Source organism: Mycobacteroides immunogenum (genome assembly GCF_001605725.1).
Classification (GTDB): Bacteria; Actinomycetota; Actinomycetes; order Mycobacteriales; family Mycobacteriaceae; genus Mycobacterium; species Mycobacterium immunogenum.
In genome coordinates this window covers 1,029,823-1,144,822 of sequence record NZ_CP011530.1, presented here as the reverse complement: position 1 = coordinate 1,144,822, position 115,000 = coordinate 1,029,823, and the positions used below count along the sequence as shown (strand labels likewise).

The 115,000-nt window shown below is 64.4% G+C and carries 113 protein-coding genes and 1 tRNA gene (2 of these 114 running past the window's edge); 56 read left to right on the top strand and 58 right to left on the bottom strand.

The features are described from left to right. The 4 genes from ABG82_RS05695 to ABG82_RS05680 all read left to right on the top strand — a co-directional run. A protein-coding gene (locus ABG82_RS05695; RefSeq protein WP_043078758.1) for an acetyl/propionyl/methylcrotonyl-CoA carboxylase subunit alpha crosses the window boundary here: on the top strand, positions 1-229 show its 3' end. The gene continues 1,793 nt to the left of window position 1, outside the view; the window shows 229 of its 2,022 coding nt (coding positions 1,794-2,022); its start codon lies off the left edge, out of view; it ends in the stop codon at positions 227-229. After that, positions 226-1,395 carry an acyl-CoA dehydrogenase family protein gene (locus ABG82_RS05690; RefSeq protein ID WP_005066378.1) on the top strand — a complete coding sequence of 390 codons (1,170 nt, stop codon included), beginning with the start codon at positions 226-228 and terminating at the stop codon, positions 1,393-1,395. Before ABG82_RS05695 ends, ABG82_RS05690 begins: the two co-directional genes overlap by 4 nt. Positions 1,396-1,419: 24 nt before the next feature. Then, entirely contained in the window at positions 1,420-2,205 is a 786-nt protein-coding gene (locus ABG82_RS05685; RefSeq protein WP_043078759.1) for an enoyl-CoA hydratase family protein, read from the top strand. A gap of 86 nt (positions 2,206-2,291) precedes the next feature. Further along, a complete protein-coding gene (locus ABG82_RS05680; protein ID WP_043078760.1) occupies positions 2,292-2,894 on the top strand; it encodes a DUF1707 SHOCT-like domain-containing protein in 603 nt (200 codons plus the stop codon). Here the strand turns inward: ABG82_RS05680 and ABG82_RS05675 are convergent. The 7 genes from ABG82_RS05675 to sfnG all read right to left on the bottom strand — a co-directional run bounded on the left by ABG82_RS05675 (position 2,848) and on the right by sfnG (position 12,198). Further along, entirely contained in the window at positions 2,848-4,083 is a 1,236-nt protein-coding gene (locus tag ABG82_RS05675; protein WP_043078761.1) for a cupin domain-containing protein, read from the bottom strand. The genes ABG82_RS05680 and ABG82_RS05675 overlap by 47 nt on opposite strands. A 381-nt stretch (positions 4,084-4,464) precedes the next feature. After that, positions 4,465-6,318, bottom strand: coding sequence for an ABC transporter ATP-binding protein/permease (locus ABG82_RS05670; protein ID WP_043078762.1), 1,854 nt, complete (start codon positions 6,316-6,318; stop codon positions 4,465-4,467). A gap of 22 nt (positions 6,319-6,340) precedes the next feature. Beyond that, complete coding sequence (purH, locus tag ABG82_RS05665; protein ID WP_078343514.1) at positions 6,341-7,921, bottom strand: bifunctional phosphoribosylaminoimidazolecarboxamide formyltransferase/IMP cyclohydrolase; 1,581 nt, start codon at positions 7,919-7,921, stop codon at positions 6,341-6,343. Next, complete coding sequence (purN, locus tag ABG82_RS05660) at positions 7,891-8,586, bottom strand: phosphoribosylglycinamide formyltransferase (RefSeq protein WP_043078764.1); 696 nt, start codon at positions 8,584-8,586, stop codon at positions 7,891-7,893. The genes purH and purN overlap by 31 nt, the downstream gene beginning before the upstream one ends. Beyond that, positions 8,583-9,914: a cell division protein PerM gene (locus ABG82_RS05655; RefSeq protein ID WP_043078765.1), complete on the bottom strand. Its 1,332-nt coding sequence runs from the start codon at positions 9,912-9,914 to the stop codon at positions 8,583-8,585. Before ABG82_RS05655 ends, purN begins: the two co-directional genes overlap by 4 nt. 27 nt (positions 9,915-9,941) lie before the next feature. Then, complete coding sequence (locus ABG82_RS05650; protein ID WP_043078766.1) at positions 9,942-10,961, bottom strand: DUF5336 domain-containing protein; 1,020 nt, start codon at positions 10,959-10,961, stop codon at positions 9,942-9,944. 115 nt (positions 10,962-11,076) lie between these two features. Then, complete coding sequence (sfnG, locus tag ABG82_RS05645) at positions 11,077-12,198, bottom strand: dimethylsulfone monooxygenase SfnG (protein ID WP_043078767.1); 1,122 nt, start codon at positions 12,196-12,198, stop codon at positions 11,077-11,079. Positions 12,199-12,317: 119 nt separating this feature from the next. Between sfnG and ABG82_RS05640 the strand changes: the two genes are divergently transcribed. Beyond that, positions 12,318-13,166 carry an LLM class F420-dependent oxidoreductase gene (locus ABG82_RS05640; protein WP_043078768.1) on the top strand — a complete coding sequence of 283 codons (849 nt, stop codon included), beginning with the start codon at positions 12,318-12,320 and terminating at the stop codon, positions 13,164-13,166. Positions 13,167-13,176: 10 nt separating this feature from the next. Here the strand turns inward: ABG82_RS05640 and ABG82_RS05635 are convergent, their stop codons facing one another. Continuing rightward, positions 13,177-14,337, bottom strand: coding sequence for an FAD-dependent monooxygenase (locus ABG82_RS05635; protein ID WP_052511056.1), 1,161 nt, complete (start codon positions 14,335-14,337; stop codon positions 13,177-13,179). A gap of 79 nt (positions 14,338-14,416) precedes the next feature. Here ABG82_RS05635 and ABG82_RS05630 point away from each other — a divergent pair, with 79 nt between their 5' ends. Beyond that, positions 14,417-14,989, top strand: a complete 573-nt coding sequence (locus tag ABG82_RS05630) for a TetR/AcrR family transcriptional regulator (RefSeq protein WP_043078769.1) — start codon at positions 14,417-14,419, stop codon at positions 14,987-14,989. A 70-nt stretch (positions 14,990-15,059) separates the two neighbouring features. On the opposite strand, the gene sucD is transcribed toward ABG82_RS05630, so the two are convergent. Together sucD and sucC are read right to left on the bottom strand one after the other, a co-directional pair. Continuing rightward, positions 15,060-15,962, bottom strand: a complete 903-nt coding sequence (gene sucD / locus ABG82_RS05625; protein ID WP_043078770.1) for a succinate--CoA ligase subunit alpha — start codon at positions 15,960-15,962, stop codon at positions 15,060-15,062. A 14-nt stretch (positions 15,963-15,976) separates the two neighbouring features. Beyond that, positions 15,977-17,140, bottom strand: a complete 1,164-nt coding sequence (gene sucC / locus ABG82_RS05620; RefSeq protein WP_005066355.1) for an ADP-forming succinate--CoA ligase subunit beta — start codon at positions 17,138-17,140, stop codon at positions 15,977-15,979. Positions 17,141-17,563: 423 nt separating this feature from the next. Here sucC and ABG82_RS05615 point away from each other — a divergent pair, with 423 nt between their 5' ends. Further along, the gene (locus tag ABG82_RS05615; protein ID WP_043078771.1) at positions 17,564-18,610 is read left to right on the top strand and encodes a M23 family metallopeptidase; all 1,047 of its coding nucleotides are present in this window, start codon (positions 17,564-17,566) and stop codon (positions 18,608-18,610) included. Between the two features lie 131 nt (positions 18,611-18,741). Here ABG82_RS05615 and pcrA read toward each other — a convergent pair whose 3' ends face one another. Next, positions 18,742-21,099, bottom strand: a complete 2,358-nt coding sequence (gene pcrA / locus ABG82_RS05610) for a DNA helicase PcrA (RefSeq protein WP_162269232.1) — start codon at positions 21,097-21,099, stop codon at positions 18,742-18,744. A 286-nt stretch (positions 21,100-21,385) separates the two neighbouring features. On the opposite strand from pcrA, the gene ABG82_RS05605 reads away from it, so the two are divergent. Genes ABG82_RS05605 through pgi form a run of 3 tightly spaced genes read left to right on the top strand, consistent with a single transcriptional unit; the run spans position 21,386 to position 24,251 of the window. Then, positions 21,386-21,721 carry a chorismate mutase gene (locus ABG82_RS05605; protein WP_264032067.1) on the top strand — a complete coding sequence of 112 codons (336 nt, stop codon included), beginning with the start codon at positions 21,386-21,388 and terminating at the stop codon, positions 21,719-21,721. A 46-nt stretch (positions 21,722-21,767) separates the two neighbouring features. Next, positions 21,768-22,571, top strand: a complete 804-nt coding sequence (locus ABG82_RS05600) for a hypothetical protein (RefSeq protein WP_043078773.1) — start codon at positions 21,768-21,770, stop codon at positions 22,569-22,571. A gap of 42 nt (positions 22,572-22,613) precedes the next feature. After that, positions 22,614-24,251, top strand: a complete 1,638-nt coding sequence (gene pgi / locus ABG82_RS05595) for a glucose-6-phosphate isomerase (RefSeq protein ID WP_043078774.1) — start codon at positions 22,614-22,616, stop codon at positions 24,249-24,251. A 2-nt stretch (positions 24,252-24,253) separates the two neighbouring features. Here the strand turns inward: pgi and ABG82_RS05590 are convergent, their stop codons facing one another. The 3 genes from ABG82_RS05590 to ABG82_RS05580 form a co-directional block, all read right to left on the bottom strand. Beyond that, a complete protein-coding gene (locus tag ABG82_RS05590) occupies positions 24,254-24,670 on the bottom strand; it encodes a MarR family winged helix-turn-helix transcriptional regulator (protein WP_043078775.1) in 417 nt (138 codons plus the stop codon). A gap of 2 nt (positions 24,671-24,672) precedes the next feature. Continuing rightward, positions 24,673-25,662: a zinc-binding dehydrogenase gene (locus tag ABG82_RS05585; RefSeq protein WP_043078776.1), complete on the bottom strand. Its 990-nt coding sequence runs from the start codon at positions 25,660-25,662 to the stop codon at positions 24,673-24,675. Positions 25,663-25,763: 101 nt separating this feature from the next. Next, positions 25,764-26,285: a helix-turn-helix domain-containing protein gene (locus ABG82_RS05580; RefSeq protein ID WP_043078777.1), complete on the bottom strand. Its 522-nt coding sequence runs from the start codon at positions 26,283-26,285 to the stop codon at positions 25,764-25,766. A 116-nt stretch (positions 26,286-26,401) separates the two neighbouring features. Here ABG82_RS05580 and ABG82_RS05575 point away from each other — a divergent pair, with 116 nt between their 5' ends. From ABG82_RS05575 to ABG82_RS05565, 3 genes are read left to right on the top strand one after another with little or no spacing between them, the layout of a single operon-like run. After that, on the top strand, positions 26,402-27,211 hold the full coding sequence (locus ABG82_RS05575) for an aldolase (protein ID WP_043078778.1): 810 nt from the start codon (positions 26,402-26,404) through the stop codon (positions 27,209-27,211). Further along, positions 27,208-28,095 (top strand): dihydrodipicolinate synthase family protein, encoded by an 888-nt coding sequence (locus ABG82_RS05570; RefSeq protein ID WP_043078779.1) that lies wholly within the window; start codon positions 27,208-27,210, stop codon positions 28,093-28,095. The genes ABG82_RS05575 and ABG82_RS05570 overlap by 4 nt, the downstream gene beginning before the upstream one ends. Before the next feature lie 22 nt (positions 28,096-28,117). Next, on the top strand, positions 28,118-29,254 hold the full coding sequence (locus tag ABG82_RS05565) for a GTP-binding protein (RefSeq protein WP_043078780.1): 1,137 nt from the start codon (positions 28,118-28,120) through the stop codon (positions 29,252-29,254). Here the strand turns inward: ABG82_RS05565 and ABG82_RS05560 are convergent. Continuing rightward, entirely contained in the window at positions 29,251-29,811 is a 561-nt protein-coding gene (locus tag ABG82_RS05560) for a CGNR zinc finger domain-containing protein (RefSeq protein WP_043078781.1), read from the bottom strand. The two genes, ABG82_RS05565 and ABG82_RS05560, sit on opposite strands and share 4 nt — an antisense overlap. A gap of 81 nt (positions 29,812-29,892) precedes the next feature. Here ABG82_RS05560 and ABG82_RS05555 point away from each other — a divergent pair, with 81 nt between their 5' ends. From ABG82_RS05555 to ctaD, 3 genes are all read left to right on the top strand, one after another. Further along, the gene (locus tag ABG82_RS05555) at positions 29,893-30,387 is read left to right on the top strand and encodes a VOC family protein (protein ID WP_043078828.1); all 495 of its coding nucleotides are present in this window, start codon (positions 29,893-29,895) and stop codon (positions 30,385-30,387) included. Continuing rightward, positions 30,384-31,256, top strand: coding sequence for an NAD(P)-dependent oxidoreductase (locus tag ABG82_RS05550; protein WP_043078782.1), 873 nt, complete (start codon positions 30,384-30,386; stop codon positions 31,254-31,256). The genes ABG82_RS05555 and ABG82_RS05550 overlap by 4 nt, the downstream gene beginning before the upstream one ends. 71 nt (positions 31,257-31,327) lie before the next feature. Beyond that, entirely contained in the window at positions 31,328-33,004 is a 1,677-nt protein-coding gene (gene ctaD / locus ABG82_RS05545; protein ID WP_043078783.1) for an aa3-type cytochrome oxidase subunit I, read from the top strand. Here the strand turns inward: ctaD and ABG82_RS05540 are convergent. Beyond that, a complete protein-coding gene (locus ABG82_RS05540; RefSeq protein ID WP_043078784.1) occupies positions 33,001-33,435 on the bottom strand; it encodes a pyridoxamine 5'-phosphate oxidase family protein in 435 nt (144 codons plus the stop codon). The two genes, ctaD and ABG82_RS05540, sit on opposite strands and share 4 nt — an antisense overlap. Positions 33,436-33,579: 144 nt before the next feature. Here ABG82_RS05540 and ABG82_RS05535 point away from each other — a divergent pair, with 144 nt between their 5' ends. Beyond that, positions 33,580-34,632, top strand: a complete 1,053-nt coding sequence (locus tag ABG82_RS05535; RefSeq protein WP_043078785.1) for an NAD(P)H-dependent amine dehydrogenase family protein — start codon at positions 33,580-33,582, stop codon at positions 34,630-34,632. Positions 34,633-34,669: 37 nt separating this feature from the next. Here ABG82_RS05535 and ppk2 read toward each other — a convergent pair whose 3' ends face one another. From ppk2 to ABG82_RS05510, 5 genes are read right to left on the bottom strand one after another with little or no spacing between them, the layout of a single operon-like run. After that, positions 34,670-35,578 carry a polyphosphate kinase 2 gene (gene ppk2 / locus ABG82_RS05530; RefSeq protein ID WP_043078786.1) on the bottom strand — a complete coding sequence of 303 codons (909 nt, stop codon included), beginning with the start codon at positions 35,576-35,578 and terminating at the stop codon, positions 34,670-34,672. A gap of 53 nt (positions 35,579-35,631) precedes the next feature. Next, positions 35,632-36,381, bottom strand: coding sequence for an SDR family oxidoreductase (locus tag ABG82_RS05525; protein ID WP_043078829.1), 750 nt, complete (start codon positions 36,379-36,381; stop codon positions 35,632-35,634). Positions 36,382-36,391: 10 nt separating this feature from the next. After that, positions 36,392-37,255: an Fpg/Nei family DNA glycosylase gene (locus ABG82_RS05520; RefSeq protein ID WP_043078787.1), complete on the bottom strand. Its 864-nt coding sequence runs from the start codon at positions 37,253-37,255 to the stop codon at positions 36,392-36,394. A 15-nt stretch (positions 37,256-37,270) separates the two neighbouring features. Continuing rightward, a complete protein-coding gene (cobF, locus tag ABG82_RS05515) occupies positions 37,271-38,020 on the bottom strand; it encodes a precorrin-6A synthase (deacetylating) (RefSeq protein WP_043078788.1) in 750 nt (249 codons plus the stop codon). Between the two features lie 6 nt (positions 38,021-38,026). Further along, on the bottom strand, positions 38,027-38,677 hold the full coding sequence (locus tag ABG82_RS05510; protein ID WP_043078789.1) for a TetR/AcrR family transcriptional regulator: 651 nt from the start codon (positions 38,675-38,677) through the stop codon (positions 38,027-38,029). Between the two features lie 110 nt (positions 38,678-38,787). Here ABG82_RS05510 and ABG82_RS05505 point away from each other — a divergent pair, with 110 nt between their 5' ends. Further along, the gene (locus ABG82_RS05505; RefSeq protein WP_043078790.1) at positions 38,788-39,702 is read left to right on the top strand and encodes an AurF N-oxygenase family protein; all 915 of its coding nucleotides are present in this window, start codon (positions 38,788-38,790) and stop codon (positions 39,700-39,702) included. Between the two features lie 20 nt (positions 39,703-39,722). Next, a complete protein-coding gene (locus ABG82_RS05500; RefSeq protein ID WP_109475911.1) occupies positions 39,723-40,028 on the top strand; it encodes a DUF4873 domain-containing protein in 306 nt (101 codons plus the stop codon). Here the strand turns inward: ABG82_RS05500 and ABG82_RS05495 are convergent. Further along, positions 39,996-42,335: an ATP-dependent DNA ligase gene (locus ABG82_RS05495; RefSeq protein ID WP_043078792.1), complete on the bottom strand. Its 2,340-nt coding sequence runs from the start codon at positions 42,333-42,335 to the stop codon at positions 39,996-39,998. The genes ABG82_RS05500 and ABG82_RS05495 overlap by 33 nt on opposite strands. On the opposite strand from ABG82_RS05495, the gene ku reads away from it, so the two are divergent. From ku to ABG82_RS27515, 3 genes are all read left to right on the top strand, one after another. Then, positions 42,325-43,134, top strand: a complete 810-nt coding sequence (ku, locus tag ABG82_RS05490; RefSeq protein WP_043078830.1) for a non-homologous end joining protein Ku — start codon at positions 42,325-42,327, stop codon at positions 43,132-43,134. The genes ABG82_RS05495 and ku overlap by 11 nt on opposite strands. 96 nt (positions 43,135-43,230) lie before the next feature. Next, positions 43,231-44,460, top strand: a complete 1,230-nt coding sequence (locus tag ABG82_RS05485) for an Nramp family divalent metal transporter (RefSeq protein ID WP_043078831.1) — start codon at positions 43,231-43,233, stop codon at positions 44,458-44,460. An 89-nt stretch (positions 44,461-44,549) separates the two neighbouring features. Continuing rightward, positions 44,550-44,732, top strand: coding sequence for a hypothetical protein (locus ABG82_RS27515; RefSeq protein WP_078343517.1), 183 nt, complete (start codon positions 44,550-44,552; stop codon positions 44,730-44,732). A gap of 133 nt (positions 44,733-44,865) precedes the next feature. On the opposite strand, the gene ABG82_RS05480 is transcribed toward ABG82_RS27515, so the two are convergent. Further along, positions 44,866-45,276: a DUF5313 domain-containing protein gene (locus ABG82_RS05480; protein ID WP_043078793.1), complete on the bottom strand. Its 411-nt coding sequence runs from the start codon at positions 45,274-45,276 to the stop codon at positions 44,866-44,868. A gap of 54 nt (positions 45,277-45,330) precedes the next feature. On the opposite strand from ABG82_RS05480, the gene ABG82_RS05475 reads away from it, so the two are divergent. From ABG82_RS05475 to cynS, 3 genes are all read left to right on the top strand, one after another. Beyond that, positions 45,331-45,825, top strand: coding sequence for a MarR family winged helix-turn-helix transcriptional regulator (locus tag ABG82_RS05475; protein ID WP_043078794.1), 495 nt, complete (start codon positions 45,331-45,333; stop codon positions 45,823-45,825). 100 nt (positions 45,826-45,925) lie between these two features. Continuing rightward, positions 45,926-46,054: a hypothetical protein gene (locus ABG82_RS29130; protein ID WP_052511057.1), complete on the top strand. Its 129-nt coding sequence runs from the start codon at positions 45,926-45,928 to the stop codon at positions 46,052-46,054. A 36-nt stretch (positions 46,055-46,090) separates the two neighbouring features. Beyond that, positions 46,091-46,531 carry a cyanase gene (gene cynS / locus ABG82_RS05465; RefSeq protein WP_043078795.1) on the top strand — a complete coding sequence of 147 codons (441 nt, stop codon included), beginning with the start codon at positions 46,091-46,093 and terminating at the stop codon, positions 46,529-46,531. A gap of 4 nt (positions 46,532-46,535) precedes the next feature. Here cynS and ABG82_RS05460 read toward each other — a convergent pair whose 3' ends face one another. Further along, positions 46,536-47,531: an immunity 63 family protein gene (locus tag ABG82_RS05460; protein WP_043078796.1), complete on the bottom strand. Its 996-nt coding sequence runs from the start codon at positions 47,529-47,531 to the stop codon at positions 46,536-46,538. Between the two features lie 119 nt (positions 47,532-47,650). On the opposite strand from ABG82_RS05460, the gene ABG82_RS05455 reads away from it, so the two are divergent. After that, the gene (locus ABG82_RS05455) at positions 47,651-48,589 is read left to right on the top strand and encodes an MPT63 family protein (protein WP_043078797.1); all 939 of its coding nucleotides are present in this window, start codon (positions 47,651-47,653) and stop codon (positions 48,587-48,589) included. A 52-nt stretch (positions 48,590-48,641) separates the two neighbouring features. Here the strand turns inward: ABG82_RS05455 and ABG82_RS05450 are convergent, their stop codons facing one another. Both ABG82_RS05450 and ABG82_RS05445 read right to left on the bottom strand, forming a co-directional pair. Beyond that, entirely contained in the window at positions 48,642-49,586 is a 945-nt protein-coding gene (locus tag ABG82_RS05450; protein ID WP_043078798.1) for a hypothetical protein, read from the bottom strand. A 111-nt stretch (positions 49,587-49,697) separates the two neighbouring features. Continuing rightward, entirely contained in the window at positions 49,698-50,300 is a 603-nt protein-coding gene (locus ABG82_RS05445) for a TetR/AcrR family transcriptional regulator (protein WP_043078799.1), read from the bottom strand. An 87-nt stretch (positions 50,301-50,387) separates the two neighbouring features. Here ABG82_RS05445 and ABG82_RS05440 point away from each other — a divergent pair, with 87 nt between their 5' ends. Then, the gene (locus ABG82_RS05440) at positions 50,388-51,488 is read left to right on the top strand and encodes an oxygenase MpaB family protein (RefSeq protein WP_052511058.1); all 1,101 of its coding nucleotides are present in this window, start codon (positions 50,388-50,390) and stop codon (positions 51,486-51,488) included. A gap of 25 nt (positions 51,489-51,513) precedes the next feature. Here the strand turns inward: ABG82_RS05440 and ABG82_RS05435 are convergent, their stop codons facing one another. From ABG82_RS05435 to ABG82_RS05420, 4 genes are all read right to left on the bottom strand, one after another. Then, positions 51,514-52,155, bottom strand: coding sequence for an SRPBCC family protein (locus ABG82_RS05435; RefSeq protein ID WP_234708049.1), 642 nt, complete (start codon positions 52,153-52,155; stop codon positions 51,514-51,516). Then, entirely contained in the window at positions 52,145-52,342 is a 198-nt protein-coding gene (locus ABG82_RS05430; protein ID WP_043078800.1) for a hypothetical protein, read from the bottom strand. Before ABG82_RS05430 ends, ABG82_RS05435 begins: the two co-directional genes overlap by 11 nt. Positions 52,343-52,384: 42 nt before the next feature. Then, positions 52,385-53,632, bottom strand: a complete 1,248-nt coding sequence (locus ABG82_RS05425) for a saccharopine dehydrogenase family protein (RefSeq protein ID WP_043078801.1) — start codon at positions 53,630-53,632, stop codon at positions 52,385-52,387. A gap of 67 nt (positions 53,633-53,699) precedes the next feature. After that, positions 53,700-53,897 carry a hypothetical protein gene (locus tag ABG82_RS05420; protein WP_043078802.1) on the bottom strand — a complete coding sequence of 66 codons (198 nt, stop codon included), beginning with the start codon at positions 53,895-53,897 and terminating at the stop codon, positions 53,700-53,702. A gap of 18 nt (positions 53,898-53,915) precedes the next feature. Here ABG82_RS05420 and ABG82_RS05415 point away from each other — a divergent pair, with 18 nt between their 5' ends. The 3 genes from ABG82_RS05415 to ABG82_RS05405 all read left to right on the top strand — a co-directional run bounded on the left by ABG82_RS05415 (position 53,916) and on the right by ABG82_RS05405 (position 57,115). Then, the gene (locus ABG82_RS05415) at positions 53,916-54,980 is read left to right on the top strand and encodes an acyltransferase family protein (RefSeq protein ID WP_043078803.1); all 1,065 of its coding nucleotides are present in this window, start codon (positions 53,916-53,918) and stop codon (positions 54,978-54,980) included. An 85-nt stretch (positions 54,981-55,065) separates the two neighbouring features. Then, positions 55,066-55,138, top strand: a tRNA-Arg gene (locus tag ABG82_RS05410). Between the two features lie 894 nt (positions 55,139-56,032). Then, positions 56,033-57,115, top strand: coding sequence for a GGDEF domain-containing protein (locus tag ABG82_RS05405; protein ID WP_052511059.1), 1,083 nt, complete (start codon positions 56,033-56,035; stop codon positions 57,113-57,115). A gap of 15 nt (positions 57,116-57,130) precedes the next feature. Here ABG82_RS05405 and ABG82_RS05400 read toward each other — a convergent pair whose 3' ends face one another. Further along, on the bottom strand, positions 57,131-58,597 hold the full coding sequence (locus ABG82_RS05400) for a sugar transferase (protein ID WP_043078804.1): 1,467 nt from the start codon (positions 58,595-58,597) through the stop codon (positions 57,131-57,133). Between the two features lie 794 nt (positions 58,598-59,391). On the opposite strand from ABG82_RS05400, the gene ABG82_RS05395 reads away from it, so the two are divergent. Genes ABG82_RS05395 through ABG82_RS05370 form a run of 6 tightly spaced genes read left to right on the top strand, consistent with a single transcriptional unit; the run spans position 59,392 to position 65,689 of the window. Then, entirely contained in the window at positions 59,392-60,462 is a 1,071-nt protein-coding gene (locus tag ABG82_RS05395) for a glycosyltransferase family 4 protein (protein ID WP_043078835.1), read from the top strand. Further along, complete coding sequence (locus tag ABG82_RS05390; protein WP_043078805.1) at positions 60,459-61,643, top strand: glycosyltransferase family 4 protein; 1,185 nt, start codon at positions 60,459-60,461, stop codon at positions 61,641-61,643. The genes ABG82_RS05395 and ABG82_RS05390 overlap by 4 nt, the downstream gene beginning before the upstream one ends. After that, positions 61,636-62,934, top strand: coding sequence for a lipopolysaccharide biosynthesis protein (locus ABG82_RS05385; RefSeq protein WP_043078806.1), 1,299 nt, complete (start codon positions 61,636-61,638; stop codon positions 62,932-62,934). The genes ABG82_RS05390 and ABG82_RS05385 overlap by 8 nt, the downstream gene beginning before the upstream one ends. Further along, complete coding sequence (locus ABG82_RS05380; RefSeq protein ID WP_043078807.1) at positions 62,931-63,935, top strand: CgeB family protein; 1,005 nt, start codon at positions 62,931-62,933, stop codon at positions 63,933-63,935. Before ABG82_RS05385 ends, ABG82_RS05380 begins: the two co-directional genes overlap by 4 nt. Next, positions 63,922-64,533: a YdcF family protein gene (locus ABG82_RS05375; protein ID WP_043078808.1), complete on the top strand. Its 612-nt coding sequence runs from the start codon at positions 63,922-63,924 to the stop codon at positions 64,531-64,533. The genes ABG82_RS05380 and ABG82_RS05375 overlap by 14 nt, the downstream gene beginning before the upstream one ends. Positions 64,534-64,543: 10 nt before the next feature. After that, positions 64,544-65,689 (top strand): glycosyltransferase, encoded by a 1,146-nt coding sequence (locus ABG82_RS05370; protein WP_043078809.1) that lies wholly within the window; start codon positions 64,544-64,546, stop codon positions 65,687-65,689. Here ABG82_RS05370 and ABG82_RS05365 read toward each other — a convergent pair. Further along, positions 65,686-68,037: a hypothetical protein gene (locus tag ABG82_RS05365; RefSeq protein WP_234708051.1), complete on the bottom strand. Its 2,352-nt coding sequence runs from the start codon at positions 68,035-68,037 to the stop codon at positions 65,686-65,688. The genes ABG82_RS05370 and ABG82_RS05365 overlap by 4 nt on opposite strands. Positions 68,038-68,483: 446 nt before the next feature. Between ABG82_RS05365 and ABG82_RS28875 the strand changes: the two genes are divergently transcribed. The 6 genes from ABG82_RS28875 (at position 68,484) to ABG82_RS05335 (ending at position 75,395) form a co-directional block, all read left to right on the top strand. Then, the gene (locus ABG82_RS28875; RefSeq protein WP_052511060.1) at positions 68,484-69,680 is read left to right on the top strand and encodes an MlaE family ABC transporter permease; all 1,197 of its coding nucleotides are present in this window, start codon (positions 68,484-68,486) and stop codon (positions 69,678-69,680) included. Further along, positions 69,680-71,011, top strand: a complete 1,332-nt coding sequence (locus ABG82_RS05355) for an MlaD family protein (protein ID WP_043078811.1) — start codon at positions 69,680-69,682, stop codon at positions 71,009-71,011. Before ABG82_RS28875 ends, ABG82_RS05355 begins: the two co-directional genes overlap by 1 nt. Beyond that, entirely contained in the window at positions 71,008-72,258 is a 1,251-nt protein-coding gene (locus ABG82_RS05350; protein ID WP_043078812.1) for an MlaD family protein, read from the top strand. Before ABG82_RS05355 ends, ABG82_RS05350 begins: the two co-directional genes overlap by 4 nt. 37 nt (positions 72,259-72,295) lie before the next feature. Next, a complete protein-coding gene (locus ABG82_RS05345; RefSeq protein WP_043078813.1) occupies positions 72,296-72,985 on the top strand; it encodes a tetratricopeptide repeat protein in 690 nt (229 codons plus the stop codon). 87 nt (positions 72,986-73,072) lie between these two features. Further along, entirely contained in the window at positions 73,073-73,822 is a 750-nt protein-coding gene (locus tag ABG82_RS05340; protein WP_043078814.1) for a DUF3298 domain-containing protein, read from the top strand. A 124-nt stretch (positions 73,823-73,946) separates the two neighbouring features. Next, on the top strand, positions 73,947-75,395 hold the full coding sequence (locus tag ABG82_RS05335; RefSeq protein WP_043078815.1) for an amidase: 1,449 nt from the start codon (positions 73,947-73,949) through the stop codon (positions 75,393-75,395). A gap of 1 nt (position 75,396) precedes the next feature. Here ABG82_RS05335 and ABG82_RS05330 read toward each other — a convergent pair whose 3' ends face one another. The 5 genes from ABG82_RS05330 to ABG82_RS05310 all read right to left on the bottom strand — a co-directional run bounded on the left by ABG82_RS05330 (position 75,397) and on the right by ABG82_RS05310 (position 79,915). Beyond that, the gene (locus ABG82_RS05330; RefSeq protein ID WP_043078816.1) at positions 75,397-76,677 is read right to left on the bottom strand and encodes an acetyl-CoA C-acyltransferase; all 1,281 of its coding nucleotides are present in this window, start codon (positions 76,675-76,677) and stop codon (positions 75,397-75,399) included. 10 nt (positions 76,678-76,687) lie between these two features. Beyond that, positions 76,688-77,086 (bottom strand): DUF4345 family protein, encoded by a 399-nt coding sequence (locus tag ABG82_RS05325; protein ID WP_043078817.1) that lies wholly within the window; start codon positions 77,084-77,086, stop codon positions 76,688-76,690. Between the two features lie 77 nt (positions 77,087-77,163). Beyond that, positions 77,164-77,550 carry a hypothetical protein gene (locus ABG82_RS05320; protein ID WP_043078818.1) on the bottom strand — a complete coding sequence of 129 codons (387 nt, stop codon included), beginning with the start codon at positions 77,548-77,550 and terminating at the stop codon, positions 77,164-77,166. Between the two features lie 133 nt (positions 77,551-77,683). After that, on the bottom strand, positions 77,684-78,868 hold the full coding sequence (locus ABG82_RS05315; protein WP_043078819.1) for an NAD-dependent formate dehydrogenase: 1,185 nt from the start codon (positions 78,866-78,868) through the stop codon (positions 77,684-77,686). A gap of 156 nt (positions 78,869-79,024) precedes the next feature. Next, complete coding sequence (locus ABG82_RS05310; protein WP_043078820.1) at positions 79,025-79,915, bottom strand: LysR family transcriptional regulator; 891 nt, start codon at positions 79,913-79,915, stop codon at positions 79,025-79,027. A 124-nt stretch (positions 79,916-80,039) separates the two neighbouring features. Between ABG82_RS05310 and ABG82_RS05305 the strand changes: the two genes are divergently transcribed. Further along, a complete protein-coding gene (locus ABG82_RS05305) occupies positions 80,040-81,077 on the top strand; it encodes an FUSC family protein (protein WP_043078821.1) in 1,038 nt (345 codons plus the stop codon). Here ABG82_RS05305 and arsC read toward each other — a convergent pair. Genes arsC through ABG82_RS28140 form a run of 3 tightly spaced genes read right to left on the bottom strand, consistent with a single transcriptional unit; the run spans position 81,049 to position 83,380 of the window. Then, complete coding sequence (gene arsC, locus ABG82_RS05300; protein WP_043078822.1) at positions 81,049-81,390, bottom strand: arsenate reductase (glutaredoxin); 342 nt, start codon at positions 81,388-81,390, stop codon at positions 81,049-81,051. The genes ABG82_RS05305 and arsC overlap by 29 nt on opposite strands. 25 nt (positions 81,391-81,415) lie before the next feature. Then, a complete protein-coding gene (locus ABG82_RS05295; protein ID WP_043078823.1) occupies positions 81,416-82,744 on the bottom strand; it encodes a serine hydrolase domain-containing protein in 1,329 nt (442 codons plus the stop codon). A 27-nt stretch (positions 82,745-82,771) separates the two neighbouring features. Further along, positions 82,772-83,380 (bottom strand): DUF222 domain-containing protein, encoded by a 609-nt coding sequence (locus ABG82_RS28140; RefSeq protein ID WP_157889240.1) that lies wholly within the window; start codon positions 83,378-83,380, stop codon positions 82,772-82,774. A 114-nt stretch (positions 83,381-83,494) separates the two neighbouring features. Between ABG82_RS28140 and ABG82_RS05285 the strand changes: the two genes are divergently transcribed. Beyond that, positions 83,495-84,985 (top strand): DUF222 domain-containing protein, encoded by a 1,491-nt coding sequence (locus ABG82_RS05285; RefSeq protein ID WP_157889239.1) that lies wholly within the window; start codon positions 83,495-83,497, stop codon positions 84,983-84,985. On the opposite strand, the gene ABG82_RS05280 is transcribed toward ABG82_RS05285, so the two are convergent. Then, positions 84,914-85,528, bottom strand: coding sequence for a TetR/AcrR family transcriptional regulator (locus ABG82_RS05280; RefSeq protein ID WP_043078838.1), 615 nt, complete (start codon positions 85,526-85,528; stop codon positions 84,914-84,916). The two genes, ABG82_RS05285 and ABG82_RS05280, sit on opposite strands and share 72 nt — an antisense overlap. Before the next feature lie 65 nt (positions 85,529-85,593). Between ABG82_RS05280 and ABG82_RS05275 the strand changes: the two genes are divergently transcribed. Both ABG82_RS05275 and ABG82_RS05270 read left to right on the top strand, forming a co-directional pair. Then, complete coding sequence (locus ABG82_RS05275) at positions 85,594-86,037, top strand: MmpS family transport accessory protein (RefSeq protein ID WP_043078839.1); 444 nt, start codon at positions 85,594-85,596, stop codon at positions 86,035-86,037. Further along, a complete protein-coding gene (locus ABG82_RS05270; RefSeq protein ID WP_043078840.1) occupies positions 86,034-88,904 on the top strand; it encodes an MMPL/RND family transporter in 2,871 nt (956 codons plus the stop codon). The genes ABG82_RS05275 and ABG82_RS05270 overlap by 4 nt, the downstream gene beginning before the upstream one ends. A 3-nt stretch (positions 88,905-88,907) precedes the next feature. Here the strand turns inward: ABG82_RS05270 and ABG82_RS05265 are convergent, their stop codons facing one another. Both ABG82_RS05265 and ABG82_RS05260 read right to left on the bottom strand, forming a co-directional pair. Continuing rightward, positions 88,908-89,696 carry an ArsR/SmtB family transcription factor gene (locus ABG82_RS05265; RefSeq protein WP_043078841.1) on the bottom strand — a complete coding sequence of 263 codons (789 nt, stop codon included), beginning with the start codon at positions 89,694-89,696 and terminating at the stop codon, positions 88,908-88,910. Between the two features lie 19 nt (positions 89,697-89,715). Then, positions 89,716-91,197, bottom strand: coding sequence for a flavin-containing monooxygenase (locus ABG82_RS05260; protein ID WP_043078842.1), 1,482 nt, complete (start codon positions 91,195-91,197; stop codon positions 89,716-89,718). A 74-nt stretch (positions 91,198-91,271) separates the two neighbouring features. Between ABG82_RS05260 and ABG82_RS05255 the strand changes: the two genes are divergently transcribed. The 4 genes from ABG82_RS05255 to ABG82_RS05240 are packed head-to-tail and all read left to right on the top strand — an operon-like array spanning position 91,272 to position 94,104. After that, positions 91,272-91,910, top strand: a complete 639-nt coding sequence (locus ABG82_RS05255) for a TetR/AcrR family transcriptional regulator (RefSeq protein ID WP_078343547.1) — start codon at positions 91,272-91,274, stop codon at positions 91,908-91,910. Then, positions 91,897-92,994 (top strand): alcohol dehydrogenase catalytic domain-containing protein, encoded by a 1,098-nt coding sequence (locus ABG82_RS05250; protein WP_043078913.1) that lies wholly within the window; start codon positions 91,897-91,899, stop codon positions 92,992-92,994. The genes ABG82_RS05255 and ABG82_RS05250 overlap by 14 nt, the downstream gene beginning before the upstream one ends. Further along, on the top strand, positions 92,991-93,434 hold the full coding sequence (locus tag ABG82_RS05245) for an acyl-CoA thioesterase (RefSeq protein ID WP_043078844.1): 444 nt from the start codon (positions 92,991-92,993) through the stop codon (positions 93,432-93,434). The genes ABG82_RS05250 and ABG82_RS05245 overlap by 4 nt, the downstream gene beginning before the upstream one ends. A gap of 4 nt (positions 93,435-93,438) precedes the next feature. Then, positions 93,439-94,104, top strand: coding sequence for an enoyl-CoA hydratase/isomerase family protein (locus tag ABG82_RS05240; protein ID WP_043078845.1), 666 nt, complete (start codon positions 93,439-93,441; stop codon positions 94,102-94,104). On the opposite strand, the gene ABG82_RS05235 is transcribed toward ABG82_RS05240, so the two are convergent. The 3 genes from ABG82_RS05235 to ABG82_RS05225 form a co-directional block, all read right to left on the bottom strand. Then, a complete protein-coding gene (locus ABG82_RS05235; RefSeq protein WP_043078846.1) occupies positions 94,084-94,533 on the bottom strand; it encodes a hypothetical protein in 450 nt (149 codons plus the stop codon). The two genes, ABG82_RS05240 and ABG82_RS05235, sit on opposite strands and share 21 nt — an antisense overlap. After that, entirely contained in the window at positions 94,530-94,958 is a 429-nt protein-coding gene (locus ABG82_RS05230; protein ID WP_043078847.1) for a MarR family winged helix-turn-helix transcriptional regulator, read from the bottom strand. The genes ABG82_RS05235 and ABG82_RS05230 overlap by 4 nt, the downstream gene beginning before the upstream one ends. Before the next feature lie 95 nt (positions 94,959-95,053). Next, positions 95,054-97,213: a hypothetical protein gene (locus ABG82_RS05225; RefSeq protein WP_043078848.1), complete on the bottom strand. Its 2,160-nt coding sequence runs from the start codon at positions 97,211-97,213 to the stop codon at positions 95,054-95,056. A gap of 305 nt (positions 97,214-97,518) precedes the next feature. On the opposite strand from ABG82_RS05225, the gene dinB reads away from it, so the two are divergent. Next, positions 97,519-98,724 carry a DNA polymerase IV gene (gene dinB, locus ABG82_RS05220; protein WP_043078849.1) on the top strand — a complete coding sequence of 402 codons (1,206 nt, stop codon included), beginning with the start codon at positions 97,519-97,521 and terminating at the stop codon, positions 98,722-98,724. A 25-nt stretch (positions 98,725-98,749) separates the two neighbouring features. Here the strand turns inward: dinB and ABG82_RS05215 are convergent, their stop codons facing one another. After that, positions 98,750-99,532: a VOC family protein gene (locus tag ABG82_RS05215; RefSeq protein ID WP_043078850.1), complete on the bottom strand. Its 783-nt coding sequence runs from the start codon at positions 99,530-99,532 to the stop codon at positions 98,750-98,752. Positions 99,533-99,655: 123 nt separating this feature from the next. Here ABG82_RS05215 and yaaA point away from each other — a divergent pair, with 123 nt between their 5' ends. Further along, on the top strand, positions 99,656-100,402 hold the full coding sequence (yaaA, locus tag ABG82_RS05210) for a peroxide stress protein YaaA (protein WP_043078851.1): 747 nt from the start codon (positions 99,656-99,658) through the stop codon (positions 100,400-100,402). A gap of 5 nt (positions 100,403-100,407) precedes the next feature. Here the strand turns inward: yaaA and ABG82_RS05205 are convergent, their stop codons facing one another. From ABG82_RS05205 to ABG82_RS05190, 4 genes are all read right to left on the bottom strand, one after another. Beyond that, on the bottom strand, positions 100,408-102,234 hold the full coding sequence (locus ABG82_RS05205; protein ID WP_043078914.1) for a hypothetical protein: 1,827 nt from the start codon (positions 102,232-102,234) through the stop codon (positions 100,408-100,410). A gap of 93 nt (positions 102,235-102,327) precedes the next feature. Further along, complete coding sequence (locus tag ABG82_RS05200) at positions 102,328-102,762, bottom strand: DUF779 domain-containing protein (protein ID WP_043078852.1); 435 nt, start codon at positions 102,760-102,762, stop codon at positions 102,328-102,330. Further along, positions 102,743-104,263: an aldehyde dehydrogenase gene (adh, locus tag ABG82_RS05195; RefSeq protein ID WP_043078853.1), complete on the bottom strand. Its 1,521-nt coding sequence runs from the start codon at positions 104,261-104,263 to the stop codon at positions 102,743-102,745. The genes ABG82_RS05200 and adh overlap by 20 nt, the downstream gene beginning before the upstream one ends. Positions 104,264-104,337: 74 nt before the next feature. Continuing rightward, on the bottom strand, positions 104,338-104,736 hold the full coding sequence (locus ABG82_RS05190; protein WP_043078854.1) for a PaaI family thioesterase: 399 nt from the start codon (positions 104,734-104,736) through the stop codon (positions 104,338-104,340). 144 nt (positions 104,737-104,880) lie between these two features. Between ABG82_RS05190 and ABG82_RS05185 the strand changes: the two genes are divergently transcribed. After that, positions 104,881-106,890, top strand: a complete 2,010-nt coding sequence (locus tag ABG82_RS05185; protein WP_043078855.1) for an MDR family MFS transporter — start codon at positions 104,881-104,883, stop codon at positions 106,888-106,890. Here the strand turns inward: ABG82_RS05185 and ABG82_RS05180 are convergent. Further along, positions 106,844-107,404, bottom strand: coding sequence for a TetR/AcrR family transcriptional regulator (locus ABG82_RS05180; RefSeq protein ID WP_043078856.1), 561 nt, complete (start codon positions 107,402-107,404; stop codon positions 106,844-106,846). The two genes, ABG82_RS05185 and ABG82_RS05180, sit on opposite strands and share 47 nt — an antisense overlap. 91 nt (positions 107,405-107,495) lie before the next feature. On the opposite strand from ABG82_RS05180, the gene ABG82_RS05175 reads away from it, so the two are divergent. After that, complete coding sequence (locus ABG82_RS05175) at positions 107,496-108,416, top strand: LLM class flavin-dependent oxidoreductase (RefSeq protein WP_043078857.1); 921 nt, start codon at positions 107,496-107,498, stop codon at positions 108,414-108,416. A 9-nt stretch (positions 108,417-108,425) separates the two neighbouring features. On the opposite strand, the gene ABG82_RS05170 is transcribed toward ABG82_RS05175, so the two are convergent. From ABG82_RS05170 to ABG82_RS05155, 4 genes are all read right to left on the bottom strand, one after another. Next, the gene (locus ABG82_RS05170) at positions 108,426-108,713 is read right to left on the bottom strand and encodes a hypothetical protein (RefSeq protein ID WP_043078858.1); all 288 of its coding nucleotides are present in this window, start codon (positions 108,711-108,713) and stop codon (positions 108,426-108,428) included. Between the two features lie 112 nt (positions 108,714-108,825). Next, on the bottom strand, positions 108,826-109,269 hold the full coding sequence (locus ABG82_RS05165; protein WP_043078859.1) for a type II toxin-antitoxin system Rv0910 family toxin: 444 nt from the start codon (positions 109,267-109,269) through the stop codon (positions 108,826-108,828). A 36-nt stretch (positions 109,270-109,305) separates the two neighbouring features. Continuing rightward, positions 109,306-110,442: a lipase family protein gene (locus ABG82_RS05160; protein ID WP_043078860.1), complete on the bottom strand. Its 1,137-nt coding sequence runs from the start codon at positions 110,440-110,442 to the stop codon at positions 109,306-109,308. Between the two features lie 25 nt (positions 110,443-110,467). Then, a complete protein-coding gene (locus ABG82_RS05155) occupies positions 110,468-110,692 on the bottom strand; it encodes an antitoxin (protein WP_043078861.1) in 225 nt (74 codons plus the stop codon). Between the two features lie 54 nt (positions 110,693-110,746). Between ABG82_RS05155 and ABG82_RS05150 the strand changes: the two genes are divergently transcribed. Then, the gene (locus ABG82_RS05150; RefSeq protein WP_043078862.1) at positions 110,747-111,580 is read left to right on the top strand and encodes a class I SAM-dependent methyltransferase; all 834 of its coding nucleotides are present in this window, start codon (positions 110,747-110,749) and stop codon (positions 111,578-111,580) included. 3 nt (positions 111,581-111,583) lie between these two features. On the opposite strand, the gene ABG82_RS05145 is transcribed toward ABG82_RS05150, so the two are convergent. Next, a complete protein-coding gene (locus tag ABG82_RS05145) occupies positions 111,584-113,986 on the bottom strand; it encodes a cation-translocating P-type ATPase (protein WP_043078863.1) in 2,403 nt (800 codons plus the stop codon). A gap of 117 nt (positions 113,987-114,103) precedes the next feature. Here ABG82_RS05145 and ABG82_RS05140 point away from each other — a divergent pair, with 117 nt between their 5' ends. After that, positions 114,104-114,790 (top strand): class I SAM-dependent methyltransferase, encoded by a 687-nt coding sequence (locus ABG82_RS05140; protein WP_043078864.1) that lies wholly within the window; start codon positions 114,104-114,106, stop codon positions 114,788-114,790. On the opposite strand, the gene ABG82_RS05135 is transcribed toward ABG82_RS05140, so the two are convergent. Beyond that, on the bottom strand, positions 114,787-115,000 hold the 3' portion of the coding sequence (locus ABG82_RS05135; protein WP_043078865.1) for an MBL fold metallo-hydrolase. The gene runs 887 nt beyond the window's last position; only the last 214 of its 1,101 coding nucleotides appear in the window; its start codon lies beyond the right edge, outside the window; its stop codon occupies positions 114,787-114,789. The two genes, ABG82_RS05140 and ABG82_RS05135, sit on opposite strands and share 4 nt — an antisense overlap.

Sequence of the window (115,000 nt, the reverse complement as noted above, 5' to 3'; positions counted from 1 at the left end):
CGCACCCATGCCGGGTGTGGTGCTGCGCCTCGGCGCGGCCGTGGGTGACACCGTCACCGCGGGTACCCCCATTGTGTGGCTGGAAGCCATGAAGATGGAACACACCATCGTCGCCCCCGCCGACGGCGTCGTCGAAATCCTGAATGTCGAGCCAGGACAACAAGTCGAGCTCGGCACCGTACTTGCCCAGCTGGCCGCCGAAGCCACCACAGAAGGAGATCCGTCATGACCCAGCCCAACCCGTACGTCGAGTCCGATGAGCGCAAGGCCCTGCGTCAGGCGGTGGCTTCTTTGGCCGCCAGCTACGGCCACGAGTACTACCTGGAGAAGTCCAAGACTCACGAGCCGCTGGCCGAACTGTGGGACGAGGCAGGCAAACTCGGCTTCCTCGGCGTCAACATTCCTGAGGAGTACGGCGGTGGCGGTGCCGGTATGTACGAGCTCGGGCTGGTCTTCGAAGAGCTCTCGGCCGCCGGTTGCCCACTGCTGTTGATGGTTGTCTCCCCGGCCATCAATGCCACCATCATCGCCCGCTATGGCACCGACGCCCAGAAGAAGTCCTGGCTGCCCGCCATGGCCGAGGGCAGCTTCAAGATGGCCTTCGCCATCACCGAGCCCGACGCCGGTTCCAACTCGCACAACATCATCACCACCGCCAAGCGCGACGGCGGCGACTGGATCCTCAACGGGCGCAAGGTGTTCATCTCCGGCGTCAATGAGGCCAACGCCGTGCTGGTGGTGGCCCGCACCGAAGAGGCCAAGACCGGCAAGCTCAAGCCCGCGCTGTTCGTGGTGCCGACAGACACCAAGGGATTCGAGTACACCCCCATCGACATGCAGTTGACGCTGCCCGAGCAGCAGTTCCAGGTGTTCCTGGATGACGTGCGCGTGCCCGGTGACGCGCTTGTCGGCTCCGAGGACGCCGCGCTGATGCAGCTGTTCGCCGGTCTGAACCCGGAACGAATCATGGGTGCTGCCAGTGGAGTTGGGCTGACCCGGCTCGCACTGAACAAGGCCACCGACTACGTCAAGACCCGTCAGGTGTGGAAGACGCCCATCGGTGCGCACCAGGCCATCGCCCACCCGCTGGCCGAGATCAAGGTCGAGTTGGAGCTGGCCAAGCTCATGATGCAGAAGGCCGCCACGCTGTACGACTGCGGTGACGACTGGGGTGCCGCGGAAGCCGCCAACATGGCCAAGTACGCGGCCGCCGACGTGGCCTGCCGCGCGGCGGACCGTGCCGTGCAATCCCTGGGCGGCAACGGGTTGACCACCGAGTACGGGGTGGCCCCGCTGTTGAACCTGTCCCGTTTCGGGCGCATCGCCCCGGTGAGCCGGGAGATGATCCTCAACTTCGTGGCGCAGACATCCCTGGGCCTGCCCCGTTCGTACTGATCCCTCCCGAGGAGACACACACCCATGAGCGAAACTCTGGTCCAGTACGAGGTGGAGGGCCGCGCCGCGCGCCTGACGCTCGACTCGCCGCACAACCGGAATGCCTTGTCCAGCGGGCTGGTACGGCAATTGCGGGAGGGACTGCAGCGGGCCGCCACCGACCAGACGGTGCGCGCCGTGGTGCTCACCCACACCGGCAACACCTTCTGTGCCGGAGCCGATCTGTCGGAGAGCACAGGGGCCTCCTCGGATCCCCAGGACATCGCCAAGGACCGGGCCGGTCAACTCACCGCACTGCTGCGCGACATCTTGGAGCTGCCGCTGCCCGTCATCATCGCCGTCAACGGCCATGTGCGGGCCGGCGGTTTCGGTCTCGTCGGTGCGGCGGATATCGCGGTGGCGGGTCCGGACAGCACGTTCGCACTCACCGAGGCACGCATCGGGGTGGCGCCATCGATCATCTCGCTGACCCTGCTGCCCCGGCTCACCAGCCGGGCCGCGGGACGCTACTTCGTCACCGGTGAGAAGTTCGATGCGCGGGTGGCCGCGGCGATCGGTTTGGTCACCAAGTCCGTCGACAGCCCCGAAGCTGTCGAGGCCGCGGTCACCTCGTTGGTGGATGACATCTCCCTCGGTTCGCCGCAGGGGCTGGCCGAATCGAAGCGGCTCACCACCGCGCCGATCCTCGCCGATTTCGATGCTCGTGCAGTCGAGTTGACGGAAACTTCGGCGCGACTGTTCGTGTCGCCAGAGGCCCAGGAGGGCATGATGGCCTTCTTGCAGAAGCGGCCTCCCGCCTGGCAAGTGTGAACCAAGCGGCACTACGAATGTAGTGCGCTGAGCAACACTATTGAACCGCGTGCCTTTATGCGCCGTTCGTCGTAGGCTCGGCGGTGATGAGCAACCTCCCTGAGCGGGTGACCGCATCGATGCGGGCCGCAGACGCCGACCGCATGCGCGTCGCGCAGCTTTTGTCCGATGCTGCCGCGCAGGGCCGGCTGGAACTCTCTGAGTTCGAGGAGCGCCTCACCAAGGTGTACTCGGCAAACACTTATGGTGAGCTTGATCAGCTCAGCGCGGATCTTCCCGCGGTCGCCACTTCCCCGGTTCGGGGTCAAGGAAGCAAGCCAGCGCCATCGACTGTGCTCATGGCCATCATGAGCGGATTCGAGCGGCGCGGCCGCTGGAATGTTCCTGGCAAGCTCACCTCATTCGCGCTGTGGGGTGGGGGCGTGCTGGACCTGCGCTACGCCGACTTCACCTCGAACGAGGTTGAGATCCGGTCCTTCTCCATCATGGGCGGACAGACCATCCTGTTGCCGCCCGAGGTCAACGTGGACGTCAAGGGTGTCGCGGTGATGGGTGGCTTCGATCACTCGGCCAGCGGCAACGGTGTGCAGGGCGCCCCGCATGTGACCGTCAAGGGGTTCTCGCTGTGGGGTGGAGTGAACGTCAAGCGGAAGCGGCGCAAGCGGCGCGAGTCGCTGGAAGAGCGCTAGCAAGATCGAGAGCACCGAACCGCCACAGTGCATTCAGCACCTGACGGCGGCGGTCAGCATCCAGATCCGACGCAAGGGCGGCGTCAAGATCATCCAGGGTGAACTCGCCGTCGAGCGCTAGAAATTCATCAAGGTTGACGGTGCCGCCGAAGGCGATATCCCGGCCGCGTGCCACCAGATGGGTTCGGTCTGTGCCTGCGACACACCGCACCACCCCGGGGTAGGCCCAGCCGAGTGCGGCATCGGCAGGGGGTGCGCTCGTGCGCAATGCCGCCACCTTGGGCGCCCGCAGATATCCCGCGGTGCGCTGCTTCGCCGCCGCGAGTTCGATGGTCGTCGGCAACGCCGAAAGCGTCTCGGGATCAGCGAGAGCGGCCAGCACCAGCCGCTGTACGTCGCCGAAGCTACGCGCCTCGTCCGCCGCGTCGAGCTGGGCGCCGAAGTGCTCGACCATCAAGTCCGAGAAGGTCTTTCGGATATCGGGCGGGAACAGGGTGACCCCCAGGAACACGGACGGACCCGTATTCCGGAAAAGGTGGTAGCGCCCCCGGGGAATGCATACGAAGTCGCCCGGGCGCAGCGTGTAGCGGCTGGCTCCGGGCAGCAGCCGATCAAAGTCGAACGAGACCTTGCCCAACGACGGGTTCTCGAACAGCTGGTGTTGGTCGATGCCGTCCGCTGGCCACACCCAGAGTTCCTTGAGGCCGGGCCCCAGGTGGAAGATCAGCGACGGCTCATCGTCCTTATGGATACCGAAGGGTGTCCACTCCACGTCGGCGATGAAGGTGTAGATATCGGCACCCAATATCAGATCTTGGTCTGGGACAAGGCTGCGCACCACGGACTGCGCGAACGCGGCCAGACCCAGATCCCACGACGACACGTCATTGATGGCGACGCATGCCGGCCGGCCATCGGCGGCTCCGGCGAGCCAGTCGGTCAATGATTGAGCCTCTTGCGGCGCGCTGCGCGAGAGCCGCTCGGTGAGTTTGAAGTCGAATTCACTGTCCCGGAATCCACGCAATCTCAACCCTTTTGCACCGCTGGTGGTCGCCGCACGCACTGCCGCCGTGATGCGCTCGGTAATGGCGCCAGGGGCGGGAACCAGAGCGGGCAGGAAGACGGTCTCCTGGTAGCGAGGGGCGTGGTCAGCGACGAATTGACGCCAACGAGGGTCTTGGACGAACACTGTTTTCGCCTCCGTGCTTGCATCCGGGGGCGGGTGGTCGATGAGACAACCACCCGCCCTCGGTGTCCACTCTTAGTGGCTGGCAACCATTTCCGTCGCGGTGACGATTTCCTCGTCCTCGACAACGATCTCTACGGCGATATCGCGCATGGCGGTTCCTTTCGTGTGACGGTTTACTGCCAACTGAACAGAACACCGTGGTGACATCCGTCGCGTGGAGCCACCACGGTTGACGCACACCCAGCCAGCGGGCGCCGTCACTAGATCAGTCGCACGGACGTAGCCAAAAGTTCCCGCAACGTATTTGCCGCACTACTCGCCGAGTCTGCGTCTCGCGACGTTTTTGGCCCTGAAACCGTCGTAGGGCGCAGACTCGCCGCATCAAGCAGGAATCGCGCTGAGCTGCCAGCCCCCGGTTCCGGTCAACTCCAGCCGCGACTGATGGTGGCGATCGATGGTCGAGCGGTGACCCACGCTGACCACGACACAGTCGGGCAGCCGCTCCCGCACCAGCGCATACATCGCGTCCTCGAGCCCCTCGTCCAGCGCCGAAGTCGACTCATCGAGGAACACCACCGTGGGGCGCACCAACAGCACCCGGGCGAAGGAGACCCGCTGCTGCTCCCCCAGCGAGAGCACGGCGGCCCAGTCCGCTTCGTCGTCCAGGCGGTCGCTGAGATGGCCCAGGGAGACATCGCGCAGCGTCTGCGTAAGATCCTCGTCCGAAACATCCTGCACCGGAAGCGGGTACACGACGGTCTCGCGGAGATTGCCCAACGGCAGATAGGGCAGCTGCGGCAGAAACAGTGTCGCCCAGCCGTCGGGACGTGCCACCAGACCCGAGGTCTGCGGCCACAGCTGGGCGAGGCTGCGTAGCAGGGTGGTCTTGCCGCATCCCGACGGGCCCTTCACCACGACGCTGCCGCCGGGCGTGAGTGCGAGATTCAGGTCGGTGATCATGCTGTTTCCCTGCAGGTCTCGTACCTGCACATCGGTGAGGGTCAGGGTGTCGACGGCATCGGCGACGGCGATGCGGGGCAACTCACGGGCCCGATGGTCGCTGTCCAGCATCTGATCGATACGCAGCAGCGCAGCCCGGTAGACGGTGAACTCGTCATAGCTGTCCCGGAAGAACGACATTGCACCGCAGACGTTTCCGAAGGCCGCGACGGTCTGCAACAGATCGCCGACCTTGATCTGCCCGGCGAAGAATCGCGGCGCCTGCACGATGTACGGGATCATGCCGGTCGTCACGTCTCCGACACCACGGTTCCAGCCGTTGAGCCGCAGTTGGGCGAACACGATGCGCCACATATTGGCGATGATCTCGTCGAAACGCGAATGCAGCAGCCGCCGTTCGCGTTCCCCACCGCGATAGAACGCCACCCGCTCGGCGCTGTCTCGCAGGCGCACCAGCGCGTACCGGAAGCTAGCGCCGAATCGTTCGTTCAAGAAGTTCAGGCGCACCAGCGGCCGGCCGATCCAGAACGCCAGCACAGTCACCGTGATGGAGAAGACGAACGCGATGAACACCATGGCCCGCGGAATCTCAAATCCCCACAGCAGCAGCGGGCCCGAGAGCTGCCACAACACCCCGGTGAACATGACGATCAGCAGGGTCTTGTTCACCGCGCCGAGCACCAGATCCACCGACCTGGTGGTGTGGGTCTCGATATCGTTCTGAATCCGCTGATCCGGGTTCTCGACCGGCGGATTCAGAAAGCGGTTGCGATAGAAGGCATCCTTGCTCATCCAGTCATCGACAAGCCGGGTATTGAGCCACACCCGCCACCGGATGGCGAAGACCCTGCGCAGGAACAGGTCCACCACCGTGTAGGTCACGGTGAGCACCACCAGGACCCCGCTGATCGCGAACGAGGTGAAGAACGCCTGCCGCGCGTCGGCCAGTAGCGCGGAGTCATGCGTGACGAGCGCCTCCGAGCCGACCTGCAGCGCGTTCATCAGGTCCTTGTACTGATACGTGAAGATGACCGCGACGCGTGCCATGTACACGGTGTGCCACATGACGAAGGCCAACAGCGCCCAGGTGCGCCAGGTGTCACGCCCCCAGAAGAAGGGTGCGTTCACCCGCCAGAACTGCTGTCCCCACTGGGTAAAACGCACGATGGCCACGGCCACCGCAAGGAAAACCACCATGGTGACGGCCCAGGCCTGCAGGGTCCACACCAGCGAGCGCAATGGCTCGCCCGGCCAATCCAAACTGGGCTGAACCATCGGCTCCCCCTCTTATTGCGCCCTAGTGAGCGAAGTGGCGTGCTCCAGTGGTGTACAACGTGATTCCCGCTGCCTTGGCGGCATCGGTCACCAGCTCATCGCGCATGGAACCGCCCGGGTGCACGATCGCGCGCACCCCGGCCTGCGTCAGCACCTCCAGCCCGTCGGGGAACGGGAAGAAGGCATCCGAGGCGGCCACCGCGCCGGTGACCCGGTCTCCGCCGCGCGAGACCGCCAGCCGTGCGGCGTCGACCCGGTTGACCTGGCCCATACCCACGCCGATGGTGGCTCCGCCCGCGGCGATGACGATCGCGTTGGACTTGACAGCCCGCCCCGCCTTCCAGGCAAAAGCCAAGTCCGCCAGAGTTTCCGAGTCGGCAGCGGCACCGGCCACCAGGGTCCAGTTGGCCGGATCATCGCCCTGCGCGTCGAGCGCGTCGCGCTCCTGCACCAGCAGTCCGCCACTGATATGACGCCACTCGGTGCTGCCGGCTTCGGGTGGTGTGGCACGCAGGAGGCGTACGTTCTTCTTACGGCTCAGCACCTCGACCGCCCCGTCGGCGTATCCCGGCGCCACGATCACCTCGGTGAAGATGTCGGCTACCCGCTCGGCCATCTCCACGCTTACCTCGCGGTTCACCGCGATCACACCGCCGAACGCACTCAACGGATCGCATTCGTGGGCCTTGAGGTGCGCATCGGCAATCGAGATGTCCGACACCGCGATACCGCAGGGGTTGGCATGTTTGATGATCGCCGCGCACGCCTTGTCTTGATCCCAGGCGGCGCGCCAGGCGGCGTCGGCATCGGTGTAGTTGTTGTACGACATCTCCTTACCGTGCAGCTGCTCGGCCTGCGCCAGGCCGTGCCCCTGAGCACCGACGTACAGCGCTGCCCGCTGATGCGGGTTCTCGCCGTAGCGCAGTACCGCTGAACGGTTCCAGGTTCCCCCAAGCCACGACGGCAACTCGGCGTCCTCGGGTTCGGCCACCCCGGACAACCAGCTCGCGACCGCCACGTCGTACTCCGCAGTGTGCCGGAAAGCTTTGGCCGCCAGCACCTTTCGCGCCTCCAGGGTGAATCCTCCGGCACCGACCGCAGCCAGCACCTCGCCGTATGAGGCGGGGTCGACGACAACGGCCACACTCGGGTGGTTCTTGGCCGCCGCACGCACCATCGAGGGGCCGCCGATGTCGATCTGTTCCACGCACTCGTCCTCGGAGGCGCCCGACGCCACCGTGGCGGCGAACGGATACAGATTGACCACCACCAGCTCGAAGCCCTTGACGCCCAACTCTTCGAGCTGGGTGAGGTGCTCCTCGCGACGCGTATCGGCCAGGACGCCCGCATGCACGTGCGGGTGCAGGGTCTTCACCCGACCGTCCAGCACCTCCGGAAATCCGGTGACCTCTTCCACGGGTGTAACCGGGATGGATGCGGCGGCAATGGTTTTCGCAGTGGACCCGGTGGACACCAGCTCCACGCCGGCGGCGTGAAGTCCGCTGGCGAGCTCCTCGAGTCCGGTCTTGTCATAAACACTGATCAATGCCCGCCGTACGGGTCGCTGCGTACTCACTTGATGGAGGCCCTTCTTCCGTTCCATATCAAACCCCTGGTGGCCACCGCGGCCAGTACATCTACCAGTAAGGCTCGTTCCACTACTTTGATGCGTTCGTGCAGGCTCGCCTCGTCGTCATCCCGGTGCACCGGGACGGCCTGCTGGGCAAGGATCGGTCCGGTGTCCATGCCGGCGTCGACCAGATGCACCGTGCAACCGGTGACCTTGACGCCATGGGCCAGGGCCTCCGGCACCGCATGCGCGCCCGGAAAGGACGGCAGCAGCGCCGGATGGGTGTTGATCACCCGTCCCAGGAACTGCGAAAGGAACTGGGATCCAAGAATCTTCATGAATCCGGCGGAGACCACGAGATCGGGCCGGTGCGCCGCGGTGGCCTCGGTGATCGCGGCGTCCCATTGTTCGCGGGAATCGTGATCTCCAAGGCGGACCGTGTAACTGGGAAGTTGCGCGTCGGCGGCGATATCGAGAGCCGCGCATTGTCGGTCGGTGCCCACCGCCACGATCCGTGCGGGAAAATCGCCGGTGGCCGCGTCGAGCAGCGAACGGAGCAGGGTTCCGGTGCCGGATGCCAGGACCACAACCCGCGCAGGAGCAGAGGGCGCGACCTCGACCGGCTGACCGGTCGATGAGCCGCTTGCGCGAAGAGGATCGGGTTCCGACACGCCGCTGAGCGTAGCCGGACTGGTCACTTGGTCGGTTCCGGAGGGTCGCTGGGGTCGATCTCGGGATCGCCCTTCGGCTCGGTTTCGGGTTCCGGCTCGGGTTCTGGTTCGAGCTCCGGCTCCAGTTCTGGTTCTGGTTCTGGCTCCGGCTCGGGTTCTGGTTCGAGTTCCGGCTCTGGCTCGGGTTCGGGCTCGGGGGCCCGCTGAGCCCGGGCCCTGGCGGGCAGGCGCGTCGCCCCGCCCAGCATGAACACCGTCAACAGACCGATGACCAAGAACCAGAAGAACACTCCGGGGCCGAATGTGCCCTGGTCGATGCCGAGGCGACCGAAGTTCCCCAGCTGTCCCCCGGCCAGCTTGCCCACGATCGCCAGGAAGGTTGCCGCGAGCAGGGCAGCCGTCACCACTTTATGGATCGCGGTGGGCCATGGCACCGGATGGCGCGCGCACTGCTGGCCGACCGCCACCCCGGATGCCGCACCGATGATCATCAGGGCCACCCACGCCGGACCAAGAGGCGGTGTGGGGACAGCCGCCAGGATGGGCACCGCCGGCAGCTGGCCGCCGAACACCGCGAAGGCGCTGAAGGTCGCGGTACCCACGTGCGCGCTGGAGCCGACCGCCAATGCGCAGGACCCGAGAATCACGTTGGGTGCGTAGAGGATCGCCAACAGCGTCAAGCTCAGCTGACCCACGAAGTCGTTGGTCACCGAGTACAGCTGATCCATGGTCGCCCAGTGGACCACCAGCGATCCGGCGGTAACGGCCGCGGACAGCCCGAACAGCGCGAGCACGCCCGCGACGGCACCACGCGCCGCATCTACGGGCCACGACGGCAGCTCCAGGGTTAGGGCGAGCCGCTTGCCGACCCGTATCACGACACCGGCAATCGCACCCACCGAGTGCACGCCCAGAACGGACCCGAAGGCTCGCAAAGCGTTCGGCGACTGCAGCTGCGTCAGCACCGTCGACGCGTCATGGATGACCGCCAGCGCTATTGCCGTCATGAGCAGCGGTCCGGCAAGTGCCGAGGCGATCACCCATCGAATCACGTACCACGAGGCGGTCGGGACGATCGTCGAGGCCACGGTGCGGGCGACGCCCCACACCATCGCCGCCGTCGGCAGCAAGGGCAGCACCTCGATGATCCGCCCACCGATGGAGATCGGTACCAGGTGCGTGCCCAGCCACATGCTGGCCACCGCACCGAACGTCCCGGTCATGTCGCTGTTGGCGATCACCAACTGCACCAAGACGATTGCCGCAATGATGACCAACGCAACTGCTGACGGGCCAAAGGCAACCGTCAGCAGTGCGCGAGCCTGTGCGGGATTGGCGCGCGAAGTTTGATTCACGCGCCGATCACGGCAGTAAACACCGTCTTAGTTGGAAGGACGCGAGGTGCCGAACAGATCGTCACCACTGGCAGAAGCGGAAGCACCGCTGGCGCCTGCGCCGCTCTGCTGCTCACCACCGGCTGCCTGACCCGCGGCCGCACCGAAGGTGGGGTACTGCTGGGTCGGCTGCGAGGAACCGGCTGGCTGCGACGGAGGCGTGAACCCCGAGCTGCTGAAACCCTGCGGCGGAGTGGCCGGCGCCGACTGCGGCTGCTGCTGGCCGTAGCCGCCGTACGACGGCTGAGCCGCGGGCGCGGACTGCTGCTGGCCGTAGCCGGGAGCCGCCTGCGCGCCGCCCTGGCCGTAGCCCTGCGCGGGCTGCTGCTGACCGAAGCCCTGCTGCTGGCCGTAGCCAGGAGCCTGGCCGTAACCCTGCGCCGGAGCCTGGCTCTGCTTGGGCAGCTGCTGCTGCGGCTGCTGCTGTGCCGGGGTGTAGTAGCTCTGCTGGGGCTGGTACTGGCTGCCAAAGGGGTTGGTCGCCGGCGCAGCGGTCTTGGCCTTGATCACACCCACCTCGCTGAGCAGCGAGTACACCGACACGGCGGCCTGCAGGCCGGACACCACGGCGAGCGTGATCAGGCCCCAACCGATGCCGACCTCACCAACGGCGGCCGCGAACGGGTTGCCGAACAATCCACCGAGTACGAAAAGGAATCCGACGATCGACAGGATCGCCACGGGGCCCTGCTTGTCGTCCTTGCCAGACAGCAGCGAGACACCCGCGGTCAGACCGGCAATCAGCAGGGCGAACTGAGCGAATCCGAAGACCGGAGACAGGGCCAGCAGGTCGAACCCGCCAAAGCTGCCCGACGTTCCGGAGCTCGCCTTCCCGGTGTAGAACGGCCCGAAGCCGGCGATGAAGCCGATCAGGCTCAGCACCAGAACACCACCGGGCAGGTAAACCCCCAGCGCGCCCGTGTTGGGCTCGGCCACAAAGGACGGGGTGCCGTACGGGTTGGACGGCTGCGCGGGCTGGTATCCGGGCCCACCGGTCGAATACGTCATTACATCTCCTACATCACGGTTTCGGTCGTGGTCTCGGGGTGGATCGCCTCCACGCTACTGCACCCGGCGCCGGTACGGACGCAGACAAGGCCAGACACGGCGGGTGCGGCACCCGTTAGCTCAAAACCGGCACTCGGTATTCGCTGAGGGTTTCCTGAGAGTCGGCGGCTTCGAGCTCGCGGACCAGTGGCAGCACCTTCGCGCCGAAGTATTCGATCTCCTCCTGGAAGTGCAGGAACCCACCCAGTATCAGGTCCACACCGCGGCGCCGGTACGCGACGATCCGCTCGGCGATCTGCTCGGGTGTGCCGATGAGCTGGGTACGGAATCCGTCGTTGTATTGCACGAGGTCTTCGAACGAGGAATCCGCCCACATTCCCTTCTTGTCACCGGTGGCCGAACCTGCCTGCTGCACCGCCGCACGGAAGCCCTCGACGGCGGGGCGATTGGCCTTGGCGACGATCTCGCGCAGCACTTCGCGCGCTTCGGCTTCGGTGTCCCTGGCAATGATGAATCCGTTGAGCGCGATGTTGACCTCACGGTCGACCGTGCGTGCGTGGTCCCGGACCTCCACAATCTGGTCGGTGATACCCGCGAAGTCCTTGCCGTTGGAGAAGTACCAGTCGGAGTACAGGCCGCCGTTGCGGCGGGCAGCCGTCGAGTTACCGCCCTGGAACAACTCGGGGGTGTGCAGCGGCTTGGGCTTGAGGGTGAAGTCGTGAATCCGGTAGAAGTCGCCCCGGAAGTCGACATCGTCCTCGGTCCAGATCTTGCGCAGCACTTGGAGGAATTCGGCGCTGCGCCGGTACCGCTCGTCATGTTCCAGCCAGGGTTCGCCCAGGTGGGTGAACTCGTCCTTGAACCATCCGGAGACCACGTTGACCGCGAAGCGGCCGCCCGAGAGATGGTCGGCGGTCGCACCCAGTTTCGCGAGCACACCCGGCTGCCACAGCCCGGGGTGCACCGCGGCGATCACTTTGAGCCGCTCGGTGGCCAACAGCAGCGCGAGCGAAAAGCTGGTGGATTCGTGTTGGAACTCGGCGCCGTAGCTAGCCTCGTAACGTACCTGGGTCAGCGCGTATTCGAAGCCGTTGTTCTCGGCCGTGCGCGCCAGCTTGACGTTGTAGTCGTAGCCCCAATCCGTGCGCTGTTCGATGGTGCTGGTAACCAGCCCGCCGCTGACGTTGGGGACCCAGTAGGCGAATTTGACGTGGTCGGAGATCCGTTCGGTCGTCATGAGGGTATGCAAACAGCGAACCCGTGGGGTGGTCATCCGTCTGACTCACCGTGATCCGTTCCCCACGCGATTCGGCACCCACCCTCGACAACAAAACTGGAACACGTTCTAATTGGTGGATGGACTACGGGCTCGTTCTGTTCACCAGTGACCGCGGCATCTCGCCGGCCATCGCCGCCAAGGCCGCCGAGGACGGCGGGTTCAGCACCTTCTACGTTCCCGAACACACCCACATCCCGGTCAAGCGCGAGGCCGCCCACCCCGGCACCGGTGGAGCCGAGCTGCCCGACGATCGCTACATGCGCACCCTGGACCCCTGGGTGTCCCTGGGCGCCGCCTGCGCGGTCACCTCGAAGATCCGGCTCGCCACCGCGGTGGCCATCCCCGTCGAGCACGACCCCATCACCCTGGCCAAATCGATTGCCACCCTTGACCACATGAGCGGCGGGCGAGTCACCGTGGGCGTCGGCTATGGCTGGAACACCGACGAGCTGGCCGACCACAATGTTCCCGCCGGGCGCCGCCGCACCATGCTGCGCGAGTACATCGAAGCGATGCGCAAGCTCTGGGAAGAGGAAGAAGCCAGCTACTCGGGCGAATTCGTCAACTTCGGCCCCAGCTGGGCCTGGCCCAAGACCGTGCAGAAGCACGTGCCGGTGATCGTGGGCGCGGGCGGCACCGAGAAGAACTTCAAGTGGATCGCCAAGAATGCCGACGGCTGGATGTCCACCCCGCGCGACGAGGACATCACCGGAAAGATCTTGGCGCTCAAGGCGGAATGGCAAGCGGCCGGGCGCGACGGCGACCCGCTGATCTACGTGCTGGCGGGCAAGCCCGACCCCGAGCAGCTGGGCGCGTGGCGCGAGCTGGGGGTCACCGAGGCGATCTTCGGGATGCCCGATCGCTCCGAGGAAGAGGTGCGGGCGTACATCGAAAGGCTGTCCGGAAAACTCGCCGCGTTCGCCTAAGCCCCCGCCTTCATCCCTGATACTGGGCACGGACCGCCTGCGCCGCGCCGCGGACGTCATAGTCGTAGGTGCCGGGTCGATCCAGCACCACGGGGATGTGACTCAGGAACGGGTTGTCCATGTCGCGGCGCTGATTGTGAACCCGTGACCCGTGCTGAAAACGCGCGGTCCGGTCCTGACGTAACCGCTGGTACAGGTGTAGCCGCTCTGGGACCTCGGCGCCTGACACACCCTCCAGCAGGGTGGCCAATGCCATCGCGTCCTCGATAGCCGAGTTGGCACCTTGCCCCAGCAACGGAAGCATGGGGTGTGCGGCATCGCCGAGCAGCACAAGCCGATTGGTGTGCCACTTACGCAGCGGCTCCCGGTCGTACAGCGCGTAGCGCAGCACTTCGTCGACCTGATCCAGAATCGCGCGCACCACCGGGTCCCATCCGTCACCGAATTCGGCGCGCAGCTGCACCGGATCACCTGGCAGAGTCCAGGATTCCTCGATCTCGCCATCCGCGGGGACCACCGCTACAACATTCAGGAGCCGCCCCCGCCGCAGGTGATAGATCCGCATAAAACGCTCGTGGCCGAGCCAGTCCTGCGAGGAGCCGACCGGTATCTGGGGCGCCACCTCCGCGGGCAGCACTAACCGATAAGCCATTCGGCCCGAGAAGACGGCCTCCCTGGCATCGGTGACATACCGCTGCAAAGTGGAGTGAATTCCGTCAGCGGCCACCACCAGGTCCGCCCGGATTTCGTCGCCGTTGGCGAACTTCACCACGGCACCGGAGGCATCCTCCGCGTAGCCGACCGCCGCATTGCCGGTATGCAGCGTCTCGGGAGGCAGTTGAGCGACCAAGATGTCGACCAGGTCAGGGCGGTAGACACCACATCCGGTGAAACCTTCGCGGTCGACCACGCCACCGTCTGCACGGCGGTAAACGGTGTCCTCCAACGGAGAACCGGCCATAGTGACCTTGTCGAGGAATCCCAGTTGGTCATACACCCGCAAGCCGTTGGGCTGCAGGCTGACGCCGGCCCCAACTTCGCCAAACTCGGACGACTTCTCATACACGTCAACATCTAATCCCGTGGCACGCAATGCGATTGCCGCAGATAGCCCGCCAATTCCGCCACCAATCACGGCAACCCGCGGGCTCGCGTTCCGATCCTTGACCATTCTTTCCCGCCTTTCAGATTGTCGTACCAATCGGTACATTTATACGTACGATAAATGTACCTGGCGGTACAGTCAAGTCGTGGCCCGAACACTCGACGTCGAAAAACGTGACGCGCTGCTGAGATCCGTCATCGGATACCTGGAAACTCATGGAGTCAACGACCTTTCACTGGCCCCGCTGGCGGAAGCCATCGGAACCAGCAAACGAATGTTGCTCTACTACTTTGGCGACAAGAGCGGCCTGCTGACGCAGGCACTCGACGCCAGCAGGCCTAACGTCAGCGACTTCCTTCACGAGGTCGACAGCCCCGAGCGCCTCACGGAGGCGTCCATGAGCATCTGGCACGCGCTGACTCGCGGACACCGCCACCGCGCGGTTCCGGTACTGCTGCAAGTGCTGTCGTTGGCGGGCACCGATCCCGATACCTTCGGCACCTACGCCCGCCATGCCGTCGAGGCGATGGTTATCCCCCTCGCCCAGGCGTGCGAGTCGGCGGGTATTCCGCCGCGAGAAGCGCCCACACGGGCCACCCTCCTGGTGTCCGGCCTGCGCGGCCTGGCGCTGGATCTGGTGGTCACCGGCGACCGCGAACGTCTCGATGCGGCAGCCAAATTACTGATCGCCGCCGCGATCCATGGGGGCGGCAAATAGAACCCACGGGTGGCTCCCAAAAACGACAAGGCCCCGTCCGGCGAACCGAACGGGGCCTTGCGCTAACGAATTACAGGCTCTGCAGGATCTCGCGTGCCAGCTTGGCGGTCTCGGACGGCGTCTTGCCGACCTTCACACCGGCGGCCTCAAGGGCCTCCTTCTTGGCCTGAGCGGTGCCCGAGCTGCCGGAGACGATCGCGCCGGCGTGGCCCATGGTCTTGCCCTCGGGGGCGGTGAAGCCCGCGACGTAGCCGACGACGGGCTTGGACACGTTGGCCTTGATGTAATCGGCCGCGCGCTCCTCGGCGTCGCCGCCGATCTCACCGATCATCACGATGATCTTGGTCTCCGGGTCCTTCTCGAACGCCTCGATGGCGTCGATATGGGTGGTGCCGATGACCGGGTCGCCGCCGATGCCGATGGCGGTCGAGAAACCGAAATCGCGCAGCTCGTACATCATCTGGTAGGTCAGGGTGCCGGACTTGGACACCAGACCGACCGGACCGGTGCCGGTGATGTTGTTCGGGGTGATACCCACCAGGGCCTCACCGGGGGTGATGATGCCGGGGCAGTTGGGCCCGATTATGCGGGTCTTGTTGCCCTTCTCGATGTTGTAGGCCCACGCGTATGCGCTGTCCTGCACCGGGATTCCCTCGGTGATGACAACCAGCAGCGGGATCTCGGCGTCGATGGCCTCGATGATGGCGTCCTTGGAGAAGGCCGGCGGCACGAAGGCGATCGACACGTCGGCGCCGGTCTCCTTGATGGCCTCGGCGACACTGCCGAATACCGGCAGCTCGACGTCGTTGCCGTCTTTGTCCTTATGCGACACGGTGGTTCCGGCCTTGCGGGCGTTGACGCCGCCGACGACCTGAGTACCGGCCTTGAGCATCAGCGCGGTGTGCTTGGTGCCTTCGCCGCCGGTGATGCCCTGGACGATGACCTTGGAATCCTTGTTCAGAAAGATAGACATTGATTCAAGCTCCCTTACTTGCTCGCCAGCTCGGCGGCCTTGTCGGCACCGGCGTCCATGGTCTCGGCCTGGATCACCAGCGGATGGTTGAACTCGGCCAGGATCGCCCGTCCTTCTTCGACCTTGTTGCCGTCGAGACGGACCACCAGCGGCTTGCTGGCGGCGTCGCCGAGGGTCTTGAGGGCGCCGACGATGCCGTTGGCCACCGCGTCACACGCGGTGATGCCGCCGAAGACGTTCACGAAGACACTCTTGACCTGCGAGTCACCCAGGATGACGTCAAGACCGGCGGCCATCACCTCGGCCGAGGCGCCACCGCCGATGTCCAGGAAGTTGGCGGGCTTCACGCCGTTGTGGTTCTCGCCGGCGTAGGCGACGACGTCCAGGGTGGACATGACCAGTCCAGCGCCGTTACCGATGATGCCGACCTGACCGTCGAGCTTGACGTAGTTGAGGTCGTGCTCCTTGGCCTTGAGCTCCAGCGGATCGGTGGCGTCCTTGTCCTCGAACTCGGCGTGGCCGGGCTGACGGAAGTCGGCGTTGCCGTCCAGGGTCACCTTGCCGTCCAGGGCAAGGATCTGGTTGTCGGGGGTACGCACCAGCGGGTTGACCTCCACCAGGGTGGCGTCCTCACCGACGAACACCTCCCACAGCTTCTGGATGGTCACTGCGGCGGAATCCAGCACCTCGGCGGGCAGCTTGCCCTTCTCGGCGATCTCACGGGCCAGCGCCAGATCGACACCCTTGACGGCGTCAACGGGCACCTTGGCCAGCGCGTCGGGGTTCTCCTCGGCGGTCACCTCGATCTCCACGCCGCCCTCGACCGAGCACATGGCCAGGTAGGTGCGGTTGGCGCGGTCCAGCAGGAAGGAGATGTAGTACTCCTCGGCGATATCGCTGGCCTCGGCGACGAGGATCTTCTTGACGATGTGGCCCTTGATGTCCAGGCCCAGAATGTTCTGTGCGTGAGTGAAAGCGTCATCGGGGGTGGCGGCGTACTTCACGCCACCGGCCTTGCCACGTCCACCGACCTTGACCTGCGCCTTGATCATCACCGGCTTGCCGATTTCTTCGGCGATCGCCTTGGCGTCCTCGGCGGTGGTGGTAACCCGGCCCGGCGTCGTCGGCACGTTGTGCTTAGCGAACAGCTCCTTGGCCTGGTACTCGAAAAGATCCATCTAGCTAGCCCATCTTCCTCATCGAACGTCGGGGTCGGCACTATTGCATTAGCGACTGTATCCAAGGCCACAGCAAGGCCCTTCACTACTTCTGAGTAAGTGGCCGATTTCACCACCTGGTCAGTCACAGAATTCATCGACTGGTCATCCGCCAGTAGGACTCGAACACGTCTGCAACCGGTTTCAGTTCGGTCACGGGGGCTCGCCATATGGCCGTGATCTGTGGTGAGGTAGCCCCTGCGAGATTCGGCAACGATGCCCGGGCTCGGGAGCCCTATCAGCGACTTCGTGACGCAAGTCACATTTATATGCGTATCCGCGCATTGAGTTGCGGCCCCCATCGCCCAACCGTTACCTTCTCTTGGGTTAGATCACGTTTTGGTCACGTGAAGTCGTGACGTCGAACGGAAGACTGGCAGGGTTTTGACACAGCATCGAGTGATACGCACGCGTGGTGGTCGGAGCGCGGAACTAAGCGAGAACGAGATCACCAACATCGTGCCGATCGACGAGTTCGGCCTGAGTGACGCGCTGGAACGCCCCGAACTTGAGGACTACGACGTCTACGAGGACGCCCCGGAAGAGGGCGCCGAGACCGAACCCCAGGCCGCCGCAGAGCAGCTAGAGCAGGACTGGGAAGAAGACACCGACGAGGCCGACCGGATTCGCGCCTCCATTGAGGCCACCGCCGACTGGTTCGCCGCCTCTGCCGCACGCACCCGGGACCCGCGTGACACTCCCACCGACAAGCTGCCCAGGATCAGCAGCGGAGGCGTGCACCGCCGCCGCGAGATCGGGCAGGTAGGCAAGACTCGCCTGGCGCTGGCCGCCATGGCCGCCGGTGCCGCCGCGGCCGCTGGATACAACGCGCTGAGCGAGCACGACGCCGCGACGGCCGCCGATCATCACAATCTGGCGCTGGGTACCTCCGCGACGGTGATGGCCGCCCACGGCCCGCAGTTGGTCTCCGCCCCGCTGGCGACCGACGCCTCGGTCACCGACGAGCAGCTGGCGAAGGCCAACGCGTTCGCGACCGAACGTGCCGACCGCGAGAAGCGGCTGCTGGCTCCGCGCTTCGTGATGCCCACCAATGGCACCTTCACCTCCGGCTTCGGTTACCGCTGGGGCGCCCTGCACGGCGGCATCGATATCGCCAACAGCATCGGCACCCCGATCGTGGCCGCCGCGGACGGCGTCGTCATCGCGACCGGTCCGACCGCCGGTTACGGTGCCTGGGTGAAGATCCGTCACTCGGACGGCACCGTCACCCTGTATGGCCACATCAACACCTGGGAGGTCGCGGTCGGCCAGCGGGTGATGGCGGGTGACCGCATCGCCACCATCGGCAACCGTGGTAACTCCACCGGTCCGCACCTACATTTCGAGGTGCTGCTGGGTGGTTCGCAGCGCATCGACCCGCAGGGCTGGCTGGCCAACAAGGGCCTCACCTTCACCCGCTTCGGCGACTAGTCATAACTCGTTCAACGCCGAGTGTGAGCACCACTGCTCACACTCGGCGTTTTTGTCGCACCAGCGCTCACACTCGATAGGCACCCCCTAGGGGGTGCCCAACGCGGCATCTTCTTCACCAAGTTCGGCGATTAGAGCTTCTGCACGGGCGCGAAGTTGTGCATCAACTTCACGCGGCCCTCACTGCCGAAGTCGATGAGCGACGTGGCGCTCTCGCCGACACCGGTGACCTCCATGACCTTGCCCAGTCCGTATTTGTCGTGGCTCACCCGATCACCCGGCTCCAGGACCACCAGCGGCTTGGTGCGCTTCTTGGAGGGAGCGCCCAACGAGCCGCCACCCCCACGTGATCCCCCGGATCCATAGCCGCCGCCACCGTAACTGCCGGCACCGGTCGCGATTCGTCCCGGCAGCGGATCGGTGCGCCGCCAGTCGATGAGCTCTTGCGGAATCTCCTGCAGGAAGCGGGATTCCGGATTCATCATGGGCTGACCCCACGACGAGCGCACCTTGGCCCGGCTCAGGTACAGACGCTGACGCGCGCGCGTGATCCCGACGTAGGCCAACCGCCGCTCCTCGGCCAGCTCCACTGGGTCACCCAGCGCCCGCATGTGCGGGAACATGCCGTCTTCCCAGCCGGTCACGAAGACCACCGGGAACTCCAGCCCCTTGGCGGTATGCAGCGTCATCATGGTGACGACGCCGGCACTGGACTCGGGCAGCTCGTCGGCGTCGGCGACAAGCGACACCCGCTCCAGGAAGGCCTCAAGGCTGCCCGGGGGCGCACCGACATCCTCATCATCAACCGGCACATCTTCCCCGGCCGCCTGCGCGTTGGCCGCGTCGGCACTGAATTCATGTGCGACGCTGACTAATTCGTTGAGGTTGTCGAGCCGTGCCAACTCCTGCGGATCGCTGCTGTTCTCCAGCTCGTAGCGGTAACCGGTGTGGTTCAACACGGCCTCCACCACATCACCGATATCGGGCAGCGCCCCTGGATCATCGGTGCGCAGGGTGACTCGGATCTGGTCGAGCATGTCCATGAAGGCTGCGATTGCCTTCTCGGAACGAGAGTTCAGCATCGCGACCTTGCCCGCGGCGGCATCGGCAAGCGCCTCGCCGAAGCCGATGCCATTGGTCTCGGCGTGGACGGCGACGCAGGCCTCGGCCCGGTCGCCGATGCCACGGCGCGGGGTGTTCAGAATCCGCCGCAGGCTCACCGCATCGCCCGGGTTGGTCAGCACCCTCAGGTAGGCGACGATGTCGCGGATTTCCTTGCGCTCGTAGAACCGCACTCCCCCAACAACTTTGTACGGAATACCGGTGCGGATGAAGATCTCTTCCAGCGACCGGGAGTTGTTGTTGGTGCGGTAGAACACCGCCACATCGCCGTAGTTGGCATCGCTGCGATCGAAGAGCCCGTCGATCTCGCGGGCGATGAAGGATGCCTCGTCGTGTTCGTTGTCCGCGACGTAGCCGACGATCAGCTCGCCTTCACCCGAATCGGTCCACAGCCGCTTTTCCCGGCGGTTCGCGTTCTTGGCGATGACCGAGTTCGCCGCACTCAGTATGTTCTGCGTGGATCGATAATTCTGTTCCAGCAGAATGGTTTTCGCATTCGGGTAGTCGCGCTCGAACTCCTCGATATTGCGGATGGTCGCGCCACGGAAGGCATAGATGGACTGGTCGGCATCGCCCACCACGCACAGCTCTGCCGCTTCCGGGCCATCCGGGTCCACCGTGCGGTCGACGTGAGCTCCCACCAGCTCACGGACCAGCACGTACTGGGCGTGGTTGGTGTCCTGATACTCGTCGACCAGGATGTGCCGGAACTTACGGCGGTAGAACTGCGCGACCTGCGGGAACTGTTGCAGCACCGTCACGGTCTCGCCGATCAGGTCGTCGAAGTCCAAGGCATTGGCCGCACGCAAACGCCGCTGGTACTCGCCGTACACATCGGCCACGATCTGCGGAAGCTCCCCACGCAGATCGCCTTCCGTACCGTCAGCGGTCAAGTTGGCCACCGCCTGCTCGGGAGAGATCAGCTCGTTCTTCAAATTGGAGATCGCGGTGGCCAGGAGCCGTGGCGAGTAGCGCTTGATGTCCAGGCCCATATCGCGGCCGATCATCTGCAGCAGCCGCCGCGAGTCGTCGGAGTCGTATATCGAGAAGTTGGAGTTGAGTCCGGGCAGCAGCGAGGCCTGGTTACGCAGGATGCGAACGCAGCTGGAGTGGAATGTCGACACCCACATCGAATTCGCTCGCCGGCCGACAAGGTTGGCGACGCGCTCGCGCATCTCGGCCGCCGCCTTGTTGGTGAAGGTGATGGCCAGGATCTGGCCCGGGCTCACGTCCCGCGCGGCCAGCAGATACGCGATGCGACGGGTCAACACCGCGGTCTTCCCGGATCCGGCGCCGGCGACGATGAGCAGCGGCGAGCCCTCATGCGCGACGGCAGCGCGCTGCTGCGGGTTCAGGCCGTCGAGCAGAGCGTCGCTGGAGGAGGCACTCGAGTCGCCGGGCATATCAAAAAGTGCAGGTTCGGAAAGATTCGCCATGACCGATCTAACTTACCGCTGACGAGTGACAACCTCGTCGTGATGCTCTTCGCGCCAGCATTCATCGCATGTCAGCTACACTCTTCGTTGTGCTTGACCACCAACAGCGATTTTTTTACGGGTACCGGACTCCGGTGCCCGTGGTCTAGCCGATTCACGAGCCCCGCAGTCCGCTACCGGACTTCGGGGCTCATCTCTTGTGAGGCCGAATTCCGGGGTGGCATGCGGGACGACCGCTCCAAGAGAAAGTGTTGAGAAAGAAATGACTACCCACATGACCGAGAAGGCCAGCCAGAGCGCCGGGGATCCCATCCTCGATATTGACGAGCTGCGCAAGGAGATCGACCGCCTCGACGCGGAGATCCTGGCCGCCATCAAGCGCCGCACCGAGGTCTCCCGCGAGATCGGCAAGGCACGCATGGCATCGGGCGGGCCGCGCCTGGTCCACAGCCGTGAGATGAAAGTGCTCGAACGCTACAGCGAGCTCGGCCAGGAAGGCCATACTCTCGCCATGCTGCTGCTGCGCCTGGGCCGTGGCAGATTGGGACACTGATCCGGCGCCCAATCCCCGTGGGGATTGACGATGAGGGAGGGATTCGTTGAGCGACCAAGACAAGGGTGAGAACAAGCCCGACGCCGAGGACAACTCCACGGACAAGACCCGCCCCACGGACGGCAAGCAGACCGAGGCCGACGACAAGTCGGTGGACTACGAGCTGGAGGCGGCCGTCGCCGCCGAACGCACATCCACCGGCAAGTTCGTCGCCCGGCACGCCACCACCATCGTCATTGGGGTATTGGCGGTGTGCCTCGCCGCGGTGACGGCCGTGGCCGTGGGTCTGTGGATCGAGAACAGCCGCACGATCGACGACGTCCCGCAGGCCCGCCCGACCGTGAAGCTGGGTGTTCCGCTGGTGAACCCCGAGGTGACCACCGCCAGCACGACCACCACCACAAAATCTCGGGCCCGGACGACGAGCAGCACCACCAGCACGTCGAGCGGGTCCGGTACATCGACGACCAGTGGTAGTGCCACCACCACGGCGACGACCAGCATTTCGGTGCCCGGTCCCACCACTTCCTCGGTGCCCCGCGAGGCGACCAAGGATGAGCAATACCAGCTGACGAACGTGCTCAAGGCGTTCTATGCCGCACTCGGCGCCAAGAACCTCGATGTGCTCAACGCGCTGTCCTGCGTGAAGATCACCGACGAGGATCTCGAGGGCCAGGCGGATGACCTGAAGATCACCGTGGACAAGGTCGAGAAGACGGTAATCAACGGCGATACCGCCTCGTCGCGGGTGACCATCACGGCAACGGCCGGCGGCAAGACCCAGACGAAGTCGGGCGTCGCCGGGTTCGCGCGCATCAGTAACCGATGGGTAACTTGCGCCAACCAATAGGCAGCACTGCGCTACGCGTTCCCCCCTACTAGGCTCGGTCGCATGACACTCTCAGCGGCGTGGCAGGCACTGGAAACTCATCACAAGCAGATCGCCTCCACCCATCTCCGAGAGTTCTTCGCCGAGGACCCTGCCCGGGGAAGTGAGTTGACCGTGACGGTCGGTGACCTGTACATCGACTACAGCAAGCACCGGTTGAACCGCGAAACCCTCTCGCTGCTGGTCGATTTGGCCAAGGCCGCCGATCTGGAGGGGCGCCGCGACGCGATGTTCGCCGGAGCCCACATCAACACCTCCGAGGACCGCGCGGTGCTGCATACCGCCCTGCGCCTGCCCCGCGACGCGAAGCTGGTGGTCGACGGGCAAGACGTGGTCGCCGATGTGCACCAGGTGCTCGACGCCATGGGCGACTTCACCGACCGGCTGCGCAGCGGTGAGTGGGCCGGGGCGACCGGCAAGCGCATCACCACCGTGGTCAACATCGGCATCGGCGGTTCGGACCTGGGACCGGTGATGGTCTACCAGGCGCTGCGTCACTACGCCGATGCCGGAATCTCGGCGCGTTTCGTCTCCAATGTCGACCCTGCCGACCTGGTGGCCACGCTCGCCGATCTTGACCCGGCGACAACACTTTTCATCGTCGCGTCCAAAACATTCTCGACCCTCGAAACGCTCACCAATGCCACGGCCGCGCGACGCTGGCTGGTGGCGGCCCTGGGCGATGAGGCGGTGTCCAAGCACTTTGTCGCCGTCTCCACCAACGCGAAGCTGGTGTCGGAGTTCGGGATCGACACCGCGAACATGTTCGGCTTCTGGGATTGGGTCGGCGGCCGGTACTCGGTGGACTCGGCGATCGGTTTGTCGGTGATGGCGGTCATCGGGCGTGCGGCGTTCAATGATTTCCTGGCCGGGTTCCACACCGTCGACGAGCACTTCCGTACCGCGCCACTGGAGCGGAACGCGCCCGCGCTACTCGGCCTTATCGGCCTGTGGTACTCGAATTTCTTTGGCGCACAATCGCGTGGGGTACTACCCTATTCCAACGACCTGTCCCGGTTCGCGGCATACCTGCAGCAGCTGACTATGGAATCCAACGGTAAGTCGGTGAAGGCCGACGGCGCACCCGTGTCGGTCGATACCGGCGACATCTACTGGGGCGAACCAGGAACCAATGGGCAGCATGCCTTCTACCAGCTGCTGCACCAGGGCACCCGGTTGATCCCCGCGGACTTCATCGGCTTCAGCGAGCCCACCGACGATCTTCCGACCGCCGATGGCACCGGCAGCATGCACGACCTGCTGATGAGCAACTTCTTCGCGCAGACACAGGTGCTGGCATTCGGAAAAACCGCTGAGGAAATCGCCGCCGAAGGCACCACGCCGAATGTGGTTCCGCACAAGGTCATGCCCGGAAACCGGCCCAGCACAACGATTCTGGCCAGCAAGCTGACCCCCTCCACCGTCGGACAGCTGATCGCACTCTACGAGCACGAAGTATTCACTGCGGGCACCGTCTGGGGTATCGATTCCTTTGACCAGTGGGGTGTCGAGCTGGGCAAGAAACAGGCCATTGCCCTATTGCCCGTCATCACCGAGGAAGCATCACCCGCGCAGCAGACCGACAGTTCCACCGACACCCTGGTGCGGTACTACCGCGAGGCGCGGGGACGCGCACGCTAGGTCTAGCTTTCAGCGCTCAACGTATCCCGGAAAGCGGTCAATGCGTGGTCGAATCCCCGATCCGTAGGCCAGTACCGTTCGATCGCGGCATCGACGACATCGGCTGCTTCGCCAAGTACCTTGACACCGCTATCGGTGAGTTCCAGTAGCGACGAGCGACGGTCATCCGGATTGGGGACTCGGCGGACCAGTCCGCCCACCTCAAGCCGGTCGACAATCTTGGTAACACCACCAGTGGTGATCACCAGACCTTCGGCAATGTCATTGACACGGGTCTGATTGCGCGAGTTGATAAATGAGAGGACCTCCACAGAGCCCAGCTTCGGCAGCCCGACTTGAGCGAGTCGCGTTTCCGCAACTCGCCACAAGCGGGTCTCCGATTCGACCAGCAATCGAAGTCTGCGCAGTCCCTTACTCATGGTCACAATGTGACCACAATCTTCCCGGGCGCGCGAGGACCATCGAGCAACTCGTGGACGCGCGGCACGTCCTCAAACCCGTACGTCGCCGCCAGTTGCGAAACGACCGTACCGTTGACAATAGCGTCGATGACCAAGGCCAACGGCGCGTCAGCGATCGGCAACGCGGGAGAGCCGACCAGCTGGCTGGGAAAGAACCCGATCGAAACGGCCGGGGCCAGATCATCTATGAGACTGAAATTTTCCAGAACCGGCGGTCCGGCAAGCAGCCCGACGACAGTGACCTTGCCGAACGGACGCACCAGCTCGGCGAGCCGCGCCGACTCGGGGCCCCCGACGATGTCCAGCACGCCGTCCACGCCCGCAGGCTCCAGTTCCCGAATCCTGCCCGCGAGGTCGACAGAGTCGACGAGCACGTGCGCGGCCCCTGCGCGCCTCACCGCGTCGAGATCCTTTTCGCTTCTCACAATTCCTATGACATTCGCCCCAATCACCTTGGCGGCCAGTGAAGTCGCCGATAACCCGAGCGCCGAAGCCGCTCCTCTCACCAGCAGACTGCTTTGCGAATCGATCCGCAAAGACCTATCGACAGCGCCCCACGCCGTGATGTAAGACTGCGGGAGCGCGGCAAGCTGAGCCCACCCCAGATCGCTTGACGGAAGCTCAAAGACATTGCCGGCCAATACGTTCACCTGCTCGGCGTAGCTTCCAAAACGGTCGAACTGCAGCCCTCCCATGATGGTCGCTACCGCAGCGCCGGGAGCAAGCCTGCCCGACGGGTCCGCGACGACCTCGCCCACCGCCTCGATCCCGGGTACGACCACCCCTTCGATCGGTCCCATCTTCCCCAATCTGCGGTACCGCTCGGCCGCGTTGACGCCGAACGCCTTGACCTTGATCGCGACCTCGCCGGCCCGGAGGTCCGGCAGATCGACGTCACGCAGTTCCAGCACCTCCGGGCCACCCTCACGGCTGATCACCCATGCCTTCATTTCTTCCTCCTCAAACCATTGGTCCACAACTTCCTTCCATGAAGGTAGCTTCCATGGAAGTTGCTTGCAAGTCAGTGATCCCCCGTACGGTCGGCGGAAAGCTAGGTCGCGGCGACGATCACCACAAGCGCCGGGGTCTCGGACGTCCGGCGTATCCGGTGGGTGCGGGTGGCGTCGAGATAGGCGCTGTCCCCTTCGTCCAGCGCGTAACTCACCACGTCATCGTCCTGGCCACACTGCAATTCGATCGATCCGCGGTGCACGAACACAAATTCCTGACCCTCGTGCGACGACTTGTGCTCCGCGAATTCGGTCGATGGGCTGGCCAGGAATGGCGCCATGATCTTGCCGAGCATCTCGGTACTCAGCGCGTGAAACTTACTGTCGTCCCACTCATCCGCGCCGCGATCGACCACCACCCGGGATTCGTGGGCGTCGTTGGTGAACAACCTGCTGACATCCACATCAAGGGCCTGGGCAATGCGCATCGCGACCGATACCGACGGCGTGCTGTGTTCGCGTTCGACCTTCGAGAGATAGCTCTTGGTAAGACCGGTGCGGTTACCCAGCTCCTCAAGGGTGAGGCCGCGTTCCCGCCGCAGCGCGCGAACCAGCGATGTCATCCGGCCAGTGTGACACGAGGTGTCCCCGAATCCGGAAGGCAACACTGTTGACCATATGACACCTTGTGTCATATGGTGTTGCCCGAAGGCATCCAGACCAGAAGGGAGCACGAAAAATGGCCAGCACACTTCATGACACCAAATCCGACCTGATGAATCGCGCCGAGCGCGGCATGCAGACCCACTTCTCCGACTCGCAGTGGTCCACCCGCCAGAAGGTCGCGATCACCTGCCGCGCGCTCTTCGACCGCGGACACGACTCCGGCCTCGCCGGGCAGATCACCGCGCGCGCCGAGGAACCAGGCACCTTCTACACCCAACGCCTCGGCCTCGGGTTCGACGAGATCACCGAGGAGAATCTGCTCCTGGTCGACGAGGACCTCAATGTTCTCAGCGGATCCGGAATGGCCAACCCCGCCAATCGCTTTCATAGTTGGATCTACCGCGCCCGCCCGGATGTGCAGTGCATCGTGCACACTCACCCGTTCCATGTCGCGGCGTTGTCCATGCTGGAGACACCGCTGATCGTCTCCCAGATGGACATCGCACCCCTGTATGACGACTGCGCCTTCCTGCCGGACTGGCCGGGGGTTCCCGTCGGAAACGAAGAGGGTGAGATCATTTCGGCCGCGCTGGGCAACAAGAAGGCAATACTGCTCGCCCACCACGGTCACGTCGTCGCCGGAGCCTCCGTCGAGGAATCCTGCTCGCTGGCGGTACTGATCGAACGTGGCGCCAAGCTACAGCTGGCGGCGATGGCCGCGGGAACCATCGCCCCCCTGCCTGACCGGCTGGCCCGCGAGGCGCACGACTGGACCCTTACCCCCAAGCGCAGCATCGCCAACTTCGCCTACTATGCCCGCACCGCACTCGCCAATCACCCCGAAACCCTCACTCTGCCGACGACACAAGGGAATTCCCAATGACTTCAACACCCCAGTTCCACGGAATCATCGCCTATCCGGTCACCCCGTTCCTGCCCGATGACACCGTAGACATCGACCGGCTCGCCGAGCTCGTGTCCCGGCTCGTGGACGACGGAGCCCACGCCATCGCACCGTTGGGCAGCACCGGCGAGTCCGCCTATCTCGAGGAACGCGAGTTCGATGCCGTCGTCGACACCACGGTCGCCGCCGTGAACAAACGCGTGCCCGTCATCGTCGGAGCCTCGGATCTGACCACCGCCAACACCATTCGGCGAGCACGCCACGCCCAGCAGGCCGGCGCCGATGCGGTGATGGTACTGCCGATCTCGTACTGGAAACTCAGCGACCGCGAGATCGCACAGCACTACGCCTCCGTGGGCGCGGCGATCGATATTCCGATAATGGCCTACAACAACCCCGCGACCAGCGGCGTGGACATGAAACCCGAACTCCTGGTGTCGATGTTCCGCGATATCGACAACGTCACCATGGTCAAGGAGTCAACGGGCGACTTGAGCCGGATGCTCGATATCAAGCGCCTCAGCGAGGAACAGCTGCCTTTCTACAACGGCAGTAACCCGCTGGTGCTGGACGCACTCAATGCCGGCGCTTCCGGATGGTGCACCGCCGCACCGTGTCTAGCGCCCCAACCGTGCCTGGATCTCTATGAGGCGGTGCGTACCGGACGCAACGACGACGCCGCGTCCATCTACGCCGCGCTCAAGCCACTGCTGCAGTTCATCGTCGCGGGCGGCCTTCCCACCACCGTCAAGGCCGGACTGGAACTGCTCGGACGCGCGGCGGGGGACCCCCGGCGCCCGCTGCTACCACTGGATTCCGAGGGGCGCGACACCCTGAAGGGGATCCTGGCGTCCACCCCTTAATGATAATGGTTATCATTATCATGTGACCACAGCCCAGCTCCTCCCCGTGACCGTGCTCTCCGGATTCCTCGGCGCGGGAAAAACCACCCTGCTCAACCACATCCTCGCCAACACCGAAGGCCGTCGCGTCGCGGTGATCGTCAACGACATGAGCGAGGTGAACATCGACGCCGCCCTCGTTGCGGGTACCGGCCACCTGGACCGCACCGAGGAGCGGCTCGTCGAACTCACCAATGGCTGCATCTGCTGCACCTTGCGTGAGGATCTGATCGAAGCCGTCGGGAATCTGGCGCGACAGAATCGATTTGACCAGCTGGTCATCGAATCGACCGGTATCTCCGAGCCCATGCCGGTAGCCGCCTCCTTCACCTGGGAGTTCGAAGACGGCACCAGCCTGGGGCAGGTCGCCCGGCTGGACACCATGGTGACCGTCGTCGACGCCTCCACCTTCCTGCCCGAGCTGGCCCGCGGGGAGGCGCTCGCGGATCGCGAGATGGCCGCCGCGGAAGGCGACGGCCGGTCCATCGCCGATCTACTCACCGATCAGGTGGAGTTCGCCGACGTGCTGATCCTCAACAAGGTGGATCTGGTGAACGAGCGAACCCTCGGCATGGTGGAAACCCTGCTGCGCCGCCTCAATCCGACGGCGACGATCGTGCGGTCCACCGGCGGCGCCGTCGACCTGGACCTGGTGCTGCAGACCGGACTATTCGATCCCGACCTGGCCGCCCAGACACCGGGATGGGACGAGGAGATCGCCGACGGGCACACCCCCGAAACCGAGGAATACGGCATCAGCAGCATGACCTTTCGCTCGGAGCGCCCGTTTCATCCCCAACGCCTCAATACGGCACTGGAAAACATGCAAGGACTGCTACGCAGCAAGGGATTCTGCTGGATCGCCAGCCGCCCCGATATCGCCGCGATCTGGTCGCAAGCCGGCCCCAACCTGACCATAGAACCCGCCCAGTTCTGGCGCAGTACCGAGATCGCACCGGGGCAGGAAATCGTCTTCATCGGCGTCCGGCTGGACCGGCCCCGGGTGCAGCACCTCCTGGATTCCGCAGTCCTTACCGACGACGAGCTGGCCGGTGGACCCGAAACCTGGCTCAACTTCCCCGATCCCCTACCCGCATGGGGTGTGATGCACGCCCATTAGCCCCGACGGCCCATCGCAGCCTTCTTGGCCCGGTTCCCGCAGGTATTCATGTTGCACCAGCGCCGATTATTGGCCCGGCTGGTGTCGACATAGAGACCGTGGCAGTGCTCGTCCGCGCACGCCTTCACCCGATCACGATCGGGGCCGCCGAGTGCCTCGATGGCGCTGGCGGCGATGACCGACAGGGCATCCGAGATCTCCATGCCACGCCAACGCGCGTCCCCATTCTCGAGCACCCGGTGCGGATTACCGTTCCGGGAGCACGCATTCAGCACCCGTACAGCCGCGGGGGCGACGCGCCCACCCGCAGCCACCGCGGTGCCCGCGCGGTGAATGCTCTCGCGCAGTACCTTGGCAGCGATCAGATCGGCTTCGGTCATGGCGGCATCCGCGACATCCAATTCGTTGGCCCATAACCACAACCGCAGCCGTTCCGGATCGGTCAGCCGTTCGGTGGCCGAGCCTGCCCGATCGAAGACCGTGGCGGTGAACCGGAAAGCCAGTATCGCGTTGTCCAGCCGAAAGATCGCCCGTGCGTCCTCCATCGCGCCAACCATGCGAACCAGTTTAACCGGTTCGACAGCCGGCGAAAAGTGATCTACGGTGGAACCGTCTTAACCGGTTCGCTTGGAGGCGACATGTCCGTCAACCACGTCGGGATAACCGTTCCCGATATCGCAGCGGCGATCGACTGGTACCGCGCGGTGTTCGGATTCGAGTGCGTGATGGGACCACGCATACTTGAGCGCGGGCAGTCCGGGGAACTCCCGCCCGGACTGGACAACCGGTTCGGCCGGGCCCAGATGGCCGGTCTGCAGACAGAGAACGGGGTAGGGGTCGAGCTGTTCGAATTCCTCGATCCCGCCACGGACCCACCACCAGAGGTGCCCGTCGAGTACACCCGGCGCGGTACCTGGCACCTGTGTCTCACGGTTGCCGATGTCGAAGCCCGGACGAACGCCGTCGCGGCGGCTGGCGGCAGGGTCATCACCGCACCGCGACCCGTCGTCGCGGGTAGACCATGGACCATGTCCTATTTGACCGACCCATGGGGCACGGTCATCGAACTGATGAGTCACGACTACACCGAGATCTTCACCAACTGGCCCACTGAGACAGGAGAGCACCAATGAGCACCATTGCCGTCGTCGGACTTGGAGCCATGGGAAAAGCCATGGCGGATAATCTTGTTCAAGCAGGGCATGACGTATCGGTATGGAATCGCTCGCCCGGACCGGTCGGCGAGCTCGAAGCGATCGGTGCGCGGCCACTCGCATCCGCGGCGCAGGCCTTTGAGTCCGGCGTGGTGTTCTCGGTACTGGCCGACGATCACGCCGTCACACAAACCTTCCTGACCCCGGAGGTCCTCAGCGCGGGCCGCGGAGCCCTGCACGTCAACCTCGCCACCGTCAGCACCAAACTGGCCGATCGGGCTACGGCACTGCATGACGAGCACGGCGTGGGATACATCGCGGCGCCGGTGTTCGGCAGGGTGGCCGTGGCGCAGGCGGGTGAACTGCAAGTACTGGCGGCGGGGCCGGCGGGCCAGATAGACCGGGCACAACCCTTTCTCGATGTCATCGGGGCGCGCACCTGGCGGTTGGGTGACGCACCGCGGCAGGCCAATGTTGTGAAAATTGTCGGGAACTTCCTCATCGCATCGGCCATCCAAGCGTTGAGTGAAGCCGTCAGCATGGCGGAGCGGTCCGGTGTGGATTCCGCTCTGCTGGTGGAACTGTTGACCAGCACGCTGTTCCAGGGCCCTGCGTACAGCAGCTACGGCAAGCTCATCGCCACCTCGACGTACGAGCCGGCCGGATTCACCACCACCTTGGGCCGCAAGGATGTCGGCCTGGCTCTTGAGGTGGCGGCAGATACCGGACTGCGATTGCCGTTCGGCGAGGTGCTGCGAACCGTCTTCGATGAGGCACTCGCGTGCGGACACGCCGACTTGGACTGGTCCTCGGTCGCCGACCTACAGCGGGCGCGCGACGCGGAGTGACTATGGCATGATGTCCACAGGAATGCCTCACGTACACAGGCGAATCGCACTGTTACGTATGGAGGTTTCCTGTGGCTATATCCCTCAAACTGGCGGCGAGCCGGCCCTTTCCCGCGCGGGTAGGGCCTAAAGGCTCTCTTATCTACCGCCTTATTACCACCACCGATCACAAACTGATCGGCATCATGTACCTGGTCACGTGTTTCGCCTTCTTCATGGTGGGCGGGTTGATGGCGCTGCTCATCCGCGCCGAACTGACCGCACCAGGGCTGGCCTTCCTCTCCAACGAGCAGTACAACCAGCTGTTCACCATGCACGGCACCGCGATGCTGCTGTTCTACGCCACACCCATCGTGTTCGGCTTCGCCAACGTGGTGCTGCCGCTGCAGATCGGCGCCCCCGACGTGGCCTTCCCACGTCTGAACGCACTCTCGTTCTGGCTCTTCCTGTTTGGTGCGCTCATCGCCCTGGCCGGATTCATCACCCCCGGTGGTGCCGCCGACTTCGGCTGGACCGCCTACACACCGCTCTCCGACGCCATCCACTCACCGGGCGCCGGTGGCGACCTGTGGATTCTGGGCGTCGCGGTCGGCGGCCTGGGCACCATCCTGGGCGCGGTCAACATGATCACCACCATCGTGTGCATGCGCGCGCCCGGCATGGTGATGTTCCGGATGCCGATCTTCACCTGGAACATCCTGGTGGTCAGCGTGCTGGTGCTGCTGGTGTTCCCGCTGCTGGCGGCGGCGGCCATCGGACTGGAGGCGGACCGGCGGCTGGGTGCGCATATTTATGATCCCGCCAACGGGGGAGTTCTGCTGTGGCAGCACCTGTTCTGGTTCTTCGGGCACCCCGAGGTGTACGTGCTGGCGCTCCCATTCTTCGGGGTGGTGTCTGAGATATTCCCGGTGTTCAGCCGTAAGCCGATCTTCGGTTACACCACTCTGGTCTTCGCGACCCTGGGAATCGGGGCACTCTCGATCGCGGTATGGGCACACCACATGTACGCCACCGGCGCCGTGCTGCTGCCGTTCTTCAGCTTCATGACGTTCCTCATCGCGGTTCCGACGGGTATCAAGTTCTTCAACTGGATCGGCACCATGTGGAAGGGGCAATTGACCTTCGAGACGCCGATGCTGTTCTCGATCGGCTTTCTGGTCACCTTCCTCTTCGGCGGTCTGACCGGCGTCCTTCTCGCCGCTCCCCCAATAGATTTCCACGTCACCGACTCATACTTCGTGGTGGCGCACTTCCACTACACCTTGTTCGGCACCATTGTGTTCGCAAGTTTCGCCGGCGTGTACTTCTGGTTCCCGAAGATGACAGGGCGCCTGCTCGACGAACGCCTGGGCAAGTTCCATTTCTGGTTGACGTTCATCGGCTTTCACGCCACGTTCCTGGTGCAGCACTGGCTGGGCAATGAGGGCATGCCGCGCCGGTACGCCGACTACCTGCCCACCGACGGCTTCACCGGATTGAACATCGTGTCCACCGTGGGCGCATTCATTCTCGGTTCGTCGATGCTGCCGTTCGTGTGGAATGTGTTCAAGAGTTACCGGTACGGCGAGGTCGTCACGGTCGACGATCCGTGGGGCTACGGCAACTCCCTGGAGTGGGCCACCAGCTGCCCGCCGCCACGGCACAATTTCACCGAGCTGCCCCGGATCCGTTCGGAGCGCCCGGCATTCGAGCTGCATTACCCACACATGGTCGAACGCATGCGCACCGAGGCGCACGTCGGGCATTAGCCCGGGACGTGACCGCCGTCCGGCTCACGCCCGAACACGAACCGGCGGCCGGTGATCTGTGCCGGAATGATCCGCACGTAGTGCAGTTTCAGGGTGGGGATCCACGGATACAGGCCGGCACCGTCGGCCTCATCGATATCGACCGATGCGCTGAGCACCTGCGCGGCACCGCGCACGACAACACTCCAGCCGCCGATATCGTTGTAATCGTCGGCCTCGAACAGCACCTGGTCGCTGACCACCGCACCAAAAAGTTTGGTGCCCTCCGCTGTTCGGAACAGCACGGTGCCGCGCTGGGTCACGAAATTGATGGGGAAGATCTCGGGCCTACCGTCGATCACCACCACCAGCCTCCCCAACTTCGCGCTCGACAGCAGAGTCCAGCTTTCGTACTTTTCCAGCAGGGTCACGGGTTGCGAATCAGGCGTCATGACGCCGATGATGGCCGAGGGCTGGATTGGAAAACTAGATGCGAATGTCACTATTTCCAACACGATTGGACTCTCCAGGTCTGGACCAAGCGCTCGTCTGGTGTTATGCAGGTCTGAAGTTACCGATGGCGAGGAGGCAAGGGCATGGTCTACCGGGTGGCCCAGTGGGCGACAGGAGAGGTCGGCAAGGCCGCGATCAAGGCGGTACTCGCACACCCGGAACTTGAGCTGGTGGGGTGCTGGGTGCATTCACCAGAGAAGACAGGTGTCGATGTCGGCGAGCTCATCGGACATGCGCCCATCGGGGTCACCACGACCAACAGTCTCGACGACATCGTGTCGTTGCAGGCCGACTGCGTGATCTACAGTCCGCTGCTGCCCAACCCATCCGAAGTCGCGGCGCTACTCTCCTCGCAGAAGAACGTCGTCACCCCGGTCGGCTGGTTCTATCCCGATAGTTCCGGGCGTGACCTGGACACGACGGCCCGCGAGGCCGGGGTGACCTTGCACGGCACCGGGATTGACCCCGGCGGCATCACCGACCTGTATCCGCTGATCTTCTCGTCCATGACATCTGCCGTCACCTATGTGCGCGCCGAAGAGTATTCGGACATCCGCACCTATGGCGCGCCCGACGTCATCCGGCACATCATGAAGTTCGGCGGCACCCCGGAAGAGGCCGTGAGCGGCCCGATGCCCAAGCTGTTGGGCGGCGGGTTCAAACAGTCCCTACGAATGATCCTCGACGGCATGGGGTTCGCGGACGTGACGATCCGGCCGGATCTCAAAGTCGCCGTGGCGACCGCGGACATCGATTCGCCCATCGGCACCATTCGGCCCGGATCAGTTGCCGGTCAACAATTCTCTTGGGAGGCATTCGTCGGAGACGAGGCTGTGGCACGGATCGCGGTGAACTGGTTGATGGGTGAAGAGCACTTGGACCCGGGCTGGTCCTTCGGTCCGAGTGGTCCGCGCTACGAGGTAGAGGTGCGGGGCACCCCCTCGTCCTCGTGCACCATTACCGGGTTTCATCCGCACAGCGTGCAAGCGGGGCTCATCGCCAACGAAGGCGTCGTTGCGACCGCCGCCCACTGCGTCAACTCGGTGCCCTACGTCTGCGAGGCCGCGCCGGGACTCAAGTCGTACCTGGACCTTCCACTCATCGCCGGTAGGGCGCACCCTCGCCTCCAGCGGTAACCGGCGGATCCGGAAACAGCCCTGGCACGCCAGCCGACTAGCGTGAACCGGCCTTTTCTCCCTCTTCGAAAATCGCCGAGGCGGGTCCGACGATCAGCGGATCGGGGCTACCCACGGCGTCCGCGTCCTTGTTGTCGTAATCGAATTGCGCTAGCACGTGCCGCATCGCCTCCAGCCGGGCGCGCTTCTTGTCATTGCTCTTCACCACAGTCCAGGGCGCACTGTCGGTATCGGTGTAGAAGAACATGGCTTCCTTGGCCTCGGTATAGGCGTCCCACTTGTCCAGAGACGCAAGGTCAGTCGGCGAGAGTTTCCAGTGGCGGACGGGATCGGTGCGTCGCGCCTCGAAGCGAGCCAGCTGTTCCTTACGGCTCACCGAGAACCACAACTTGATCAGGTGCGTCCCCGAATTCACCAGCATGCGTTCATATTCCGGTGCCTCACGCAGGAATTCGGCGACCTGCGAGGGAGTGCAGTAACCCATCACCCGCTCGACACCGGCCCGGTTGTACCAGGAACGGTCCATCAGCACGATCTCACCGCCACTGGGCAGGTGTGCGGTGTAGCGCTGGAAGTACCACTGTGTCTGCTCCACCGACGTGGGCTTCTCGAGCGCCACCACGCGTGCGCCACGGGGATTGAGATGCTCGGTGAACCTCTTGATCGATCCGCCCTTACCGGCGGCGTCGCGTCCCTCGAAGATGATGCAGATCTTCTCGCCGCGCTCCTTGACCCACAGCTGCAGCTTCAGCAGTTCGATCTGCAGCTTGCGCTTGGTCTTCTCATACTCTTTGCGGCCGAGCTTCTCGTCGTATGGATAGCCCTGTTTCCAGGCGTCCTTGGCCTCTTTACTGCGACTGATACCGCCACGCAGGCTCGCCAGCTCGTCGAGTTCGGCGGCGTAGTCCACCGTGACTGAAGTGTTGGGTTTCTCTTGGTCGGCCATGGGTTCAGCATCGCACGTGGGCACAAAGTCCCATGTGGGAAACCCTTGGCCGATTACGCGAGGCGTCCGGCCAGCCGGGGCGGAATCAGGCGCATGATCAAGGTCACCGGGGCCCACGGCCAGCGCGGCACCGCGGCGCGGCCGGGCTCTTTCTCGATGGCGTCAACCATGGCGGTCACACCGGTCTTGGTGTCCACCATCATCGGCGTGGTGGGCGATTTGGCGCTCAGGTCGGTCTGGATGTAGCCGGGCTCGATGGTGCTGACCTTGATTGGGCCACTGGCATATTCGGCACGGAGCGACTCACCGAGCGAGGAAAGCCCGGCCTTGCTGGCCGCATAGGCGGCCTTGGTGCCGGGCAGCCCCTTGGCAGCCGTCACCGAGGAGATGAGGACCAGGTGCCCGTGGCCCTGCTCCTTGAACAGTGCCAGCGCCGCCTCGATCTGCACCAGAGCGCCGATGAGGTTGGTTTCGATGGTCTGGATGTTGGCCCACGACTTACCGCCGCCCAGATGCCAGCCCTTGGCGATCCCGGCGTTCACGACCACCCGATCCAGGCCACCGAGCTCGTCACGCAGCTCACCGAAGATCACCGGCACCGACTCGTGATCGGTCACATCCAGGGACCGCACAGCGACCTTGATGCCGGGGTTGGCGGCCAACAGCTCTGCCTTGAGCTCTTCCAGTGCCTCGGTGCGCCGGGCGCACAGCGCCAGGTCTCGCCCCTTGGCGGCGAACTGACGGGCCATCTCGGCGCCCAGGCCGGAGCTCGCCCCGGTGATGAGGATCTTCTGTCGCGTCACGTTCGCCACTTTATTTGAGGAGTCGCGAGAGCCGACGGTCGGCCAGCACCTTGCCGCCGGTCTGGCATGTCGGGCAGTACTGAAACGATTTGTCGGCGAATGACACCTCCCGCACCAGATCGCCGCACACCGGGCAGGGCATTCCGGTCCGCGCATGCACCCGCAATCCGGATCGCTTCTCCCCCTTGAGAGTTGCGGCCTGTTGTCCCACACTGCGCTGCACCGCATCGGTGAGTACCGACTGCATCGCCTCATAGAGCGCGGCCAATTGGCCCCCAGAAAGCGTCTTTGCGCCCGCGAATGGAGACAGCTTGGCCACATGCAGGATCTCGTCGCTGTAGGCATTGCCGATCCCGGCGATCATCCGCTGGTCTGTGATCACGTTCTTGAGGCGTGCGGTGGTTCCGGCCAATATGTCGGCCAGCCCCTCGGCGGTGAGGGACAGCGCGTCGGGCCCCAGAGACGCGATCTGCGGGACGTCCATCGGGTCCGTAACCACCCACACGGCCAACCGTTTCTGGGTGCCGGCCTCGGTGAGATCGAATCCTGCTGCGTCGCCCGGTGTTCCGAGATGTACCCGCAGTGCGATGGGCCCCTTGCCCGGCTTGAGCGGTACCGCCGTCAGTTTGTCCGACCAGCGCAGCCATCCCGCGCGGGACAAATGGGCGATGAGATACAGCTCCCCGGCGTGCAGACCCAGATACTTGCCCCACCGTGTCGCGCCCGTCACCGTCTGGCCATGCAGCGCGGTAATGGGCGGATCGAAGGTCTTGAGCACGGACAACGCCGAGACGTCGATGCGGCCGATGGTGGTCCCCACGGCGTGGCGGCGCAGATGATCCGCCAGTGCCTCGACTTCCGGTAGTTCGGGCATGGGCCCAGTGTGCCCCTACTCCCCGACACTCCGCAGCAGGTAGGTATCCATGATCCAGCCGTGGTCGGCCCGGGCTTCGGCGCGCACCCGCGCGATCCTGTCGCCCACCTCACCGACCGTGCCCGCCACCAACAGTTCGTGTTCGGTGCCCAGATACGCTCCCCACCAGATCTGAGTCGACGGGTCAAGCTGTTGGAACGCGCACGCCCCGTCAAGCATCACCACGACAGTTCCAGTCCGGGGCCACTCATCCAGTAGCCGGCGCCCCGTGGTGATCAGCACTGGTTCGCCGATGCCATTCAACACAATTCGGTGCCGGGCAGTCAGCACGGAGATCGCGGTGATGCCGGGCAGCACGTCGTACTCGAATGCGTTCGGGTCATCCGCCAGGATGGTGTCCAAGATCCGCAGCGTGCTGTCGTAGAGCGACGGGTCGCCCCATGCGAGAAAGGCCCCCGTAGCTCCGTCAGCCAGATTGGCGGCTATCGCCTTGCCCCATAGGGCAGCCCGCTCGGCATGCCACTGTGTCACCGCACCGCGGTACTCGCCCGTGCCGCGTACCGGATCGGGCAATTCGACGAATCGGTAGTCGGGATCGGTGATGTAACGCTCGCAGATGTGCCGGCGCAGCTCGACCAGATCGTCTTTGGTGTCGCCCTTGTCGGCGACGAAGAACGCGTCGACCTCGTTGAGCGCCGCGATTGCTTGCACGGTCAGGTATTCGGGATGGCCGGCGCCGATCCCGATGACGCGAATTCGTCGCATCGCGACTTACGAAGCAGCCGAATCGGGGGTCATCACCGTCGAGATCTCCTCGGTGATCGCCGAGACGGTGAGCAGGTTGCCGATGAACTCGCCCAGCTGCTCATCGGTCTGAGTCTCCACAACACCGGGCGTCACCAAGAGGGAGGCTGCGATCCGGAAGCTCCATTCGGCGGCGGCCTTGACGTTGATGGAGGCCAGCTGCGCCTCGGTGAGTAGTTGCCGGAAGTAGGGCGCGAGCAGGATCGTCGTCTGGTCGATGAACGGACGTGCCTTCACCGTCAGGTATGGCAGCACCTGCTCGGGGTTCTCCTTGAGACCCTTCTGCAGCAACGGATGATGGCGACCGTGCTGCACGATGCGCACAATGGCGTCGATGAATCCGGCACGCGGATTCTCGGCGGTCGCGAAAACCGGCGCCAACATTTCGCCAAAGCGCAGAAATTCCCGGTGAAACAGTGCCTCAATGATTGCCGCCTGATCACCCACGTGTTTATAGACAGTGGGCCGCGACAGGCCCGCCTTCTTGGCGATCAGTGCGTGCAGACGCGCCTCGTAACCGTGCTCCAGCAAGCATTCTTCAGCGGCATCGAGGATGCGACGGCGAATCTCGCCGTGGTCGCGGGTGCGTCCGCGGTGGCTCGACCGGCTCACTTTCATCGGTGCTCACTTTCACTCGCCACGGAAATTACGTGGCACTTCGCGTCCCACTTGACGCCTTCAACCTGCAACGTTTACGTTTGACATCTTAACGGAAAGGACTGTCAACGGTGACGGCTACCCTTAACAACGGCCCCGCTCGCACCCCGAATCGGGAGGAATACTCCGACCGACTCCTCAAGGGCACGGTGCGCCGCTCATACCAGCCGATCGTGGATCTGGACTGGGATGCGCCGTTAGACCCTGATAAGTACTACCTGCCACCCAAGGTCGTGTCGCTGTACGGCACCGAGGTGTGGAACAACATGTCGCGCGCCGAGCAGATCGAACTCTCCCGGCACGAGATGGTGAATCTGCTCTCCACCGGCATCTGGTTCGAGAACATGCTCAACCAGGGTTTGCTGCGGGTGATGATGCACGCCAACCCCATCAGCAGCGAGACGCTGTACTCCCTGGCCGAGATCGGTGACGAGACCCGTCACATGACGATGTTCGCCAAAGCCATCGAAAAGACCGGCCTGCCGCCGTACCGGATGCCGTGGCATCAGCGAGTGCTGGCCAACCTGTTGCCGCTGGCGCTCAAAGGCCCGGTGTTATGGGTCGCCGCCCTCATCGGCGAGGAGATCTTCGACGCCCTGCAGCGCGAGATCATGGACGACCCCGAGCTGCAGCCACTTGTGCAGCGGCTCATGCGGATTCACGTGACCGAGGAAGCCCGGCACATCCAGTTCGCTCGTGACGGCATTCGCCAGCGCCTGGACCGCACTCCGCGGCGGGTCAAGATCCTGCTACGACTCACCAACGGCCTGGGCGGTCCCATCTTCCGGTACCTACTGACCAACAAGAAGATGTACGAGGCCGTCGGGCTTCCCGGTCGTGAAACCATGCGACTGGCACGCCGCAACCCAGCCTTCCAGGACGCCTCGCAAACCGGCTTTGCGCCGCTGCACAAGTTTTTGGAGGAGACCGGGCTGATGGGCTGGCTATCGCGGCGCATGTGGCGCAGAACGGGATTCGTCGCGTGAACGATCCCGGCAGGAACGACGTGGAAGACGATGATGTCTTCGACGGCGCCGCCGTCATCACCGCGGGCGAATTCACCGTCGAATCCCGGATTCGCCTGATCGGCTTCTTCAACCCGCTGGACGGCAAGTTCCACTGGCAGGGAACCATTTACGCCAAGCCAGAGGGTGGGGAGCTCAAGGGCGGAACTCAGGTCACCATTGCCGTGGGCGATACCAGCGCACAGGGGCGCATCACCGAGCAGACCCCATGGGGTCACTTTTCGGTGGCCGGTGTCGGTGCACCGCCATACCCGCTACCCGAGATCGAGCTCGACGTCGCGAACTGACTTGTCGGGGCGCAGACCACGCCAGCTGGAGTGCTTCAGGATTCCGCCGGGCGTGCGATCGCCGTAGCGGACCTCGGCGACCAGTACCGGCTCGACGAACTGCACGTCCTTGGCCTCGACCGCGGACAGCTCTGCGCTGAAGGGCGATTCGGCGCGGTGCAGCGGCTCCAATCGTTCCTTGAGCGCGGCGAGTTCCTTCTCCGTGAAACCGGTGCCCACCCGCCCGGCGTAGCGCAGTCCGTCCTGGAACGGTATCCCCATGAGCAGTGCCCCTATTCCGCTACTGCGCCCACCCTGCCCCTTGCGCCAGCCACCGATGACGACCTCTTGGCTGCTCCAGTTCTTCGCCTTGATCCAGGACCGCGTGCGGCCAGGTCCATAGGTGGAGTCGAGCCTCTTGGCGACCACCCCTTCCCAACCGTGGTCATGCGAGTACGCGAGAGCCGCGACGCCGTCGCCGGACAGTAGATCCGGAACTGTCATCGATTCGGTACCAGACCCCAGCACCTCAAGCAGCCGGCGACGGTCGCGATACTTGGTGCGCAGCAAGGACTTTCCGTCCAAATACAGCAGATCGAACGCCCAGAACTCTGTGTCTGTGCCCGCGGTCCGATTTTGTAGCAGCGCAAAGCTGGGTAGGCCCTTGTGATCAAGCACCACCACTTCCCCGTCGAGCACCACGCGATGGTCGGCCAATTCGTGGGCAAGTCGCCGCAGTGCCGGGAATTCGGCGGTCACGTCGCGCCCACTGCGCGCCAGCGCTCTCAGCTGTCCGCGGTCGCACTCCAGAATGAGCCGGTAGCCGTCCCACTTGCCTTCAAACGCCCATTCATCGGCATCAAGGCCCGCCACCGATCCAGCGGTCGGTAGCATCGGCGCGGCGCCGACGGGCATCGAGGCAGCAGATCGCTGATCCTTCATCCGGTGCGCCAGCCACTGCTTGCCGTTCGTTCGAATCAGCGCGTACCGTCCCGTGATTCGCCGACCGTGCAGCGTGACGATGACCTCACCTTTGGCTTCGTCATCGTCGTGCGGATCGATGAACTTCTCGGTGTCGTAGGTACCCGAGTCCCAGATGGTCACCTCACCGGCCCCATACTCGCCCTTCGGGATGACGCCTTCGAAACCCCCGTACTCCAGCGGGTGGTCCTCGGTGTGCACCGCGAGATGGTTGACCGCCGGCTCCAGGGGCAGATTCTTGGGCACCGCCCACGAGACCAGCACACCATCACGCTCCAGCCGAAAGTCATAGTGCAGCGCGGTGGCGTGATGCTCCTGAATGACAAATGAATTATCCTGTCCGGCTTCCGGTTTCACTGCCGGGACGGGTTCTGGCGTGCGCGCGGGGTCACGCATGCTGCGGTAGACAGACAGCCTGTCCCCGGAGACCTCCGCGTCGTCGAGGCCCGCCAGCAGATCGCCGTCACGCTCGGCCCGCGTCAGCACTTCGTCGTAACGCAACTGGCGCAACGCGGGGTCATCCAGCTCTTCCCACGTGCGCGGCGCGGCGACGGTCGGCGTCTCACGGCCGCGCAGCGAGTACGGAGCCACCGTCGTCTTGGAACCGCTGTTCTGGCTCCAGTCCACAAAAATCTTGCCCGCGCGCAGCTGTCGGGTCATGGTGGCAGTCACCAAGTCGGGCATGGTCTGCTCCAGCTGAACGGCGACCTTCTTCGCCACGGCCACCGCACCGGATGAGCTGACCGGTTGCGCCAGCGGCACATACAGGTGCAGACCCTTACTCCCGCTGGTCAAGGGAAACGTCGTCAGGCCAATATCGGCGAGCACATCGCGTACGGCCCTGGCGACCAGCGCCAGCTGCGGCATGGTCACACCCTCCCCCGGATCCAGGTCGAAGACCAATCGGGTTGCCGGACCCGGATTTTCACCTACGAACCGCCACTGTGGCACGTGCACCTCAAGGGCCGCCTGCTGCGCGATCCACGCCAGGGCCACCGAGGTATCGATCAGCGGGTAGGTGACATAGCGGGACTTGTGCTCGATGCGCCGTCGCGGAAGCCACTCGGGCGCCGAAGCGGCCAAGTCCTTCTCGAAGAAGGATGGCTGATCAACGCCGTTGGGCCATCGCTTGCGGGTCACCGGACGACCCGCGATGTGCGGCAGCATGAAAGGTGCGATCGCGGTGTAGTAGCCGAAGACATCCGCCTTGGTGGTGGCCGCGGCGGCACCCCTGGCCGGATACAGCACTTTCTCCGCATTGGACAGTCGGACGAACGCGGTCGCCCCCGGGCCGGATGTCGCCGACTCCGCGGCTCCGGTGGGCCATACTGGGGATATGCGTTCCATCTGGAAGGGCTCCCTCGCCTTCGGGCTGGTGAACGTCCCTGTCAAGGTATACAGCGCGACCGAGGACCACGACCTCAAGTTCCATCAGGTCCACAACAAAGACAACGGCAGGATCCGCTACAAACGCACCTGCGAAGAATGCGGCGAGGTCGTCGAGTTCCGGGATATCAACAAGGCCTACGAGGCCGAGGACGGCCGCACCGTCGTCATCACCGACGAGGACCTGGCGAGCCTGCCCGCCGAGTCCAGCCGGGAGATCGAGGTATTGGAGTTCATCCCCGCCGCCGAACTCGATCCGCTGATGTACGACAAGAGTTATTACCTGGAGCCGGACAGCAAGTCCTCGAAATCGTATGTGCTGCTGGCACAGACTCTCGCACAGACCGACCGGGTGGCGATCGTGCATTTCGCGCTGCGCAACAAGACACGGCTGGCGGCGCTGCGGGTCAAAGACTTTGGCGCGCGTCAGGTGATGATCATCCATACCCTGCTGTGGCCCGACGAAATTCGTGAGCCCGACTTCCCGGTATTGGACCAGGAAGTGAAGATCAAGCCCGCTGAGCTTTCGATGGCGGGGCAGGTCGTGGAATCGATGGCCGACGATTTCGATCCGAGCCGATACAACGACACCTACCAGTCGCAGCTGCTGGAGATGGTGGAGGCAAAGCTGGAGGGCGGCGAAGCCTTCACCAAGGAAGAGGCTCCGACCGAGCTGGACACCACCGATGTGTCGGATCTGCTGGCCAAGCTCGAAGCCAGTGTCAAGAAGCGCCAGGCGCAGAAGGCCAGCACCAACTAAGCAGGGGGCTCCGCCGTACCGCAGCGCGCTCGCCCAGCCACAAAGTTTCGGGTACTCTAACTTTTCTATTCGGAGTACTTGAAAACGGAGGTGTACGTGCTGGAGCGGCAGAAGCAGGCACGGCCATTGCGCGGGCTCCACCTACTGGGACCCGCCTTCGTCGCAGCCATCGCCTATGTCGACCCCGGAAACGTCGCCTCGAACGTGAGCGCCGGCGCCAAGTACGGCTTCTTGCTGGTGTGGGTGATCGTCACCGCCAATGTGATGGCCGGCCTGGTGCAATACCTCTCAGCGAAGCTGGGCCTGGTCTCCGGCCAGTCACTGCCCGAAGCCATCGGCCAGCGCATGTCCCGCCCCACCCGGCTGATGTTTTGGCTCCAAGCCGAACTAGTCGCCATAGCAACAGATTTAGCAGAGGTGGTGGGCGGCGCGATCGCGCTGAACCTGCTGTTCAACCTGCCTCTGCTCCTTGGCGGCGTCATCACCGGAATCGTCTCCATGGCGCTACTGACCGTGCAGGACCGTCGCGGCCAGCGCTCCTTTGAATACGTGATCTCCGGCCTGTTGGCCATCATTGCGATCGGCTTCCTGGCCAGCGTCGTGGTGGAACCCCCGCCATTGGCCGAGGCCGCGGCCGGGCTCATCCCCCGCTTCCAGGGCACCGAGAGCCTGCTACTGGCGACGGCGATGCTGGGTGCGACGGTGATGCCGCATGCGGTGTACCTACATTCCGGCCTGGCCCTGGACCGGCACGGGCAACCCGAGGATGGCGAACCGCGACGCAGGCTGCTTCGCATCACCCGCTGGGATGTGAGCCTCGCAATGGTGTTCGCGGGCGCCGTGAACATGGCAATGCTGCTGGTGGCGGCTACAAATCTGCGGGGACGCGACGGCGTCGACACCATCGAAGGTGCGCACGCGGCAGTGCGCGACAGCCTCGGCCCCACCGTGGCACTGCTGTTCGCGATCGGACTGTTGGCCTCCGGTCTCGCATCCTCATCGGTGGGCGCCTACGCCGGGGCAATGATCATGCAAGGACTGCTGCGCCGGTCCGTTCCGATCGTCGCGCGACGGCTGATCACCCTGCTGCCCGCACTGGCGATCCTGGCGGCCGGGATCGACCCCACCCGCGCGCTGGTGCTGTCACAGGTGGTGCTGTCCTTCGGCATCCCGTTCGCCCTCATCCCCCTGATCCGATTGACCAGTGATCGCCGGCTGATGGGCACCGATGTCAACCATCGGGTTACCACGTTGCTGGGCTGGATCATCGCCGCGCTAATTTCGGTGCTCAACGTTGTCCTGATTTTACTTACCCTTGCGAACTAGTTTCACCTGGGAGTAGGCTGTGAATCATGAAACGAATCCTGCCCTCAGCCAGTCGATTTGGGCTGGCAATTGGAGTCGTTGCTAGTGGTTTGTTCCTGGGCGGTATCGCCTCCGCAACCCCGGCAAAGGCCGATCCTGACATTTGCGGCTCCGTCGACACCTACCCCCGAGTTACCGTGTGCGCCGACTCCGGCTGGGACCGTGGTTGGGACCGCGGCTGGCACGGAAACAACGGCTGGCGCGGCAAGGGCCACTGGAAGCACTGGGACTAGCACCCAGCGTTGCCGACCGCCCCGCGGAGCGCACGGGACTCACCCCCGGACGAGCCCCGCGGGAGCGTCGTCGACCACTAGCCACTTACCGGCAATAATCTAGCGCCCCAGCGCGTTTCGCGGTATTGCGGGTTTAGATAGGCCCACTGCTGGAATGGCCGTCGCTCGAGCGCGGCCCAAATCTGCGGGCATAGTCCTCGTGGATACGCGCATCCTTCTGACGCTTGAGCACATCCACCAAACCCGGATCCAGATCGTGCTGCACCAGCCGATGCCGCCGCCACACCTTGTTGAGGGCGTGCGCCATGATCAGCACCCACACATAGATGGGCACCGTCATCTCCATGTGGACATAGAGCGACGCGGGTAGCAGCCAAAACGGCGCGAGTATGAACAGCGGCGGAATCGCGCACCGCAAGATGTGCCGACGCACAGCCCCCTTACCCGCCAAATCATTGGCCACCCATTCCCGCATCGAGTCGGGCAGACGCTTTCCGTAGCAGTAGGCGACGTACTGGAGAAGATTCGGACGATCGGCGGCCATAACTAGATTGTAGACTAATAATTAGTGCACTAACTAATAGCAAGGACAGTGAGAATGACCGCAGTCACGCCGGAGGTAGACCCACTGGCCCTGGAACGGCAGGTGTGCTTCGCGCTGGCCGTGACCAACCGCGCGGTATTGGCGGTGTACCGGCCATTGCTGGCACCCCTCGGGATAACGCATCCCCAGTACCTGGTGATGCTGGCCCTTTGGGATCACGCCAAGAGCGGCAGCGCAGATTCCCGAGAAGCCTTGTCCGTCAAGCAGATCGCCGCACTACTGCAAACCGATTCGGCAACCATCTCGCCCATGCTCAAACGGCTGGAATCACTTGGGCTCATCACCCGCCCCCGCAGCACCACGGACGAGCGCACCACCCACGTCACCCTGACCACGCAAGGTGCCGCGCTACGTCAAAAGGCGCTCGAAGTCCCCGCCGCCGTGGTGGAACGCCTGGGCGTCAGCCTCGCCGAGCTCGAGAATCTCCACGGGGTGCTCACCAGGGTCAACACCGCCGCGCTGGCCGCCGGGGCCCTCGACACGGAGTAGCCGGCAAGTCGTCTGTGACGCCCGACACATTCCCCTGTACACCGATCGGTCTACGTGCTGCACTATGAAGTAGACCGATTGATATACCAAGGAGGTCATCATGTGGACGGACTCAGGAGTACTCATCGCGATCGTTCTCATCACCGTGGCCATGCTCTGGACAGCCAGTGGCGAGAACTCGATGAACTACTACCAACGCGATGCCCAGAAAGGCTTGTGGCAGCGCTAGTTTGCGCGGACGCCTGACGTCTGTTTTTCTGACGTCATGACGAAGAATGAAGCCGCCGAACTGATCACTTCGCGCCGTGTCGAGAAGAATCTGACATGGCAACAAATCGCGGAAGCTATTGATTCACCGTTGATTTGGACCATCGCCGCGCTGCTGGGTCAGCACCCGGTGCCCGAGGCCAAGGCCAAGAAGGTCGCCGAGCTGCTCGATCTGGGGCCGCAGGTCACCAGCGCACTGTGCGCGCAGCCTTACCGCGGCACGCTGGACGGCGGCGCTCCCGCGGATCCGACCATCTACCGCCTCTATGAGGCGCTCAGCGTCTATGGGCCCGCGATCAAGGAAGCCATCCACGAAGAGTTTGGCGACGGCATCATGAGTGCCATCAACTTCAAGGTCGACGTGACCCGCCGCCCGGACCCCGACGGTGATCGTGTGGTGCTGACCTTCGACGGGAAGTTCCTCGACTATCGCTGGTGATCCGTTACAGCAGGCCGCGGATGTTGCGCCCCGTGATGGCACCCCATTTGGTGTCGAGCGCGTTCATCAGCAGTTGCCAGTACGGCGCCCATAGCGTGCGCTGCGCCATCGCCGGGGGCATCGTCTTGTAGGTGGCCGCCTGCTGCGTCCACCGCCACGCCAATCCCCTGGCGACATCGTCGATGCACCAATAGATGAGCTCGTTCGGGTTGGTCGTCGTCTTCCAGACGAACCCCTTCTTCGGATCCCGCGTGTGGTACCAGAACTGGGCCCCGTCCAGCACGTACTGCGGCGCGGTATTTGAGTGCCGTTCGCCCTTGGCCAGCTCGGTGGGCACCGGCACCTCAGAGATCGCCACCTCGCCTGCGAGTCGACTCAGCACCGCGATGCGCACATCAACCTGCTCGCGGACCCACTCCGAGCTGCCCGGGCTCCCGGGTTCGGGCGCCGCGGCCGCAGGGCTGACCGGCGGTGTGGGCTCCGCCGGCGGCTGCTGATCCGCGGGCGCCGGGGCCGTCTGCTCGGCCGGTGCGCCACCGACGACATCGACGATTGCCCCGCCCGCCCAGTCGACCTTGGCCGGATTGAGCACCCCGTCCTCTTCCAGCGACAGGTCGACGACATAGGCGACGTCAACAAGGACATCGCGGGCGCCCGGCGCGAGGGAAACTCCCGGGCGCCGGGGACCCAACAACGCGACATGCACCATGAAGAACTCACCGTCATCGTCCCGGTCGCAGTACTCCTGTTCGTACCGGGCGGCGTCGGCGGCGTCGAACCGGTGCTTGACCGGGGGTTCCAGCAGCACGCTGCAGAATTGCACCGGGTGGCTGACATCACCGTCCAGCATGCCGAGTTCTGTTGCGGTAATAGGTAGTTCGGCAGCCAGGCTGGGCGCGGCATCGTCCGCGGCAGCACGGATCGTGAACGTACGTGCGTCGGGCGGCCAGTCGTCTGGCTCCGGCGCGGCCCCCTCGTGACCGGTGGAATCAACCGTCATGTTCTTAACCGTATGGCAATCGTGTACTTCGGGCGACGATGGTGCACCCAGACCTGTTAGTTTTACCGACAGACCGTCCCCGCTGGGGGGAGCAATCCGGACGTCAAGGAGACCACATCGTGAAGATCAATGTGCCTATCACCGCCGCCGTGGCAGCCGCCGCGGCGGCTGCGGGACTGGCCCTCATGCCGACCGCCGGCGCCGACACCACACTAGGCCAGCAGGGCCGTCTGACCAATGGTGACGTCGTGCAGGCGTGGACCATCAGCGACCTCAAGGTCAGCGCCGACCAGCTGCCTTACCAGCCCAAGGGCACGCTGTGGGAGGCCACCGCCACCGACGAAGCCATCCAGGGCAGCGTCATCCCGATCGTCGCCAACTTCAACGCCAAGGCCAACGACGGTGAGACCTACCGGGTGCTGTACGGCGTCGCGACCGCGCAGGGCGTCAACCCCGGCACCTTGTCGCAGGGCGAGAAGACCACCGGCAAGATCTACTTCGACGTGACCGGCGCCAACCCGGAGACCGTCACCTACACCTCCGGTGACGAAGACCTGCTCACCTGGAAGGCCGCTCCGGCCGCCGCCCCCGCACAGCGTTCGGGTGGCTCAAGCCAGTCGCACGGCTCTAACACCGCGCCCGCCACCAGCACCGCGCCCACCACTGCCACCCCGGTACCGGCAGCCGCTGCCGGCAGCCAGGGCACCCCGCTGCCCGCCGGTAGCCAGGGCACGCCGGTGGACGAGCAGCAGCCGGGAGTCACCCCCACGCCGACCGTGGCACCGGTGACCGCCACCCCGACACCGGCCACACCGGCACCGGGCGCCGAAGGCACGCCGCTGAACAACACCACCGTGCCCGCCTCGCCCGCACCGGCGACCCCGGCTCCTGCGACTGCCACCCCGGCCGTTCCCGCCCCCGAGGGCGCTGCCCCGCAGACCGGTACGCCTCCGGTGGCTGCGGTGCCCGGTGTGCCCGCCGTGCCCGCGTCCGACAGCACCCCGCACGGTCAGCGCGCAGTAGGAAGCCAGGGAACTCCGGTTCCCACCGAGGGCTAAACAACCGTTTCGGCATTGACCGCCGGCCGCCTTGTGCGGCCGGCGGTTTTTGTTATGAGTGCGAAGACCACCAGGCGTACAACTGGTCCAGAGTCGGACCTGTCGCACCGGAACGGGTCTCGCTGAGCAGAAGGCGTTCCTCATCGGTCCACGCCACCACCGGGTGCCCCTGGTTCGAGCCGCAGAACACTGTGCCACTGACCTGATCAGGCGTGGCGTTGCGACGCCACGGTCCGGGTGACTGGATTCTGCCGGGGCACACCACCACCGCATTACGTTTCGTCAGGCGACTCAGTCCGGCCGCGAGCGCGGACTTGTCCTTGACCAGCGAATAGCTGGCCTCGATAGGGCCCTCCGGATCATCGCTGCGGCCGCATTTGACTTGCGCGACTGCCTCATTGGCGGGCTCGACGGCCTTACATGCTGACGCCGCGTAGCCCGCCGGGAGCATCGAAAGCAGGCGAGTCTCCGCATCGGGATTCCTGCTGGACACCGTCGTGGTCGGCGAGGCAGCCGTGGATTCCGCAGGGGTATCGTCTCCACCCCCACTGCTGGCAAAGATGGCGACAACGCCACCGACCAACACCACCGCCGCAAGTACGGCGCCACCGATGATCAACGGCCGCTTGCTTCTATCCGGCTTGTCTTCCCATGACGCGAAGTCCACCGGGGTCGACTTCGGTGGCGAAGAAACCGGGGCAGCGGGCGCGGATGCGGGCCCGGACCCGGGTCCACCGAACAGGTCGTGGCTGGGCCATTGCATATACGGCGCACTGTGCTGCGCGGCTTGCGGTGTTCCCTGGCCGGCCAGGTACGCGTCGGGAGCTGCCTGCTGCTCGAGGAACGGAGGCTGGCCGAAGTCCTGCTCCGCGGGAGCGAACGGACCGGGGTCGGACAACATGCCGGGAAGTGCGTTGAGGACTGGCAGCGGTGCGGTGTCCGCGGCGTCAGACGAGCCCTCAGACGCCGGCGAGCCCGCTCCGATATCCGGATCCATCCACTACCCCCAAATGTCTAGTCGTTACATCCCCGACCATCGTCAATGCACAAAGATTACTTGGCCCGGTCGCCCACCGGCTCAAAGCACGCATAGTGGACCGGCGCGCCGCTAACGGACCGCCGGGCTCGGCGTCGGGACCAACGCCCGCGCGATGGGCAAGATGTATCGGCGCGCGTACTGCTCGGCATCTTCCCTGGTGAGAAGCTCCCGGCGCGGGCTCGGCGCAAGAATCAGCGAATGAGTCAGCCGCACAAATACTTCGGCAACGCCGTAGGGGTCCTCCACAAGATCGCCGGCGCTACGACTCACATGGCCGGCCAGATACGTCGTTGCCATGTCAAGGGCCGGCCCGGCCCCCTTCGTCAACACCGGCAGCACCGATTCGGGATCGGTCTCCACGGCTCGCCGCATCAGCGGATGCGTGTGCACATACCAATAGATCCCCGTGAAGCCCGCCACCAGTTTGGCCTCCGGACCGTCCAACGCAGCGATCTCGCGATCGATGGCGGAAAACATCGTCTGCGCCTCACGCATGAGCACCGCGAGCACCAGCTCGGTCTTGTTGGACCAGCGCCGGTAGACCGTCATATGGGAGACACCCGCGCGCCGCGCGATCTCATCGACCGTCGCACGGCGAATGCCGAAGCTGAGCATGGTCTGCAGCGCGGCGTCGAGAATGCGCCGGCCGGTCGGATCCGGATCTGCAGACACAGCTCAGTCTCTCACGCAGCGATACTTCCCAACCCGATGTTGCGATGTTAGATTCACACTAAGTTCCTAACATGAACGGAGGATGCAATGACGCATGTACTGCCGCTCGACACCGACCACGACGGTGAGATGGATACGGATCCGCAGGAGGACGGTCTCGCCCTTCTGCGTGTGGATGGCACTCGCCCGCGCGTCATGAACGCGTTTCGCAGGCACCTCGGCAGCCCCCTCGTCGGGGTCTTCGGCGGAGTGCTTTTCGACGAGGTGGCCTTGGTGCCGGTGGCCGCGTCCGTGGACCGGTCGGGCAGATTCCAGGACAACTTCACCGATCGCGGTATCCGGAGCGCCCTCAGCGCGATATCGGTGTTCGCCGGAGACCGGCGGCAGCGGGCCGACACCGCGGAATGGCTCAAGGAACAGCATCGTGCCGTGCGGGGCACCGGAGTCGGCGAGTACGCGGGAATCCGATACAGCGCATTGGATCCCGAACTCTGGATATGGATTGCGGCCAGCGCCATCAACGCCACCATGGAGGCCTTCCCGCACTGCACGGGGTACACCATGACCCCCACCGAACAGGAGGCCGCATATCAATACCAGCGCTATTTGCTCAAAGACCTTGAATTACCCAGCGCCAAGGGCAAATTCCCCGCAACATACGCCGCCTTTGTCGAATACTACGACGGCATGGTGGAAAACAGGCTGCAGTCCAATGGATTTCTCCGTCAGCAATTCGCCGGTTTGATGCGACTGCCGCTGCCCACCCTGCTACTGCCCGCGGCCGCCCGGCCGGCCCTGATGCCGCTGTGGCTTGCGATTCGCCCCATCGCGGGGCGAGTGATCCAGGTCTGCTCGGCCAAGGCCATGCATCCTCAGATACGCGAGATGATCGGCTTCGAACTCAAACCGCATCACAGTCTGGAGTTCGCGTTGTACACGCGGCTACTGCAGCTGGTCTGGCGTGTGGCACCCGCGCGACTGCTCATAGAACCCATGTCGTACAACAATATTCGCCTCTCCGAGGCCCGTTCGGAGCTTGACGGTTCACGCACCGCGCAGCGCAGGTACGAGAAACTCGCCCGTTCATTGACACGGCGCAACCAGCGGCTGGCCAACTTCTATCACGGCTATCGACTGGATAGCTTCGCCGCTCCGGAACGACCCACCGGCGGCTGTCCGTTTGGGTGATCGGCGCCGGAGGTACTCGACCCACTTAGGTCCGGGCCTCAGCTTCCAGGCCCCGCTTCAGGTTGCGCAGCGTGATCACCATGTTCCTGCGTTGGATCTCCGCACCCGTCAGACCATCCGCCGACCAGTGCTCGATCGCGTCGATCACCGGCCGTGGCCACGGACCCACTGCCCACGTCTCACTGACGGCCGTGGCGCCGCTGTCGATCGCCTGGAATCGGTAGGTCCACGTGGCAATCGGGAACCGCAGCAGTGGACGACCCCAACCGATCGCTTTGACCTTGAACGCGAAGCACTCGTTTTCCTCGGCGACGGTCACCTCACATCGGGTGGTCCAGCGCAGCCTGCCCCGCGTATTGAGGCCATCGAAAACCGCCCCCCTGCATGCAGTTCCACCCCTGACAAGGGTGGCGCCGATATTCTCGGGGCTCCACCTGCCCATCTGCGTCACATCGGAGACACGTGCGTAAACGCGCCCGACGGGAGCCTGGATGACCACCCTCTCGGTGGCGGTAGCCAGATTGCCACCGGTATAGGCGGCGCGGCGCGCGGGCGTCAACGCTTTGGCGAGCGCCACCGCGAACGTCGGTGCCCGCAGCGCCATCTTCTCGGCCGCGCCTTCGGCTTCGGCCCAGCTGTAGCCATCCCAAGAACCGTCAGTCGCCATCATCACTGACCGTACAGTCGCAGACCGCTGCCGAACAGGGCGTGCCCAGGGAAGCTGAACCGGCTCCATCGCTGATGCCATTTCGATCAGGTCGGGCGATGCCAAGCAGCTTTTTGACGTTTGTGCGGTTGATGGCCGCCTGCTGTTCCTCGGCCAGTTCGGACTGGATGCCAAGGGTCTCTGTCATCCATGTCGCGAGTTTCGCCGGTGCGTAAGCAGGCCACCGACATCAATTCAGACGGGTGGTCTCACACGTCGCCCCGGCGGCAGGCAGCCTGTCCAGCAGCACCTCACCCATCGCAGCGGCCGGGGTAAGCACTCCGTGTAGATCCGTGAGTTTGTCGCGATCCAGTGCGAGTGCCAGGCCGCTCTGACCAAGCAGCACCGCGGTCGCGAGGTAGCTGGGGTCACCCTGCTGCGCGATGACAGCCCGATAGCGGGCACCGGTGGTGGTGGTCGTATACGTCTCAATGCGGTAATGCCCTTTGGCCAAGGCATTTTCACTCGGACCCGTGCCCGGCTTGGGCAGCACGCGTTTCAGTGCCCCGGCGACCTTGTCGGCGTAGCGGCTGCCCAAGCCGAGTATCGCGGCAAGGGCCGCCGTGGAAACAGCCGCGGTAACGGGAGCGATCACCGAAGGCCCTGCGCTTACCTGCTCGGCATACCGAAACTCGCGACCGTACGCCCAGTCCATAAGTGCATTGCTGCGCCTGACGATTCGCGAGTTCTCGGCGGCCATGATGAAGGCACCGGTCCAGCAGCCCTTCAGTTCGGGAGCGATCCGTATGCCACGACGCAGCGGGGCGTCGGATTGGGGTCCCAGATCGGGTTCGGCATCGCGATCGGTGCTCAGCGTGTAGGGGTCGAGCATCGCATGCCGGATTTCGGGATCGGCCGACATGGTGCGACGAGCTTCCAGGATAGAGGCGAGGGTACCGCCGGAGGCCCCACCGACAAACTTCCGCACCACCATGTTCGTCCCGGTGAGCTCACCCTCCCCGTCAGTACGTGCGCGATCATAGAGCGCATAGACGGTGAGATCGGAAGGGACCGAATCAAATCCACAAGAGTGAACGATCCGAACACCGGCATCGACGGCCTGCGTGTGGAACTGCTCGATACTGGCACGAATGAACGGTGTCTCGCCGCTGAGGTCGGCATAATCAGTCCCGGCCGCCACACAGGCCGCTACCAGCGGCAGCCCGTAGCGGGTGTACGGCCCCACGGTGGTGGCGATGACCTGAGTGCGCCCGGCCATCGCCCGCAGCGATGCCGGGGAGTCCGCGTCCGCCTCGATGATCGGCCAGGACCGGGCCGAATCGCCCAGGGTGTCACGTACCGCACGCAGCTTGTCCACGGAACGTCCGGCCAGCGCGATCCGCGCTGAACCTGCTGCCCTGGAGAGATATTCGGCGGTTAGCGTGCCGACGAATCCGGTGGCGCCGTACAGGACGAGATCGAATTCGCGCTGAGCCATGGCCCGGAAATTACCCGAGAACCACGGGCAAGAATCGAGCAAGACCGAAATGTGACATAAGCCATAGTCAGATGGCATTGGGCTGGGTGCCGCCGAACAGCAAGGTGTTCCAGAAACCTTTTACCCGGAAGGCGTCGCCATCTCGTGCCACGACGGCTATGTTCGTACCGGCGGGCGGGGTTTCTCCTCCGGCAACGATCTCTGCGACTAGATCTTTCTCGGCGCGCACATCTGCGCCCGACGGCGGGCACGCTCGCGTGCTCATTGCCTGCTGAGGACCAATATGAAGCTGGGCCAGGTGTTCGACCCCCGCAACAACGCCCTCAACGCGTGGCGATTGGGGCTAGCGCTCAGTGTCATCTTCTGCCATTCCTGGCCGCTCACCGGCCACAAAATCGCCAACCGCCCCATACAGCAACTCACCGAGCAGGTAGGGGTGGACGGATTCTTTGCCATCTCGGGATTTCTCATCACCGCTAGCTGGCTACGCCATCCGAAGCTTCGCGACTTCGCCACCGCCCGGGCTCTGCGCATCTTCCCGGGATTGTGGGTATCTCTTGCGATAATTGCTTTTGTTTTTGCGCCACTGAGCGTCGCGGTACAGCACGGTTCCGTCACAGAGCTGCTTTCATCACATAAACCCATCGAATATGTGCTGAACAACGCCATACTCAACACCTCGTACGTCGGGATTGACGGAACTCCACGCAACATTCCATGGCCCGGGGTGTGGGACGGCCCTCTCTGGACACTCACTCTTGAAGTGCTCTGCTATATAGCTGTAGCCGTGCTAGGTGGAATCGGGCTGCTGAGAAAGAGATGGACCATAGCCACCGCTTTCTTGATCATGTTGTGTGCGACCACACTATTTCCATACCCGACACTGCCCACGTCAACGGTGCCTGAAGTACTCGCAAGATTTTCGGTGATGTTCGCGGCGGGGGCGCTGATGCATCGATACCGAGACGCCATTCCTGCACGCTGGTCTCTCGTTGCCCTGGGAACCGTAATCGTTTTGGCGTCTGGGCTACTCTTCAATTACCGGGAACTCGGGGCGCTACCCCTGGCCTACACCGTCATCGTCTCGGGCTCTCTTGTCAAATACAAGCATTTGAATTTACGCAACGACATTTCGTATGGCATATACATCTACGGGTTTCCCATCCAACAACTCTTGGCGGTCTTCGGAATGGGTGCAGCGAATCCATTCCTATTCTTCGCGGCAGCAACCGCCGCAACCATTCCGATGGCCACCGGAAGCTGGTTCCTCATCGAGAAGCATGCGATGAAACTCAAAACCCGAATCGTAGCCACACGAGCAACACACTCCGCAGAAACCAGCAGGTGACCCAGGCGCCACCGGCAACACCGCCCGGCTCATCACCAGCCGACGTCTGAAGCACCCGCTCCGACCCGCTAGAGTTTTAGGCACCGCCCTCGTAGCTCAGGGGATAGAGCACGGCTCTCCTAAAGCCGGTGTCGCAGGTTCGAATCCTGCCGAGGGCACTCATCTCCGCTGTTCAGAAGCGCTTTCGGGCGCAACACGACTGAATACCAGCGCCGACCCCCAAGCCGCGGCGCACGCTAGATGACCACGTTGCTTTCGCGAAGCTCCGCAGTGGGATGGTCCGATAGCGTTCCTATCAGGGGCAGGCCGACAGTATCGAGGATCTCAGCGACGATGTCCGAGCCTGCCACGCGAGGTGGGGAGAGCGCGCCGACAAGAAGTTGTTTGTGCAGTCCCGATGGTTACCGCCGGCGCGAACTGGGCTGCTGACCGAACCCGAACCCAGCACGCGAACGCCAGCGGCCGGCATTCAGGTCGCCCCTCAGTTCCGTTCCATCCCGATAGACATCGTGTTCGACAAGATGTCGCCGTCCAGCTGAGGGACGGCGGGGCGGTTCACATCAACGCGTTTCGCCCCGTCGGCGCCAAGTAGATGCCAGCGATCGTGACATAGAGTCCGTATAGCAGGGCGTAAACATACTGCGGAACAATGGATCTGGCGAGCGCGATGATGCGCCCGCCCACGACTTTGACCGGGTCGAGAAGCTGTCCGAAGGTGAGATCGCCTAGATCGAAATCGATCTATTGCCAACCGGTTTGGCATTCTTCCCCGGTGAACAGCCCCGCTTCGTCGTCAGCAGTGCCAACCCCCTGGGAGCAATGACGCCCGCGAACCGCGGGCGTCGCAGGATCCACACCCGCGGCGACCACGCCCCCTACCCGCATCTCCCCATTCACCGGTGATGCATCCGGTCGGTGCAGCAGGTTCGAATCCGGCCCCAACGCGCAGGCCGGACGACTGAACGCCCCCACCGCACTCTTTCCGAAACCGGAATACTGGAACCTTCCCGAACTACAAATCTCAAGCCGCAGCGATGTCTCATAATTAGCCAGTGCCCAACACCCGAACAGTTCGGCCACGACGCAAGCTGACCCCCGACAAGGTGTACCGGTTTGTCACGGGCACCCTCAGCCGTCGGGACCTGTGGCACCTGAAAGTCGCGATCGGCCTGCTGTGTATGGCCATCATCCCGTTGGGAATGGTCTTCAACATGCATCCGTTGGGCCCGCAGGGCATCGGGCGCACGATTCACACCATTCTCTTTTCCATATCGTTCCCGGTCGGTCTGTGCTGGATCTTCGGGCCGTGGCCGACTAGGCGCTGGGCCATCGCCTTCATCGCCTGGGCCGACATCTCCTTTGCGATATCCGCCTGGATATTCACGGGTCCGACGATGCAGCTGGCCCCGATCTTGTACATGAGCATGACCGGCGTGTTCGCCACGTTCCTGTTGGGCTGGAACGTGCTTGCCGTGCACTGCGGCTTTGCGCTGGCAATGCAAATCTCGATCACGCTGTGGAACATGCACACCGGTGCGGCAACCTTCCTCGACCAATTTCTCTACAACGCACCGGTATTCGCCACCGTGGTGATGCTGCCGCTCTTGATCCAAGCCATCATCGAAGGCGGACGCAGGTCAATACACGCCACCATCTCGGCGGCCAACCGCGATCCGCTGACTGGGCTGTTGAACCGTAGGGGTGTGCAGGCCATCTTCGAGTATCTGCTCGGCAAGCGGCCCAACCCGACGACCGTTGTCGTGATGGTGGCCGACGTCGACAGATTCAAGGAACTCAATGACACCTACGGCCATGAGGCCGGGGACAGGATGCTGCAGGCAGTGGCGGACAGGCTGTTCGCCAACACCGGCAGGGGCGATATCGCCGCGCGCATCGGCGGTGACGAGTTCATGGTCGTCACCTTCGTGGACAACCCTGATGATATCGCCGAGGCGACCGCGCGGCTGCGCAAAGCGCCGCTGGACACCGACGGTCCCGATATCTCTCTCAGCGTGGGCATCGCCTGGTCGGCCACCAACATCAAGGACTTCAACTTTGAATCGCTCACTCGCGAAGCAGATTTCAAACTCTACGAAATCAAACGTGCCCGCGCGCCCCGCGGGTCCACGGCCTGACTACGGCGGCCAGCGTCAGTACGCACCCTCGCTGCGCACCACCGCGCCGACGGTCCGCGAGATGATGCGGATGTCCAGCCCCATGGACCAGTTGTCGACATAGGAGATGTCGTGACGAATGGACTCATCGACCGATAGATCGTTGCGGCCACTCACCTGCCATTGACCCGTCACCCCCGGCTTCACCAGAAGCCTGCGGCGCATGGTGTCGTCATAGGCGTCGACTTCCCGCTGCACCTGCGGCCGCGGTCCGACGACACTCATATCGCCGAACAGCACATTGAAGAACTGCGGCAGCTCATCGAGGCTGTACTTGCGGATGAAGGCGCCTACCGGGGTAACCCGCGGGTCCTCTTTCGCCTTGAAGAAGACGGGCGTGCTTCCCGCCGAGTCGATCATGCCGGCGGTCTGTAGGTCCGCGCCGGTGAACATGCTGCGGAACTTGATCATCCGAAAAGGCACGCCGTCCAACCCGATTCGTTCGGATACGTAGAACACCGGACCCGTACTGGTGAGTTTGATGGCGGCGGCAATGGCGATCATCACGGGCGCGGTGGCCAAGATGGCAGCGGTGGCGAACACCATGTCGAATGCTTCCTTCGACATGGAGCGCGCCCGCCGGTAGCCCGGAGCCAGCATCTCCAACATATGAACCCGCTCGAGTCCCCGGTCCGCGGTGGTCACGACGGTCTCATCCACATCACCCGGCGAAACCGCGAGCTCGATTCCTAGACCTCCGAGATCGGAGGCGAGGTCGGCAAGCTCCCGGCGACCGAGACCGTCGGTCATCGCGACCGCGACGATCTGCGCCGACGTGCGTTGCGCCGCCTCGACGACGTTCCGATCGTCACCGACGACGGGAACGCGATGATCGCCCACTTCGATCGCCATCGCGCCGTATGCCGCATCGATTGCCGGGGTGCATGCACCGACAACCTCGAAACCACTGTCCCGATGACGACGGAAGGCTGTGATCATCTCCCGGACCGCATCGCGATCACCGGCCAGCAGCACCGAGGTGCGGGCCTCCGAGCCCCACAGGCGGCGCAGCACGTGCCGGGCGATGAGGATGCCGAGCAGCCCCAGCGGTATCTCGATGATGAGATGCCGGATATCGATCAGCTCGATGCGCGAGATCAGATAGGTCAGCAGCACGATGGTGAACAACTGGAAGGTGACACCCACGACCGTCTGCCACTCCTGCAGCACCGCCCGCAACGCCTTGCCCGGCCCCACGGTGTGCAGCGACAGCGCCGCAAACCACACGATGGCTATCAGAGCATCCGTGCCCACGTACCAGCCACCGAGATCCTGTCGCCCGGACAGCAGGTGGTGCGCCAGCTGGTACGACACCAGCGAGGTGAGGACGATGGCCACCAAATCGGCTGCGGGTGCCCATCGTCGATGCAGGTAGAAGAGCCCTCCCGGGCGCTTCTCTACCCTCTGTTGAATTTCGCCGCTAAAGACGCTCTTGATAACCATAAGTGCACTTCACCTGTTCGTTCATATCGGTGATTCGTATGGACGATTTCGGCAATAGAACCCGACCTATTTACGGGCTTACATTTCCATAGCGATTCGCATCGTGCCACGTGATGGGGATCACGTTCAATCGAAAGTACGGTGAAAGTTTCATTGGAGGTAAATAAGAATCATCTAACAAACATCCAACCCTGGCACCCTTTGCTAATAACCCCACCAATCACGTAACGCTCACTGGCAAATAACAATTACGTAACAATAGCAGTTCAGATGCTATGATGGTTAACCATAACACCCCCGAATCTACCGGCGGTAGCGTCGTCTCGCGGCACCCGTGGCCATCGTTGCGAGCAAAAGCCATATGCGTGGAAATTAGTTTGTTTATTCAACGACACCGTGTCGCCCCGGGTTGCGGATGATCGGCAGGTGTTGCAGTCTGAGTATGGGTCGGCTTGCGGGCGACATGAATCAGCGTGCGTCAAATACAATCGCGCACCGGATTTCGTCTGTGAGTAGTATTGCGCTACTCGTAACATGGCATGCGGCCCGCGTTGGCACTCATGAGAACACACCGGCCATCAGCCAGCCCGCGGCCACATCATCGGGCGGGGTGAGTTGAATAATGAACAAACACAGGACGCGGGGCCACGCCCCCGGAGCGGCAGCCATCGCACGGCGAGCAGCGTCGCGGCGGAGGTCGAGACTCGACGTCGGGACGGTGCATCATATGCGGCTATCAGCAAAAGACCTCAGCGAACGGGCGGAGGCCTGATATGGCACCCATCAGAGTGCACATGACCGGCTCGGAGTGGTTCTCCTCGCTGCCCGGCGGGCTCAACAGATACTTCACCGACCTGTTCACCGCACTGCGCCGCCGCGACGACATCGACCTGTCCGCCGCCGCGTTCGGAAACCCGTCCGATGGCGGATCGTCCTGGGGAGCCACCGGTGGATCGACTCGATCGAGGGTGCTCACCGCGTTCAACGACCGCTCAGACTTACAACAACCCGGAATCCTCGACCGCCACTTCTGTCTCTATGGCCCGTCGGCGACCGGGTGGCGTACCCGGAGCCGGTTGGTTGTGCACTTTCACGGCCCCTGGGCGGCCGAAAGCAGATTCGCGGGCGCCGGACCCCTGCGGGCACGTGCCAAGTACCTTGTCGAACGCCTCCGGTACGCCGGCGCCGAGCGAGTCATCGTGCTCTCGGATCGGTTCCGGGATGTGCTCGTCGAGGACTACCGGATACCCGCGGACCGCATCGAGGTCATCCCGCCCGGTGTCGACCTGGACCGATTCGGTGTACTACCGCGGTTGGACGCGCCGACAGGACGCCGAACGGTGCTGTGCGTGCGCAGGCTCGAGCACCGCATGGGTATTCACCGTCTCATCGAATCGTGGCCGTCGGTGGTGTCCGCACACCCGGACGCATGCCTGATGATCGTGGGCACGGGTACCGCCGAGCAAGATCTGAGGGCGCAGGTGGCTGCGGCCGGACTGGACGACAGCATCCAATTCACCGGGCGCGTGGACGACCTGACCCTTACCCAGCTGTACACGCTCGCCGATTTCACCGTGGTGCCATCGGTTGCGCTTGAGGGCTTCGGACTGATCGCACTGGAATCCCTGGCCACCGGCAGGCCCGCCGTCGTCACCGACTGCGGAGGCCTGCCCGACGCGGTGCGCGGCCTGGATCCCTCGTTGATCGTGCCCGCCGACAACGCCGAAGCGCTTGCCGCACGCCTCATCTCGGCACTCGATGGCGCACTGCCCGATCCGCGGCAATGCCGCCAGCATGCCGAGTCTTTCTCCTGGACCGCCGCCGCCCAACGCCACCATGCCGTGTATTCGGAGCTGAGCGCATGATCCGGGCGATGTTCGTCGCGCACACCGCGGCACCTTCAGGCGCCGAGCTGGCGACACTGCGATTGCTGTCGGCACTACGCACCTCACCCACAGGCCTCACCCTCGAACCGTCGATCGTGTACACCGAGGACGGGCCGATGGTCGGCGCGATGAAGGCCCAGGGCATACCAACGTCGGTGTTGGCCAACACCTTCGACAGTAGAAGTGTGACCATCCGGGACTCCGGATGGTTGCGCCGCGTGACGGGGGCTATCTCGTTGCTGCGCGTCGGGTGGCTACTGGGTGCCACCGTCCGCGAGCGCGGCGCCGACGTACTCGTCGCGGGCAGTACCAAGGCCCTCATCATGTCGGCGGTCGCGGCAAGACGCGCGCGAATTCCCTTGATCTGGCATGTGCATGATCGGATATCGGCCGAATACTTCGGCGCCACATTGGCATTCCTCATTCGTCTACTCGGCAAGATCGTTGCCGACGGGTACATCGCCAACAGCCGCTCCACCGAGAGCTCGCTTCGACCGGGACGCCTTCCGGGTGTGGTCGCCTACCCGGGTCTGGATTTTCAGCAGAGCCCCCACACCGAACATGCGCCGCAGCGACCCGCCGCCGAAACAGTCATCGCCGTCGTCGGCAGACTGACGCAGTGGAAGGGCCAGGACGTGTTCCTGCGCGCCCTGGCCAATACCAAGGTCCGGCCCCAGCGGGTGTATCTGGTCGGTGGCACGTTCTTCGGCGAGGAGACCTTTCGCACCGAACTGGAAGACCTGGCAAGCGAACTGCAGCTGCCGGTGACCTTCACCGGGCATCTCGATGACCCCACGAACATCCTGGCCATCTCCGACATCCTGGTGCACTGCTCTGTCATCGCCGAACCCTTCGGGCAGGTTGTCGTCGAGGGCCTGCGCGCGGGCTGCGCCGTCATTGCCACCCGGCCGGGCGGGCCCGCGGAAACCATCGAGTCAGGTGTGCACGGACTGCTGGTCGATGCCGGGAACACCGATCAACTCACCACCGCCCTCGATCTGCTCATCGAGGACCGCGACCTTCGAACCCGGTTGGCACACGCGGGACAAGCCCGCGCTCGGCGCTTCGACATCGCCGACTCGGCACAAACCGTGAGGACGTTCCTCTCCGAGGTGCTGGCCCAGCGCCCGGCCACGCCGATGGCGGGGCGCAGTGTCTAACGAACCTCGAAGTAGTACGACGCTCCCCCGGGCATTGCGACTGGCCAGAGACTTCGGGGCGGTCGTCTTCGGAAAGTACGGACAGTACCTGGTTACCTTCGCGACGGTCCCCCTGCTCGCGCGGGTGCTGGGACCGGCGGGCATGGGATTGTTGGCGGTCGGTATGGCCGCGTACTTCTTCGGCTCGATCGTCGTCGATCTGGGTATGACCCCTTTTCTCGCCGCGCGCGTGCCCGAGCTACGCAACACACCTGCCGAGCTTCAACAGGTGCGCACCGACTATCTCGCCTTGCGGCTGATGACTCTCGGGGTGCTGGGTGCCGCATTCGGTGCCGGCTGGATCGTCGGGGTGCCGCCGTATGTACACATGATTCTGTTGGGGCTCTTCGCCGGTGGGCTGTGGGCCACGTCCGATGACTGGCTCCTTATCGGACAAGGACGATTCGTCGCATCAGCCCTCTACCAAGGTTCGGGGCGCATCACCTATCTGGTGCTGCTCATCGTGCTGCTTCCACACTCGCCACACGCTGCCACCGCCATCTTGTGTCTGCTGGGCTCCTCAATCTTGACGGTGGCGGGAACCTGGTGGGACAGCCTACGAACGTTCGGTGCCCTGCGCCGTCCATACGCGCCAGGCCAGATTCTCCGCAGCAGCTGGCCGATTGTGACCTCCCGGCTTTTGACCACCGGTTATGGCCAAGGGGCACCTGCCATTTACTCGGCCATGCTGGACGCGGTCTCGCTGGGTCTCTTTTCTGCGAGCGATCGCCTGGTCAGAGCGATGCAGTCGCTATTGGACATGATCGGATTGGTGCTGCTGCCGCGCATGGCCAAGCACAGTGGGCATGAACACTTCTGGCGCAGCGGTTTTCAGGGTCTGCGCGGCGCGGTGGCGGTGGCCGTGGTTGCCGCCACGCTGCTCTGGCTGCTGGCCACACCGATTGTTCACATCATCTTCGGTAGCGAGTTCCTGGGCGCCGTCGGTCTCTTACGCGCCGAGCTTCTCATCCTTCCGGCGAGCACGATCAGTTCGTACATCAGTACCGCGCTGCTACCCGTACGCCAAGACACGCACGGCGTTCTCATCGCGTCGTTGGTGGGTACCACCGCCTCGGTTGCCGGGCTCATCGCCGCCTCGTTGACCCATTCGGTGTGGGCGTTGATAGGTGGCGTACTTGGCGCCGAATTCTGTGTGGCGCTGTGGTATTTGGCGCGTGTGCGCCATCTGTCCGGCCGCGAGCAGGGCCTGCCCACCGGAACCGAGGCCGCACCGGAAGGGGCCCCGCGATGAAGATACTTTTCGTAGGCGACGACTGGGTCGGCAGTAACGCGCGGTCGATGGCCGACGGGTTCCGGCAGGCAGGCCATGAGGTCGTGGTGGTCGACACCACCACGGTCACCCTGCCCACCAGACTGTCGCCGGCCTGGCTGTATTCAAAGGGTATGCGCCGACGGGCGCCATGGCTGCAGGAGGCGGCACACCGGCGAATTGAGCAGGTCGCGCGAGACTTCGTCCCCGACATGTTCTTTGGATTCAAATCGATTCATCTGGACCAGGCCCGCCTGCTACAGGTCCCGGCCGCCATCCGCGTGCACTACAGCCCGGATGATGTCGGCAATCCGTACAACACCACAACGGATTATCTGGCTCACGAGAGCGGATGGGATCTGGTGGTCACCACCAAACGTCACAACGTGCCCGAGTTGCTGGCGCGCGGTGCACGCCGGGTGAAGTTCGTCCATAGCGCCTACGACCCGGCGTGGCATCGTCCGTGCGCCAAACGAGTTGCGCGGCAGTATCTGGTGGGGTTCATCGGAGCCCGGCGCCCCGATCGGTCGGCCTTGATCACCCGCCTCGGCACCGAGCACGGGCAGAATCTGCTTGTCCGTGGTCCGGGCTGGCGGCGCGTACCCGCACTGCGGACCACCGGCGCCACTATCGGGGGTGCGGTGTACGGCGACCATTTCGCGACGGCCGTCGCCTCGGTGACCGCGAATCTGGTCCTGCTCAACTCCGACAACCGCGACACGCATACCTGCCGCACCTTCGAGATACCCGCGTGCGGAGGCCTATTCGTCGGCGAACGGACCGATGAGCACAGCGAACTGCTCGACGAGGGCACCGAATGCCTGCTGTTCTCGGATGAGGCCGAGCTTCGCGAGATTCTGCACTGGTGCGCCTGCCATCCGGCACAGGCCGCCAAGATCGCCGAGGCGGGGTACGTCCGCGTGACGCGGGATCCGCACCGATACGTCGACCGCGCCAGGGAGATCCTCGATGAACTTCAGTGATGCCAAGGAGACTCCGGTCTCCGATACCCCGCCGATCGAGCACTCCGCCAAGCCGCGCCGGCGCCGGCGAGTTCTTTTGGCCTGCATCACCATCACGGTGTTGCTGGCGGGCTTTGTGACCATGGGGTGGCGGGTTTACATGAATCCGCAGACCGATCCACTGCGGCCCGCCGACGCCATCGTCGTCTTGGGCGGCACCCCCTACGAACGTTTCGATGTGGGGCTGGATCTGGCCAAACGCGGCTATGCGCCGTACCTGCTCATCTCGCAGTCGACGGGCGCCGACGACCGCAATATGGACAAGTACTGCAAGGGGCATTTCACATTCACGGTGAGCTGCTTCATCCCCGACCCGTGGACCACAGAGGGTGAGGCGCAGGAGATACGCACCAAGGCACAGGAATTGGGCTGGCATCACATCATCGTCATCACCTTCACACCGCATGTTTCGCGGGCACGGTACATCGTCGGAAAATGCTTCGACGGCGAACTCACCATGGTCGCCAGCCCCGCACCTTCGGGAGTTGCCTTCTGGTCGTGGATGTTCATCCGCCAATCGGGCAGCTATGTGAAGGCCTTCCTGACCCTCGGATGCTGAGGAGCGCACATTGAACGACTCACGGGTAGCCATTGTCCACGAGCGCTTCACCGAGTTCGGCGGCTCGGAACTGGTGGTCGCCGAATTCATGAAGACCTGGCCGCAGGCCAAGGTGTACGCGCCCATCACCGAGCCACGTTGCCGCCAGCAGGTATTGCAGGCTGCGGGGCGGACCGAAGACGGACTGCACGAGCCCATCTCCGGGACCTGGCTGGACAAGGCGTACACCCTCACCGGACGCAAGTCGCACGCACCGCTGCTGCCGCTGGTGCCTAACGCCCTGCGGAGACTGCCGATCGGCGACGATGTTGATGCGGTGCTGATCAGTCATCACTCGTTCGCGACCCAGGCGGCAATGGCCACCGACGCCCCCGCCGTCGCATACGTCCACAGCCCGGCCCGCTGGGCCTGGGAGCGCACCTTCCGTGATCACGAGATGGCCAGCCGAGCGGGCCGGATCGCCCTGTCCGCGTTGGGAAGGCTCGCGCGCCGCGGAGAACTGCGGGCGGCACCGCACCTCTCGCACGTCATCGCGAACTCGCACGCCGTGGCCGAACGAATTCGCGACTGGTGGGGGTTGCCGTCGACTGTGATCAGCCCACCGGTTCGCATTGACCGCTTCTCCCCCGACCCGTCGATTCCGCGCGAGGACTTCTATCTGTGCGCGGGAAGGCTGGTGCCCTACAAGCGCGCAGACCTTGCGATCCGGGCCGCACAGCGGGCCAACTGCCGTTTGGTGGTGTTGGGCGAGGGCCGCTTCCGCGATCACCTCGAGGACATCGCAGGACCCGAGACGACCTTTCTGGGTGCCGCGTCCGACGAGGTGCTCCTGGACATGTACCGACGCTGCCGCGCCCTGTTGATGCCGGGCGTGGAGGACTTCGGGATTGTCCCCGTTGAGGCGATGGCTTGTGGGACACCAGTTCTTGCACTAGGGCAGGGCGGAGCCCTGGACACGGTGAACCCCGGAGTGACCGGCGAGCACATGCGGGCCGGCCCGGATGACGCCGTCGTGGAGCAGCTGGCCGCACTGATGCGCGACTTCAATCCAGCCGACTACGACTCCGGCGCCATCCGGGCACACGCGTGCGAGTTCTCGCCCGAGGCGTTCCGTTCCCGCGTTGCCGATACCGTGCTGGGGGCCGTGCGCACCTAGTCGCCGGTCGAGTGCTTTCCTCCGCCTGCACCCGACCCACTGTGCGAGCCCGAACCATCTGAGCCGCCACCGGTATTCGACCCACTCGAACCGCCGCCCGACGCGTCAGGTGCCCGGTGCTTGCCACCCGACTCGCTGGAGGTCTTCACCTTGACCTTCACCTTGTTCGAGTTGGCGGACGAACCGTCGTCGTGGTGTTTACCGGAATCGTTGTCCTGTTTGGCGTTGGTGCCCTTGGGCGCCTCGGCGGCTGAGGACTTCGCGCTGTCGGTTTCCGTCGACGTCGCGGACTCGGCGGTATTGGTGACGGTGGAGGTGATGGCTCCCCTGGTCTGCTTGATGGTGCCCGTGGCCGCATCCTTAAGGGATTGGTTGGCCTTGTCGATCTTGTCCTGCAGCTTCTCCTTCACCTGCGGCTTGGCAGGTTTCTCCTTCTCGGCGGTCTCTGCCTTCGTTTCGGTCTTCGTTTCCAGCTTCGTTTCGGTCTTCGTTTCGGTCTTGGACTCTTCCTTCACGGAGTCCTTCACCGATTCCTTCACGGAGTCGGCGGCGGCCACCGCGGCACCCGCCTCCGCCGCGCCGACCGCGGGCACGGATACCTTTGCGGCCGGGACTTTTTCAGCGACCTTATCCTTGGCAGCGACAAGATTCGATGCGAGATCCGGCTTCGGGGCCTGCAGCTGTTTGACCTCGGGCGCCGCCGGAGCCTCCGGTTCCTTGACCGCCGCCGCAGCCTCGATCTGCTTGGCCGCCGGCGCCGGCGCGGCGCCGACCAAGCCGCCGAGCTGCGCCATCACATCCTTGTAAAACTTGGATGCCTGCAAGGTGTTTGATGCTGCCCCGTTGAACAGGTTGCCGTACTGCTGCGTGAGGAGATCAGAGATCGGTGTCAGCGCGGGTGTGACCAAGCCCTTGTACAACGGGGTGAGCGCCTTCGCGAGTTCGACAGTGGGGTCTGCTATCCCGAGCGCGCCGCTGATCAAGCCTGAGACAGTGATCAGTTGGGTGGGCACGATGGCGCCCGTCGGAATCAGGTTCGGCGGGATGACACCGAGCGGCGTGTTGGCCCCCGGCGCCGTGCCGATCTGGAAGCTCGGCATCAGACCCACGCCGAAAATAGACGGCAGAGTGAACCCCGCGCCCTCGGCCCCGAAATTGAATCCACCCAGTGAATAGACGAGCGGCACCGGCAGCGCACCGCTGAACGGGGTTTGCAGCACCATGACGTTCTGCCCATTGTTGATATTGAATCCGTTGGTGCCGAAGTAGTTTCCGGTCGTCAGATTCAGATTCGTCATACCGAGGCCAAGCATCGGAATCGAGAAGTTGGAGAGCGTCGCGCCGATGGGCGAGTAGAGGCCGTTCTGTGTCGGTATCACCACATGCGCGTTGAATTGGCCCGCCTGCCCGATCCCCAGCGGCGCCGTAATGCCGTTGGCCCACATCGGGATCGACAGCACGGTCTGCGGGACATTCACCGCACCGCCATCGACGACCAGCGTGGGCGCGCTGGCCCACCAACCCGTCTGCATACCCAGCGGGAACGTGTAGTTCCCCGCCCCCATCGGGACCCACGCCGTGACATTGGGCAGGGTGCCGTCGGGCAAGAGGCGCACCGAGTCAGGGAGGACACCCAACGGGTCCAGCGCTGCGGGAATCTTGATGTTCAGCCCGCTCGGCGTCTGCACAAAGGTGTTCGTGATGGTCGTCAGACCGCTGGCCTGCAACAGTGGCCAGTTGTAGCCGGCCGTCAGCTTGTCCTGCTCCGCGATCAGCCCGTCGACGATGTCACTGAGCGGCGGGAGCTTATTGACGATCGGTCCCAGAATGGGGTTGTTGAACACACCCCCCAGCGCGTTGGCGAGCCCATTGAGCACGCTCGCGCCAGGAATAGTCGTGGGCAGCGGGAGGTCCACAAACCCCTGCCCCGGGATCTTGATCGCCGGTATGACGCCCGGCACCGCCGTCGGAAGCGGCGTGCTCGCGAGATTGCGCAGAACGCCCGGAAGATCGGCGAGCTTGGTCAGATTCGAATGGGCCAGGCTCGTCCCGACGGTCGGGAGCAGGCCCCCAGAGCCTTGCGCGATCGGATTCCAGAGACCACCGGCGGCCGTTCCCAGCGCATTAGTTCCTGATAAGTAGTTATTGAGTGCATTCTTATAGTCGGTGACCGCGCCCTTGTAGTCCGGGGCCGCCGCGGCAGCCTGCGCGGTAGGGCCGATGAAAGCCAAGCTGGCGGTCGCGGCGACTGCTCCAGCTGCAGTCACAGTGCGTTGGATGACGACCTTTTTGGATGACTTTCGATGTCGCTTGGACAAAACCGCAACCTCTCCTTTGAGGGAATCCAGAAACTAGAGCAGCACTGTAAACGTGTGATCCAGCTCATAATCATCATTTGAAAATCGTGTCTACCTGCGATTTGTTTGGTAACGCCGCGTGCCCAGACTTGCCCTGGTCGCTAAATTCCGCCCGAGCAGCACACATACTCGCGCAAAGTGGTTGATGAAAGTTTGCTGAATGCGTCAACAAGCGTTTACGGCAAGCAACCGGGCCGCCGAAGCAAATACCCGAACCGCCAGGACGCCGGGGTACTACAAGCCCAGTAGACGCCCGTCAATTTACGTTCACGGGTGCATCCATTTTGGCGTTTTGGCTGCGTCCAGGAACCGAATAGCCCATGATGTCCGAGACGTACTCGTAGATTGCTGGGATTTGTGTTCCAGGTCACACAGGGAGCTGTATTGATCGCCGTAGCCGCAACCCCTCCGAGCTGCGTCTGTGCTGGTCACCTGCGATGACTACACACGACGAGCGCCGCGCCACCACTGATGGCGTCGCGGCGATCCAGAACTGGACCACCGGGTATGTCAAGCGACACCCGCTGGAGTCCCTCAAAACCGTCGGCGAGCAGTTCATGCTCGGTGTCCGCACCATCCAATGGTTCTTCGTCGATCTGTTCACCGGAAACTTCCAGTGGCAGGAGTTCGTACGGCAGGGCGCTTTCCAGGCCGGTACCGCCGTCGTCCCCGTCATCCTGGTGACCCTGCCCATCGGTGTCACACTCTCCATCCAATTCGCACTGCTCGCGGGCCAGGTCGGTGCGACCTCACTGGCCGGCGCGGCCAGCGGCATCGCGATCATCCGGCAGGCCGCCTCGCTGGTGGCCGCTCTGCTCATGTCCGCCGCGGTGGGTTCGGCCATCACCGCCGACCTCGGCTCGCGCACCATGCGTGAAGAGACCGATGCCATGGAGGTGATGGGTGTCTCGGTGATCCGGCGGCTCGTCGTCCCCCGCTTCGACAAATTGTCGGTATCGCTCAAGGGCGACGGCAACGGTCAGGGACCGGTCAGTGACATCATCAACGCCGCCGCCGGTGTCGCCTATGGGAACGGCGACAAGATCAAGTCGGGGCTCGATGAGCTGTCCAAGGCGCTACGTCTCAGCTCGGAAGGCGGCGTGACCACGCGCGAGCAGATGACATCCATCATCAAGAACGTCAGTTCGCTGTTCGACGCCGCAGCCGCCAACGACGGCAAGCTGCGCGAGTTCTCCACCACCATCCACCAACTCAGCAACATCATCGACGATGAGGCACTCGGGACGGGCACCACTGGCCGCAGGCTCAACGAGTTGGTCAAGCAGGCCGGTGACGTGCTGGATGCCAACCGAGACCACATCAAGCAGTCAGTACTCAATGGCAACACCGCACTCAAGACGGTGGTGGACAACCAGCGCGAGCTCGCGGAGACTCTCGACGTCGCGCCGCTGGCCGTGGAGAACCTCTACAACACCGTCGACCAGGACAACGGCTCGTTTCGCGCCCGATTCCTCACCGACAAGCTGCTGTTCGAGAGCCAGACCGGCAAGGAGATCTGCAATCTGATGGGCCTGCGCCAACTGGGCTGCAGCACAGGCACATTGCAGGACTACGGCCCCGACTTCGGCCTGACTTACGTGCTTGACGGGCTCGCGGCGATGGGGCAAAAGTGATGGCTACACGTAAGCGGCTGGCCGCGCTGAGCGTGGCGGCACTGGTCTCCGGCACCGCGCTTTCCGGATGTGCCACCAACGGCCTGGGTGACCTGCCACTGCCCGCTCCGGGCGTTGGCAGCGGCGGCTACCACCTGACGGCGCTGTTCTCGAACATCCTGAACCTCCCGAACAACGCCAAGGTCAAACTGGCCGGCGCCGACGTGGGCCAGGTCGACAACATGCGGGTGAGCAACTACACCGCCATCACCACCCTGCGCATTCTGGACGGGGTGCGCCTGCCCAAGGGCAGTACCGCGGAGCTACGTTCCGCGACACCGCTCGGCGACGTCTTCGTCTCGATTCGCCCCCCGGCCGGCGCGGCATCGGATGCACCCGCACTCAAGGACGGCGACACCATCGGCCTGGATTCGACGACCGCGGCGGCAACGGTGGAGTCCGTGCTCAGCTCGGCCGCGCTGGTCTCCAACGGTGGCGCGGTACGCAACCTGACCAACGTCATCAACGGTTTCGGTAAAGCGACGGGCGATCAGGGCCAGGCCTTTGGTGATCTGATCAAGGACTCCAATCGGCTACTGGGAACGCTCAATACACGCTCGACACAGATCTCGGATGCTCTCACGCAGACCTCGCAGCTGGCCGATCAGCTCGATACCAAGAACCAGGCGCTGACGGACATCGTGAAAGAAGCGGACCCGGCCACCGAGGCGCTCGCCGCCAACACCGCCCAACTCTCGCAGCTGGTTCTCCAGATCGGCGCCACCACCCAGCAGTTGCAGAAGTTCCCATCGATCGCGGGCACCGATACCAGCGGCCGCAGCCTCATCAAGGATGCGAACACCATCGCCAAGGCGTGGAACGACGTGGCGCAAGATCCAACCGTCGATATCAATGCGCTCAACCGGCAATTCACCTCGCTCATCAAGATCACACCAAGTGACACGATCTCTGTGAGGGTGAGTATTGATCGACTGATTCTCGGGTCGATACCGGACGCGGGGTTCAAGGGAGACGTCGGTACCCATGGGCCCAAGCGCTACAACTGGGCTCAACTGGTTGGTTCGTTCAAATACACGCTGTGGCGCCTGCAGGAACGCGTCGTCGGCAAGGGCGTGTACGGCGAGGACGTTCCGATGCGACCGAGCCCGACCGAGCCGGGTGTCATCGAGCGCGTTCCCGGTCCGCCGCCTGGCGCCGCACCGCCGGCCCCCGGGCAGGCGGTGCCCGCGTCGGGTCCCGCCGCGGGTGCGGTTCCCGCACAAACATCGACGACCCCCGCACCGGCACCTGTACCAGGGCCCGCCCCGGCACCGGAGGTGATGGGCCAGTGATCAACGCCATCGCCAACGGCCTCGTCGGCTCCGTTCGGGCCGCGCACCGCAAGAAAATGCTGCTCTCCGGCATCGCGCTGGCAACCGTGTTGTTGGTCGCGATCGGCTATCTGACGGTCGGCGCCTTGCGCGTCAGCCCCTTCTCCGGCACCTACCGCGTCAAAGTGCAGCTCCCGGAATCGGGCGGTCTGCTACCCAATCAGGATGTCGCGCTGCGTGGCGTCAAGATCGGCACCGTGGAGTCGCTGGACATCACCCAGCAGGGCGTGGACGCGGTCGCGGAGATCCAGTCGAAGTACAAGATCCCGGTCTCGGCGAAGGTGCGCGTCACCGGACTCTCCCCCGCCGGTGAGCAGTACATCAACTTCGAGGGTGTCTCGGATCAAGGTCCGTTCCTCAAGGACGGCGCCGTCATCTCCCAGGGCGCGCAGGTTCCCGTCACGCTCGCCAAGCTGCTCGCCGATGCCGACGGGCTGCTGGCGCAGGTCGATCCCAAGAAGCTTGAGCTCATCAAGAAGGAACTGAGCCTGAGCAAGGAGGGTCCGCGCAAGCTCACCGAGATCATCGACGGTGGCACCTTCCTGCTCAGCACCCTCGACTCGGTGCTGCCCGAGACCACCAGCATCCTCAAGACCAGCCGCGTGGTGCTGACCCTGGCCTCCGACAAGAACTCCGGCATCAAGGCCACCGCGAACGAACTCGGCCGCACACTGCGCGGCGTGGACAAGATGCAGAACGGCTACCGCACGCTCGTCGAGCAGACACCGAAGACACTGCACTCGGTGGACAACCTGTTCGACGACAACTCGGACACCATGGTGACGCTGCTGGGGAGTCTGGCGACCGCCTCCAAGCTGCTTTATCTGCGCGTCCCCGCCCTCAACGCGCTGTTCCCCAACTATCGGGGTTCGGTCTTCGACGCCTTGATGAGCATCATGCACGAGGGCGGCATCTGGGCCACCGCCGATCTCTATCCCCGCTATGTCTGCGACTACCCGACGCCGAGACTCCCCGGCTCGGCAGCCGACTACCCCGAGCCGTTCCTGTACGCCAACTACTGCGCGGACGAGGACCCGGCCGTGCTGATCCGCGGCGCCAAGAACGCGCCCCGACCAGCAGGGGACGACACCGCCGGACCACCCATGGGAGCCGATATGGGCAAGAAGGCAGATCCGACACCGAAGGGTCGGTTCCAGGTGCCCACGCCCTATGGTGGACCGACACTGCCGATCGAACCCCCACATTGATGCCTGACCTGCGAATCAGATTCAAGGAGCTACTACCGTGGTCACCATGACCAAAGAAGACGTCGACTCCACAAACGACGCCGACACGGACACCGCCGACGACAAAGAGACCGTCGACTCTGCTGCCGAGGCTGATTCGGAGGTTGCCGAAGACACCGATTCGACCGAGGATGACGCGGACTCAAGCGCTGATTCCGATTCGGAGACTGCCAGTCTCGATGACGACGGGGATGCGGCCAAGGGATCGTCCTGGGTTCGCTACGCCGCCTTCGGCGCCATCGCGGCGATCCTGATCGGTGCGCTCGTGTTCTCCGGCATCTTCGGCTGGAAGGTCTGGCAGCAGCATCAGATCGACGCCGCGGGCGAGCAGGCGCTGGCGGTTGCCATCCCGTACACCGAGACCCTGACCAGCATCGACAGCAACGACATCGATGAAAGCTTCCGCAAGATCCTCAACGGGGCGACCGGCGACCTCAAGAAGGACTTCACCCCGGCCAGCGTGCAGCTGCGCCAATTGCTGCTCGACAACAAGGCCGCCTCGCACGGCAAGGTGGTGAACTCGGCCATTCAGTACAAGTCCACGGACAAGGTGGTCCTGCTGATGATGGTCGATCAGACGATCACCAACACTCAACGGCCCGATCCGCGGATCGACAAGAGCCGGATGAAGATCACCATGGAAAAGATCGATGGCCGTTGGCTAGCGAGCAAGCTGGAATACCTGTAAACCGCCGGAAAGGTAATCATGCGGATTTCTAAACTCTTCGCCGGGCGGGTAGCCCGAGGGGTTGCCGGGACGGTGGTTGCCACCGCTATGGCGGGCACCGCGCTCGTCGGCGCACCGTTGGCGGCGGCGTCGGCGCAGTCGTTCTGCGGTGATCTGGGCGGCAATTTCGACGGGTTGTACTGCCACACCGTAATCACCTCGCCCCGCAAGGCCGATCGCGATATCAAGGTGGCCATCCCCGGAGATCTGGTCGACAACGGAACAACCGGGCCGACCATCCGCGACTACCTGCGCAACCTGTACAACAATTGGAAAGCCAAGGGCGCTGACATGATTCAGGACAGCTATGGCGAAGAGAATTTCCAGGTGTTCCACCACGGCAACGCCATGTCGGTGGTCTTCCACGAGGACTATCACGCCAACGGCCCGCAGACCAACAACGCGTACCGCACCTTCACCTGGGACATGTCCACCGGTAAGCGGTTGCAGCTGGTGGACATCCTGAAGCCCGGCCTGGGGCTGGATGCCATCACCCCGCTGGCCGAGCCTTACCTGTTGGAAGGCTTCGACCGTGCGGCCTGGGCGCACAACCCGGGCACCTACCCCTTCGTCCCGGAGCGCTGGACTCCCGACAAGGTGTACTCGGGTGGGTACAAGGCGTGGGCGCTCACGCCGGACGAACTGGTCATCTACATGCCGGATTACCCTGTGGCGCATGACTATCCGATCGATTACACCCCCGGCGCGCAGGTGTGGTCGATGGACGGCGGCACCGTCGAGGCGCATATCCCGATCGGCGCAGTCGCCCCGATTCTGCGCCCCGGATACGGCGGCTAGAAACGCGACCGGAAGTGCCCGTCTACGAGCGACAACGCTTGTAGGCGGGCATTTCCCGTTCCGCGGCCCATCTGATGGAACGCCGCACTGGCGGATCTCTCGGCCGTTGACCAACCTCTACCACGTGACCGACCTGGCTTTTCGATCTGCCCGCGAGCTCGCGATAGCCGTCGCGACCAAAGAGGTATCGAGTGTCGAGCTTCTCGACCACTACCTGGCCCGGGTGGATGGCCTTGACGCACAAGTAAATGCCATCGTCGCCCGTGACGACGATCGAGCACGAGACGCGGCGAGGGAAGCCGATCGCAAAGTGTCACAGGGCGAGCCGCTGGGCCGACTCCACGGGGTTCCCGTGACCATCAAGGACAGTCTCGAGGTCGCGGGGATGCGCACCACCGGTGGCTCCACCCGCTGGGGGCACCATGTTTCGACCAGCGACGCCGATGCCGTCGCACGGCTCAAGGACGCCGGGGCCATCGTGTTCGGCAAGTCCAACCTGTCGACCGACGCACGAGACTGGCAGACGTACAACGAGATCTACGGAACCACCAACAACCCGTGGAATCCCACGCGCGCCCCCGGCGGATCATCTGGTGGATCCGCGGCGGCGCTGGCCGCGGGGCTGACCGGGCTGGAACTCGGCGGCGACACCGCGGGCTCGATCCGGGTACCGGCCTATTTCTGCGGGATCTACGGGCTGCGGCCCTCGTACGGAATAGTCCCCCGCCACGGGAGCGTCTCGGGGCACGCCCCCGGCTCCCTGGCGGAATTCGACATGGCGGTGCTCGGCCCTCTCGGCAGGCACGCCGACGATCTTGATCTCGGCATCGAGGTACTCGCCGGTCCCGACCGTGACAATGTGCCGGCCTGGCGCTTGAGCCTGCCCGGATCGCGGGCGCAGAACCTGCGGGACTTTCGGGTGGCCGCGTGGCTCGACGACGCGTTCTGCCCGGTCGATCGTGAGCTGCTCACCATCATGGAGCAGATGGTCGAGGCCGTCAGGTCCGAGGGCGCGACCGTCACCGAGTGCAAAGGTCCTGTGGGGCTTGAGGAAACGATGGCGCTGTACCGGCCACTTTTGATGGCGCAAAGCGGGTTGATCGAGCCGGAGTCCGCGTACTCCGCGCTTGTCGAGCTCGCCGGGGCAGAAGGAACAGCAGGCGGATTCGCCTCGGATATCACGGTCCGATTCCGTGACTGGCACGCGCTGGATGAGCGTCGGCATCAATCGCGCTGCCGCTGGGCAGAATTCTTCCGTGATGTCGACGTACTCATCTGTCCGGTGAGCCCCACCGCCGCCTTCGCTCACGACCAGCGGCCCGACCCTGGCTGGTCGGTGCGCACCCTGCGAATCGACGGAGTGAGCCGCCCCTATGGCGACATGCTCACCTGGGTGGCGCCGTCGGCCCTGAACCACCTACCCGCGGCGGTCGCACCCATTGGGACGACACGAGAGGGGCTTCCGGTGGGTATTCAGGTGATAGCGCCCTACCTGCATGACCGCACCGCGGTGAAATTTGTGCAGTGCCTGGCCGAAGTGATCGGCGGGTATCGCCGGCCACCCGGGTTTTGAGCTAGTCCACCCGTTCCAGCACAGCGCTGGCACCGTGACCGCCCGCAGCGCAAATACCCAGCAGCGCGGTGCTTTTGCCGGTGAGGGCCAGCTCGTTGGCCATGGTGGTGACCATGCGGGCGCCGGTGGCACCGAACGGGTGACCGATCGACACCGAGCCTCCGTGCACGTTGACCTTGTCGATATCGGGTGTGCCCACCGCTTCGGAACGGCCCAACCGATCCGCTGCCCATTTCTTGGAGCCAAGGGCTTCTAACACCGAAAGAGTCTGCGCGGCAAAGGCTTCATGGATATCGATGTAGTCGACGTCGCTAAGAGTCAGCCCCGCCTTCTCCAGCGCACGGGGCATCGAGATCGCCGGCCCGATCAAAACTTCGTCGGCCGGATCCACACTGACATAGCTCCAGGAGCGGAACGCGGCCAACGGCTGCAGGCCCAGCGCACGCGCCTTCTCCTCGCTCATGAGCAGCACCGCGGCGGCGCCGTCGGTGAGCGGGCTGGCATTGCCCGCTGTCACGGTGCCGTCACGATTGAAGACGGGCTTCAGGGTGGCCAGCTTCTCGACGCTGGTGTTCTCACGAACCAGGCCATCGCGCGTGACCCCGTTGACCGCGACGACCTCGCTGTCGAAGCGTCCCGACGTGATCGCCGCGGCCGCGCGATGATGCGAGCGGACCGCGAACTCGTCCTGCGCTTCCCGCGTGATGCCGTGAATCTTGGCCATCTTGTCGGCCGACTCCCCCATCACCTCCCCGGTGGTGCGTTCCTCGATCTTGGGGCGGCGCGGTAGCAACCCGGTGAACGGCGCCAGGCTCAGCGCCGCGTCGAGATAGTCCTTGGGTTTGGGCTTACCCAGTGCCAGCGGAGCGGCGGCATGAATGAGCTTCTGCGGCAGGTTGACTCCGGCGTTGGAAGTTGAGTCGGAGCCACCGGCGATCATCACGTCGTACTCGCCGCGCTCGATCGCCGCGGCCGCCGTGGTGATGGCCTGCAGGCCGGACGCACAGGCACGGGTGACGGTGTGCCCCTCGACCCCGTGGCCGAGCTTGAGGTCCAGCGCGATCTCGCGTGCGATGTTGGGCGCACCCGCCGGCAGGATCACCCCGCCCCAGACGATGGCCTCAATTTCGTTCGAGGAGATCTTGGTGTTGTCCAACAGGCCGCGCACGGCCTCGTCGGCCAGCGCGATGGTGTCTATACGGGTGAAGTCCCCGAAGGCGCGAACAAATGGGGTCCGTGCGCCCGCGACGATGACGGCGCGACGCTTGGTGGGTGCGGTCATGGCGGCGAGCTTACTCGCGAGTCAGTTGCTCGTTTACGCGGGTGGTGGGTTCGTAAAGGGCGACGCCCGCCGCCAACTCCAGTGCCGCGAAAAGTCCCGTGGGCCAAGGCCGCACCTTCCGCTCCAATCCGCCCGATAGCAATCTCGTCAGCCCCATGCCATAGCTGGCGTACCGCACGGTGGCCCGCAGACCCCGGGATCGCTCGTCGTCGTCACGTGCCCGCACGAGGGCCAACGCGAAGGCCAGGGGAATGCCGCCGTACACGGCGCGAATTTCGGTGCGGGACTCGCTGGTGGGTGCGGCGCCGCCGAACAGCTGGGGCACCAGCGCGGGTTGCGCCACGGCGAGTATTCCGATGCCCGCATAAAACCCTGCTACCGCCTTGCGTAATGCTGCGTTGTGGCTCATAACCGCGATGCTGCCATCAAAAGCGGGTCCCGACACTGCCATTCAGTGCCAGGACCCGCCTGATCTATGCCAATTGCTCACCCGACGTTGGTGCAGACCACTCCGGGGTTCTGGCATACCGCTCCGGTCTGGCCGGGTGCGCTCACAAACCCTCCGGCGTCAAAGTTCTCCGGAGCCAGACTCGATGACGGCGGGTTGTACGTGCCGCCGCAGACAACCCATCGGTTCTGGCACTGCGCGCCGGCACCCCCGGGCAAGTAGCCCCACCCGGTGTTGCCATCGTTACCGGGCTGATTCGCCATTGATCCGCGCGACGGAGCATTGGCCGATCCGGGAATGGGCGGGTTCGGAGTCGGGGCGATGGGTCCCGCAGAAGCGGTCGCCGCGCCCAACCAGATGTTCACCGCCGCCAAAGCGGTCATAGCGGGGGCGAGAAAAAACAGTCGTGCATATGTGGTGCTCATGACTACCTCTATTGATTTGTCGATATTGATTTATCGGTATTTGTTTGTGGGTATTCAGTTGTCGGTATTCAGTTGTCCCGGTCCGGGTTGCCACCAGGAATCGGTTTCCCGGTGGCAACCCGGCGCAAGGTTTCTAGGTGCCCGCGCCCGGGCTGGCCGAACCGTCGGCGGTGTAGGACTTGGCACCGGTGCCGGCCAGCTGGCCGCCCTCGACGATCAGGTACTCATCGCGGATGGGATGTCCGCCGAAGAAGTCTTCGAGGATTTCCCGGGTACCGGCGGCATACCGCGCCTGCGCCGAAAGCGTGGTGCCCGACACGTGCGGTGTCATCGCCTCGTGCGGCATGGTGCGCCACGGGTGGTCGGGGGCCGGGGGCTGCGGGTACCAGACGTCACCGGCGTAGCCCGCCAGCTGTCCGGACTCCAGAGCCTTGACGATGTCCTCCTGGACCGTGATCTCGGCGCGCGCGGTGTTCACGATGTACGAGCCGCGACGCATCGAGTTGATCAGGTTCGCGTCGAACAGGTGGTACGTCTTCGGGTGCAGCGGGGCGTGGATGTCCACGATGTCGACCGCACGCACCAACGACTGCACGTCGGGGTGGTAGGTCAGGCCCAGTTCCTCCTCGACCTCGGCGGGCAGCCGGCGAGTGTCGAAGTAGTGCAGCCGCACGTCGAAGGGCTTCAGCCTGCGCAGCACGGCCTGGCCGATGCGGCCCGCCGCGATGATGCCGACGTCAAGTCCCTCAAGGTCGTAGGCGCGCTCCACACTGTCGGCGATGTTCCAGCCGCCGTCGACAACCCACTGATGTGAGGGCAGGTAGTTACGTACCAGCGCCAGGATCTGCATGACCGCGTGCTCGGCGACACTGATGCTGTTGCAGTAGGTCACCTCGGCGACGGTGATGCCGGCCTTGATGGCCGCATCTAGATCGACGTGGTCCGAGCCGATGCCAGCCGTCAGGGCCAGCTTGAGCTTGGGCGCCTTGGCAATTCGCTCCGCACTGAGGTAGGCGGGCCAGAAGGGCTGCGAGATGACGACATCGGCGTCGGGAAGTTCCTTCTCGAATACCGAGTCGGGACCGTCCTTGTCGGAGGTGACTACCAACTCGTGGCCCTGCGCCTCCAGGTAGCGGCGCAATCCGAGTTCACCGGATACGCAGCCCAGCAGCTCACCGGGTGTGAAGTCGATGGCCGACGGGGTAGGCAGAGTCTGTCCGTCCGGATAGCCGTCGATCACCGGCAGTGAATCGCGGGCGTACACGGGCGGGTACCCTGTCACCGGATCGGGGTAGAGCACACACAAGATCTTTGCCATGACCACTCCTCTTCGGCGGTCGTTCTGGCCGCCAGTTCTGTTGATACAGATGCCTTTTCAGTCATCCGATGCGCCTTGTCGACGCACCTTCAGTTTCCGGCGAGAGGTGGTGTGGTGTCCAAGACTAAGTTCCGACCGCCCGATAGGCGCTGCCGATCAGGGCAGGTCGAGAGGCGTCGCGGCCTGTGCGAGCGCACGGGCCAGCAGTGACGCGGGCTCACCCGCGGTGCGCACCAGGGCGACCGGTGAGCCCAGGGTGGGCTCCTGCAGTTCCACGGTTCGCGTACCCGCGGGCGGCGATACAGTGGCGAACCAGGTCCGGGCCACAATCGCCGCCCAACGGCCCGTACCCACCAGAGCCAGCAGCGTCGCCACCGAATCAGCCTCCAGGCGAGGCGAAACCGTCAGGCCATGTTCGGCGGCCGCCTCATCGATCCGGTCTCTGTCGCGCATGCCCTTGTGCAGCAAGCACATCGGCAAGCTCAATGCCTCAGACCAGTCGATCGGGTCCGGGGCGTCACGCAACAATCCCTCACCCGCCACCAGCACGTAGCGTTCCTCGTACAACCGGGTCAGCTCCAGCCCTTCGGTCTGCAACCCGTCGTCGTAGACCACACCCGCGTCCAGCTCGAACCGGCGGATGCGATCCAGAATTTCCGCGGACCGCAGGCTTGACTCGATCCGCACCCGCACCAGCGGGTGTTCGGCACAAAACGCGTCGGCCATGAGCGCGACCCGGGTGGCGGCACCGGGCACCACACCGAGCCGCAATTCCCCGGTGAGTCCACTGCGCAGCGCGGTCACTTCGTGCTCCAGCGCGTCACGGTCCGCGAGAATCCTTCTGGCCCAGAGCACCAGCCGATCACCCTCCGGGGTCAGCCCCTCGAAGTTGGAACCGCGCAGCACCAGCGGAACACCCAGTTCGTGTTCAAGCTTGCGGATTGCCTCCGAAAGCGCGGGCTGGGAGACGTAACAGGCCGATGCCGCCCGCGCGAAGTGTCGCTCCCGCGCCAGCGCCACGAAATACTCAAGCTGCCGGAACTGCATAGCTCGTTCTACCACTAACGATCGGCACCGCCTATCGACTCAGTGGCAATGCGTCTTGGACACGTGTGCGACCTCACCCACACACTGGTACGGATCATCAGCGGCAGAGCTTGGGAGAACACCCGTGGACGCATCCGCGAGGACGCGGCCGGGCGCCCGGCCCGACCGACACGATCACTGGCACGCGCTACGTGTGGCAGCAGGTCTGGCGCTGCCCGGGGCCCTGCTGTTGGCGTTCGGCCGACCCGAGCTGCTGGTGTACATGGTGTTCGGCTCGTTCACCGGGATCTACGGCCGCGGCGAATCCGGGTGGCGCCGCACCCGGCATCAGCTCCAGGCCGGCGTCCTGCTCTGTGCGGGCGTGGCACTGGGCGTGATGCTTTCCTCGCTGCATGCACGTACCTGGATGTTGGTCGCGGTCGAGGTGGTGTTCGCGACGGCAGGATCGGTCATCGCCGACGCGTTGCGCCTGCGGCCCGTCGGGCCGTTCTTCTTCCTTTTCGCAATCGGTGCCACCGCTACCGTGCCCGCCGGATTGGTGGCCCCGCAGAGTGCCATTGGGCTATGCGTGGGAACGGCGTTGCTCTCGGTCCTTATCGGTCTCATCGGATCGTCCGGCGAGACGCCGCAGACCGATGATCGGCCTCGCCGCCTGCCACCCGACGCCGGCACCCATGCGCTGCGGTATGCGCTCGCGGTCTCGGCCGCCGGAGGGGCAGGGCTGCTCCTCGGCTTCGATCACGCCAACTGGGCGATGGCTGCCGCCGCGGTACCGCTGGGAGCGATCGACAGCGGACGGCCATCCGAGCGGGACATCACGCGGGTGCTGACCCGGGCCGGGCATCGGACCGCCGGCACCCTGGCGGGCCTGGTGCTCACCGGAGTGTTTCTGGCACTGGGACTTCCACCGGTTGCCGTCGGCACCCTGGTGATCGCACTGTTGTTTCCCACCGAGCTGTTCATGGCCCGCCACTACGCGCTGGCAGTTGGATTCTTCACGCCGCTGGTCATGCTGATGACCGAATTAGCCGACCCCACAGACCCGTTCACTCTCATCCTGTACCGGGGCCTCGACACGGTGATCGGTGTCGCAGCCGGGGTGGCCGCGGCGGTGTTGGTGGGCAGGCGCGGTGCTACAAGATTTCGTCGACGGCCTCGGTAGGCCTGGCCATCCGAGTGCCCTTGGCAGTCACCACAAATGGGCGCTGAATCAAGCGTGGATGCGCGACCATCGCGTCCAGCAAGGCGTCGTCGGACGCATCGGCAAGACCCAGATCCTTGTACTCGGCCTCACCCGTGCGTACCGCCTCGCGCACTGTCAGCCCCGAATCTTTGATCAGCTTCTTCAGCTGCGCCTTGGAGGGCACGTCGTCGAGATACTTCACGACAGTGACGTTGGCGCCCGCCTCCTCAAGCCGCGCCAGTGCCTGACGAGACTTCGTGCATCTGGGGTTGTGGTAAATCGTCGCGTCCACGCGTTCAACCTACAGGTAGGCGCCCTCAAGCGGCTGCCACGGCGTCCAACAACTGCTGCAGCATCCGGGGACGCGGATCGTTGTCAGCGGCGACCTCAGAACTCATCACGATTGCGGCGCCAACACCCCGTGCCGTATCGAGCGTGACGTACGAAGCGGTGCCGACTTCACTGCCGGCGTGCTGCCAAACCCCGGCGGCGTCGCCGCGTAGTCGATGCCAGGCGTACCCCTGCGAGATGAAGGGCAATGGCGCGCTCGACGCAGCCATCACGGCGGGGGAAACCTGATCCGACAATGCCTCGGCCGACTGGGCGCTTGATATCACCTGAGTCCCATCCATGACGCCGCCGCACAGCCACAGCCGTACCCAGCGCGCCAAATCAATCGCGTTAGACCGAAGGCCACCATCGGGAGTAAGACAACTCGCGTACGGCGAATACTCGACGTGACCCGTGAAGTCGTCGGCAATCGCCACGGGTATCAGGTTGCGATAGTCGAGCCACATCCCCTTTTTGACGCCGTCCTCAAACCACGCGTGCGGATACGCCCGGTGTTCATCGGGGATCCGATCGCGGTCGAAGTCGGAGTTCACCATTCCCGCCGGTCCGAGGATGTGCTCGCGACAGTAATCCGCGAAGGGTTGACCAGTCACCGCGTGCACGAGGAAGCCAGCCAGGTCAAATCCGATATCCGAGTACCAATGTGCTTGTCCGGGCTGCGATCTGGTGAAATTCTGCTCTCTGTCGTATGCCCATCCGCGGGGAGCCGGCGTAAGGAAGTCGTGCAGCCACCTGCCTAGCTCACCCGAGTCGGGAGCGGGGCCGGTTCGCACCGCATATCCGTACGGACCTGGCTCCGGGCCATTGGCCAACGGTGTCAGATGCGTAAGCAAGTGCCGGACGGTGATCGGCGTGCCTGGATAGTACGGGCTACGCACACTCTGCGGCCCGTACGCCCTGCTTTGCGCCAGAACATCATTGACATCGCCGTCCAGATGTATCCGGCCGTCCGCCACCAGCTGCAGTACGGCCGCGGCGGTGACCGTCTTGCTGACCGAACCGATGTTGATGGTGCTCAGTGTCGTCATTGGGCGCCCAGCACGAGCGACACCCCACGCGTCGGCGTAAACCGCGCGCTCGCGAGTGACCGCCGAAACGCTACAGCCGGCGACATGGTGCGATTCAGTCAATTTCATCAACTGGTCCTTCAGCCCAGACGGCAGCGAAGCGACGTCACTGCCCGTGCCTCGCCGAGATTGACCAGCAGGCGTGCAGGCAACCGCGCCACCCGCGGCCACTGCCAGCGCCGCGACCGAGGCTCCGGCGAAGATCTGGCGCCTATTCAGTTGTGTCACAAACCTCTCCGATCATCGACGCGTACTTCAGACGTTGCTACCGTCTGGCGCCCGCCAAGACAACAGATTTTCACGGCGGGGCGACTTGTCGGTGGCGGTGGTTAGTATTCGAACATGAGTTCGATCGGAGTGTTGGAGGTGGCGGTTGATGCCTTCTGCGCTGAGTCGGTCGAGGACCTGACGGCCGCTGAAGCGTTGGCGGTGTTGGCGCGCCTGGAGGTGGTGGCGCGCCGGTTGTTTTCTCGCGGGCTGACGTTGGTTCCGAAAGTGACCGGGCAGGCGTCCCCGGTGGAACTTGGCGGTACGTCGTTTCCGGATGTGTTGTCGCGGCGGCTGCATATTGGTAAGGGGGCGGCGCGGCGCCAGCTGCTCGGCATCGGCGATCCGGCGCCGCGCCGCCCCCTTACCAATATGCAGCCGCCGCGACAACACATCCGGAAACGACGTACCGCCAAGTTCCACCGGGGACGCCTGCCCGGTCACTTTCGGAACCAACGTCAGCCCGCGAGAAAACAACCGGCGCGCCACCACCTCCAGGCGCGCCAACACCGCCAACGCTTCAGCGGCCGTCAGGTCCTCGACCGACTCAGCGCAGAAGGCATCAACCGCCACCTCCAACACTCCGATCGAACTCATGTTCGAATACTAACCACCGCCACCGACAAGTCGCCCCGCCGTGAAAATCTGTTGTCTTGGCGGGCGCCAGACGGTAGCAACGTCTGAAGTACGCGTCGATGATCGGAGAGGTTTGTGACACAACTGAATAGGCGCCAGATCTTCGCCGGAGCCTCGGTCGCGGCGCTGGCAGTGGCCGCGGGTGGCGCGGTTGCCTGCACGCCTGCTGGTCAATCTCGGCGAGGCACGGGCAGTGACGTCGCTTCGCTGCCGTCTGGGCTGAAGGACCAGTTGATGAAATTGACTGAATCGCACCATGTCGCCGGCTGTAGCGTTTCGGCGGTCACTCGCGAGCGCGCGGTTTACGCCGACGCGTGGGGTGTCGCTCGTGCTGGGCGCCCAATGACGACACTGAGCACCATCAACATCGGTTCGGTCAGCAAGACGGTCACCGCCGCGGCCGTACTGCAGCTGGTGGCGGACGGCCGGATACATCTGGACGGCGATGTCAATGATGTTCTGGCGCAAAGCAGGGCGTACGGGCCGCAGAGTGTGCGTAGCCCGTACTATCCAGGCACGCCGATCACCGGTGAGCAGCTGGCGCCGGTGTTGCCGAATGTGGCCGTGGCCCTTGAACGCGGCGATATCGGTGAGGAACATGTCCGGATCATCCGGCAGTTCTTCGATCGGCTCCCGGTAGTGGTCGATGCCCCCACACGGGAAGCAGCCGAAGCACAGCTGGCGGTGATGGCCACCCAGTTTGGGCCCGAGGCGCTGCGCGTCGGTGCCGACCGCATGATGGCCCTACTGAACCCGGACGGGCAGTTCTCTGATGTGGATCGGGCGCGGCGACGCGGCCTCACGATCGGGCCGCAGGGTTTCGATGGCATGTCAGCGATCTCGGGTTTGTTGGATCCGGAGACCCGCGCCTACCTGGACGCGGTGTTCGCCAAACTCGCCGCCCCCGGCATGTGTAACCCGGCCGATCAAAGCCCCCTAATCGACGGTGAACCAGCCCCCGAGGCCGCTGAACGCGACACCCGCACCGTGACACAACGCCACCACGACGCCCTACGCGCAGCACTGCGCTCCACCCTGGCCAGCGGGATGCTGGGTTCGCACCACGGACTACCCGTCACCGTCGTCATCACCACCACACTCAAAGAGTTGGAAGACGGCGCCGGAATCGCCACCACCGGCGCGGGCACCCGCCTGCCGATGCGCGACCTGATCCGGATGGCCACCCACGCCCACCACTACCTGAGCATCTTCAACGACAACGGCCGGCCCCTCTATCTCGGACGTTCTAAACGCATCGCGAGCCCGGATCAACGCCTCGTGCTGCACGCCCAGGATCGTGGCTGCACCCACCCCGGCTGCACGGTCCCTGGATACCTCTGCGAGGTCCACCACATCACCGAATGGGCCCACGACGGACCCACCGACATAGACAACCTCACCTTCGCGTGCGCACCCCACCACCGCCTCCTGGGCCACGGCTGGAACACCCGAAAACGACCAGACGGCACCACCGAATGGATACCCCCACCACAGTTAGCGCTTCCGGGTGAGACTCGGCATGATGACATCGTCGACCAGTGTCCGCACGGTGTCGGCAGTCGGTGATCTCACCGGCAGCAGCGAGCGGAACACCAGGTATCCGGGCAGCAGATCCCAGAGCTCCTCGTTGATGGCGTCCGCGTCAATCTCACCCCGCTGCACGGCGGCGGCAAGCACGTCGTCGATCAGCGCCTTACGTTCGTCGACGAATTTGGTTCGAAATGCCTTCGTCAGGGCCGGGTTTCGCTCAATCTCGATCAGCAGCCCCCGCATGACCGGGGAATTGCGCCGAACATCTCCGAGCGCGTTACTACCTATCCGCAGCAGATCCTCACGCAACGATCCGGTGTTAGGGCGGACCAATTGCGCGCGCATGCCCTCGATGAAGGCCGCCAACACCAGCTCCGCCTTCGACGGCCACCGCCGGTAGATCGTGGCCTTACTCGCCTTCGACTCGGCGGCGACCTCATCGACCGACAGCCGGTCGTATCCATGCTCCTGCAACAGACGCAGAGTGACCTTGAGCAGCTCCACCTCACGGGGAGTCCATTGAGAAACCTGTCGCCCCCGCGCCGCCTTAGTCAACCCCGTTGACACATCACTCGCCATGAGAGTACGGTACCGTACCGTTCCACAGGATCGTGCCGCCGACTATCGAGAGGGCGTGGGCACACGTGCAAGGCTGGTTCTGGAATCTCCTCAAACGGTGGTGGACGGTCTTCGTCGCGACGGCCGTGGTGGCTGTGGTGGCGTTCGGGGTCACCCGGCTGCACGGCGTTTTCGGCTCAAACATTGAGCTGTCCCGCCCGGGCACCGAAGCCATGGAGAACACCAACTACAACCCCAAACGCGTTCTCCTCGAAGTGTTCGGGACGGCCGGGAGCACCGCGACCATCAACTTTCTCGACGAGATGGCGCAACCTCACCGCGTCGACAACGCTCCCCTGCCGTGGTCGCACGAACTGGTCACCAACGACCCCACCCTGTTCGCCGACCTGCGTGCCCAAGGCACCGGCGACACAACCGGCTGCCGCATCACCGTCGATGGCATCGTCAAAGACGAAAGGACCGTCACCATCGTGAACGGCTACACCACCTGCCTGGATAAGTCCGCATGAGCACCCATCACGCCGAGGATTCACGCGCGGCACGGATCGTCCGCACGCTCGCGGTGCCCATCATCTTGATCTGGGTAGCGATCGCGGCGGTGACCAACGCGACAGTCCCCCAACTCGAGGTGGTGGGCGAGGAACGATCTGCCCCGCTGAACGCCGCCGACGCACCCTCGACACTGGCGATGCGGCATATCGGCAAGGTGTTCCAAGAGTTCGACTCGGACAGCTCGGCGATGGTGGTCCTCGAAGGCGAGAAACCGCTTGGCGCCGAAGCACATCAGTTCTACAACACATTGGTGCAGCGCCTGAAGGACGACCGCGAACACGTGCAGCATGTCGCCGACTACTGGGGCGATCCGATCACGGCGGGCGGTTCGCAAAGCAAGGACGGCAAGGCCGCGTACGTTCAGGTCTATGTCGCAGGCAATCAGGGCGAGGCGCTGTCCAATGAATCTGTCGACGCCGTGCGCCGCATCATCGCGGACACACCCGCACCGGACGGCATCAAGGCCTATGTGTCCGGTGAGGCCCCGACCATCACCGATCAGTTCGAGGTAGGCAACGCCGGCGCCGCCCAGGTCACCATCATCACCTTCGCGGTCATCGCGGTCATGCTGCTGGTGGTCTACCGCTCATTCACCACCACCGCATTGGTGCTGGCCATGGTCTTGGTGGAGCTCTCCGCCGCGCGGGGAATCGTTGCGGCACTGGGGCATGCGGGCGTCATCGGATTGTCCACCTACGCGACGAACCTATTGACGATGCTCGCCATCGCGGCCGGTACCGACTACGCCATATTCTTCGTCGGCCGCTATCAGGAAGCGCGTTCTGCGGGTGAAGACCGCCCATCCGCCTATCAAACGATGTACAAGTCAACCGCCCACGTGATCATCGGCTCGGGCCTGACCGTCGCGGGCGCATTGTTCTGCCTATCGTTCACCCGGCTGCCCTACTTCCAAACCCTGGGCGTACCTGCGGCTCTCGGAGTTCTGGTGACACTGGCCGCCGCGCTCACGCTGGCGCCCGCCGTCCTGGTGATCGCCGGGCGCTTCGGTCTGATGGAACCCAAGCGGGCAATGCGCACCCGCGGCTGGCGCCGGATCGGCACGGCGATCGTGCGTTGGCCCGGCCCGATTCTCGTCGTGTCGTGCATCGCCACCCTCGTCGGGCTACTGGCATTACCCGGGTACCGGACCACCTACGACGGCCGCATCTACATGCCGAGCTCGGTACCGTCCAACGTCGGCTATGCCGCGGCCGAACGCCACTTCTCCGTGGCCCGCCTCAATCCCGAACTGCTGATGATCGAAACCGATTTCGATATGCGTAATCCCGCGGGCATGGTGCTGCTGGAGCGCGTCGCCAAATCCGTTCTCCATGCCCGCGGCGTTGCCCTGGTCCAATCGATCACCCGCCCCCTCGGCACCCCGATCACGCACTCGTCCATCCCATTTCAGATCAGTGCGTCCAGTGCCAGTCAGTTGATGAATCTGTCTCAACAGCAGAATCAGGCACTGTATCTTTCGCAACAGGCCGACCAGATGACGAACACCATCGCCGTGCTGAAACAGCAACTGGCACTGCAAAAACAGAGCGCCTCCATCACGCATGAGCAGACCGAGGGCTTTCAGCAGACCGTGGCGGTGGCACAGGACCTGCGGGACAAGATCGCCAACTTCGATGATCAGTTCCGGCCCATCCGAAACTACTTCTACTGGGAGCCGCACTGCTTCGACATCCCCTTCTGCGCGGCATTGCGATCCGTTTTCGATGCCCTCGACGGTATCGATGAGCTCGTCGACGCACTGCAATCGGTCACCGGGAGCCTCACCAAGCTCGACGCATTGCAGCCCAAACTTGTGGACCTGATCCCGCCGCAGATCGCCATCCAGGAAACGAACCGCGATCTGACCCTGTCGAACTACGCGGTCAACAACGGCACCAACACCCAGAACGAAGAATCGACCCGCACCGCAACACAATTGGGTAAGGCCTTCGACGACGCGAAGAACGACGACTCCTTCTACCTGCCGCCGGAGGCATTCGACAACCCCGCGTTCAAACGCGGCATGAAGTTGTTCATGTCCCCAGACGGCAAGGCCGCGCGGATGATCATCACCCACCAGGGAGATCCACAAACCTCCGAGGGCATCGCGCACATCGACGCGATCAAGGAGGCAGCCTTTGACGCCGTCAAGGCCACCCCGCTGGCCGACGCCAAGATCTACGTCGCCGGGACCGCCTCGGCGTACAAGGACATTGCGGACGGCCAGAAGTACGACCTCTTGATGGCCGCACTGGCCTCGCTGGGCCTCATCCTGCTCATCATGATGTTCCTGACCCGCAGTCTGGTCGCCGCCCTGGTGATCGTGGGCACGGTGGCACTGTCGTTGGCGGCATCGTTCGGCATGTCAGTGGTGGTGTGGCAGTACATTTTCGGGATTCCGCTGTACTGGGTCATCTTCCCGCTGGCGGTCATCATCTTGTTGGCGGTCGGCGCGGACTACAACCTGCTGCTGATATCCCGGTTCAAGGAGGAGACCGGTGCGGGCTTGAAGACAGGAATCATCCGCGCCATCGCCGGTACCGGCGGGGTTGTGACCGCGGCCGGCCTGGTGTTCGCGGTGACGATGTCGTCCTTCGTCTTCAGCGATCTACGTGTCCTCGGTCAGATCGGTACCACCATCGGCCTCGGCTTGCTCTTCGACACCTTGGTGGTGCGTTCATTCCTCACCCCGGCGATAGCCACCATGCTCGGCCGCTGGTTCTGGTGGCCCATCAACATGCGTACGCGCCCGGCTCCCAAACCTTTTGGGCCGAAACCCACCGGCGCCGACGACACCACCGGGCCGATAGCGGTGAGCGGATAGCTTTCAGCTGGGCTGGGTCCACGGCTCCGTCGGCAGTGGAGCGCCGGTCTCCAAGAAGGACTTGAGGTTTGACAACACCGCGGCCCATCCACCACTGGCCTGTGCGTACTCGGTGGGGTCGGCCAGATCAGCATGGGAGACGGTCAGCCGCACGATGTCCTGATATGGCTGAATCAGAAAGGTGACAGTGGACACCGCGGCATTGGCCCCGCCGGCCGGGTCCGCCCAGGTGGTCACCAGCTTGCGTGGCGGATCGCTCTCCACCACGGTGCCGACCACGTCGGCGACGCCCGAGCCGTCTATCCGCCGATGTTCCCAACGTGAACCCTCTTGCCAGTCCGAGACATTCGCATGTCCCCAGTACGCGCCGCTGAGTTCGGGATCGGTGATTGCCTGCCACACCTTTTCGGGTGTGCTGTTGATGTAGGTGGTGTAGACGAAAGTTGGTTGAGACATGTCCGGCTCCTCCGCTCGCTGCTTGATGGCGCTCAACGCCCGCAGCCGCGGGCGTTCGAACTTGTCGATCCACCGTTCCTGAATCTCATGCAGCGGAACCGGGTTGAGATAGTGCAGCTTCTCGCGGCCCTGTCGCACGGTGCTGATCAGGTTGGCGGACTCGAGTACGCCCAGATGTTGAGTCGCCGATTGACGTGCCATGGCGACACCTTCGCAGAGCTGACTCAACGTCTGACCATTGTGTTCGTGCAGCCGGTCCAGCAGCTCGCGCCGAGTCGGGTCGGCGAGGGCCTTGAAAACCCTCTCCCAATGAGAATGGCCGGGTGCTGACTGCACCCGGCCATTATGCAGGTATTTACCTGCCTATTGCAACGGGAACCTCGCGCGAGGCCTTGACCCTGCTGAAACGCACGCCCTTGTCGGCGACCTTGCCGTACTTGAGCACGGGCAGCTCGCGGAAGTAGTTCTGGTACGAGCGCCACGGAGCCAGCGGCACCTGATGCGGCATCGCATTCTCGCCGCGGGTGACATACCCGGACACCAAATCCTCCAAGAACGGCAGCCGCTCAGCGGTGTCGGGCTCAACCGGCCACACCACCGTCTGCCCTTCCTTATCCATGTGCTTAAGCAGCCGGCAGGTGTACTGCGACACCAGATCGGCCCGCAGGGTCCACGAGGCGTTCGTGTACCCGAACGTGAAGATGAAGTTCGGCAGGCCGGTCAACATCAAACCCTTGTAGCTCACCGAATCCGCGGGGTTCAGCTGGACACCATCCACGACGGGCCGCAGTCCTCCGGCCAGCTGAACATTCAGGCCCGTGGCGGTGACCACGATGTCGGCCTCGAGTTCTTCACCGGACTCAAGCAGGATGCCCTTCGGGGTGAAGCGCGCGATCCGATCGGTGGCGATGGACGCGGTGCCCTTACGCAGCGCACGGAATAGGTCCGAATCCGGTACCACACACAGCCGCTGGTCCCACGGGTTGTACTTCGGCGTGAAGTGCTTATCCAGGTCGAAGTCGGGCAGCTGACGCTTGAGCAGCGCGCGCAGAATGCCCTTCATGCGCTCGGGGTCGCGGCGGCTGGTCTGGTAGCTGATGAAGCTGACCATCTGGTTCTTCCACTTCACGATCGGGTACGCGAGCGCGGCCGGCAACTTGCCCTGCAGCGCGACGGCGAGCGCATCGGTCGACGGCAGCGACACCACATAGGTGGGCGAACGCTGCAACATCGTCACATGGCCTGCCGTCTTCGCCATCGCCGGAACCAGGGTCATGGCCGTCGCGCCACTACCGATGACCACAACCTTCTTGCCCGCGTAGTCCAGATCCTCGGGCCAGTGCTGCGGGTGCACCACCTGCCCGGCAAAGTCCTCGATCCCCTCGAACGCGGGCGTGAAGCCCTCGTCGTAGTTGTAGTACCCGGTGCAGCCCAACAAGAACTGGGTCGTCAATTCGACGGTCTCACCCGCGTGCTCGACCCGCAGCGTCCACAGCCCCCGCTCGGAGGACCATTCGGCGCCCACAACCTTGTGGCCGAACCGGACCTTCTCGTCCACACCGAACTCACGCGCGGTCTCGGTCACGTACTCGCGGATGGAGGTGCCGTCCGCGATGCCCTTGGTACTCGTCCACGGCCGGAAGTTGTAGCCCAGGGTGAACATGTCGGAATCGGAACGGATACCGGGGTAACGGAAAAGATCCCAGGTACCACCGATGCGCTCACGCGCCTCCAGCACCACGAACTGCTTGCCCGGCAGCTCACGGGTGATACGGCAGGCCATGCCGATACCCGAGAGTCCGGCGCCCACGATGACAATGTCGACATGTTCGGTCATGAGAGCTAGGCTATCGACGCAGTGTTGAGAAAGTCAACAGTGTGTCGACAACTTTAATGAATGCGCAGGTAGACGTGACAAAACCGGCTACGAGAGGCCGCAAAACAACGCGCCCCTCCGGGGACGAACGGATACAGGCGATCCTGGCGACCGCCGAAGAACTCCTGGGCCAGCGCCCCCTCACCGACGTATCCGTCGATGATCTGGCGCGCGGCGCGGGGATCTCCCGGCCCACGTTCTACTTCTACTTCTCCTCCAAGGAGGCCGTGCTGCTCACGCTCGCCGAGCGCATCATCGAGGAGGCCGACGCCAACGTCGCGCGTATCGACCCGGCCGCCATGACGAGTCCCGCGCAGTATTGGCGCGCGGTGATCAAGGCCTACTTCGACGCCTTCGGCTCGCACCGCTCAATCACTGTCGCGTTGTCCAGCATGCAAGGAACAAGCCCCGAGCTGGATCAACGCTGGTCCGAGGTGACCGAGAACTGGGTCTCCAACACGACGCTGGGCATCGAGGCAGAACGCGCCCGTGGCGCGGCGCCGAGCGCGATTCCCGCCCGCGATATTGCGATCGCGCTCAACCTCATCAACCAGGCGATGATGCGGGCCACCTTCACCGGTCAGCAACCGGCCGTCACCGACGGTGACGTAGTCGATACTCTGCTCCACGTCTGGCTCAATGCGATCTATGGAGGGGTTCATGCGAATTCGTAGTGCGGTGCTGCACGCGGCGCCGATCGACCGGCCGTATCGGGACACCCATCCGCTGAAAGTCATTGAGCTGGAACTCGACCCACCGGGCCCCGGCGAGGTGCTGGTGCGGATCGAAGCCGCCGGCCTGTGCCACTCGGATCTGTCGGTGGTCGACGGCAACCGGATCCGCCCGGTGCCCATGGCGCTCGGCCACGAGGCGGCCGGCGTCATCGCCGAGGTGGGTCCCGGTGTGCGCGACGTCGCCGTCGGCGATCACGTGGTGCTCGTCTACGTACCGAGCTGTGGCGCCTGCAGATACTGCTCGTCCGGCCGCCCCGCCCTGTGTCCGGACGCCGCCGCGGCGAACGGCCGCGGCGACCTGATCCGTGGCGGAACCCGCCTGCACGATGTGGACGGCGCCGAGGTGCGACACCATCTGGGCGTCTCCGGCTTCGCTGATCACGCTGTAGTGGACCGTAATTCGGTGGTCGTCATCGACAAGAGCGTGCCCCTGGATACCGCCGCGCTCTTCGGCTGCGCGATGCTCACCGGTTTCGGCGCGGTCACCCACACCGCCTCGGTACGCCCCGGCGACTCGGTCGCGGTGTTCGGCTTGGGTGGCGTCGGGCTGGCCGTGGTGATGTCGGCGGCCGCCGCCGGTGCGGGCGAGGTGCTCGCCATCGACCCGGTGCCCGCCAAACGCCAACTGGCCCTCGAACTCGGCGCCACCAGCGCCTGCGCACCGGATGAGGCACCCGGCGGACACGACTGGGTGTTCGAGGTGGTCGGGTCGGCCGCCGTGCTGGAGCAGGCGTACGCGCTCACCGGTCGCGGCGGTGGCACCGTCTCGGTGGGCCTACCGCACCCCGACGCCCGAATCACACTGCCCGCGTTGAATATTGTGGCCGAAGGCCGCAGCATCCTGGGCTCGTACATGGGATCGGCGCAACCGCAGCAGGACATCCCCGCCATGCTGGCACTGTGGCGCGTCGGACGCTTGCCGGTGGAAAAGCTGAAGTCCGGAGAGCTGCCCCTCGATGACATCAACATCGCGCTGGACGCGCTGGCGGACGGATACGCGGTGCGTCAGGTGTTGCGCCCATGACCAAGCCCGAACTGCCTACCAGGGACGACTTCCCGGTGCACCGCCGCCACCAGACTCGCTGGGCCGACAACGATGTCTACGGACATGTCAACAACGTCGTCTACTACGCCTGGTTCGACACCGCCGTCAACGGTTGGCTGATGGAGGCCGCCGGGTGCGATATTCGCGACCTGCCCGCCATCGGCGTGGTGGCCGAAACCTCATGCAAGTACCTGGCAGAGGTGTCATTTCCCGATGAACTGTCCATCGGTCTGGCCCTGGAGCACAGTGGCCGCAGCAGCGTCATCTACAAGCTCGCGGTGTTCACCGTCGTCGATGGCGTGGTCGAGAACACCCCCCGCGCATTGGGCCGGTTCGTGCACGTCTACGTAGACTCCGAAGCTCGGACTCCTGTCCCCATCCCCGAGCAAGTAGCGACAGCTCTCGAACAGTTGAGGTAACAACGTGTCTGCAACTCTTACGCGCGACGGCGCGATCGCCACCCTTGTCCTCGGCACCGACGAGAACCGGTTCACCTTGTCGTTCATCGATGAGGTCAACGCCCGGATCGATGAGGTACTGGCCGACGAGGAACCCACCGCACTTGTCGTGACCGGCAGCGGCAAGTTCTTCTCCAACGGGCTGGATGTCGAGTATCTGGGCGCCAACCCGGACAAGCTCGGTGAGTACATCACCGAGGTTCAGAAGATCTTCGTCCGGCTGCTCACCCTTCCGGTTCCCACCGTGGCCGCCGTGAACGGGCACGCCTACGGCGCGGGGGCCATGGTCGCCCTCAGCTGCGACTACCGGGTGATGCGCGCCGACCGCGGATTCTTCTGCCTGCCTGAGGTGAATGTCGGGCTGCCGTTCACACCGGGCATGGCCGCGTTGTGTCAGGGCCGGATGACCCCGCAGGCCGCGTCGGCCACCATGCCGAGTGGCCAGCGCTACGGCGGTGACGACTGCGTGCGACTGCAGATCGTCGACGCCGCGGTCAACGAAGATGAGGTGTTCAGCACCGCAAAGGGATTCGTGGAGCCGCTGGTGGGTAAGAACCGCGGCACACTGGGCACCATCAAGAACGGTATGTACGGCGCTATCGTGCCGCTGCTACTTGCCGGGCTGGGCTGAGCGCCGCACACGAACGCTGACGGGCTGCGGTCGTGACAGCAGCGCCACGATGGCCAGCGCGACGGCGATGGCCGAGGCGGAGATCGCAACCCAAAAGCCATATCCGGTCACAATCGGCGGCTTGACGTTGGTGCGGTAGTACAGCAGTTCCAGCGCCAGCAGCACGAGCGCCAGCGCACCCGCCGCCGCCGGCGCGATGCGGTACAAGATGTGCTGCCCTACCATGCATCCGGCGACCACCAGCAGTGCCGAAACCAGCAAGATCATCTGCCCCGCACCGAATCCCCAAGGCAGTACTACCGATCCGGTGGCACCGCCGATGGCGTTGGCCCTGCCCCCGCCGCTGGCCGAGGTCCGCAGCCAGGGAAGCCAGACGCTGAATCCCATCACCAGTCCGATGAACGCGATCAGCCAGCCGACTCGTCTCATGGCAGCTGACTCGGAACACATTTGGCCAGCATCGCCTTCAAGGCGCGCCGCTCATCCGCGGTCAGCTTCTCCATGACCTCGTCCTCGCCTGCGGTCACCGCCTCCACCGCCTTGTCCAGTTGGGTACTGCCGCGCCGCGTCAGCCGAGCGGGCAGGGAGCGGCCGTGGTCGGCGCTCTCGGGCCGGCTGATGAGGCCCTCTTGCTCCAGCCGGTGCAGTACCGCATTCATCGCCTGCCGAGTGACCATCGCTTGCCGGGCCAGTTCCGAATTGGACATGCCCGGGTAGGTCCGCAGAATTTGCATGCAGATGTACTCGGGGAGGCTCAGGCCCATCGGCTCCAAACGGGCCGCGACCTTACCCCGCAGTGATGTCGCGGTACGGGTCAGCAAGTACCCCAGGCTCGCGGTGCCGTCGATATCCATGTCAATGATGTTGACTTATGTCAGTGTCGCTTACAAGCAGGTCCCCGCGCCGTGTCGGACGCGGGGACCTTTGTGCCTGGCAATCGGGGCCTACGTCACGACGCCTTGTGGGAGTCGCTGTGCGACGACCCGCTCGAGGAGCTGCTCGAGGAACCCGAGTGCGAGTCGCTCGACGAGGAGCTCGACGCGGACTCCGACTTGCTGCTGGAAGACGCGGCGGTTTCCGGCTTCTTCGCAGGTGAAGAATCCTTTTCGGGCTTCTTCGCGGCAGACCCCTTGTCGGCCTTGTCGGGCTTGGAGTCGGTCTTCTCGCTCTTGTCGGTCTTGGCCGAGTCATCGGTCTTCGGGGTAACTCCACCGCTGACTTCGCCGACCTTGGTGACCGGGGTGGGCAGCTTGACCTTCGGCACGTTCACCTTGGGCTCGGCGGGCTTGGCGGCTTCCGCCGGCTTGGCAGCGTCGGCGGCCTTGGCGGCCTCCGCCGGAGTCGCGGTCTTGGCCGATTCCGCCGGAGTCGCCGTCTTGGCCGATTCCGCCGGGGTGGCCGACTCGGCCGGGCTGACGGGCTTGGCGGGCTCTGCCGGCGACGTCACCTTGGCAGGCTCCGCCGGGGTAGCGGGCTTGGCGGGCTCTGCCGGAGTGGCCGCTTCAACCGGAGTAGCGGGCTTGGCAGTTCCGGCCTTGGCGGCTTCGGCCTCCGACGCGGACTTGGAGCCCGTGGTCTTCGGCTCGGTGACCTTCGAGGTATCGACCGCCGCCTTCTGGTCGGTCGTGGTGGCCTTCGCCTCGGTGGTGGAGGTCTTGCTCAGCGCCGACAGGATCGACGTCGGTGCCTTGACACCAGCGGCGTTCGCGGTAGCCGTGGGCAGGCTCAGGCCCGACGGCAGCAGCGATGCCGGGTTCTGCGTCAGAGCGGTGACCACGGCGATGGTGTTGGAGACGTACGCGCCCGGCAGACCCACCAACAACCCGAACGCCTTGGACTCGGCGTTGATCAGGTTCTGGATGGTCGGCGCCGAGGTGGTGCCGTCCGGGTTCACGATCGACTGCCCCGTCAACAGCTGGAACGGCGCGTTCACGATCGTGAACGGCGACGCCAGCACCGGCGAACGCGAGTACTTGGCGTCATACTGCAACGGCCCAACGAGCAAGTTCACCAAGGGATTTGTCGACGGCCACGTCGAACCCGCAGGCGCCGTCGGAGTGGCCGCGGCCGTCCCCGAGGCCGCCGGTGCCGCCGCATTCGTGGCAGCGAGCGTCTTGGTAGTGGGCGAGGTTGTCGTCGTCAGCGACTCGGGAAGTGCCAGCGCGGTGGTCTTGGCGGCCGTGGGGTTCGCGGCTGCGGTCGGCTGGATCAGACCCGAGGGCAGGATCGATCCCGGGTTCTGCGAAAGCGCCGTCACCACCGCGATGGTGTTGGCCACGTAGGCACCGGGCAGACCGACCAACAGGCCGAATGCCTTGGTCTCCGCGTTGATGAAGTTCTGCACCGTCGGAGCGACAGTGGTGCCGTCGGGGTTCACGATCGACTGCCCGGTCAGCAGCTGGAACGGCGCGTTCACGATCGTGAACGGCGACACCAGCACCGGCGAGCGCGAGAACTTCGCGTCGTACTGCAGCGGCCCGATGAGTAGGTTCACCACCGGGTTCGTCGACGGCCACGTCGACCCCGCGGGCGCCGTCGGAGTCGCAGCCGCCGTGACGGCGGTGGAGGCGAGCGTCTTCGTCGTGGCGTTCGCCGCGGGGTTCACCGCGGACGCGGTCGTGGGCAGGCTCAGACCCGACGGCAGCAGCGATCCCGGGTTCTGGGCGACTGCCTGCACCACCGCGATGGTGTTCGCCACGTACGCGGCCGGGACCCCGGCCAACAGACCCAGGGCGGTCGTCTCGGCGTTGATCAGGTTCTGCACCGTCGGCGCCGAGGTGGTGCCGTTGGGGTTCACGATCGACTGCCCGGTCAGCAGCTGGAAGGGCGCGTTCACGATCGTGAACGGCGACGCCAGCACCGGCGAGCGCGAGTACTTCGCATCGAACTGCAACGGGCCGACCACCAGGTTCACCAACGGATTCGCCGACGGCCACGTCGACCCCTCGGGCGGTGTCGGTGCGGCCGCCGTGGTCACCCCCGGCAACGCGGCCAGCGAGCCGATGCTGGCCGGAGACAACGCCTCGTCGTTCGACGTCAGGACATAGCCCTGCGTCGAGACGGTCCGGTGCTGTTCCGGACTGGCGGTGAGGACTTGGATCGTAGGCACGGAAACCGACGCGGCGATGCAGACACTGCAAACCGCCGCTGTGGCCGTGGCACGAAGACGGACGCGCACGTGAACCACCCCTTCTGGGCAAAGAATGTGAATAGGCTGGAAAGAACCTGGAGAACTCGCAATAAACGTAGGGCACACTGCACCATGCCGCCGACCACGGATTCGATAGTTTTCCTAGCCGTAAGTCAAATATCTCCCGGGCGCCACCAAGGATTGCCCAGTGATTCTCCGAATCAACTGACGGTTGGGCAAATCAACCCGATCCGGGTGTCGGACCCCGGTGCGAGCATCTGGTCATGACCGGAACAGCCAGCATTCTGCATGCGGATCTGGACTCGTTCTACGCGTCCGTCGAGCAACGTGATGCGCCGCGGTTGCGCGGGCTCCCCGTCATCGTTGGCAGCGGTGTCGTGTTGGCCGCCAGCTACGAAGCCAAGCATTTCGGGGTGCGTACCGCCATGGGTGGCCGGCAGGCACTGCGGCTATGCCCGAACGCGGTCGTGGTACCGCCGCGTTTCGACGCCTACAGTGCCGCGAGCAAGCAGGTGTTCGAGGTTTTCCGCGACACCACTCCCCTGGTCGAGCCGCTGTCCATCGATGAGGCTTTTCTTGACGTTTCCGGCCTGCAACGGATCTCAGGTACGCCACGCGATATCGCGGCAACATTGCGCTCCGAGGTACGGCGCCGAGCCGGACTGCCCATCACCGTCGGCGTCGCGCGCACAAAATTCTTGGCCAAGGTCGCCAGCCGCCAAGGCAAGCCCGACGGCCTGCTGGTCGTGGAGCCGCATGAAGAATTGTCGTTCTTGCGCCCCTTGCCGGTACAGGCGCTGTGGGGAGTCGGCTCGGTCACCGCGGAGAAACTGCGGGTGTACGGCATCCGTACCGTCGCAGATGTCGCCGATCTCGGCGAACCCACCCTGGCATCAATGGTCGGCCGGGCCATGGGACATCAATTACATTGCCTCGCACGTAATGTCGATCCGCGGCCGGTGCAAGGCGGACGCCGGCGGCGCTCCATCGGCGCCCAGTGCGCGCTCGGTCGGCGGCGCCGCACCGACAGCGAGATCGACTCTATCGCAACACAACTCATCGAACGGATAGCCCGCCGCGTGCGCGAGACCGGCCGCAGCTGCCGAACAGTGGTGCTGCGGCTACGGTTCGACGACTACACCCGCGCGACGCGGTCGCGCACCATGGCACGACCCACTACCTCCACCGAGCATCTCCTCAGCGCCGCCCGTCAACTTGTCGAAGAGGCCGCTTCGCTCATCGCCGAACGGGGAATCACCCTCATCGGGTTCTCCGTATCCAACTTTGACCCCTGTGGCGCGGCACAATTGGAGCTGCCGTTCTCGGACTCGACCGAGAACGCGTTCGCCCTGGACAGCACCCTCGACGAATTGCGCACGAGGTTCGGCACCCGGTCGGTCACCCGCGCCACCCTGCTACGCGCGGGCGGGCACGAGGACTGGGGCATCCCGACCTTCGAGGACCTCTAGCCGGGCCGGGATGCCCCCAAGGTGATCAGGAATCCACAGAGCACAGCCAGAAAGTGCCGCCCGTGGTGTCCTGAACCAAAGCCATCCGGCCATATGGGGTGTCCTGGGCAGGACTGAGCACCACGCCGCCGAGCGAGACAACCTTGGCCGCACTGGCGTCGGTGTCATCGGTGCCGAAATACACGGCCCAATGCGCCGGCACTCCTTCGGGGAGCTTCCACGGACCTATCGACGCATCGTTGACACCCGCGATCGGCTCGCCGTCGTGCTGGGCGCAGGCATACCGGAATTCATCGGAATCACCCTCTACCTTGGTGTTCCACCCCAGCACCGCGGTGTAGAAGTCGACGGCCTTCTCGTACTCACGGGTGTTCAGTTCATGCCACACCGGCGCACCACCCTCGGCCACCAATTGGAACCCCTTGTGCGCCAATGGCTGCCACAATCCCACGACAGCACCGGAGGGATCGGCGAAGAGGGCCATGTATCCGAGCTGCGGAACTTCCATGGCGGGCAGGCAGTTCGCGCCACCATTGTCCACCGCCTTTTGTAGAGTCGCGTTGATGTCGGCGGTGGCGAAGTATGTAGTCCATCCATCGGGCGCGTTCCACTCCGGGTTGTTGCCGATCATTCCGGCAACGGCTTTACCGTCCTTGTGCGCGTTGATGTAGCCGCCATACTCGGGACCGGCCTCCTGCAAGGTCCAGCCGAACAGCGCGGTGTAGAACGCCTTCGACTTCTCCAGGTCCGATGAAGCGAGGTCGATCCACGCAGGGGCGCCGAGCGGGGTTTCTTCACGAGTGGGCATGGGGTCTCCTTGAACTGGAAGGGGCATTCACCGATACCGACCACCATCGACACGAAAACTCATCGCGCGGGTTTGGCCACCTGCTCGCGACGGGCACGAGACCCGTTCGCTACGGTCTCTGGCGTGATCGTGCTGCTGCCACCCTCGGAAACCAAACGCGAAGGCGGGGACGGTCCGCCGCTGCGGATGGACGAGCTGGCAACACCGTCACTGCACCCGCTGCGCGACGCGCTCGTCGACGAACTCATCGCGCTGGCAGCCGATCCAGATGCGTGCCGGAAGGCCCTGGGCATCTCGGCATCCCAGGGCGCCGAGATCCAACGCAATGCCGAGCTGCGCGTCTCCCCCACCATGCCGGCGCTGCACCGATACACCGGCGTGCTGTATGACAACCTCGATGTGACCTCGCTGCGCGGCGCGTCCGCCGCCCGGGCACAAGCGCGCCTCGCCGTCGGCTCGGCTCTGTTCGGGTTCCTGCGGGCCAACGATCCGGTGCCCGCCTATCGGCTGTCGGCCTCGTCGAAGCTGCCCGGCAAGCCCACCTTGGCCGCGCGCTGGAGACCCATCCTGGAGCCGGTGCTGGCCGAACTGGCCGCCGACGAGTTGGTGGTCGACCTGCGCTCGGGCTCATATGCCGGCTTGGGGCGGCTACCTCATGCGGTCACGGTCGACTGCCTCACCGAACATCCCGACGGACGCCGCACGGTGATCACCCATTTCAACAAGGCACACAAGGGCAAGCTGGCACGCATCCTGGCGGAGACTCGAGCCGAACCCAATGATGCCGCGGCGGTGGCCACGGTGGCCCGTCGCGCGGGACTTCACATAGAACGCGACGGCAACACACTGACAATCATTGTCAGTGCTTAGCGCCGTCAGTCCTTAGAGCCGGAGTGCGACTTCCCTTCGGATGAGTGCGACTTTCCTTCGGAGGAATGCGAACTCCCCTCCGATGAGGATGCGCCCTTCTCCGCCGACGACTTCTCCGCCGAAGGCTTGTCCGCCGGCTTGTCGGTCTTGCCACCCACAGAGGACTTCAGCCCCTCGTGAACCTTGGTGTCCGGCGAAGTGGCAGAGGTCTTGCTGTCTGTCTCGGCTCCCTTGGACCCCTCGGTCTTCTTGGTACCGCCGGTGGTCCCGGTCTCACCGGGCGTCGACTTGAGGCTGTCGCGGGTGACCTTCACCGGACCGGCGGATTCCGGCTTGGCCGGCTGCGGCTTGGTTTCCGGTTTAGCGGTCTCGGGCTTGGCCGTGGCCGGCTTGGCGGTCTCGGGCTTAGTCTCCGGTTTGGCCGTCACCGGTTTGGCGGACTCGGGTTTGGCGGGTTCTGCCGCCGCGGATTCCACCTTGGGCTCGGCAGGCTTGGCCGGATCGACCTTCGACTCAACAACCTTGGTCGGGTCCACCTTCGGCTCAACAACCTTGGTCGGGTCCGTCTTCGGCTCAACAACCTTCGTCGCGTCCGTCTTCGGCTCAACAACCTTCGTCGGGTCCGCCGGCACCTCGCCCGGCTTGGCCTCGTGCTCGGTCTTCGGTGTCCCGGCTTCCTTGTCGGAAGTCTTGTCGGAAGCCTTGTCCGCCGTCTTCCCCTCGTGCTCGTTGCGCTCGATCTTCGAGGTCTTCGCGTCGGCATCGGGCTTGGCCGCCCCAGACTTCTCGGATGCCGAATCCTGCTTGCCGGCAGCCTTGTCGGTCTGCTGCGAGGTGGAATCCTCTGGTGTGGTCTTGGTGTCGGTCGCAGGCACGGACGGCTTCGGCACCTGCCCCAGCAGACTCGACAAGTCATTGAGCGCCGCGACGATCACCGACGGCACGCCCTCTGTCTTACCGATGATCGCTTGCACCGGCACCGTGATCGGCAGCGCAAGAACGTGCAGTACCGCGAATGCCAACTGAGCGAAGTAGGACGGGGTACCGAAGGCCGGGCGCGGGCCCGGGAAATTGGTGGGCAGCGGCTCCGGCTCTTCGGCGGCGGGGGGCGGCGTCGTCTCCTCCGCTGTCGTCTCCTGCGCTGTCGCAGCCTTCGGCAGCGACGAGGTGACATCCGCGGCCGTCTGCTGCGGCTGCGGCTCTGTTGGCTGCTTGGGCGACAAGCCCGGTATCTGGCCCAGCAGACCTGATAAGTCATTGATGGCCGCGGCGATCACCGTCGGCACCCCCTCGGCTTTGCCGAGGAAGAACTGCACGGGCACGGTGATCGGCAATGCCACCACGTGGAACACCGCGAACGCCAACTGCGCAAAGTAGGACGGCGTGCCGAACGCCGGACGGTCGCCCGGGAAGTTGGTGGGGGGCGCGGGATCATCGGCCGCAGGTGGATCGGCGGGCTGCTCCGTCGGCGGATCCACGCTGGTAGGCGGCTCGACCGCGTCGGCCGCGGAGGCAGTGCTGGTCTCGGGAGTAGCGCTGGCTCGCGCGATATTCGGTGTGGCCAAGAGTTTGGCGACGGTGCCGATCAGATCGGTACTGCTCACCACCCCACTGGCTGCCGAATTCAGTTGCGGTGCGGCATCATTCTGCGGCGCGGCCGCGGCCAGCAGGTCGGAGAACGAAGTAAGGGACACTGCCCGGCTTGTCACGGAACGTGGTGCCGCGGTGGGCGTTACCGAAGGGGTCAGTCGAGCGACTCGCGCATCGACTCCGACGCCCACACACAGACTGCACACCGCCGTAACGGCAGCAGCTCGAATACCTACGTGCATCAACAACACTCCCCACGGCCAACCAGACCGACTCCGACAAGAGCAAACTACTACCTCCCCACACCGGCGACAACACGAAAGCCGCACGGCAGGTCAGTCGTCGGCACCCGTCCGCACTGGTTGATCCGCCAGCGCCAACACCTCGTCGTCGGTGAACAACCTCGACCGAATCAGAAACCGCACTCCCTCGGGCGCCTCCAGCGAAAATCCCGACCCGCGCCCCGGCACTACATCAACTGTCAGTTGAGTATGCGACCAGTACGCGAACTGGTCAGCACTCATCCAGAAGGGGGTCCCTCCGCTAACTTCGCCAAGGAGCACATCCGATGCCCCCACCCGAAACTCCCCACGCGGGTAACACATGGGCGCGCTCCCGTCACAACAGCCGCCCGACTGGTGGAACATCACAGGACCGTGCGCCTCGATCAGCGAGGCCAGCAGCTCCGCGGCGGCGGGAGTGAACTCGACGCGGTTGATCAGGGTCGGGCCTTCTTCGGGTGGCTCCTCATCAGAAGAACCCCGCAGCATTGGGCGAGTAGCTCACCAAGATGTTCTTGGTCTGCTGATAGTGGTCGAGCATCATCTTGTGATTTTCACGCCCGATACCGGACTTCTTGTAGCCGCCGAACGCGGCATGCGCCGGGTATTGGTGGTAGCAATTGGTCCACACCCGGCCGGCCTTGATACCGCGGCCCAGCCGGTAGGCGTTGGTCATATCGCGTGACCACACCCCGGCGCCCAGGCCGTACAGGGTGTCATTGGCGATCTTCAAGGCCTCATCCAGCGAATCGAACGTGGCCACGGACAGCACCGGACCGAAGATCTCCTCCTGGAAGATGCGCATGTTGTTGGTGCCCGCAAAGACCGTCGGCTGAACGTAGGCGCCATCCGGGTACTCCGCGACCTTCCTGGCGTCTCCTCCGGTCAACACCTGCGCACCCTCTTGCCGTCCAATATCGATGTAGGACAAGATCTTTTCGTACTGATCGTTGCTTGCCTGCGCACCGATCATGGTGTCTTCATCGAGCGGGTCACCGCCCACGATGGCCTCCACGCGCGTGATCGCCCGCGCCATGAATTCGTCGTAGATGGATGAATGCACCAGCGCACGCGAGGGGCAGGTGCATACCTCGCCCTGGTTGAGCGCGAACATGGCGAATCCCTCAAGCGCCTTGTCCAAGAAGGCATCATCGGCGGCCATCACATCGGGCATGAAGATGTTGGGGCTCTTGCCGCCGAGCTCCAGGGTGACCGGAATGATGTTCTCGGTGGCGTACTGCATGATCAGTCGCCCGGTGGTGGTCTCACCGGTGAACGCGATCTTGGCGATGCGCGGGCTGGACGCCAGCGGTTTACCCGCCTCCACCCCAAACCCATTGACCACGTTGATGACTCCTGGCGGCAGCAGATCGGCGATCAGCTCCATCAGCACCAGGATCGAGGCTGGCGTCTGCTCGGCGGGCTTGAGCACCACACAGTTGCCCGCCGCCAGCGCCGGTGCCAGCTTCCAGACGGCCATCAGCAGTGGGAAGTTCCACGGGATGATCTGTCCCACCACCCCCAGCGGCTCATGGAAGTGATAGGCAACGGTGTCGTGGTCGATCTCGGAAATCGATCCTTCTTGGGCGCGAAGCACTCCCGCGAAATAGCGGAAGTGGTCGACTGCCAACGGGATATCCGCGTTCAGGCTTTCCCGGATCGGCTTCCCGTTATCCCAGGTCTCGGCGACCGCCAGTCTCTCGATGTGCTGTTCCATGCGGTCGGCGATCTTCAGCAGAGTGTTCGACCGCTCGGCCGGCGCACTACTACCCCATGCCTCGGCCGCGGCGTGCGCGGCGTCCAGCGCCTTATCGATGTCCGCCGCGGTGCCGCGCGCGACCTGCGTGAACACCTTGCCGTCGATCGGCGAGATGTTGTCGAAGTACCGCCCCTCGGCCGGAGCCACCCATTCGCCGCCGATGAAATTCTCGTACCGGGGCGCGAAAGTGACTGCACTGCCCTCGGTTCCGGGTGCCGCGTGCTTCGCCATTGCCTGCTCCTGTCGATATCGATGCGAGCCCTGTGACGTACGTTACACCCAGGTCAGGAGTGGCGACACGGGCGTCAGCCGCGCGGCCAGAGCACCAGTTGGGTGCACCGGAACACTGCCACGGTGCGCCCATCAGCGGCCGTCACCGTCGCATCCCATAGCTGCGTGGAACGACCGCGATGAACCGGCACCGCGGTCGCGGTGAGCGTGCCTTCGCGCGCGGCGCCCAGGAAATTCGTCTTCAGCTCGACCGTGGTGAATCCGGTCGCCCCCTCCGGCAAAGAGGCCAGACACCCATAGCCACACAACGTGTCCGCGAGTCCCACGAGGACCGCGGCATGCACGAAACCGTTCGGCGCGAAATGCTCCCCACGGATCGGAAGCTCAGCGACCACTTTGTCGTCGTCAATTGCCACCGATTCAATACCGAGGAATCCCGGAAATTGGCCCACCGGCATGCGTTCGGTTGTCATCTGGCTTCCTGTCCACTCGTGGGCGAGCTACGCGGGTTGATCATGCGCGAGTCCGCATACCTTTAGCATGGGTAAGTCATGTCAGCCCAATCTCACAAGCAATCACCCGAGTCTGACGCCGTCGATCAGGAAGCAGCGAGCTCCATGATCGGCGTGCAGCGCCGCAATCTCATCTTCATCGCTGTCCTACTCGGCATGCTGCTCGCCGCACTCGACGGCACCATCGTCGCCACCGCCCTGCCCACCGTTGTCGCCGACCTCGGCGACGCCGGACATCAGTCGTGGGTGGTCACCAGCTATCTGCTGGCATCCACCGTGGCAACCGCGGTGATGGGCAAGTTCGGTGATCTGTTCGGACGGCGAACCGTCTTCATCACCTGCATCGTCATCTTCGCGGCCGGCTCGCTGCTCTGCGGTATGGCCGGTTCCATGGCGCTGCTGGTGGGCGCGCGCGCCATCCAGGGTCTCGGGTCCGGTGGCCTGATGGTGACAGCGACCGCCCTCATCGGCGAGATCATCCCCATGCGTGAGCGCGGCCGGTATCAAGGCATCCTCGGCGCGGTCTTCGGGGTGACCACGGTGATCGGTCCGCTCCTGGGTGGGTTGTTCACCGATCACCTCGGGTGGCGCTGGGCGTTCTACATCAACCTGCCCATCTCCGTTGTGGTGATCATGGTGGCGGCGGGAGCAATCCCGGCGCTGGCCAAGGCGACGCGCCCGGTCATCGACTATTGGGGCATCGTCCTCATCGCAGTGGGCGCCTCGGCGCTGACCTTGGCCACCAGCTGGGGCGGCACCACCTATCCGTGGTCCTCACCCGTGATCATCGGCCTGTTCGTCAGCTCGGTGGCCGCGATCGGCGTCTTCGTCTGGGTCGAATCCCGGGTGCCCGAACCGATTCTGCCGCCGCGCCTGTTCCGCGATCCGGTTTTCACCATTTGTTGTGTGCTGAGCTTCGTCGTCGGTTTCGCAATGCTCGGTGTGATGACCTACCTGCCGACCTTCATGCAGTTCGTCAACGGTGTCTCGGCCACGGTCTCGGGCTTGCGCACCCTGCCCATGGTGGCGGGCATGCTCATCACCTCCACCGGAACCGGCACCCTGGTGGGCCGCACGGGCAAGTACAAGCGCTACCCCGTCGCGGGCACCGCCATCATGGCCATCGCCCTGGTGCTGCTCTCCCGGATGGACGACTCGACACCGTTCGTGGTGCAGTCGCTGTACCTGTTCGTCCTGGGCGTGGGTATCGGTGCGTCCATGCAGGTACTCACGCTCATCGTGCAGAACACCGCGCGCTTCGACGATCTCGGCGTCGCCACATCGGGCGTGACCTTCTTCCGCACCATCGGCAGCTCGTTCGGTGCCGCGATATTCGGCTCGCTGTTCTCCAATTTTCTTGCGCGCGAAATTGTCTCGGTGAAGGTACCGCCCGAGGCCACCCAATCGCCGCAGGCACTGCACGCATTACCGCACGAGGCCGCGGCACCCGTCATCCACGCCTACGCAGACTCGCTGGATTTGGTATTCCTGTGCGCGGCACCGGTTGCCGCGGTCGGATTTGTACTCGCGCTCTTCCTCAAGGAAGTTCCCCTGCGCGGCGCCGACGCGAGCCTTGCCGTGGATATGGGTGAGGGCTTCGGCATGCCCAATTCCGTATCGCCGGACAAGCTCCTGGAGATCGCGATCAGCAATGCGATGCGTGGCTTCCCGCACGTGGGCCTGCATAAGCTGCGCGAGCACGCCGGTGTCACGATGCCCATCGCACCGTTATGGGCCCTGGTACAGGCCAACCGTTTTCTGCGGGCCACAGGCTCAGCCGAGGTGTCACGCATCGCGCGCTGGTACCGAATACCACCGGAGATCCTCGACCCGGCGTTCAACGAACTCGTCGCGGACGGCCATGCCCTGCGCACCGGCGATCACGTCTGGCTCACCGACAGCGGCCGCCAGGAAGTCGACAAGATCAGCGAGGCAATCAACCAGTACCTGATCGAACGGCTCTCCCGGACACCAGATTTCGAAGACCGCGCCGACCGGGAGCAGATTCAGGCGGCCCTGGAACGCATTTCACGGCGAATCGTCACCGACACCGATTGGCGCGAGAACCCTATCCCTGCGCTACCCGCGGCGACTGGGACGACAACAGCACCGTGACCAGCGTTTCGATTCCCGGCCGCGGATTGAAGTCCGGTGCCGGGTTGGCAAGTTGCTGGTAAATGATGCCGGTCAGATAGTCCTGGAAGATCTCCGCGTGCAGTTGCGGAGTTGTCGGGTTCACGTTGCGCATTAGCTGTAGCGTGCGGGGAATCTGCGCGTCCCTGCCACGCTGCAACGGCTCCCTCAGCTCGGGATGACTCCAGCCTTCCATCAGAAGCGCCATGTACGCCCGCACCCGGGTGCTCATCACCCCGACGGCCCCATTGGCGTAGGCAGTACCGATGCCCACCAGGTCGGCCACCGTGGTCGGGTTGATCTCGGTGACCAGCGCCCGCCAGAACGCGCGGCGCAGTTTCTCGATCTCGACAATGACGCCCAGGAGCAAAGCATCGCGGGTCCGGAAATGGTTTGAGGTGGTACCACTGGGCACGTTCGCCGCCGCATCCACCGATCGATAGGTGAGACCACTGACACCCAAGGTCCCGGCCACTTCTATCGCGGCCGCGATCACCTCTGCCCGCCGCCCCCTCGGTTGCTCCTCCACCAGCCCGAGGGTAGTCCGAAATAACGGCGATATGTGCACCGACCCTAGGATCGGAGTCATGCGCTTCTCGATCTGGGGACAAACCAATCAATCCTGGGCAGATCTGCTGGATATCGCCCAATACGCCGACGACGGGGACTGGCGCGCCTTCTACGCCGCCGACCATTTCATGTCGCATGACGACACCGCCGCGCAGCGCACCAACTTCCATGAGGCCACCGCCCTCTTCGCGGCGCTTGCCGCAGCCACCTCGCGGATCCGGCTGGCTCCTCTGGTGCTGTCGATGACCTTCCGGCATCCGGCGGTGCTTGCCAACTGGGCGGTCACCGTCGATCACGTGAGCCACGGGCGTTTCACGCTCGGGCTGGGCGCCGGCTGGCAGGAGAACGAGCACCAGCGCTACGGGCTCGAACTCGGTAAGCCCGGGCCGCGCGTAGACCGTTTTTCCGAAGGGCTGCAGGTGATTACCGGGCTGCTCAACGAGCAAGCCACCACCGTGGATGGCGATTACTACCAGCTGGCGGAGGGCATCTGCGAGCCCAAGCCACTGCAACGGCCCTTGCCCATCCTGATCGGCGCGACGCAACCGCGGATGCTCGGTCTCACCGCCCGATACGCGCAGGAATGGAATCAGTGGTCCGCACCCGGTACGTTCCGCGAGGTTTCCGGGCGACTGGACGCCGCCGCGGAAAAGATCGGCCGCGATCCCGCGACGATCTGGCGCTCCACTCAAGCACGCGTGATCGTCACCGATGATCCGGAGTCTGAGAAGCGCGCGGCGGAAACCGCTGCGGCATCACCGATTCCAGTCTTGTACGGCACCGCGGAGCAGATCGCGGAGCAGATGGCCCCGTGGGCACAGGAGGGCGTCGACGAAGTGATCCTTCCGGACCACTTGCTTGGCAACGGGCCAGCGCGCCGAGACGCCTATGACGCCCTGGCCCAAGCCCTTCGGCCGCTCTCCAACGAAACGGGTTAGCCGTTGGGGCTAATTGCCCCAACCGCGCTGGCCGTCCCAGCCACCGCAGACGCCGTTGTAGCAGCCATGGCCCCAGCCACCCTGGCCGGGATTCCAGCCGCCGCACACGCCGTTGTAGCAGCCACCGCCGCCACCTGCGTCACCGCCACCCGAGCCGCCGGGATCGGCAAGAACGACCTGATTGGACGTGGTTGTCGGCACCCCGGCGCTCATCACGGTGGCAGGCGAGGCAGCGATTATGGCCGCGCCAGCACCAGCGGCGAACACCGTTCCGATGATCTTCCGTGTGATTGACATATATCCATATTGCTCCTCAAATGGGAGCCTGCCAACCACCGACACGATTTCGATACCAACCAATCACAAACCGTCGCTTATGTTTTCGCAGGTAGACCGCGAAAAATGGCGATTATGACGCCGCGGCAAAAACCTGAACGAACTTCGACAGCGAAGCATCGATATCGCTGCGCAACGCCGCGGCCACCACGGCACCGATGGGCCCGAACATCGCGGGGCCGCCCAGGTGCAGGTTGAAGTCGACAACCGATCCGGCACCCTTCGGGGAGATCGTCACCCTGAGCTTGACCTTTATCCCGCCCCTGCCTTGTCCGTCCAAGAACAGGCCCGTCGGCGGGTCGTACTTCTGCAGCGTCCACTTGACGCGGTTGTACATGCCCTTCACGCACACGATCGACTCGATGACGGTGCCCTTTTCCAGGGTCTCGGGCAACGCGCTGCGCCACGCCGTGTGAACGCTGAGCCACTCATCGAAGCGCCGCAGATCCGAGGCGTGTGCCCAGGCCTCCTCGGGAGGGAGGGGCACATCGATGGAGGAATTCAGTTTGGCTGCCACGTGGGCAAAGGATACCGGAGCGATACGAACGGCCAGCTAGCAATTACTCGGCGCCGGAAGTCCGGCAAACCTGTCGGCGATCCATTGCACCCCGAGCCGCTCCCCCTCGGGATCCACGTGCCCCTTCCCCGGGGAGACGACCTCCTGAACCGTGTCTCCCAGCGCGCACGCGCGGCGCACCGCCGCATGGATCCACCGTGCGTCGATGAGCCTGTCGGCTCCACCGGCGTAGACGAACATCGGCCCGGATGCCGGGCCCAGTGGCAGCGCGATCCGCTTCAGCGCGGCGGCGAAGATGATGGCGTCTTCCGGATTGGTCCCGTGAAAGTCTTTGGCGCGCAATCTGCCTATGGCAGCGGATCGTGCGGGATCGAGTCCGTTATGACATCCCAGCAATAACGCTTTGTCTCGTGGATTGTCCTGAAAGGAGCCGTGCAGAAAATTCTCGGGACGCAGCTCCGGGACCGTGACCGACAAGCCCGTGAGCAGGGTCGGCATCATCGACAGCTGGCTCCAGTCGTACCGCCCGTCGCCCACATGGGTCGCCATCTCGGTCAGATCTGCGGCGGGCGACAGGTTGGCCGCGCCGACAAACTCCAGCTCGGACGCGTAGCCACCCGCGAGCTCGGCGGCGGCCCACGTTGCCTGGCCACCCTGGGACGCCCCGATCGCCGCCCATTTCGTCGAGGACCCGGGAATCAGCGATACCGCGGCACGGGCCGCGTCGATGACATTGAATCCTTCTGACCTGGGCTCCAGATACGGATGCGGGCCCGGCACGCCCAGCCCCTCGTAGTCCGTGATCGCGACCACCCAGCCACGCTTGGTGAGGTTGCGCACCAGCCAGATGTAGCCCCGCAGGTCAGGAGCCCGGGACACCGCGCACTCGTCGTCCAGACCCGTGGTCCCATGACCTACCGAGACGACGGGCCAACCCGCTTGCGGCGGTTCGCCTTTCGGCGAAAAAACGACACCCGTCACCTCGGTGGGCGTCCCTGTCGCACCCGACGTCGACATGTAACGGATCAGATGACCGTCGGCGATGGCGTCCAGATCTGGCGCCAACGACAACGGCGCGTCGGACAGCACCTCACCCGGCGGCGGCGAAGGAGGCTGAGGTGCAACGCTTTCCGCCTCCACCCGCGCGCAGGCCGCCGCCGTGACCAATACCAGCGCCGCAAGGAGCGGCGCCAGTCGGTTACTGAGCGTCGCCGTCCTTGGGGGATTGCGAGCCTTCAGCTGGGTTGACCTTCTCTACCGCGCTCTTGGCAGCGTCCTGCACCTTGTCGACCACCGCGGAGTACTTGCCACCGGTCTTGGAGTCGATCACATCGCCGACCTTGTCGACGGCCTCGTTCACCTTGTCTTTATTGCCCGCCAACAGGCTCTTCAGCTTGTCGATGAGGCCCTTGAAATCAGCCATGAGCTTGCTCTCCTTCGTCTGGGACGGCGCAACTGTAATACGACTTGGCGGCGTATGTTGGGTCGAGTGACGGACCCAGTGAAAATCACGCTGACCGGGGCTCCAGAGACGATGCTGGCCACCCTCTACGGCCGGGCACTGGACGCCGCGTCCCCGAATTCGGTTCTGCATGACCACTACGCCGCCGACGCCGTCGCCCGCATCGACTACGACTTCTCCAAGACCAAGATCAAGGGCACCCAGGCGGTCGGGGTGGCGTTGCGCGCCCGCCAACTCGATGACTGGACCGCCGAGTTCCTCACCGCACACCGCGAGGCGACCGTGCTGCATCTGGCCTGTGGCCTGGACACGCGCGTCTTCAGGATCAACCCGCCCGAATCAGTGCGCTGGGTCGATGTCGACTATCCCGACGTGATCGCGCTGCGTCGCGCGCTGTTACCCGGCCGCGGCGGCGACTACCGCATGATCGAAAGTTCGGTCACCGACAGCGCATGGCTGGAAGCCATCCCGGCCGACCGCCCGACGCTCGCGGTGTTCGAGGGCCTGACGATGTACCTGACCGAGCCCGAGGGGCAGTCCCTGATCCGGCGCATCACCGGCCGATTCCCCAGCGGTCAGCTGGCTTTCGACTGCTACGGCAGCATCGGGATCAAACTGCAGAAACTGGTGCCGGCGGTGCGCAACGCGGGCGCCACCCTGCATTGGGGTATCGACGACCCCGGCCAGATCGAAGCACTGCACCCCGGTCTGCGCTGCCGCAACGACCTGCGTAGCACCGATGTGGCGGGCGAGGAACATCTGCCCCTGTCGGGACGCATCCAGATGAAGGTCATCTCACACATCCCTGCCCTGCGCGATATCGGCAGGATCATGCGGTTCAGCTTCTAGAAATCAGTCGTCCCCGGTGGCCCAGAAATGACGGGGCTGGCCGGACCACTTGCCCTGCAACCACCACACCGCCTCGATCACCCCGGCCGCCGCGATACCGATGGCCAGCGCCGGCCCGGTGACCGCCAGATTGCTGGGGTCGAGCATAAAGGCCTTTCGCGCCAACGGAATCGCGAAGATCGCCACATAGCCCAGACCCGAGAGCGCCACCAACACCACCCGCCACCACTGGTACGGACGGGCCACCACCGCGAGCACCCACACGGCCGCCACCAGCTCGGTGATCAGCGCGGCGGTGGAGGCCTGCGTGCTGTTCCCGGAGACATGGAGGATCTGTCGCGCCACCAGGTACGACAGGAATGTCGCGATGCCCACCGTCAGGCCCGACGGGATCGCCGAGAGCATCACCCGGCGTACGAACCCCGTCTGAGCGCGCTCATTGTTGGGCGCCAGCGACAGGATGAACGCCGGAATACCGATGGTGAACCACGCGGCGATGGTGACGTGAATCGGCTGGAACGGAAACGGCACCGCACCGTAGTGGAAGATCCTGGAACCCAGCCCCGCGAGCCCCACCGTCAGCGCCAGCAGCACCGAGTACACCGTCTTGGTAAGGAACAGGTTGGAGACCCGCTCGATGTTGCCGATCACCCGCCGACCCTCGGCGACCACATACGGCAGCGTGGCGAACTTGTTGTCCAACAAGACAATCTGTGCCACCGCGCGGGAGGCCGAGCTGCCCGCCCCCATCGCGACGCCGATATCGGCGTCCTTGAGCGCCAGCACGTCGTTGACGCCGTCACCCGTCATCGCGACGGTGTGGCCATGCGACTGCAGTGCCTTGACCATCGCCCGCTTCTGGTCGGGGCGGACCCGGCCGAAAGTGGTCGCGTCGGCCAGCGTCGCGGCCAGCTTGTCGGTATCGGCCGGCAGCGTGCGCGCATCCACGGCGGCGCCGGAGAGTCCCAGCGTCTGAGCCACCGCGCTCACCGACACCGCATTGTCGCCCGAGATCACTTTGATGGAGACATGTTGAGAGGCAAAGTAATCCAGCGTCTCGCGGGCGTCCGGGCGGATCTTCTGCTCCAGCACCACCAGTGCGCGCGGCGTCACCGCACCGGGGGCGCGCGCGTCATCGACGGATAGCTCCGCCGAGGCGAGCAAGAGCACCCGCAGACCGCGCGAACCGATCTCCTCGGCGGTAGTAGCGATGGGATCGGCCGGGTCCAGAAGGACATCCGGCGCACCGATCACCCAGTTTCCATGCTCCCCGTACGAGGCGCCGCTCCATTTCTTGGCCGAAGAGAACGGCGCGATAGCCGTGGTCGTCCAGCCCGGCGGGCTGTCATAGGCCTCGGCGATGGCCGCGATACTCGCATTGGGCCGCGGGTCGTCGGCCGCCAGCTGAGCCAGCACCGCCAGTGCGTCCTCATCAGATCCGTCATCCGGGAAACGCACCTCGGACAGCCGCATCCCATTCTCGGTGAGGGTCCCGGTCTTGTCGGCGCACACGGTGTCGACCCGGGCCAGCCCCTCGATGGCGGGCAGCTCTTGCACCAGGCACTGGCGCCTGCCGAGCCGAATCACCCCGACCGCAAAGGCGATTGACATCATCAGCACCAGCCCCTCGGGCACCATCGGGACCAGCGCGCCCACCATGCGCAGCACCGATTCCTGCCAGCTGTCGCCGGTGGTGAACAGCTGGGTGTAAATGATCAGCGCGCCCGCGGGCAGCAGCAGGTAGGTGATGAACTGCAGAATCTTGTTGATGCCGTTGCGCAGTTCGGAATGCACCAGGGTGAACTTGGAGGCCTCCTCGGCAAGCTTGGCCGCATACGCCTCCCGCCCCACCTTGGTCGCGCGGTACGCGCCGCTGCCGGCCACCACGAAGCTGCCCGAGAGCACCTGGGCGCCAACGGTCTTGTCGATGGCGTCGGCCTCGCCCGTGAGCAGCGACTCATCGATCTCGAGCGCGGCCTCCTCGACGACCTCACCGTCCACCACGATCTGGTCACCGGGACCGAGCTCAATGATGTCGTCAAGCACGACCTCATTGGGCGCCAGCGCCGTTGCGGCACCGTCGCGCCGCACCACGGGCCGGGTCTGACCGACGATGGCGAGCTTGTCGAGTGTCTGCTTGGCGCGCAGCTCCTGAATGATGCCCACGGCGCTGTTGGCGATGATCAGCAGCCCGAACGCGCCGTTGATGACGGAGCCGGTGGACAGCACGATGACGAGCAGCACCCCGAGGATGGCGTTGATCCGGGTGAAGACGTTGGCTCGCACGATGTCCGACACGCTGCGCGCCGCACGCGACGGAACGTCGTTGGTCTTCCCCTGCGCTACCCGCTCCGCGACCTCGGCAGCGGTCAGGCCGCTGATGGTCAGTCCCTCGATCGTTGCCACCCCTGCACACTAGCGACCCGTGGCCGTCCGGCACGGCCACCGAGGGCCGACGCCGCACGATTATTTGGCCAGTTCGTCACGCCACGTTCTTGTCCGGCGCGGGTAATGTCAGTTGGTATGACATCGAATGAACTCCCGGATTGGGACGCCACCTACCAAGGCAAGAGCGAGGTCTTCCAGGGCGAACCGCCATGGAATATCGGCGAACCCCAGCCCGAACTCGCCGCGCTGATCGACGCCGGCAAGTTCCACGGCACGGTTCTCGACGTCGGCTGCGGACATGCCGAAACTTCGCTGCGGCTGGCGGCGCTCGGCCACACCACGGTCGGGCTCGACCTGTCCCCCACCGCCATCGAGGCCGCCCGCGCGGCGGCAGCCGACCGCGGCCTGGCCAATGCCACCTTCGAGGTCGCGGACATCACCAACTTCTCGGGCTATGACGGGCGCTTCAACACCATCGTGGACAGCACGCTGTTCCACTCCATTCCCGTGGAAGCACGCGAGGCCTACCTACAGTCGATCTCACGTGCGGCGGCCCCGGATGCGTCGTACTACGTGCTGGTCTTCGCCGTGGGCGCCTTCCCCCCGGGCATCGGCCCCAACGCTGTTACCGAAGACGAACTGCGCGCGGCGGTCGAGCCCTACTGGGTGATCGACGAGCTGAGCCCCGCCTTCATCCACTCCAACATTCCTGAGGTGATACCGGGCGCGAACTTCGACATGCCCCTGTTCCACAAGGACGAGAAGGGCCGCAACAAGCAGCCCGCGTTCCTGCTCCAAGCGCACAAGGGCAACAAGAGCTAAGAAAGACGCCACCAGCCGTCGGGTGCGGCGGGCTGCCGAGCATCGGTCCGCTGCCCTGGCTTGGGCGTCACCACCGTGACCCCCTGTTCGCCAGCTGCGGTAAGCACCCTCTCGATGGGTTCGGCCCAGGGGTGCAGCGCCAAATTGAACGTGCCCCAATGGATGGGCAACAAGGGAGCCGTCGGTGTCGCAAGGTCCAGGTGCGTCTGG

Coding starts and splice junctions, on each gene's coding strand:
- ABG82_RS05175 (WP_043078857.1), top strand. CDS start 107,496: ATGCGCTTCTCGATCTGGGGACAAACCAATCAATCCTGGGCAGATCTG.
- ABG82_RS05480 (WP_043078793.1), bottom strand. CDS start 45,276: ATGGCCGCCGATCGTCCGAATCTTCTCCAGTACGTCGCCTACTGCTAC.
- sucD (WP_043078770.1), bottom strand. CDS start 15,962: ATGTCTATCTTTCTGAACAAGGATTCCAAGGTCATCGTCCAGGGCATC.
- ABG82_RS05430 (WP_043078800.1), bottom strand. CDS start 52,342: ATGACAGAGACCCTTGGCATCCAGTCCGAACTGGCCGAGGAACAGCAG.
- ABG82_RS05245 (WP_043078844.1), top strand. CDS start 92,991: ATGACCAAGCCCGAACTGCCTACCAGGGACGACTTCCCGGTGCACCGC.
- ABG82_RS05440 (WP_052511058.1), top strand. CDS start 50,388: ATGACGCATGTACTGCCGCTCGACACCGACCACGACGGTGAGATGGAT.
- ABG82_RS05390 (WP_043078805.1), top strand. CDS start 60,459: ATGATCCGGGCGATGTTCGTCGCGCACACCGCGGCACCTTCAGGCGCC.
- ABG82_RS05230 (WP_043078847.1), bottom strand. CDS start 94,958: ATGGATATCGACGGCACCGCGAGCCTGGGGTACTTGCTGACCCGTACC.
- ABG82_RS05435 (WP_234708049.1), bottom strand. CDS start 52,155: ATGGCGACTGACGGTTCTTGGGATGGCTACAGCTGGGCCGAAGCCGAA.
- ABG82_RS05375 (WP_043078808.1), top strand. CDS start 63,922: ATGAACTTCAGTGATGCCAAGGAGACTCCGGTCTCCGATACCCCGCCG.
- ABG82_RS05555 (WP_043078828.1), top strand. CDS start 29,893: ATGTCCGTCAACCACGTCGGGATAACCGTTCCCGATATCGCAGCGGCG.
- sfnG (WP_043078767.1), bottom strand. CDS start 12,198: ATGACGACCGAACGGATCTCCGACCACGTCAAATTCGCCTACTGGGTC.
- ABG82_RS05200 (WP_043078852.1), bottom strand. CDS start 102,762: ATGCTGCGGGGTTCTTCTGATGAGGAGCCACCCGAAGAAGGCCCGACC.
- ABG82_RS05155 (WP_043078861.1), bottom strand. CDS start 110,692: ATGGCTGATTTCAAGGGCCTCATCGACAAGCTGAAGAGCCTGTTGGCG.
- ABG82_RS05650 (WP_043078766.1), bottom strand. CDS start 10,961: ATGACGTATTCGACCGGTGGGCCCGGATACCAGCCCGCGCAGCCGTCC.
- ABG82_RS05680 (WP_043078760.1), top strand. CDS start 2,292: ATGAGCAACCTCCCTGAGCGGGTGACCGCATCGATGCGGGCCGCAGAC.
- ABG82_RS05150 (WP_043078862.1), top strand. CDS start 110,747: ATGTTGGGTCGAGTGACGGACCCAGTGAAAATCACGCTGACCGGGGCT.
- ABG82_RS05320 (WP_043078818.1), bottom strand. CDS start 77,550: ATGAGCACCACATATGCACGACTGTTTTTTCTCGCCCCCGCTATGACC.
- ABG82_RS05570 (WP_043078779.1), top strand. CDS start 27,208: ATGACTTCAACACCCCAGTTCCACGGAATCATCGCCTATCCGGTCACC.
- ABG82_RS05580 (WP_043078777.1), bottom strand. CDS start 26,285: ATGACATCGCTGGTTCGCGCGCTGCGGCGGGAACGCGGCCTCACCCTT.
- ABG82_RS05315 (WP_043078819.1), bottom strand. CDS start 78,868: ATGGCAAAGATCTTGTGTGTGCTCTACCCCGATCCGGTGACAGGGTAC.
- ABG82_RS05170 (WP_043078858.1), bottom strand. CDS start 108,713: ATGTCAATCACACGGAAGATCATCGGAACGGTGTTCGCCGCTGGTGCT.
- ABG82_RS28140 (WP_157889240.1), bottom strand. CDS start 83,380: ATGAGTTCGATCGGAGTGTTGGAGGTGGCGGTTGATGCCTTCTGCGCT.
- ABG82_RS05325 (WP_043078817.1), bottom strand. CDS start 77,086: ATGAGCCACAACGCAGCATTACGCAAGGCGGTAGCAGGGTTTTATGCG.
- ABG82_RS05520 (WP_043078787.1), bottom strand. CDS start 37,255: ATGCCCGAACTACCGGAAGTCGAGGCACTGGCGGATCATCTGCGCCGC.
- ABG82_RS05330 (WP_043078816.1), bottom strand. CDS start 76,677: ATGACCGCACCCACCAAGCGTCGCGCCGTCATCGTCGCGGGCGCACGG.
- cynS (WP_043078795.1), top strand. CDS start 46,091: ATGACGAAGAATGAAGCCGCCGAACTGATCACTTCGCGCCGTGTCGAG.
- ABG82_RS05540 (WP_043078784.1), bottom strand. CDS start 33,435: ATGACGCCTGATTCGCAACCCGTGACCCTGCTGGAAAAGTACGAAAGC.
- ABG82_RS05310 (WP_043078820.1), bottom strand. CDS start 79,915: ATGCAGTTCCGGCAGCTTGAGTATTTCGTGGCGCTGGCGCGGGAGCGA.
- ABG82_RS05215 (WP_043078850.1), bottom strand. CDS start 99,532: ATGCCCACTCGTGAAGAAACCCCGCTCGGCGCCCCTGCGTGGATCGAC.
- ABG82_RS05585 (WP_043078776.1), bottom strand. CDS start 25,662: ATGAAGGCATGGGTGATCAGCCGTGAGGGTGGCCCGGAGGTGCTGGAA.
- ABG82_RS05590 (WP_043078775.1), bottom strand. CDS start 24,670: ATGAGTAAGGGACTGCGCAGACTTCGATTGCTGGTCGAATCGGAGACC.
- adh (WP_043078853.1), bottom strand. CDS start 104,263: ATGGCGAAGCACGCGGCACCCGGAACCGAGGGCAGTGCAGTCACTTTC.
- dinB (WP_043078849.1), top strand. CDS start 97,519: ATGACCGGAACAGCCAGCATTCTGCATGCGGATCTGGACTCGTTCTAC.
- ABG82_RS05670 (WP_043078762.1), bottom strand. CDS start 6,318: ATGGTTCAGCCCAGTTTGGATTGGCCGGGCGAGCCATTGCGCTCGCTG.
- ABG82_RS05270 (WP_043078840.1), top strand. CDS start 86,034: ATGAGCACCCATCACGCCGAGGATTCACGCGCGGCACGGATCGTCCGC.
- cobF (WP_043078788.1), bottom strand. CDS start 38,020: ATGCGACGAATTCGCGTCATCGGGATCGGCGCCGGCCATCCCGAATAC.
- ABG82_RS29130 (WP_052511057.1), top strand. CDS start 45,926: ATGTGGACGGACTCAGGAGTACTCATCGCGATCGTTCTCATCACCGTG.
- ABG82_RS05250 (WP_043078913.1), top strand. CDS start 91,897: ATGCGAATTCGTAGTGCGGTGCTGCACGCGGCGCCGATCGACCGGCCG.
- ABG82_RS05690 (WP_005066378.1), top strand. CDS start 226: ATGACCCAGCCCAACCCGTACGTCGAGTCCGATGAGCGCAAGGCCCTG.
- ABG82_RS05140 (WP_043078864.1), top strand. CDS start 114,104: ATGACATCGAATGAACTCCCGGATTGGGACGCCACCTACCAAGGCAAG.
- ABG82_RS05635 (WP_052511056.1), bottom strand. CDS start 14,337: ATGGTCAAGGATCGGAACGCGAGCCCGCGGGTTGCCGTGATTGGTGGC.
- ABG82_RS05355 (WP_043078811.1), top strand. CDS start 69,680: ATGGCTACACGTAAGCGGCTGGCCGCGCTGAGCGTGGCGGCACTGGTC.
- ABG82_RS05495 (WP_043078792.1), bottom strand. CDS start 42,335: ATGGAACGCATATCCCCAGTATGGCCCACCGGAGCCGCGGAGTCGGCG.
- ABG82_RS05415 (WP_043078803.1), top strand. CDS start 53,916: ATGAAGCTGGGCCAGGTGTTCGACCCCCGCAACAACGCCCTCAACGCG.
- ABG82_RS05560 (WP_043078781.1), bottom strand. CDS start 29,811: ATGGTTGGCGCGATGGAGGACGCACGGGCGATCTTTCGGCTGGACAAC.
- ABG82_RS05260 (WP_043078842.1), bottom strand. CDS start 91,197: ATGACCGAACATGTCGACATTGTCATCGTGGGCGCCGGACTCTCGGGT.
- ABG82_RS05395 (WP_043078835.1), top strand. CDS start 59,392: ATGACCGGCTCGGAGTGGTTCTCCTCGCTGCCCGGCGGGCTCAACAGA.
- ABG82_RS05640 (WP_043078768.1), top strand. CDS start 12,318: ATGGACTACGGGCTCGTTCTGTTCACCAGTGACCGCGGCATCTCGCCG.
- ABG82_RS05190 (WP_043078854.1), bottom strand. CDS start 104,736: ATGACAACCGAACGCATGCCGGTGGGCCAATTTCCGGGATTCCTCGGT.
- ABG82_RS05685 (WP_043078759.1), top strand. CDS start 1,420: ATGAGCGAAACTCTGGTCCAGTACGAGGTGGAGGGCCGCGCCGCGCGC.
- ABG82_RS05380 (WP_043078807.1), top strand. CDS start 62,931: ATGAAGATACTTTTCGTAGGCGACGACTGGGTCGGCAGTAACGCGCGG.
- ABG82_RS05575 (WP_043078778.1), top strand. CDS start 26,402: ATGGCCAGCACACTTCATGACACCAAATCCGACCTGATGAATCGCGCC.
- ABG82_RS05280 (WP_043078838.1), bottom strand. CDS start 85,528: ATGGCGAGTGATGTGTCAACGGGGTTGACTAAGGCGGCGCGGGGGCGA.
- pgi (WP_043078774.1), top strand. CDS start 22,614: ATGACACTCTCAGCGGCGTGGCAGGCACTGGAAACTCATCACAAGCAG.
- ABG82_RS05460 (WP_043078796.1), bottom strand. CDS start 47,531: ATGACGGTTGATTCCACCGGTCACGAGGGGGCCGCGCCGGAGCCAGAC.
- ABG82_RS05475 (WP_043078794.1), top strand. CDS start 45,331: ATGACCGCAGTCACGCCGGAGGTAGACCCACTGGCCCTGGAACGGCAG.
- sucC (WP_005066355.1), bottom strand. CDS start 17,140: ATGGATCTTTTCGAGTACCAGGCCAAGGAGCTGTTCGCTAAGCACAAC.
- ppk2 (WP_043078786.1), bottom strand. CDS start 35,578: ATGGCCGACCAAGAGAAACCCAACACTTCAGTCACGGTGGACTACGCC.
- ABG82_RS05510 (WP_043078789.1), bottom strand. CDS start 38,677: ATGAAAGTGAGCCGGTCGAGCCACCGCGGACGCACCCGCGACCACGGC.
- purH (WP_078343514.1), bottom strand. CDS start 7,921: ATGGAACGGAAGAAGGGCCTCCATCAAGTGAGTACGCAGCGACCCGTA.
- ABG82_RS05205 (WP_043078914.1), bottom strand. CDS start 102,234: ATGCACGTAGGTATTCGAGCTGCTGCCGTTACGGCGGTGTGCAGTCTG.
- ku (WP_043078830.1), top strand. CDS start 42,325: ATGCGTTCCATCTGGAAGGGCTCCCTCGCCTTCGGGCTGGTGAACGTC.
- ABG82_RS05450 (WP_043078798.1), bottom strand. CDS start 49,586: ATGGATCCGGATATCGGAGCGGGCTCGCCGGCGTCTGAGGGCTCGTCT.
- ABG82_RS05235 (WP_043078846.1), bottom strand. CDS start 94,533: ATGAGACGAGTCGGCTGGCTGATCGCGTTCATCGGACTGGTGATGGGA.
- ABG82_RS05400 (WP_043078804.1), bottom strand. CDS start 58,597: ATGGTTATCAAGAGCGTCTTTAGCGGCGAAATTCAACAGAGGGTAGAG.
- ABG82_RS05535 (WP_043078785.1), top strand. CDS start 33,580: ATGGTCTACCGGGTGGCCCAGTGGGCGACAGGAGAGGTCGGCAAGGCC.
- ABG82_RS05550 (WP_043078782.1), top strand. CDS start 30,384: ATGAGCACCATTGCCGTCGTCGGACTTGGAGCCATGGGAAAAGCCATG.
- ABG82_RS05340 (WP_043078814.1), top strand. CDS start 73,073: ATGGCGGGCACCGCGCTCGTCGGCGCACCGTTGGCGGCGGCGTCGGCG.
- ABG82_RS05425 (WP_043078801.1), bottom strand. CDS start 53,632: ATGGCTCAGCGCGAATTCGATCTCGTCCTGTACGGCGCCACCGGATTC.
- ABG82_RS05420 (WP_043078802.1), bottom strand. CDS start 53,897: ATGAGCACGCGAGCGTGCCCGCCGTCGGGCGCAGATGTGCGCGCCGAG.
- ABG82_RS05185 (WP_043078855.1), top strand. CDS start 104,881: ATGATCGGCGTGCAGCGCCGCAATCTCATCTTCATCGCTGTCCTACTC.
- ABG82_RS28875 (WP_052511060.1), top strand. CDS start 68,484: ATGACTACACACGACGAGCGCCGCGCCACCACTGATGGCGTCGCGGCG.